Raw genomic sequence first — 112,379 nt, 5'->3', positions numbered from 1 at the left:
GTCGGCAGATCGTCGAACATGGCGTGCGTCGTGTTGAAGGTCATGGCGACTCCACTTACCTAGAACCGGTTAATGCCACGTTGAACCAGCCGTGACCGTCGTGCCGTGCTTGCATCGCACGCTATCGCGGCTAAGGGCGTAGGCTGAAAGGAACCGCCGTTGGCCAGCCGTCCCGCACCTCGTCCCCGTCCGAGAAGCCCGCATCTCTTCACGGGCCCGATGCAATTCCACTACCGCTTCAGCCCCGCGATGCTGACCTCGATCATCCACCGCGCGACCGGCGCGGCGATGGCGACCGTTGGTGCGATCCTGTTGGTGTGGTGGCTTGCTGCGATCGCCTCCGGCGACGCCGCCTACGCAACCTTCCGCGACGTGTTCACCACCGATCGCGGTAACCTGAACATCATCGGCTACGTGATCGGCATTGGGCTGACTTGGGCGGTGTTCCAGCACATGGCGAGCGGCATTCGTCACCTCGTCATGGACACCGGGGCGGCTTTCGAGCTTAAGACCAACCAGCTCGCCGCTCGGCTGACCTTCGTCTTCTCGATCGCGATGACGGTCTTGTTCTGGCTCTGGCTGGGGTTGAAGTAATGAGCACCGAACTCGGCCGCGTCCGCGGTTACGGCAGTGCGCACGAGGGCGTGCATCACTGGTGGCATCAGAAACTGACCGCAGGCACTAACCTGCTACTGATGGCGTGGCTGCTCGCCTCGCTGGCGATGCTCCCGGCGTATGATTTCGCCACCGTGCGCATCTGGCTCGGCTCGGCCTGGGCCGCGATCCCGATGCTGCTGCTGATCGTCTCGGTCGTCTACCACTTCCGTCTCGGGCTGCAGGTCGCGATCGAGGATTACGCGCGGATGCAGAGCCGCTTCGTCGCGATCGTGCTGCTCAACGTCTACGCCGCCGCGATCGCTGGCGTCGCCATCTTCTCCATCCTCAAGATCGCCTTCGGAGCCGCCCAGTAATGGCCGCCTATCAGATCATCGACCATACCTATGACGCGGTCGTCGTCGGCGCGGGCGGCTCGGGCCTGCGCGCGACGATGGGCATCGCGGAAAGCGGGCTGAAGACGGCCTGCATCACCAAGGTGTTCCCGACGCGCAGCCACACGGTCGCGGCGCAGGGCGGCATCGCTGCCAGCCTCGGCAACAACTCGCCCGATCACTGGTCGTGGCACATGTTCGACACCGTCAAGGGTTCCGACTGGCTCGGAGACCAGGACGCGATCGAGTACATGGTGCGCGAGGCGCCGCAGGCGGTGTACGAGCTGGAGCATGCCGGCGTGCCGTTCAGCCGCAACGACAACGGCACCATCTACCAGCGTCCGTTCGGCGGCCACATGCAGAACATGGGCGAAGGCCCCCCAGTGCAGCGCACCTGCGCCGCCGCCGACCGCACCGGTCACGCGATGCTGCACGCGCTGTACCAGCAATCGTTGAAGTACGACGCCGACTTCTACGTCGAATATTTCGCACTCGACCTCATCATGGAAAAGGGGGTCTGCCGCGGCGTAATTGCGCTGTGCATGGAAGACGGCTCGATCCATCGTTTCCGCGCGCACAACGTCGTGCTGGCAACCGGCGGCTACGGCCGCTGCTATTTCTCCGCGACCTCGGCACACACCTGCACGGGTGACGGCAACGCGATGGTGCTGCGCGCCGGCCTGCCGCTCCAGGACATGGAGTTCGTGCAGTTCCATCCGACCGGCATCTACGGTGCGGGCGTGCTGATCACCGAGGGTGCGCGCGGCGAAGGCGGCTACCTCACCAACTCCGAGGGTGAGCGCTTCATGGAGCGCTATGCTCCGTCGGCGAAGGACCTCGCCAGTCGCGACGTCGTCGCGCGCTCGATGGCGATGGAGATGCGCGAAGGCCGTGGCGTCGGCCCCGAGGGCGATCACATCTTCCTTCACCTCGATCACATCGATCCCAAGGTGCTGCACGAGCGGCTGCCGGGCATCACCGAGACGGGCAAGATCTTCGCCGGTGTCGACCTGACGCGCCAGCCGCTGCCGGTGACCCCGACGGTCCACTACAACATGGGCGGCATCCCGACCAACTATCACGGCGAAGTCGTGAACCTGCGCGACGGCAACCCCGACGCGGTCGTCCCTGGGCTGTTCGCGGTCGGCGAGGCGGCATGCGTGTCGGTCCACGGTGCCAATCGCCTCGGCTCGAACAGCCTGATCGACCTGGTCGTGTTCGGCCGCGCCACTGGCCTGCGCGTTCGCGACATTCTCAAACCGAACACCACGCATGCCCCGCTGCCCAAGGGGTCGGAGGAACTCGCGCTCAGCCGGCTCGACACCTTCCGCAACGCCGCGGGCGGTACGCCGACCGCGCACATCCGCCGCGACATGCAGCAGACGATGCAGAAGCATTGCGCGGTGTTCCGTGACAGCGCCTTGTTGTCCGAAGGCGTCGCCAAGATCGACAACGTGTACCGCTCGATCGGCGACGTCAGCATCAAGGATCGTTCGCTGATCTGGAATACCGACCTGGTCGAGACGCTCGAACTCGACAATCTGCTGTCTCAGGCCGTGGTGACGATGAAATCCGCCGACAACCGCAAGGAGTCGCGCGGCGCCCACATGCACGAGGATTTCCCCGATCGCGACGACGCGAACTGGATGAAGCACACCATCGCCACCTTTGACGGTTGGGGTGGCAAGGGCGGCAACGTCGCGATCGACTACCGCCCGGTGCACGATTACTCGCTCACCGACGACATCGAGTACATCAAGCCCAAGAAGCGCGTCTACTAAGTCACTAATCTTGGAGCTCCGGACTTGGTCTGGGGCCCCGCTGTCTCTCTACACCGGTGAGAAGCGCGATGCCGGATCATGGCCGAGATGAAGCGGTGAGGCAGCAAACGTCCAACCTCCGACCTTCCTCCCCGTCCTCGGAACCCGCCTACCGCGGGTTCGGCCGCACCTATTGCTTCTTCTCACGCGCAGACAGCGGCGCACCTTAGCGCTTCGCCCCCGAACCCTCCGCTCCATCCTGCCGCCGCCATAACAGTCCCGCCCCCAGCAGCGCCGCACCCAGCGCCAGCGTAACACCCGGTCGCCGCATCGCCGCGGTGTAGAGGCTGAACCCCTTGCCGGTCTGGTCGCGCGATCGCTCCACGCCATTGTGCGCCGGCGCGAACAGATTGTCGGGGCGAGGCTGGTTCTTCGTCGGGTCGATGAACAGCGCCGAGCCCACGGCCGCCACCCGGTCGAACAACGCCGGCGCATGTTGTGCGAACAGCACCTGCGCCTTGCCCGCGCCGCCCACTGTCACACCGCGCGTCGGCCGCGTCGCCGCGTCGAGGATCGCGTTCGCCACCAGCATCGGATCGTACACCAGCGGCGGGATCCGCGCCTTGCCACCGGCGTGGTTGCTCGCATGCTCCGCAACTGGCGTGTCGATCCCCGACGGCTGGATCAACGTGGTCGAGATCGGTGCCGCCTCCTGCAACAACTCACCGCGCAGCGTGTCGACATAGCCCTTCACCGCATGCTTGCTGGCAGCATAGGCGCCCATCAGCGGGCTCGGCATGCCCGCCGCGATCGAGGCGACCGTGATCAACGCGCCGCCCTGCTCGCGCAGGTGCGGCACCGCTGCTGCGCAACCGTTGACCACGCCGAAATAGTTGGTTCGGAACAGCCGCTCATGCTCGTCGATCGGTGTGTCGAGCAGCTTGGCGTAGATCGTGACACCCGCATTGTTGACCCAGCTATCGATACGCCCGAACCGCGCCACTGCGTGCGTCGCCGCCCGCCTGACCGCCTCCGCATCGCCCACGTCCGCCGTGACGTGATAGGCTTCGCCGCCCGCCGCCTGAATTTCGTCCACGACGCGGGCGAGCGCCTCGTCGCCGCGCGCAACCAGCACCACCTTGGCACCGCGCTTCGCCGCCTCGCGTGCGGTCAGCAATCCAATTCCCGAGGACGCTCCAGTGATGACGATCACCTGCTGATCGATTGGTTTAAGCTTTAACGACATGGTTTGCGGTTCCACCTGTTTGCTCTCAAGCGAACGCCACGCGCGCACGTTCCGCTCCCGCGCACGCCGGGTGCTTGACTTGGCTCGCCGCACGTCCGTTAATCCCGTGATCGGGGGATCGGCCATGCGCGGAACATTGTTGCTCGTCATGGCATCGCTCGCTGTCAGCGCCAGCGCACAGACCTACCAGCCCGCACGCCACAATCTGCCCGCACCCGTCTTCGCCGGCGGCGAGGCGGAAACGCAGATACAGGCCGACATGGGGATCGACGTGGAGCGAGATCGACCCGCACGCTGGCGCCTGGCCGAGCATCGCCGCCTCGACGCCGCGCTCGCTGCCGTCCGCTCGCAGCGCCCCGGCGTTGTCGACGCCTTCGTGATCGTCGCCGCGCTCGACAGCGATCCCGTATTCGGCCGCGAAGCGCGCGAGACGGCCAAGGTACTCACGCGTCGCTACGATGCCGCCGGCCACGTGATCCTGCTCGCGGGCAGCGACGGCACCCGCGACAGCGACCTGCCGATGGGCAGCCCTGCCAACCTCGACCTCGCGCTCGCGCGCGTGGCGGAGGTCATGGATCCGGCGGAGGACGTGCTGATCCTCTACACCACCAGCCACGGCGCGCCGTTCGGCATCTACTACAACGACGGCGATCAGGGATATGGCGCGGTGTCGCCGACGCGGTTGTGGAACCAGCTTTCGACGCTCGGCATTCGCAACCGGCTGATCCTGATCAGCGCCTGTTACTCGGGCGTGTTCGTGCCGATGCTATCGTCGGATACGACCGCGATCGTCACCGCCGCCGCGGCCGACCGCCCTTCGTTCGGTTGCCAGGCCAACAACGACTGGACCTTCTTCGGCGACGCGCTGGTCAACATCGCGCTGCGAAAGCCGCAACCGCTCGCCGCCGCGGCACAAGAAGCGCAGACGTTGATCGCCGGGTGGGAGAAGCAGGTCGAACTCGATCCGTCGACACCGCAGGTCGCGGTCGGCGCGGGTGCGCGGCGCTGGCTCGCCGCGTTAGAGCGCGCGCTGCCCGCCGCTACCCCACGCACCGGCCGTGCCGCCACCGCGCTGCTGACGGGAAAATGATTGGCCGCGCCGGAACAACGCGCGGCGCCTGACGCTAAGCGCGCCATGACCCAGCCTGACACCACCGCCGCCCAGAGCAACGCGATCAACTATCCGCTGCTCGCCCGCCCCCACATCCAACTCTACGGCACCGTCGACGAGCAGATGTATGCCAAGTTCCTCGACGGATTGGCTGCAGCCCCGACCGACGGTCCGCTGGTGGTGTCGATCACCACGCTTGGCGGCGACCCTGAAATGGCGCGCGCGATGGGCGACTCGATCCGCCTCTTGCGCGAATATACCGGACGCGAGGCGCTGTTCCTCGGCAAGGTCGCGGTCTATTCGGCCGGCGCGACCTTCATGTCCGCCTTCCCCGCCGACAAACGGTTCCTGACCAAGAACTCGCGCCTGATGATTCACGAGCGGTTGATGAACTCGACCGTCCAGCTTTCAGGTCCGCTCAACACACTGTCGCCGGTGCTCAACGCCAAGCTCAACGAAATCGAAGATTCGATCCGCATCCAGGACGAAGGCTTTGCCGACCTCGTCCGCGGCACCCAGGTGACGCTCGACGAGCTGAAGCAGCGCGCACCGCACAATTGGTACATCGAGGCCAGCCAGGCACGCGACCTCGGCCTGGTGCTCGACATCATCTGACGGCTCGTTTCTCCGGGCAGGCGGCTGGCACATCCGCCGAGGCGCATTATGTCTTGAGCCTTGGCGCATGTGCGCTAGGAACGGCGCGGACCTTGTTTGCGGTACGCGCCGCGATCCGGTATCCGAGCCGACAGCGATCGTGACGTGTTTCGCGCCCGCGATCCTGCCCGAACACGAGAACGAGACGTATGGCCGAGTTCACCCTTCCGAAGAACAGCCGTATCAAGGGCGGCACCAAGCATCCCTCGCCGCAGCCCGGTGGCAAGATGCGCAGCTTCAAAGTATATCGCTACGATCCGGACTCGGGCGAAAATCCGCGTTTCGACACGTTCGAGGTCAATCTCGACGAATGTGGCCCGATGGTGCTGGACGCGCTGATCAAGATCAAGGGCGAGCAGGACTCGTCGCTCACCTTCCGCCGCTCGTGCCGCGAAGGCATTTGCGGGTCGTGCTCGATGAACATCGACGGGCGCAACGGCCTTGCCTGCACCACCGCAATCGAGGACGTGAAGGGCGAGGTGAAGATCACGCCGCTTCCCGCGATGGACGTGGTCAAGGACCTGGTCCCCGATTTCACGCGCTTCTACGCGCAATATGCCTCGATTACGCCGTGGCTCCAGACGGTCACGCCGCCCCCCTCGGGCAAGGAACGGCTGCAGAGCCCGGAGGAGCGCGCGAAGCTCGACGGTCTGTACGAGTGCATCCTGTGCGCGTGCTGCTCGACCTCATGCCCGAGCTACTGGTGGAACTCGGACAAGTTCCTCGGCCCCGCCATCCTCCTCCAGGCGTATCGCTGGCTCGCCGACAGCCGTGACGAGATGACGGGCGAGCGCCTCGACGCGCTGGAGGATCCGTTCCGCCTATATCGCTGCCACACGATCATGAATTGCGCGAACGTCTGCCCCAAGGGCCTCTCACCCGCCAAGGCGATCGCCGAGATCAAGAAGATGGAGGTCGAGCGGATCGTGTGATCACGCTCGTTGGAGTGACCTTCGACTGACCTTTCGCCGTTCATGCCGGCCGCGGCGCGTGCCTGAACACGTTTCCGCCGCCGGCACGAATGGATCACCATGGACCGTAGCGACCACAGCGAGGCCGAACCCTCGCGCGCTTTCCTCTTCGACGAACATCCCGACCATCCCGGCTGGATGCACTGGCGCTTCCGCGACGACACGCGATTCAACTCGTTCCTGGGCGACGTGATCGTCCGGCAGGAGGACGCGCTCGCCCGCGTCCGCATGACGCCCGAGCACCGTCACTCCAACTTCGGCAACAACGTCCACGGCGGCGCGCTGCTCGGCTTCATCGACGTCGCGCTGTTCGCGGCGCTGCGCAGCTTCGGTGTGCTCTCGGCCGGGCCAGCAGTGACGCTTGACCTCAACACCCACTTCATCGGCGCCGGCCGCGTCGGCGAGCCGCTGGAGGCGCAGGTCGAGATATTGCGCCAAACGCGTCGGCTGATCTTCGTGCGCGGTCTTCTGGTGCAGATGGAGATGACGGTCGCCGAATTTTCCGGCACGATTCGCAAGCCGAGCGCCGGCTGATGGGAAAAGTGCGTGCCGCCTATGACGCGCTGATCGCCGCGGGCGAACTCCGCCCCGATGCCGAGCAAGCCGCCGCCGCCGACCGGCTCGACGCACTCGCTCACGAGCTTGAACATCCGCGCACGACCGGTTTCTTCCGTAAACGTACGGTCCCTGCACGCGGCGTCTACCTGTGGGGCGACGTAGGGCGCGGCAAGTCGATGCTTATGGACCTGTTCTACGATCACGTCGACGTTCCCTCCAAACGCCGCATCCACTTTGCCGAATTCATGATCGAGGTGCACGGCCGCATCGCGGTGGAGCGGCGCAAGGAAGCGGGCGACCCGATCCTGCCCGTGGCACAAGCACTCGCCGACAGCACGCGCCTGCTCGCGTTCGACGAAATGATGGTCACCAACTCGCCCGATGCGATGATCCTGTCGCGGCTGTTCACCGCGATGATCGAGGCCGGCGTGACGATCGTCACCACCAGCAACCGCGCGCCGACCGACCTTTACCGCAACGGGCTCAACCGCGAGCACTTCCTTCCCTTCATCGCGCTGATCGGCGAGCGGCTCGACGTGCTCGCGCTAAACGGACCCGTAGATTACCGCCGCGACAGGCTGGGGCAGCAGGACACCTGGCTCGTCCCCAACGGCGCCGAGGCCACCGCCGAGCTCTCCGCCGCCTTCTTCCGCCTGACCGATTACCCGCCCGAGGATCGCGCGCACGTGCCGAGCGAGGAGCTGTCGGTGCAGGGCCGCACACTCCACGTGCCAAAGGCGCTGAAAGGCGTTGCGGTGTTCAGCTTCAAGCGGCTGTGCGGTGAAGCACGCGGACCCGCCGACTACCTTTGCATCGCGCGGCGCTACCACACCGTCATTGTCGTCGGCATCCCGCAGCTCGGGCCGGACATGCGCAACGAGGCGGCGCGCTTCGTCAGCCTGATCGACGCTTTGTACGAGTATAAGGTCAAGTTGCTTGCGGCAGCCGACGCTGAACCTGACCAACTGTACCCCGCCGGCGATGGCCGCTTCGAGTTCGAGCGCACCGTCAGCCGGTTGGAAGAGATGCGATCCGAGGAGTATCTGACGCAGGGTCACGGCCAAAACTGAGCTCTATCGCTATTGCGAACCGTTATCTCTACTATATTGGCTTCTAGGCTTTTGCGGGTTGTCGCGGACGGCCAAAGGGCGTAGGCGACCTTCCCATCCACCGTAACGACGAGAGGGGATGGAATGGCCCGCAAGAAGATCGCGCTGATCGGCGCCGGCAACATCGGCGGCACGCTCGCGCACCTGGCTGCGCTCAAGAACCTGGGTGACATCGTCCTCTTCGACGTCGTCGAAGGCGTGCCGCAGGGCAAGGCGCTCGACCTGTCGCAGTGCGGTCCGGTTGAGGGCTTCGATGCCAAGATCACCGGCACCAACGATTACGCCGACATCGCGGGCGCGGACGTCATCATCGTCACCGCCGGTGTCGCGCGCAAGCCCGGCATGAGCCGCGACGACCTGCTCGGCATCAACCTGAAGGTCATGAAGGCAGTCGGCGAGGGCATCAAGAACAACGCCCCCGACGCCTTCGTCATCTGCATCACCAACCCGCTCGACGCGATGGTGTGGGCGCTGCGCGAATTCTCCGGGCTGCCGCACAACAAGGTCGTCGGCATGGCGGGCGTGCTCGACTCGGCGCGCTTTTCGCACTTCCTCGCGACCGAGTTCGGCGTGTCGGTGAAGGACGTGAACACCTTCGTGCTCGGCGGCCACGGCGACACGATGGTCCCGGTGCTCGAATATTCGACCGTGTCCGGCATCCCCGTCAGCGACCTGATCGAGATGGGCTTCTCCACCAAGGAGAAGGTGGATGAGATCATCAAGCGCACGCGCGGCGGCGGCGGCGAGATCGTCGCCCTGCTGAAGACCGGCTCGGCTTATTACGCGCCCGCGACCAGCGGCATCGCGATGGCGGAAGCCTATCTGTACGATCAGAAGCGCATCCTGCCCGCCGCGGCGAACCTGTCGGGTGAGTATGGCATCGACAACCTCTACGTCGGCGTTCCCGTCGTGATTGGGGCCGGCGGCGTCGAGAAGATTGTGGAGGTGAAGCTGTCCGACGAGGCGAAGCAGAACCTCCAGGTATCGGTCGACGCGGTCAAGGAACTGCTCACCGCGTGCCGCGGCATCGACAACACGCTCGCCTGAACGGCTGACGAAAAGGACCCCCGATGAGCATCCTCGTCGACAAGAACACCAAGGTCATCACGCAGGGGATGACCGGCAACACCGGCAGCTTCCACACGCAGGCGGCGCTCGATTACGGCACGCAGATGGTCGGCGGCGTCACGCCGGGCAAGGGCGGCAGCGAGCATCTCGGCCTGCCGATCTACAACACGGTGCACGAGGCTGTTGCCGCGACCGGTGCAACCGCGAGCGCGGTGTACGTGCCGCCGCCCTTCGCCGCGGATTCGATCCTGGAGGCGATCGACGCCGAGGTGCCGCTGATCGTCTGCATCACCGAAGGTATTCCGGTGCTCGACATGGTGCGCGTCAAGCGCGCGCTGTCGGGCTCGAAGTCGCGGCTGATCGGCCCGAACTGCCCCGGCGTGCTGACGCCGGGCGAGTGCAAGATCGGCATCATGCCGGGCAACATCTTCCGCAAGGGTTCGGTCGGCGTCGTCAGCCGCTCGGGCACGCTCACCTACGAAGCGGTGTTCCAGACCTCGAACGCGGGTCTCGGTCAGACGACCGCGGTCGGCATCGGCGGTGATCCGGTCAACGGCACCAACTTCATCGACGTGCTGGAGCTCTTCCTCGCCGACGACGCGACCGAGTCGATCATCATGATCGGCGAGATCGGTGGCGACGCCGAGGAGCAGGCGGCGCAGTTCCTCCGCGACGAGGCGAAGCGCGGTCGCAAGAAGCCGATGGCCGGCTTCATCGCAGGTCGCACCGCGCCTCCGGGCCGTCGCATGGGCCACGCCGGCGCGATCGTGTCGGGCGGCAAGGGCGATGCCGAGAGCAAGATCGCGGCGATGGAAGCGGCCGGCATCAAGGTCGCAGCTTCGCCCAGCGAGCTCGGCTCGACGCTGCTGGAAGTGCTCAAGGGCTAAGGTACGCCGCCCTGCTCGGGGCGGCGCGTGAAAACGGACGAGCGCTTGTAATCGGGGCCACCCGCGCTCGTCCGCTCGCCGCCTCTGAGGTGGCTGGCCCCATCCTCGCTCTCGCGGGCGGGACATGAGGTGTGTGATGGGCTTCGAAGGTCAGGATTTCAGCGACATCGCCGGCGGCGTCAGCCCCGCGTTCATCGACACGCTCTACGCCCGCTACAAATCCGCGCCGGACAGCGTTGAGCCGGGCTGGCGTACCTTCTTCGAAGGGCTGGAGGGTGCGAGCAGCACCCCGTCGTGGACCAACCAGCGCTGGCCGCTCACCACCACCGACGATCTGACTGCCGCGCTCGACCCAACGCAGATGGAGCCCGCGCCCAAGCCCGCCAAGGGTGGCGCGAAGCCTGCCGCCGCGGCCCCTGCCCCGTCGAAGGACGACATCATCCGCGCCGCGGGTGACGCGATCCGCGTGCAGATGCTGGTGCGCACCTACCGCGTGCGCGGTCACCTCGCCGCCAACCTCGATCCGCTCGGCTTGTCGGGCTTGCGTGAGTTGCCCGAGGATCTGAAGACCGAATATTACGGCTTCACCGACAACGACATCGATCGTCCCGTCTATCTCGGCGGCACGCTCGGTCTCGAATGGGCGACCGTACGCGAAGTCGTCGACACGTTGCGCGCCAACTATTGCGGCAACGTCGGCCTCGAATACATGCACATCGCGGACGTGGAGGAGCGCCGCTTCCTGCAAGACCGCATGGAAGGCAAGGACAAGGCGATCGAGTTCACGCCCCAGGGCAAGAAGGCGATCCTCAACAAGGTAATCGAGGCCGAGCAGTGGGAGAAGTTCCTCGGCCGCAAATATGTCGGCACCAAGCGTTTCGGGCTCGACGGCGGCGAGAGCATGATCCCCGCGCTCGAGAGCCTGATCAAATACGGTGGCGCGGCCGGCGTCAACGAGATCGTGTTCGGCATGGCGCACCGTGGGCGCTTGAACGTGCTCGCCAACGTCATGAACAAGCCGTTGCGCGTGATCTTTCACGAATTCGCGGGCGGTAGCGCCAACCCCGACGACATCGGCGGGTCGGGTGACGTCAAATATCACCTCGGTACCTCGACCGATCGCGAGTTCGACGGCCACCACGTCCACATGAGCCTGGTCGCCAACCCCTCGCACCTCGAGGCGGCCGACCCGGTCGTGCTCGGCAAGATTCGCGCAATCCAGACGATCGCGGGTGATCTGGAGACGCATTCCAAGTCGCTGCCCGTGCTGATCCACGGCGACGCCGCCTTTGCTGGCCAAGGCATCGTGTGGGAGTGTTTCGGCTTCTCGGGCATCCGCGGCTACAACACCGGCGGCTGCGTTCACTTCGTCATCAACAACCAGATCGGCTTCACGACCAGCCCGCAATTCGCGCGCTCCTCGCCCTATCCGTCGGACGTCGCCAAGGGCGTCCAAGCGCCGATCTTCCACGTCAACGGTGACGATCCCGAGGCGGTGACCTTCGCGACCAAGATGGCGATCGAATACCGGCAGAAGTTCCACCGCGACGTCGTGATCGACATGTGGTGCTATCGCCGCTTCGGTCACAATGAGGGCGACGAGCCCGGCTTTACCCAGCCGCTGATGTACAAGGCGATCCGCAGCCATCCGGGCGTCAGTGACATCTATGCCAAGCGGCTGGTGCAGGAAGGCGTGGTCGATCAGGCCTGGGTCGACGACAACGTCAAGCAGTTCACCACGCGGCTCGAAGGCGAGTTCGAGGCAGGTGCTGCTTACAAGCCCAACAAGGCGGATTGGTTCGCAGGCCGCTGGTCGGGGCTCCACGCCCCCGCCGACGCCGACAGCCAACGTCGCAGCGTCGATACCGGCATCGAGCCCAAGCTGTTCGACGCGATCGGCCGACTGCTGACGACGATCCCTGAAACGATATCGGTTCACAAGACGCTTTCGCGCGTGCTCGATGCCAAGCGCGAGATGTTTCGCTCGGGCGCGAACTTCGATTGGGCGACAGGCGAAGCGCTGGCGTTCGGCTCGCTGTTGTCCGAAGGCTACGGCGTCCGCCTGTCGGGACAGGATTCTGGTCGCGGCACCTTCTCGCAGCGCCACGCCGTCTGGGTCGACCAGAATGACGAACATCGCCACGTTCCGTTGTGGAACGTCGAACACGGCAGCTTCGAAGTGCTGGACAGCCCCTTGTCCGAGTACGGCGTGCTCGGGTTCGAGTACGGCTACGCGCTTGCCGATCCGAAGACGCTGGTGTTGTGGGAGGCGCAGTTCGGCGACTTCGTCAACGGCGCGCAGATCATGATCGATCAGTTCATCACCTCGGGCGAGGCCAAGTGGCTGCGCGCGAACGGTCTGGTGATGCTGCTGCCGCACGGGTACGAGGGCCAGGGTCCCGAGCACAGCTCGGCGCGCCCCGAACGGTTCCTGCAGGCGTGCGCCGGCGATAACATCCAGGTCGCGAACTGCACCACACCGGCGAACTATTTCCATCTGCTCCGCCGGCAGATGCACCGCAATTTCCGCAAGCCCCTGGTCGTCTTCACGCCCAAGTCGCTGCTGCGCCACAAGCTGGCGGTGTCGAGCGCAGCGGACTTTCAGCGCGACACGCATTTCCGCCGCGTGCTGTCCGACCCGTCGGCACCCGCGGATGCGGCGACCAAGCGGCTGGTGCTGTGCACCGGCAAGGTGTCGTACGACCTGATGGAAGCGCGCGATGCGGCGAGTGACGAGCACACGCAGATCGTGCGCGTCGAGCAGCTCTACCCCTTCCCCACGCAGTCGCTGGTTGAGCGGATCGCGCGGATGCCGAACCTCGAAGAGGTGATCTGGGCGCAGGAAGAGCCGCGCAACAACGGTTACTGGTTCTTCGTCGAGCCTTTCATCGAGGAAGTGCTCCAGATGGCAAATTCGTCAGTCAAGCGTCCGCGCTACGCCGGTCGCGCCGCCGCCGCCTCGCCGGCGACGGGGCTGATGAAGCGCCACCAGGCCGAGCAGGGCGCGCTGATCGCCGACGCGCTCGGCCACAACGTGCGCGAGGAAATCCGCCGGACCCGTGAGGCCGACACGACCAAGAAGGCCGGCACCGCCGGCGCCTGACCCTTCGCTCAAGACAGGAAAATAGAATGGCAACCGAAGTTCTGGTGCCCACGCTGGGCGAGTCGATCACCGAAGCCACCGTCGGCGAGTGGCTGAAGCAGCCGGGCGACAAGGTCGCCGCCGACGAGCCGGTCGCGAGCCTTGAGACCGACAAGGTCTCGGTCGAGGTCCCCTCGCCGGTCGCGGGCGTGATGGGCGAGCACGCGGTCAAGGTCGGCGACACGGTCGAGGTCGGCGCGTTGCTCGCGACCGTCGACGCGGGCGGCGCGGCACCGGCGCAGGCGAGCGCACCGCAGCCCGCGGTGACGCAGGCCCCCGCCGCATCGACGGGTGGTAGCGGTCAGGGCGGCGCGACGCCGACCGCCGGCGGTTATGGCAACCACGGCGCGACCCCGGTCGCGGGCGAAGGCCCCGCCGCACTCTCCCCCTCGGTACGCCGCGCGGTGCTGGAGCACGGCGTCGATCCGGCGACGATCAAGGGCACGGGCAAGGACGGCCGCCTGACCAAGGAAGACGTTGCCGCCGCGGCTTCGTCGAAGCCGGCGGCTGCGCCTGCCGCGGGCACGTCGGACGGTGGCGCCGCCACCGCCGGCCGCGCGGACGCGGGCTCCGCGCCCGCGCGCCGCGAAGAACGCATCAAGATGACGCGCCTGCGCCAAACGATCGCCAAGCGCCTGAAGGAAGCGCAGAACACAGCGGCGATGCTGACGACGTTCAACGACGTCGACATGACCGCGGTGATCGAGGCGCGCGCCAAGTACAAGGACCTGTTCGAGAAGAAGCACGGCGTCCGCCTGGGCTTCATGGGCTTCTTCGTGAAGGCCGCGACGATGGCGCTGAAGGACATCCCATCCGTCAACGCCTCGATCGAGGGGGACGAGATCGTCTACCACGATTACGCCGACATCTCGGTCGCGGTGTCGTCGCCGGGCGGTCTGGTCGTTCCCGTCATCCGTGACGCGCAGGATCTGTCGGTCGCCGGGATCGAGAAGACGATCGGCGACTTCGGCCGCCGCGCGAAGGACGGCACGCTCAAGATGGACGAGATGCGTGGCGGCACGTTCACGATCTCGAACGGCGGCGTGTTCGGCTCGCTGATGTCGACCCCGATCATCAACCCGCCGCAGTCGGCGGTGCTGGGCCTCCACCGGATCGAGGATCGCCCGGTGGTGGTGAACGGCCAGGTCGTGGTGCGCCCGATGATGTATCTGGCGCTCAGCTACGACCACCGCCTGATCGACGGTCGCGAGGCGGTGACGTTCCTCGTCGCCTTGAAGAACGCGATCGAGGACCCCACTCGAATCCTGATCGACCTGTAATCATATCAAGCGTCACCCCGGCTGCGGCCGGGGTCTCGTGCCCCGGGGCGCAACGCTCCTGCCGCGCGAGACGCCGGCCTTCGCGCCGGCCTGATGACCGGGAGAAGTACGATGGCTGAATACGATTATGACGTGCTGGTGATCGGCGCCGGCCCCGGCGGCTACGTCGCCGCGATCCGCGCCGCGCAGCTCGGGCTCAAGACCGCGTGCGCGGAAAGCCGCGAGACGCTCGGCGGCACCTGCCTCAACGTCGGCTGCATTCCGTCGAAGGCGCTCCTCCACGCATCCGAATATTTCGACGCCGCGGCGAACGGCGCCATGGCGAAGATGGGCATCAAGGTGACGCCCGAGCTCGACCTGGAAGCGATGCACGGGCAGCGCCGCGACGCGGTGAAGCAGCTGACCGGCGGCATCGAGTTCCTGTTCAAGAAAAACAAGGTGACGTGGCTGAAAGGCCGCGCCGCGTTCGAGGACGCGCACACCGTCACCGTCGCGGGCGAGCGCGTGACCGCGAAGAACATCGTCATCGCGACCGGCTCGACCGTTACGCCGCTGCCGGGTGTCGAGATCGACCAGAAGGTGATCGTCGATTCGACCGGCGCGCTCGATCTGCCCAAGGTGCCCGAGCATATGGTGGTGATCGGCGGCGGCGTGATCGGGCTCGAGCTCGGCAGCGTGTGGCGGCGCCTGGGCGCCAAGGTCACCTGCGTCGAGTTCCTCGACCAGATCCTGCCCGGCTTCGACGGCGACATCCGCAAGGAATCGAACAAGATCTTCAAGAAGCAAGGAATCGAGTTCAAGCTCGGCACCAAGGTGACCGACATCACCTCGGACGGGACGACCGCGACGCTGACGCTGGAGCCCGCCGCGGGCGGTGAGGCGACGACGCTCACCGCCGATTGTGTGCTCGTCTCGATCGGTCGCCGCGCCAACACCGACGGCCTCGCGCTCGACAAGATCGGGCTGACGCCCAACAATCGCGGGCAGGTCGAAACTGACCATGATTTCCGCACGTCGGTCGACGGCGTGTGGGCGATCGGCGACGTGATCCCGGGCCCGATGCTCGCGCACAAGGCCGAGGACGAGGGGATCGCGGTGGCGGAGAACATCGCGGGTCAGCACGGTATCGTGAACCACGCGATCATCCCCTCGGTCGTCTACACCTGGCCCGAGATCGCGGGCGTCGGGCTGACTGAAGAACTCGCCAAAGAACAGGGCGAGGTGAAGGTCGGCAAGTTCCCCATGATGGCGAACAGCCGCGCGAAGACCAACCACGAGCCCGACGGCTTCGTGAAGATCATCGCGGATGCGAAGACCGACCGCGTCGTCGGCGTCTGGGCGATCGCCTCGGTCGCGGGCACGATGATCGCGCAGGCCGCGCAGGCAATGGAGTTCGGCGCTACGAGCGAGGACATCGCCTACACCTGCCACGCGCACCCGACGCACTCGGAAGCGATCAAGGAAGCCGCGATGGCGGTGACGGGCAAGCCGATCCACATCTGATCGGCATCCGCGCGATCACACGGGCGGCGGCGGTGCAGCGATGCGCCGCCGCCGCTTTCCGTTCGGGGTGACCGAAGTTTAACGCCGCCGCCACCGCCGCGACAGCGCGGGGAGCGCAGAACAGTCGCCTTCGACGAGGAGAGTAACCGTGAAGCACGCAGCAATCATCCTGGCCCTCGCCACCTCCGCCACGCTCGCCACCGCGCCCGCCGAAGCGAAGGGGTGTCTGAAGGGCGCAGCGGTCGGCGGCGTCGGCGGGCATTTCGTCGGCAAGGGCCACGCGGTCGCGGGCGCCGCGATCGGCTGCGCGGTCGGTCATCACCGCGCCAAGGTCGCCGCGCGCAAGCAGGCGGCGCAGGCGCAACCGCATCGCGGCTGACGCGTGTAGCGGAGCGGATGCTACCTTGCCCGCTCCTCAACCGCGTAGCATGATCATCCCGACGCGACCGCCTTGGCTCGCGTCGGGGATACATCCATGAAGATCAGCGCGCGCAATCAGTTCTCGGGCACGATCACCGCGATCAACCCCGGCGCGGTCAACGGCACGATCAAGGTCGACATCGGCGGCGGCAACGTCGTCACCTCGTCGATCACCGAGGAAGCGGTCGCCGAACTCGGCCTCGCGATCGGCGATCAGGTGACGGTGCTGGTGAAGGCGAGCGACGTCCTAATCGGCAAGTGACGCGCGCGGCGCTGGAGCAACGCTGGCTGACACTGACGCGCGAGACGATGCCCGCGCTCGCCATGAAACGCGGCTGGCCGGTACGCAACGACCATTGTTTCCAGCGCATCCTGCTCGACAACGTGGTCGGCGGCGTGTGGTACGACGCGATCCCCAGGCGTCCGGCGTATCGCCACGTTGATGCGGCGTTGCTCACCCGTGCGGTTGACCTCGGCGAAGCGGTGCTCGCCGGCAGCGCCGATCTGGCAGCGCTCAACCGTCAGTCACTGGCGTGGCGCGGTAAGTTGGCGCGTTGATGTGGTTCACGAGTGAGCCGATTTACTGCAAACGCCATGTCCGCGACCCGCCCGCTTCGGGTAGGAAGTACTAGAGTGGCGACACTTAGGCATTGGCGCAACTGTGGGTACCAGCGCGGATCGCCTGCATGCCAACGCTGAGACCCAAAATCAGATTATCATGGCGAGGGGCCGATGGCGCAGGCGGCGAGTGAGCGGCCGGACCGGCTCCGCCTTAATGGGCTGAAACTCGATGCACCGCCTCGCCGCTTGGCTGACAGACAAGGTAGTTCATCAGGCGTGAGACACCGAAGCGATTACCCGCAACTGAATGCCACCTAACCGATGCGCCGGGTAACGACGACACCGCTCTGATCGCCGCCTTTGAAACCAACGCGGTCTATGTCGGCAAGATCTGCGGCCGCAGAAGTCGTACAGCACGAGCGTTCATGACGAGCGGTTGCGTGCTACAGCTGCTGCATCGCGTCGTGTTCGAAGCTGCGGCTAGACGGCAGGTCTGCGAAAAGCATGCGGCACGAAGACCAAGCCGGATTTACCCGGTCGCCCGTGCCCGCGCGATTGCCGCTTGCAACTGATCGATCGGCAACGCGCCGGTCATCACCTGATCGCCCACCACCCAGCTCGGGGTGCCGGTGATGCCGAGCTTTGCCGCGACATCGAGGTTCTGGCGGATGGTCGCGTCAGCGTCGCGCGGGATCGCGGCGAGGTTCACGCCGGTCGTGCGCCCCGCCGCGGCGATCGTCGCGTCGCTGACCGGACCCGCGGCGTAGAGTGCGTCGTGGAACGGCTTGAACCTGTTCTGCTGCGCTGCCGCCAGTGCGGCGCGCGCGGCGACGCGGCTCTGGTCCGACAGCACGGGTAGTTCCTTGAACACAATCCGTAGTTGCGGGTCTTGGTCGACCAGCTTCTGCAAGGTCGGCAGGATCGCGCGGCAGTAACCGCAATTATAGTCGTAATATTCAACCAGCGTTACGTCGCCCTTGGGATTGCCGATCCACGCGCCGGCATAAGGCTGCTCGATCGCACCGCGGCTCGCCGCCACGGCCTTGGCGGAGTCACGCTCCTGCAGCTTCTGCATCGCCTGCGGGATCAACTCTGGGTTGGCCAGGACGTAGTCGCGCACCACGCGCTCGACCTTAGCCTTGTCGACGCCACCGAGTTCACCCGGTGCGACACGATCGGCCAGGAACATGCCCCCTGCCCCACACACCGCGCCAAGCGCGACCATGCCGAGCAACACTCCACGGTTCATCGGCGCTTCTTGCCCTTGTCGATCACGTCCTGCGAAGTCATTGCGATGTCCTGCGCCCTAATCCAGTCGGGCGTGTTCTTCGGGATGCCCGCTAGCGCGACGCGCGCGCGCATCGCCGCGGTCTTGCTGTCGCCGGTGATGCTCGCCTGCTCCGCGCCGGCGAGCGCGGCGCGTGCCTCATCGCCGGTACGCTCGTACACCGTGCCGAGCTGGAACCAAGCGAACGGATTCTCGTCGTCGCGCTGCACCGCGGTGCGCAGCACGCGCTTGGCCTCGTCATAGTTGGCGGCATTGTCGGTCGCGATCAGCGCGTGACCGTAAGTGGTGCCGATCAGCGGATTGCTGCGCGTGCCCTCATAAGCGGCGCGCAAGGGGATCAATGCGTCCTTGGGCCGGCCAGCCTCCAGCATGATCTGCCCAACGATCTCCTGGAAATACGGATCGTCGGGCCTGGCTTTGACCAGCGCGGCAGCCTCCGCATCGGCTTTGTCGGGATAACCAGCCTTGTGATAGGCGTAGGCGCGCGCGTAATGGGCGTAGATCGTCTGGTCGGTGTCGGGATATTCGTTCAGCGTCCGCTTGGGATCGGCGACGTAGCCGAGCAGCTTCGCCTTCACGCGACGGAAGCGCTCCTGCAACACCGGATCGATCGGCTTGGCGTAGAAGGGCGACTCCTTGACGTCACCTTCGAGTGTCGCGATGCGCGTGCCCGATAGCGGGTGCGACTGCATAAACGGGTCGATGTTGGCGAGCCCGTAGCGATATTCCTGCTGCTGCAACGTCTTGAAGAAGGTCAGCATCCCCTTGGCCGAGATGCCAGCAGTCTTCAGGTACTTGATTGCGCTCGCGTCAGCGGTCGCCTCCTGCGTCCGGGTAAACGACAGGTAGCTGCCCATCGCCGCCTGCTGCCCCGCCGCCATCACCCCCATACCGGCCGCGCCGCCGCCGGCCGCCGCAGTGGCGAGCCCCAGCACCATCGACAGCAGGTACATCGCCATCGCAGGCTTCTGACCGGCATCAGCGTTGGCAACGTGACCGTCGGCAATGTGACCGAGTTCGTGCGCGATCACGCCCTGCACCTGGTTCACGTCCGCCGCAGCCTCGATGAGCCCGGAGTGAATGTAGACCGTCTGGCCGCCGACCACGAAGGCGTTGATCGAGCCATCGTTGACCAGCGCGAACTGCACGTCGCTGGGGCGCAGGCCGGCCGCGGTGACGATCGGCGCGGACATGTCGCGGAACAACGCCTCGGTCTCGGCGTCGCGCAGCAGCGATTGCGCCTGCACCGGTACGGCCGCGAGCATCGCCACACCAGCGATCAGCGAGACGATCCGGCGGATCATCGGGCGGACCTTGAAGAAGAACGGCAAGGCATGGGCATCACCGTAGCGCCGAACGTCGTGGGATCATAGCAGCGCATCGCCCGAGTGCTTGCAGCAGCGGCGGTGAACCGCGGCTGAAGCACCCGAGCGACGCATCGCGATCAGTTACCGAAGGTACGCTGCCACCAGCCGCGACGCGGTGTCGCATCGCCGACGTCCGTTCCCTCGACAGCTGCCGCGTCGTTTGCGTCAACCGCTGCCGCAGTCGGCTCCGGAGCCGCTGCATCGGCCGTGACAGGGGTGTCGGCAGGCGCCGGTTCAGCCGTCTCGACTGCGGCCGGCTCTACCTTCTTGCGACGGCTACGCTTGGGCTTGGCCGGCGCCTCCTCCGCGGTGTCGGGCGCGGGCAGACCGTCGTTGACCGGCGCGGAGTCACCCGCCTCGACCACCGGAGCGTCGACTTTCTTGCGACGCGTGCGCTTGGGCTTGGCAGGCGTCTCGGCCGCTACCTCGGGCGCGACTTCTTCGCTCACCGCCGCTTCGACCGGTGCCGGAGCCGGAGCCTCGACGGGCGCATCGGCGGCGCGTGCGCGCGGACGACGACGCGTCTTCGGCTTGGCAGCGGGCTCCGCCGCTGCTTCGGCTTCGCTGCTGGCATCCTCGACCGGCTGCGGAGCAGGCACGTCGTCGGCTGCGGTGGATGTCTCCTCCGGCTGCGTCACCTCCTCGCTGATGTCACCGGCATCAACCGCGGTTGCCTCGTCGGCCGACGGCTCACCCGAGGGTGCGCTCTCCGCCGAGACAGCGCCCTGCCCCTCACGCCGGCGACCGCGACGGTTGCGACGACGGCGACGGCCGTTGCCCGAGGACGCTTCCTCGTTGCCCTCGTGCTCGACAGGCGCGGCCTCGCCGAGGTCAGCGTCCTCGACGCTGGTGTCGGCGGCATCGCTCTCCGACATTTCGGCCTCGGTGCTCGTCTGCTCGTCACGATCGCCACGACCGCGATTGCGGCGTCCACGACGACGACGGCGGCGTCCGCCCTCGCGGTCGCCCGCGTCGCCTTCATCATGCTCTCGCTGGCTCGCGTCACGCTCGCGCGATGCTTCCTCGACCTCGGCTTCTTCTTCCTCCTCGGCCTCGTACTCGTCTTCGATGTCGTCCTCGACCTCGATCACGGGCGCGTCGAACTTGGGCGCATAGGCGGGCGGCGGACCGGCGGCCTCGACCGACATGCGCGCGCCTTCCTCCTCACCATCGGCAAGGATGTCGACCTGCACGCCGTAGCGATCCTCGATCTCGGCGATGTCGCCGCGCTTGCGGTTGAGGACGTAGAACGCCGCTTCCTGGCTGCACCGTAGCGTCAGGTGCGAGCCGCGGCCGCGTGCCGCTTCGTCCTCGATCAGGCGCAGCGCGGAGAGGCCGGCTGACGATGCGGTGCGGACCAGGCCGGTTCCCTCGCAATGCGGGCACTGGCGCGTCGATGCCTCGAGCACGCCGGTGCGCAGCCGCTGGCGGCTCATCTCCATGAGGCCGAACGACGAGATGCGGCCGACCTGGATGCGCGCGCGATCGTTCTTGAGCGCCTCCTTCATCGCCTTCTCGACCTTACGGACGTTCGATCCGTGATCCATGTCGATGAAGTCGATGACGACCAGCCCGGCCATGTCGCGCAGACGCAGCTGGCGCGCGATCTCCTGCGCGGCTTCTAGGTTGGTGGCGGTCGCGGTCTGCTCGATATTGTGTTCGCGCGTCGAGCGGCCCGAGTTGATGTCGATCGAAACGAGCGCCTCGGTCGGGTTGATGACGAGGTAGCCGCCCGACTTCAGCTGCACCACCGGGTGGTACATTGCGGCGAGTTGGTCCTCGACGCCGGCGCGCTGGTAGAGCGGCACCGGGTCGCTGTAATGCTTCACCTTTTTGGCGTGCGTCGGCATTAGCAGGCGCATGAAGTCCTTGGCCTGGCGATAACCCTCATCGCCCTCGACGATCACCTCGTCGATGTCCTTGTTATAGATGTCGCGGATCGCGCGCTTCATCAGGTCGCTGTCGCCGTAGACAAGCGCGGGCGCCGAGGAGGTCAGCGTCTTGTCGCGGATCTCATCCCACAGGCGTGCGAGATAGTCGAAGTCGCGCTTGATCTCGGTCTTGGTGCGCTGCAACCCGGCGGTGCGCACGATGCAGCCCATCGACGACGGCAGCTCGAGGTCCGCCATGATAGCCTTCAATCGCTTGCGATCACCGGCATTGCTTATTTTGCGGCTGATCCCGCCGCCGTGCGACGTGTTGGGCATCAGCACGCAGTAACGCCCGGCGAGGCTGAGATAGGTCGTCAGCGCCGCGCCCTTGTTGCCACGCTCTTCCTTCACGACCTGGACCAGCAGCACCTGGCGGCGGCGGATCACGTCCTGGATCTTGTAACGGCGGCGCAGGTTCATGCGGCGCTGACGCAGCGCCTCGACCTGGTCGTCACCGTTCGAGCGCTTGCCCTTGCGACGCCGGCCGCCCTGCTCGTCGCCGCTGCGTTCGGCATCACCCTCGCCCGCTTCGTCGGCGTGATCGTCCTCGTCGTCGGCGTGGTCGTCGAAGTCGTGCTCCTCCTCGCCCCCGTGCTCATCGGCGCCGTCGAAACGTGCGGGCGTGTCAGCGTCGTCCTCATCGAAGGTGGCGTCATCCTCGGCATCGAGCTCAGCGCGCAGCTTGGCTTCCTCGGCGGCGTGCTCGGCTTCTTCGCGCAGCAGGGCGTCGCGGTCCTCCTTGGGGATCTGGTAATAATCCGGGTGGATTTCGGAGAAAGCGAGGAAGCCGTGGCGGTTGCCGCCGTAATCAATGAACGCGGCCTGGAGCGACGGCTCGACGCGCGTCACCTTGGCGAGATAGATATTGCCCTTGAGCTGCTTGCGCTCGGCGCTCTCGAAATCGAATTCCTCGATCCGGTTACCCTTGACGACGGCGACGCGGGTTTCTTCCCGGTGGCGTGCGTCGATCAGCATACGCGTGGTCATTGATTGTTCTCCGCGCGCTGGGCCGTCCGGCTAGCGGTGCGCCCGCGCGATAAAAGGAAAGGCGCCGCGATGGGTCGGGCGCCGATGGTGCGATAAATGCCTTCGTCGGCCGTGCAGCCCCGGACGCCTGATGGCCGGGATACGCCGCGCCCGCTCCGCCGGCATGAGCCGGGCGGAACAGCGAACGGGCGGAATGCAACATGCGGACGTCAACCTGATTGCCCTGGCCCGGCAGAAACGCCGGGCGAGCGGTGTCGCCGAAGCTTGACGTGCGGGTGCACAACTCCGGTCAAACACTCGCTAGCATTGGTTAAGCCAGCCATCAACTGCCGGTTCTTGCCACAATGCGGCAAGGTATTGCCGGCAAAAGATGCCAAAGGCGGCATTAACCCCGTCGCGCAAGGTGACCTTGAGGGCTGTTCGCTAGACCTACGGCCAAGGGTCAAAGGGTTGCGTATCATGGCTTTTCGCTGGACGGACAGGCGGTTTTCGCGGCATGGGCGCCGCGTGTCGATCGTTCTCGCGCTGTTGTTGGGCGTGTTCGCGGGCGCGCCCGGTTGGGCGGCAACCGTTGAGCGGGTCGACGTGTCGGACGGCAAGGTCGTGATCCGTTTCGACGACGCGGTCGCCGCCGCTTCCAGCTTTCTTCTCAACGCGCCGCAGCGGATCGCGGTCGACATCGACGGCGCGCGTCCCGGCCGGTCGGTGGGTGATCGCGACGAGGATACCGCGGTCACGGCGGTGCGCCAGGGCGTGCACGGCGCGACCGGCGCGCGCGTGGTGCTCGATCTGGCGCAGCCGATGATCGTCGAGCGCGGGCGCTTCGGTGACGACGGGCGCGCGCTGACGCTGACGCTGAAGCCGGTCGCGCCCGAGCGCTTCGTCGCGGCGAGCAACGGCGCACCGCTCAACTGGACCGGGCGCGTCGCCACCGCAGGCTACACCGTGTCGCAGGCAGTACCGCCAGCGCGGCGAGCGCTGCCGCTGCCCAAGGTGCGCGGCGACGAGAGCCGGCCATTGGTGGTGATCGACGCCGGGCACGGCGGGCACGACCCCGGCTCGATCTCGCCCGACGGCGAGCTGCGCGAGAAGGACTTGACGCTCAAGATGGCGCTGGCGGTGCGCGACGCGCTGCTCCGGTCCGGTCGGGTGCGCGTCGCGCTGACCCGCGACAACGACCAGTTCCTGGTGCTGCGCGAGCGGTACGGCGTAGCGCGCAAGTTGAAGGCCGATCTGTTTATCTCGATCCACTGCGACAGCGCGCTGTCGACCGAGGCGTCGGGCGCGACCGCGTACACGTTGTCGGAGGTCGCGTCCGACAAGGAAGCCGCGCGGCTGGCGGCGCGCGAGAACAAGGTCGACATCATCAACGGCGTCGACCTGGACCGGAACCCGGATGTGTCGTCGATCCTGATCGACCTGACGCAGCGCGAGACGATGAACGCGTCGGCCGGCTTCGCGCGGTTGCTGGGGCGCGAGGCGCAGCCGCTGATGGCGACCAAGCCGAACTTCCACCGCATGGCGTCGCTGATGGTGCTGAAGGCGCCCGACACGCCATCGATCCTGCTGGAAGCGGGCTATATCTCAAACGCCAATGATGCCGCGTTCCTCGCCAGCGAAGCAGGCCGGAGCAACGTGGCGGAGAGCGTGCGACGCGCGGTCGAGGTGTATTTCGCGCGGCGGCTGGCGCTGCGCTGAGCGCGAAAGGTCACGCGAAGGTCACGCCAACGCGGCCCGTGTTGCCGTCCGGCAAGATTGGAAAGTCACGCTAAGGTCACACCAACGCGGGCCGTGCGGCCGGAACCAGAAGGTCATTCCGAAACGTTTTCCGGCGGGTTTGACGCGCACTCCTTCGTTTCCCCGGACTTGATCCGGGCTCTCGCTTCTCGGCAGGGCGGAAGAAGGCAGCAGATTCCCGGATCAAGTCCGGGACGACGATGGGTGAAGCCGGTCGATACATCTTAGACGCGCTCGCGGCGAGCGGTCGGGGCATATTGTTAGGTTCAAAGAGCGAGCGACGCGCAGACGCTGCGACTCGCGACAGTGGCACGTGGTGGCCTTGTAGGACAGCGCCTCCCTGCCCTCGTGGCGTGTTCCACCGCACCCTGGCGGCACAACGCGAACCGCGGTCGCGCTTTCGCAGGCCGCGGAACCTGCTAAACGCGCAGGCGACATGGCTTCTTCTCCCCCAGAGACGGCAGCGCCGGATGAGCGCGCGGGTCGGTTGCGCCGCGCGCTCAGCGGCACGTGGACGCGGCGACTGCTGCGCTGGTTCGCGGTTGCGTCCGCGCTGCTGCTGGTCGCAGTGGGCGCGTTCTGGCTGATCTTCGCGCGCGACCTGCCCTCGGTCGAGAAGTTGAAGGCGTATGAGCCGCCGCTGCCGACCAACGTGCGCGGGATCGATGGCGCGCCGATCTATTCTTATGCGCGTGAGCGGCGCGTCCAATTGTCGTTCGCCGAATATCCGCCGCTGCTGATCCGCGCGTTTCTGGCGGCCGAGGACAAGACGTTCTTCGAGCATCATGGCGTCGACTTCCCCGGCCTGGCGGGCGCGGTGGTGGATTACGCCAGCAAGTTCGGCACCGGGCAGCGCGCGCGTGGCGGTTCGACGATCACGCAGCAGGTCGCCAAGAATTTGCTGATCGGCAATGCCTATTCGCCGACGCGCAAGGTGCGTGAGGCAATCCTGGCGTACCGGATCGAGCAAACGCTGACCAAGCCGCAGATCCTGGAATTATACCTCAACCAGATCTTCCTGGGCCGCAATGCCTACGGCGTCGAGGCGGCGAGCCACGCGTATTTCGACAAGGAACTGCCCGAGCTGACGCTGGCGCAGATGGCGTATCTGGCGATCCTGCCCAAAGGCCCCGCCAATTACGACCCGTTCCGCAGCACCGAACGCGCGCTGATCCGGCGCAACTACGTGCTGCGCGAAATGGCGCGCAACGGCTTCGTCACCGAAGCGCAGGCACGCGCGGCGAACGCCGAACCGCTGGGCGCGATCCGGCGGCGTGCGCCTAAGTTCGAGCGCGTCGGCGGTTATTTCGTCGAGGAAGTGCGCCGGCAGTTGATCGGCAAGTTCGGTGAGAATGCGCAGGCCGGGCCGTACAGCGTCTATTCCGGCGGATTGTGGGTGCGCACCTCGCTCGACGCGCAGGTGCAGCGCTACGCCGCCGACGCGCTGCGCGACGGGTTGCTGCGTTACGAGAGCGGGCGCGGCTGGTCGGGGCCGCTCGCGCACGTCGAGCTGGACGATCCGGCGCAGTTCCAGGGTGCGCTGCTCGGCACCAACATCATGCTCGACTATAAGGATTGGCGCGCCGCGATCGTCACCGCGCGCGAGAGCGGGGCCCTGTCGCTGGGCTTCGCCGACGGGCGCACCGGCACGCTGCCGCGCTGGGCCGCGCAAACGCCCGCGCGCGGCACCGGCACGCCCGCGTTCTCGCGGATCAAGGTCGGTGACGTGATCGCGGTCGCGCCGTCGGACGGCGTGTTCGCACTTCGCAGCGTGCCGCGCATCTCGGGCGGGTTCGTGGTGCAGGAGCCCGCGACCGGGCGCATTCTGGCGATGCAGGGCGGGTTCGACGCCAGCGTGCAGGCGTTCAACCGCGCGACCCAGGCGTATCGCCAACCCGGATCGACGATCAAGCCGATCGTCTATTCCGCCGCGCTGGAGCACGGCATGACGCCGGCGTCGATCATCGTCGACGGGCCGTTCTGTGTCTACCAGGGCGCGCGGCTGGGGCAGAAGTGCTTTCGCAACTTCGGCAATTCGCGTGGTGCTGGTCCGCACACGATGCGCTGGGGCATCGAGCAATCGCGCAACCTGATGACGGTGCGCGCGGCGGCGCAGACCGGCATGAAGAACGTCGTCGCGCTGATGAAGAAGATGCAGATCGGCGATTACGCGCCCTATCTCGCTTATTCGCTCGGTGCCGGCGAGACCACGGTCGAGCGGATGGTCAACGCGTACGGCGTGCTCGCCAATAACGGGCAGTGGCACGACCCGTCATTGATCGACTTCGCGCAGGACCGGCGCGGCCAGGTGATCTGGCCCGCCAACTGGCGCGCGTGCGACGGGTGCAACATGCCGCGGTGGAACGGGCGCGCGATGCCGCGCCCGGTGACGCAGGGGCGGCAGGTGATGGACGCCATGTCGGCGTACCAGATGGTGCACATCACCGAAGGCGTCATCCAGCGCGGCACCGCGACCGCGCTGCGCGATCTCGGGCGTCCGATCTTCGGCAAGACCGGCACCAATTCGGGGCCGACCGACGTGTGGTTCATCGGCGGGACGCCGCAAATGGTCGCGGGGCTGTATATCGGTTACGATACACCGAGCAATCTGGGCGGCTACGCGCAGGGCGGAACGCTGGCGGTGCCGATCTTCAAGGCGTTCGCGACCAAGGCGTACGAGAATCTGCCCGTGCTGCCGTTCCGCGCGCCGCCGGGCATCCGATTGGTGCGGATCGATCGCGGATCGGGCCGGCCGGTGTTCGGCCCCTGGCCGAACGACGACGATCCCATGGCGGGCGTGATCTGGGAAGCGTTTAAGCCGCAGAGCGAGGCACGGCGGCCGCGGCGCTACTCGGCGGGCCCCGCGCCCGTCGCCACGGCGCGGCGCCCCGCACCCGCGGCGTCGGCGGCACCGCGCGACAGCGAGTTCCTGCAACAACAAGGCGGCATCTACTGAGGCAGGTGCCGGCCGCGCGCGATCGGCGCGCGGTTACACCTGCCGGGTGGTCAGTTTCTCGTACAGGTCGATCTGCTCGATCAACCGTGCGCGCGCGACCGCGTAATGCGAGCTGTCGCCGATGGTGCCGGAACGCTCACGCGCCTGCTCCAACTGGACCAGCTTGCGTTTCGCATTCTCCAATCCGGCGCTGTACGGCATGGCGGTGGGCAATATCATGCTGGAGCGATGCGCCCATTGCCAAGGATTACAGTTCGGGCGGGTTGGAAGGAAAAGTGGTTAGCGGCGCGGGAACCACGGCGGAGCGCCTGCCGGCGCGCGCGGGCGTTGCCGTTTGGCGGCGCGCGGCCTAGATCGCAGGCTTGATCCTTGATCCGCCACCCGGCGGAGCACGCGGGCGCAGTTTGGCCCGGCGGGCGACCGCGACGACGTGACGTTTGGAGAACAGATTTATGCGCGCCGAAGCGCAGGCCCATGTCGACACCATCAACGAGGCGTTGGCGCTGCTGCGCCGCTTCCTCGATTGGGACCGCGCGCTGCGTCGGCTCGACGAGCTGAACGCGCGTGTCGAGGACCCGACCTTGTGGGAGAACCCCAAGGCGGCGCAGGACGTGATGCGCGAGCGCCGGCGGCTCGACGAGGCGATCACCGCGACGCGCGACATCGAACGCGAGATGGCGGACACCGCCGAGCTGATCGAGATGGCCGATGCCGAGGGCGACGCCGAGATGGCGGATGAAGGCACGCAGGCGTTGAAGGCGCTGGCGCAACGCGCGCAGGGCGACAAGATCAAGGCGCTGCTGGCGGGCGAGGCCGACGGCAACGACAGCTACGTCGAGATCAACGCGGGCGCGGGCGGGACCGAGAGCCAGGATTGGGCCGAGATGCTGCAGCGCATGTACACGCGCTGGGCCGAGCGGCGCGGCATGAAGGTCGAGCTGATCGACTATCACGCGGGCGAGCAGGCCGGGATCAAGTCGGCAACGCTGTTGTTGAAAGGCGAGAACGCTTACGGCTATGCCAAGACCGAGAGCGGGGTACACCGGCTGGTGCGGATCAGCCCGTATGACAGCTCGGCCCGGCGGCACACCAGCTTCTCCTCGGTGTGGGTCTATCCGGTGATCGACGATTCGATCGACATCGAGATCAACGACAGCGAGCTGCGCATCGACACCTATCGCGCGTCAGGCGCCGGCGGGCAGCACATCAACACGACCGACTCGGCGGTGCGCATCACGCACTTGCCGACCGGCATCGTCGTCGCGTGCCAGAACCAGCGCAGCCAGCACAAGAACAAGGCCGAGGCGTACAACCAGCTGCGCGCGCGGCTCTACGAGCATGAGCTGCGTAAGCGCGAGGAGGAGGCGAACGCGGTCAACGCGACCAAGACCGATATCGGCTGGGGCCACCAGATCCGCTCCTACGTGCTGCAACCGTATCAGTTGGTGAAGGATCTGCGCACCGGCGTGACCTCGACCTCACCCGGTGACGTGCTCGACGGTGCGCTCGACGACTTCATGGCCGCGGCGCTGTCGCAACGCGTGACCGGCGAGAAGGTCGAGGTGGAGGACGTCGATTGAGCCACGCGCGCGCCCTGACATCGGCGGTGCTGCTGATCGCGGTGGCGGGCGCGCTCGCCGCATGCGACGGGTCGCAACCGCTGATCAAGCGCGTGGCGAAGCGGACCGACCCCTTCCCTGCCGCCGATCGCCCGGTCGCCAGTATCGTCTCGTCGCGCTGGTCGAACGAGGAAGAGCGCGATCGGTTGAACGAAGCGGGCGCGGTGATGGACGGCGCGCGGATCAAGCCCGGCATGACGGTCGCCGACATTGGTGCGGGCGAGGGTTATTACACGATCCGCCTGGCCGCGCGCGTCGGCGAGGATGGGCGCGTGCTGGCGGAGGACATCATGCCAGCGACGCGCGATGCGCTGGCCGAACGCGTCGCACGGCAGCGGCTGGAGAATGTCAGCGTGCGGCTGGGCCGCCCGGCCGATCCGCGGCTGCCGGCGAACAGCTTCGACCGCGTGCTGATGGTCCACATGTACCACGAGATCGCGCAGCCTTATGAATTCCTGTGGCGGATGCGGCCGGCGCTGCGGCGCGACGGGCTGGTGGTAGTGGTCGACGCCGATCGCTCGACGCAGAACCACGGCACGCCGCCCGCGCTGCTGCGCTGCGAGTTCGCGGCGGTGGGTTACCGTCAGGTCAGTTTCGAGAAGATGCCCTCGGCCGGCGGGTATCTGGCGACATTCCGCCCCGAGGGTCCGCGGCCCGCACCCGCCGCGATCCGGCCGTGCCGGTTGGCGACGCGCTGACGCGGTTTACAGCTCGGTCACTTCCTCGTTAGCCCGGTGACGAGGTAAGTGCGTCGAGAAGCGCGCTAGCGCCTGGTCAGAGCAATCCTTCGCGTTGAAAGCTCATCCAGCCGCCGGGTGCGATCACGTAGTGGTCGAGCAGCCGCACGCCGATCGCGTCCAGCGTGGCGAACAGGCGGCGGGTGTAGTGCACGTCCTGTCGGCTGGGTCGCGGATCGCCGCGCGGGTGGTTGTGCGCGAGCAGCACCGCGCGCGCGTCCAGCGCCAGGACGTCGGTGACGATCAGGCGGATCGACGCGGCGACGCTCTCGGCGCGGTTGGACGTGAAGTGGCGTGCGCCGACTTTGGCCAGTGACGCGTCGAGGTAGAGCAGCATCGCGACCTCGCGGTCCGCGTCGGTCAGCGCGTGGAAGGGTGCGGGCATGTCGAAGGTCTGCCTGCAGGCGCAATCGGACATGCCGCATAGTAATATGGGTCAGCATTGCCGCCCTACAGGTCTGCTCCGTTATGCTCTGCGGGTTACGTATTTTGTGGAAGTACCAAGCGGCTAAGTTTCGCCGCATAGACCTATCGTCATCCCGGACTTGATCCGGAATCCCGCTGCCTTCCTCTCGCCTAAGAGAGAAGCGTCACCCCGGATCAAGTCCGGGGTGACGATAAGGCTAAAATGGTCGGGGTACGTACTATAGCTCCCGCAGCCACAAACGAAACGGGCCACGATGCTCTCGCATCGCGGCCCGTACTCGACACGATGGTCCCTGGATCAGTTGAAGCGGCCGACCCGCTGGATCGCGCTGTTGACGAGGGTGCGGTCGGCCTCGACGTTGTGCTGCTCGGCAATGACGCGGCCGGCGGCGGCAGTCGCTGCGGCGACGACGGTGGCGCGCACTTCGTCGAGCGCAGCGCGCTCGGCGGCGGCGATCTTGTCCTCCGCCATGCGCGTGCGACGCTCCATCAGCGCCTCGGTGTCGGCTTTCGCCTTGGAGACGATCTGCGACGCTTCGTGCTGCGCATTCTCGCGCATCTTGGCGGCGTCAGCCTCGGCCGAGCGGGCGCGCGTGGCATATTCGTCACGCAACGCCTCGGCCTCGCGGCGGAGCTGCGCGGCCTCGTCGAGCTGGCGGCGGATCTCGCCGATACGCTTGTCGAGCATCGCGCCGATCGTCGCCGGCACCTTCCAGATCAGCGCGGCGAGCAGCACCACGAGCGCGGCGAGGCCGACCCAGCCAGTGTCGTTGAAGCCCAGCGCGGTCGGTGCGGCGACATGCTCGGCTCCGTCAGACACGTTGCCGACCAGACCGCTGCCATTCTGGAGGTCGGCGGTACCGAGCCCCTGCGAATGGGTGGCGTCAGCCAGGTTCTGCTCGACCTGGAGGTCGGCAGCGGAGGGTGCAACGTTAGACATTGTGCAGCTCCTGGCGAACCGCGGCGTGTGCGACCTCGGGCGAGACGGTCATGCCTGCCACCTTGGCGACGAGTTCCTGCACCGTCTCGGCCGCGATATCCTGTACCTTGACCATCGCCGCCGCCTTGGCGTTGCCGATGGCGAGATCGTGGTGCGCGATGCGCTCGTTCAACTGTTCGTCGAAGGTGCGCAGCTGCGCCTCGGTCGACTGCGCCGCGCGCGACTTGGCGGCGACCACCTCGGCCTGCGCCGCGGCGCGTGCCGCGTCCATCTCGGCCTGCCATGCCGCCTCGGTCGTCGTCGCCTCGGCCCGCGTCCGCTCGGCGATGGCGAGGTCTTCGGCGATCTGGCGCTCGCGCAGGTCCATGACGCCGGTGACCCTGGGCACCATCATCTTGCCGATCCCGAAATACAGGATGCCGAAGGTGATGAGCAGCCAGAAGATCTGGGACGCGTAGGTTGCGGCGATCTGACTGATTTGAGGCATGGCGGTCCGTTCAGAACCCGCCGAGCGGCATGGCGCCGCACGGCGGGTGAGTAATCAGGCGACGAACACCAGGATGATCATCGTCACGAAAGCGAGCAGGCCGAGAAGCTCGGCACCCGCGAAACCGATGAACAGACGACCCTGCTGGCCATCAGCGGCACCCGGGTTGCGCAGCGCGCCCTCAAGGAAGGCGGCGAACACGTTGCCCACGCCCAGGGCAGCAATGCCCATGCCGATTGCGGCGAAACCAGCACCGAGCAGCTTGGCGGCTTCTGCGTCCATTTCAGTAACTCCCGTTTAGATCAGATTTAGGTGGAAAGGTTGGTTCAAGAAGACGGCGATGCGTCTCAGTGAAGATTGACCGCGTCGTTCAGATAAACGCTGGTGAGCAGCGCGAACACGTACGCCTGGATCGCGGCGACGAGCAGTTCGAGCAGCGTGATGCCGAGCATCAGCACGAAGCTGGGCAGCGACACGATCGCGACATAGCCCGGCCCGAGGTTGATGCCGTTGATGACGAACGCCGCCAGCACCTTGAGCAGGATGTGCCCCGCGGTCATCGCAACGAACAGTCGCAGACCCAGCGAGAAAGGACGCACCAGGAAGCTCATCAGCTCGACCACGAAGATCAGCGGGATCATGATGACCGGCGTGCCGTGCGGCACGAACAGGCTGAAGAAGTGGAAGCCGTGGCGACCGAAGCCGACGATCAGCACGATGGCAAAGCTGATGATCGCGAGCACGCCGGTGACGGTCAGGTGGCTCGTCACGGTGAAGGGGTGCCAGCCCGGTACGATGCCGACCGGCATCAGCCCCAAGATGTTCGCGAACAGGATGAACATGAACAACGAGAAGACGTAGGGCACGAAACGCTTGCCCTCGGGTCCGATGTTCGAGGTCAGCATGTTCTGCACGAAACCGGTGAAACCCTCCACCGCTGCCTGCCAGCGACCGGGCACCAGCTCGCGCTTCATGCCGCCGAGCATGAACAGCCACAGCGTCACCAGCGTGATCACCATCCACAGCGCGGAATTGGTGAACGACAGATCATAGCCGGCCACGTTCCAGCGCAGACCGAGCACGGGCTCGATCAGGAACTGGTGCATCGGATCGATCTTGCCGCCTTCTGCCACGTCTGCCCCTATGCTTCCCACATACGTCAAGCGCCCGTTATTCCGGGCGCTTGGTCGTTAACCGAATGATCTGCCTGAACGCCACCGCGATCCCGAGGAACAACGCGACGATCAGCGCCCAAGGCGTGGTGCCGAACCAGCGGTCGATGAGCCAGCCGATCAGCGCCGAGCCGACGAGACTTCCGATAAGGGCGGCGAGAACGCGGTTGCCGAGCTGATAGCCCGCCTCCCCCTCGTCACGCACCACCCCCGTGCGTTTCGCTTCGTCCCTGCGGGCCCGTTCCAGTCGCTGATCCAGCGAGGCGAGCCGCGGGTCCTCCGCGTCGTGGAAATCCTGTCCGGAACCGTTATCCGCCACGCGCCACCCTCTCCACATATCTCATGCCGGGGAAGTGAGCACACGGTGGGCAAACGACCCCGCCAAGGCGCCGTCCGGTTAGCCGGGGGGTCGGGGGGTGTCAACCGTTGTGAGCGTGCGGTTAACAGGGCGGCACGATGCCGGGACTAGGCGAGCGATAGGAGCGAAGTGGAGGAAGTGGAGGTTCGTTAGCGGTTTGGCGGCCGTGTCGTGAGAGGCCGTCGTCACCTGCTTCCCGCTTAAGTCGGGGGACTGTGCGTCAGGCGGTGAAGCGTTTCGTGTGCGACCTACCCACCCCCGGCCCCTCCCTTTCAGGGAGGGGAGACACAGGTCACACGCAGCGCGGGTCGCGGGTGGGGGCGCCGCTGCCGCGGGTTTCCCAGGTGCCAGCCGGAGTGCGATACTTCTCGCCCGGCTGCGTCTGCCCGATCAGGTTGCAGCCGCTGGTGAAGGCGAGTTGCTCGACCGTTGCGCCCGACGCCTGCGCCTTTTGCGTGTAGGCGGCCTTGCGCTGGATGTTGATGTTGCTGACCAGCGCGCGCAGTTGCGCGTCGCCGCCGCCGACGACGCCGAGATAGCCGTCGGGCTGCTCGCCCACCTGCCCTGCGGCGCGCGCGGCGGCGTAGGCGGGGTCGCGCTGCGCGAGCGCTGCGGTCGACACGCCCGCCAGCGTCACCGCGGCGGCGAGCATCGTGATGGTGGTGCGTGTCATGGCTTAGAATATCCCCGGGTTCTGTTTGATGAGCGACTTGGCTTCATTGTCGAGGCGGTAAACCACCTCTTGCGTCACGTTGATGTTGAGGTTGATCTCAATTGGCTTGGTCGGTGCCGAGATGTTGACGCAGGCGGCATTCGGCAAGAGCGCCGTCGCCATCAACCATCGCACACCCACGAGTCGCTTCACCGTCGTTGCTCCTGTTACGCTCATGGCACGATCTCGCTTGCGGAAGGCTGAATGGGTGGCACCAGGGGCTTGGTGGTCGGGGAAGCGCCCGTTGAGGAACCTATGGGCGCGGTGCGCCGGTTCTGTTCCTCGATCAATTGTTGCAGGTTGCGCGCGACCAACCGTTGCGGATCGTAGAAGCTGGCGGCCGAATCGATCAAGCCGCGGAAAGGCGCGCGTACGCGGATGTTGAACAGGATTGGCAGCTTGGTGAGGCGACGGATCAGGAAGTTCGATCTCGCGCCCGCCCCCTGCCCGATCCCGGCGAAGCGTACGTCGGTGATCATCTCGCCCGCGAGCGGCCCGTTCATGCCGATGTCGAGGTTACGATAGGTCAGCGACTTCAGCATCTGGAAGGCGTAATTGCCCCAGAAGCCGAGGTTCTTCTCGCTCAATTCGCCGACATAGGCGATGCCGCCGCCGCCCGCGCGTGCGGTCAGCCGCCCGCCCTCGATCCGTCCGCCGGTTGCATCAAAGATCATTGGCAGCACGCCATCGAACGTGCCGGTGGCGTTCAGATTGTCGAAGTCGAATTGTTGCAGAAACGCGCCCGCATCCATGCCGGCGACGCGAAACGTCAGCCGCCGCTCCTGTGCCGAGGAGAAGTCGAGTAAGGTCGGCTCCAGCGTCAGCGTGCCGCCCGCGAACGGCCAGGTGCCGCGGGTCACCTTGATGCGCGTGTTTGGCAGCGTCTGATAGGTGATGCGACCGTCGGTGACGGGCACGCCCGGGTTGATCGAGCGAACGGTGGCGACCTGATCGGGCGCGCTCGTCAGGCCGAGCAGGTCGGTGAAGCGGATCGTACCCGACAGCCCCTCAACCGGTCCGAACGCCGCGGCCAGCGCCGTATCGGTGGTGGAAAAGGTGCCGGTGCTGGACACGCCGTCCGCGTTCCAGGCGATGTCGCCGCGTCCCGTCACCCGCCCGCGCACGTCGGCGATGACGCCAAAGGTCAGCGGGGTGATCAGTTCGGGCTGGAACCCCTCGCCAAAGGTGATGCCCGGCACGGTCAGTGCGGCGCGGCCGGCGCCGGTCGACAGGCGATGGTCGATCGCGACATCGGCGACCTTCACGCTCCTGGTCGGCTCGAACAGCGTGGCCGTGGCCCGGATGTCGCCGCGCTGGAGCGTCAATGCGACATCGCGCGCGTCCATCGGGTTGAAACGCGCGCTATCCGCCGCGTCGCGCACGCGGAGCGCGCCCTGCACCGCGAGCGTGCCGTTCGCGAAACGCCACGTGCCCGCACCGTCGCCGAGCAGCAGCGGCACGTTGGCGATCTGCCCGCTCAGACCAGCAAAGCCACCCGCGATCGCATTGCCGACGAGCGTGCCGGTCAGGCGCGCGGCGTCGATCCGCGTCTGTCGCGCAGGCGTGCCGATCCGCGTCTCGACGCCGCGCAGCGCGAAGCCGCGCGTGCCGAGCGACAGATCGGCGCCGGCCACGTTCAGGCGCAGCGGCGTGCTGCCGATCGTTCCCGCCAGCCGTGTCGCAGGCAGTCGGATCGTACCGTCAGCGCGTCCACCGCGTACCTGCACCAGCGCGGCACCCGCCGGGCACAAGGTCAGCCGCGTGGGGTCGAGCCGCAGCGTCGACACGCGCAATGCGTCGAAGCGAACCGGCGTGCAGGTCGGGTTGACCAGCAACGCCCCGCGCGCCCAGCGCAGGTCGAGCGGCACCGACAGCCCGTCGACCCGGCCATCGGCGAGCGGTCCCGACAATGTCGCCTGCGCGGTTGCGCGAACAGCACCGCCGCGCGCGTCGAAGCGGATACGGTCGAGCGCCAGTGCGGCCCCGTCCGCCGCGTAACGCGCCAGCGACGCGCTGCCGGTCAGCGCGCCGCGCTCGGCTTGCGCGAACCGTGCCGCGAGTTGCGGCAGGCCGCCGCCCGCGACGCGGAGCGTGCCCACGCCCCTGATGCCGTCCGTCGCGGTCCAGCGCAGCGACGGCTGCGCGTCGAGCCGCGCGCGTGCACCGCTGGCGCTGGTGAGCGCGGCGTGGTCGAGCGTGATGCTGACGCCGGCATCGGTGCGGACCAGCGCGAGTTGCGCCTGCGCCGACACGTCGCGCGCGGCGCGGCGCGCGGCATCGGCGGCGCGCGCGACCAGCGGGGCGACCGGCGTGCCCTCGCCGGCGCGCAGCGCGGGCAGTAGCGCGCGCAGGTCGCCGCCGCGCACCGCCACCTGCCCGGCATAGCCGATGCCGGCGGGCGCCACGCGCGCTTTCCCGGACACGCCGATGCGCGCGGCGCTTACCTGGCCCTGGCGCACCCGCGTCGCGGCGAGGTCGAGCGGGAGGTCGAACGAGCCCGCGACGCCCGGACGCAGCGCCAGCGTGCCCGCGAGCGTGGCGGCGCGTGCGTCGGCGTAGCGCGCTTCGCCGGTGGCGATCGTCGCATCGATGCGCGATCGCGCCAGCGCGCCCAGCATCACCGTCGCGTCCGCGCGGATCGACGGCGCGTCGATGCTGGCGCCGGCACAGGCGAGCCGCTCGGCGCGTGCGGGACCGTCGAGGTGCAGGCCGTAAACGCCCTCGCCCACGCGCCCGGTGGAGCGCAGCTGTCCGGCGGCGCGCAGCGACAGAACCGCACAATCCGAGCGTGCCAGTCGGTTGGCGGCGACCGCGTAACGGCCGCGGAACCCGCCATCGAGCCGCCCGCGGCCGCTCAAGGACATGCCGGCGATGCCGAACGGGGTTTCCAGCCGCAATCCGCCGTCGGCGATCGACACGTCGAGTGCGGGGAGCGTGAGGGCGCCACCATCCCCGCGCGGCAGAAGGCGGTCGAGCGCGCCGAGCGACAAGCGCCCATCGACCAGACGCCCGCGCACGCGAACGTGCCCGGCGCGCGCGGCGATCAGGCGTGCACCGCCGAAGCCGACGTCGGTCTGCGTCTCGATCCAGTCGGCGACGAGATCGGGTCGCGCCGGATCGCCGATCACCACGTCAGTCAGGCGCTGCCGCCCGAGCCCGAGGTCGGCCACGTGGTAGCGCGCCCGCACCCCCTTGCGCGCGAGTTCGCGGTCGATGACGCGCGTGGCGATCGGCACGCGGCTGAGCCAGACGCCGCCGACGCCTGCGACGACCAGCACCGAGCCGGCGACCAGCACGCGCGTGCGTCGCCGACGCGCCGGCGACGACGCTGCCTGTTCCTGCGCCTGTTCCTGCCGTCGCTCGCCGCTCATGCCGGCGCCAGCATAGGGCCGGGGCGGCTGAGCGCAATCAGCCACGCCCGTTGCGGATGCGCGGACGGCGGCATAGCCTGGCGCCATGCCCGCCACCCCTTTCAATGCCACGTTCGGTCCGCCATCGAGCGAGGAGCAACGCCTGCTTGACGCCGCCGGTCACCGCGAACGGCTGCGCGCGCGCTTGTTGGAGAATGCCGAGGGGCTGCAGGATTACGAGCTGATCGAGTATCTGCTCACGCTGGCGATCAGGCGCGGCGACACCAAGCCGATCGCCAAGGCATTGTTGCGCGAGTTCGGCGGGATCGGCGCGGCCCTCGCCGCCGATCCGGCGGAGCTGCGCCGGATCAAAGGGTTGGGCGACATCAGCATCGCCGCGCTCAAGATCGCGCACGCCGCCGCGATCCGGCTGGTGCGCGCGCGCGCCGCCGAGCAGCCGTTGTTGTCGAACTGGCAGGCGCTGGAGGAATATCTCCACGCCGACATGGCGCATGACGCGGTGGAACGGTTTCGCGTGCTGCACCTCAATACCAAAAACATGCTGATACGCGACGAGGTGATGTCGCGCGGCACGATCGACGAGGCGGCGGTGCACGTGCGCGAAGTAATTAAGCGCGCGCTCGACATCGGATCGGCGGCGCTGATCCTGGTGCACAATCACCCGTCGGGCGATCCGTCGCCGAGCAAGGCGGACATCCACATCACTCGCGCGATCGTAGATGCGGGCAAGCCGCTCAACATCCAGGTGCACGACCATATCATCGTCGGGCGCGGCGGTCAGGTGAGCCTGCGCGCGAAGGGCGTGATCTGATCGGGTGAGGTTAGCGCGGTTGCTACCGCGTGATCGCTGGACGATGCTGTCTGGGTGGCTTGCCCGGTTGACGTCACCCCGGACGCGATCAGGGCTGAGTGGGTCGAAGAAGCGGGATCCCGGATCAAGTCCGGGACGACGCGAGGATCAGCGAAACGGCCGCTGGATCGCTCCGGCGGCCGTTTGTTTTTTGTCGCAAGCGGCGGGTCAGCCTGCCTGCTTGGTGCCGCTGCTCAGGAAACTGGCGAGCTCGGTCTTGGTGACGCTGGCCGATTTGTCGCTGTCGGCCTTCTTAAACGCGCCGTCGTTCCATGCCTTGTTCGGCTTGGCGCTGGGGTCGGCCTTGGCCTTCAGCGTGTCCATCCAACTGGCGAATTCGGCCTTGCTGAGCGAGCCTGACTTGTCCTTGTCGTAGGTCGGGAACTCGCTGTCCAAAATCGCGGCGACCTGATCGGGCTCGTTGGTGCCCTGTTGCGAAGGTTGTGACGCAGGCTCGGTCGAACCGGTTTGCGCGGACTGCGTCGGCACTGCTTGCGTGCCGGTCGCCGGATCGGGCGTCGGCGTCGTCGGGACGGCCTGCGCAGTATTCACGGGAGCTGCGACAGTTCCTTCCTGGGCCGTCGTAGTCGCCGGTGCGCTCTGCGGCGTCGGCGCGGTCTGCTGCGCAATCGCCGGAGCGGCCATGGTCATTGCCGACGCGTAAAGAACATACTTAAGCATCATCGTCTCCTTTGAGCTTTTTTCGTTTGCTGAGTGACAGGTAAGCGAGCATTTACCTTTCTGCAACATTGACGCTCTGAGAAACATTGTTGCTTGAGCATTCCGCTAGCTGCGGCTTTTCGGCGGATTTGCTTGGGTTTGGCGGCTTTGCTATCGCGCGCGCCGACCTCGCCGGGGTGCGGCGGCCCGTTGTCCTGCTGCGACGTACGGTTCGATGCTCGTCCCTGTTTTCATCCAAGGAGCCGCACCGTGATCCCTCGTTACTCCCGCCCCGAGATGGCAGCATTGTGGACGCCCGAGGCGCGCTACCGCATCTGGTTCGAGATCGAGGCGCATGCGACCGACGCGCTGGCCGAGCTGGGCGTGGTGCCCAAGGCAGCGGCGGAGGCGCTGTGGCGCTGGTGGGCCACCAATCCGACGATCGACGTCGCCGCGATCGACGCGATCGAGGCGGTGACCAAGCACGATGTGATCGCGTTCCTGACCTGGGTCGCCGAGCAGGTCGGCGACGAAGCGCGCTTCATGCACCAGGGGATGACCTCGTCCGACGTGCTCGACACGACCTTGTCGGTGCAGCTGGCGCGCGCATCAGACATATTGCTGGCCGATCTGGACGCGCTGCTCGTCGTGCTGGAGCGTCGTGCGCGCGAGCATAAGCTGACGCCGACGATCGGGCGCAGCCACGGCATCCACGCCGAGCCGGTGACCTTCGGCCTGAAGCTTGCCGAGGCCTACGCCGAGTTCCGCCGCAACCGCGAGCGGCTGGTCGCCGCACGTGCCGACATTGCGACCTGCGCGATCTCGGGTGCGGTCGGCACCTTCGCCAACATCGATCCGCGCGTCGAGGCACACGTCGCCGAGAAGATGGGGCTGAGCGTCGAGCCCGTCTCGACGCAGGTGATCCCGCGTGATCGCCACGCGATGTTTTTCGCGACTCTCGGCGTGATCGCTGGCTCGATCGAGCGCGTCGCGGTCGAGGTGCGGCACCTGCAACGTACCGAGGTGCTGGAAGCGGAGGAATATTTCTCGCCCGGGCAGAAGGGCTCGTCGGCGATGCCGCACAAGCGCAATCCGGTGCTGACCGAGAATCTGACCGGGCTGGCGCGCATGGTGCGCGGCTATGTCACGCCCGCGCTGGAGAATGTTGCGCTGTGGCACGAGCGCGACATCTCGCACTCTTCGGTGGAGCGCTACATCGGACCGGACGCGACGATCACGCTCGACTTCGCACTCGCGCGGCTGACCGGGGTGGTCGACAAGCTGCTCGTGTACCCGGAGCGGATGCAGAAGAATCTGGATCGCATGGGAGGCCTCGTCCACTCGCAGCGCGTTTTGCTCGCGCTGACGCAGGCGGGGGTGAGCCGCGAGGATTCATACCGGCTGGTGCAGCGCAACGCGATGAAGGTGTGGGAGTCGGATGGCGAACTGTCGCTGCTCGATCTGCTCAAGGCGGACCAAGAGGTGACTGCGGCGCTGTCGCCTGAAGAAATCGAGGACAAGTTCGACCTTGGTTATCATTTCAAGCACGTCGACACGATCTTCGACCGCGTGTTCGGCTGACACGCACCTATGGCTGTGAGGCGGCAGGACGTGGGTTGACGATCACCACGCCGCTGCCGTTCGCGTTCTCAGTCACGATCAGGCTATAGATCTCCCCCGCGGCACGCGCCTCAGCGAAGGCAGCGGGGTTGGTCGGCGTCGAGCGCCATGTCCCGTTCGTTCCTGCCCCGCCCTGCAGCCACGCGCGGTAGGTTGACGAGCCTGCGTAGCGGAACAGCGGCGCGGTGCCCAACGCCCGCGCAACCTGCGCGTTGACGCCACCCACCGGCGCGTTGGTGAAGACGCTGCACGTCTCCAGCCGCTCTGCCGGTTGCACCGTCTCACCGGCGGCGAGTTGCTCGTCGCGGTCGGGGGCGTTTGCCGCGATGCTCAGCCCGGAAGGCGGACGCGCGGCCTTCCAGCCTGCTGCTGCGACACGTCGTGCGACGGTGGTCGGATCGGCACCGACGCAGAAGCGGAGCGCGTCGGTGACAATCCGGACGGCAGCGGGTGGTGGCGCGAGAGAAGGATCGGCGAGCATGGTGATGCGTCCGTTTGCCCCGGCTCCCACCACCTAGCAGCCACACACGGTGCCGCCAAGCATCCGTTGATTGCATCAACTGCAAGCAAGATTGTTGCGCACGTTTGTTGCGTGGACGCGCAACGATCTACATATCGGCGCGACCGGATGATCCGGTACTGGAGACCCTACATGCGCATGTTCGAGACCGCGGCCAGCACCGTGCTGGTGCTCGCGGCACAGGCGCTGGTGGTCGGCGCCATCGTCACGACGCTCTGACCCATCGGCCCTCCGCCTTCGCTTGTGCGAGGGCGGGTTGGCCGGGGCGGCCTCCCCTTTTTTCCCCTCCATCACTAGAGCCTGACCCATGACGATCCTGGGTGCGGTGCTGGCAGGCGGGCGCGCGACGCGGTTCGGGCGTGACAAGGCGCTGGCTCGCATCGGGGATACGACGTTGCTGGAACACGCGCTCGCGAGCCTTTCGCCACATGTCGACGCGCTGGTCGTCGTTGGCCGGGCCGACGCGCCGGTGGCGGTGACGCCGGACCTGCCGCACGCTGATCTGGGCCCACTCGGCGGGATTGCGGGTGCGCTCGCTTATGCGCGGCAGCGCGGGCACACGTCGGTGCTGACGACCGCGTGCGACACGCCGAACCTGCCCGATGCGCTCGTCACGGCGCTGGTGGCGCAGGAGGCGGCCTATGCGGCGGAGGCGCCGACGGTTGGGCATTGGCCGGTGCGGTTGCTGGAGCCGCTGCTCGCGCGGCTGGCATCAGGTGAGAGCCGGTCGATCCGGCGCTGGGCGATGGGCGCGGGCGTGGTGGCGGTGATGCCGGGGATCACGGTGCCGAACGTGAATACGGTGGATGATCTGGAAGCGTTGGTTGATTCGGTGATTACGTCATCCCCGACTTGATCGGGCGTCCCGCTCTCTGCGCGATCAGCAAAAAGGCAGCGGGATCCAGGCTCAAGGCCGGGATGACGAGGTAGGATTTAGATGCCGCCGGCGGTGATCTCGTAGCCCGCATCCTCCAGCGCGCGGGTCAGGTCGGACAGGCAGCGGTCGACCAGCGCCTCGTCGGGGGAGCGGACGACGAAGTTCGCGCCGACGCGGCCTTCGCGGAAAAAGGGGTAGCTGCCGATCGCGACGCCCTCGTGGCTCTTTTCTGCCTCACGCAGGATGTCGGCGACTTCGCTCTCCGCGACCCAGCCACCGATCGACTTGGACACGACCGGGCGTCCGCCCTCCAGCGTGCCGGTCAGCGCGTCGAGCATGCCTGCGGTGATGTGCGGCACGCCCGCCATGATGAAGATGTTGCCGGTGCGAATGCCGGGTGCGCCCGAGACGCGGTTCTCGATCAGGTCGGCGCCGGCGGGCACGCGCGCCATGCGCAGCCGTGCCTCGGTAATGCCGCCGCGCGTCTCGTAATAGCGGGTCAGCGTGTCGACCGCTTTCGGGTGATGCTCGACACCGACGCCCAGCGCCGCGGCGATCGCGTCGACGGTAATGTCGTCGTGCGTCGGGCCGATGCCGCCGGTGGTGAATAGGTAATCGTTGCGCGCGCGCAGCGTGTTCACCGCCTCGACGATCGCCTCCTCGCGGTCGGCGACGACGCGCACTTCGGCCAGGCGGATACCCTGGACGTTGAGCCACGCGGCGAGTTGGGCGATATTCTTGTCCTGCGTGCGGCCTGACAGGATTTCGTCGCCGATCACCACCAGCGCGGCGGTCCAGATGCGTTCGCTCATGTACAGGTCCTTATCGGCAAGCGCTTTGCCTCGCAAACGCAGGTCGTTCGCGCTATATCCGGCGGCATGACCAACTACGTTACCGTCACCAGCGACGCGCCGCTCGGGCGCGACGGCGCGATCAAGCTGCACGGCCCCGACGCGTTCGAGGGCATGCACAAGGCGGGGCGGCTCGCCGCCGAGACGCTGGACATGATCGCGGCCCACATGGTGCCGGGCGTGACGACGGCCGAGATCGACCGGCTGATCTATGACTTCATTGCAGACCGCGGCGGCGTGCCCGCGACGCTGGGGTATCGCGGCTACACGCACTCGACCTGCATTTCGATCAACCACGTCGTCTGCCACGGGATACCGTCGGAAAAGACGCTGAAGTCGGGCGATATCGTCAACGTCGACGTGACCCCGATCGTCGATGGCTGGCACGGCGATTCGAGCCGCATGTACCTGATCGGCGACGTGCCGTTGAAGGCCCGCCGGCTGGTGGAGGTGACCTACGAATGCCTGATGCTCGGGCTGGAGCAGGCGAAGCCCGGCAACCACATGGGCGATATTGCGCACGCGGTGCAGCGCCATGCCGAGGCGCACCGCTACGGCGTGGTACGCGATTTCTGCGGGCACGGCGTCGGGCGGCTGTTCCACGACGCGCCCGAGGTGGTGCACGTCGGGCGGCCGGGCACCGGACCCGAGCTGCGCCCCGGCATGATCTTCACGGTCGAGCCGATGATCAACATTGGTCGCCCTGACGTGAAGCTACTCGACGACGGTTGGACCGCGGTGACGCGCGACCGGTCACTATCGGCACAGTTCGAGCATTCGATCGGCATTACCGAGACGGGGTGCGAGATCTTCACCACCTCGCCGGCTGGGCTGCACAAGCCGCCTTACGCGTGATTGCCGGGCGCGTGCCTGTTTATTGAGCAGCACGCGCGCATCTGCCCGATTTAGCAGCACAGGAATGGCGGAAATCCGCGCTTTTCTGCCCTTGCTCTCAGGCCTGTCGGCTGGCACGTTCGCTGCAAGACGACGCACCGGGGTGTCAGTCGGGGTTGGGACGTTCACGCGTGAAGAAGATCGAAGCGATCATCAAGCCGTTCAAGCTGGATGAGGTGAAGGAAGCACTGCACGAGATCGGCGTGAGCGGCATCACCGTGACCGAGGCCAAGGGTTTCGGGCGTCAGAAGGGCCACACCGAATTGTACCGCGGCGCCGAGTACGTGGTCGACTTCCTGCCCAAGGTGAAACTGGAAGTGGTGGTAGAGGACGGCTTGGCCGAGCGCGTGGTGGAGGCGGTCGCCGCCGCTGCGCAGACCGGCCGCATCGGCGACGGCAAGATCTTCGTCATCCCCGTGGAGACCGCGCTGCGCATCCGCACCGGCGAGCGCGACAACGACGCGATCTGATCGCGTACCCCCATCATCGACCTCTAAGTTCCAGCACAGCCGGCCCGCAGGCGCGGCGAACGATCAAGGAAGAAGCGACATGGCAAATACGGCCGCAGACGTTCTGAGCAAGATCAAGGACGAGGAGATCGAGTGGATCGATCTGCGCTTCACCGATCCCAAGGGCAAGTGGCAGCATTTGACCATGGTCGCGAGCGTCATGGGCGAGGATGAGTGGACCGACGGTCTGATGTTCGACGGTTCCTCAATCGAGGGCTGGAAGGCGATCAACGAGTCGGACATGATCCTGATGCCCGATCTCGACGCGATCTACACCGATCCGTTCTCGGCGACGCCGATGCTGATCGTGTTCTGCGACATCGTCGAGCCGTCGACCGGCGAGGGCTATGCGCGCGATCCGCGCACCACCGCCAAGCGCGCCGAGGCTTACGTCGCGCAGCTCGGCATCGGTGACACGGTCTATGTGGGGCCGGAAGCCGAGTTCTTCATGTTCGACGACGTTCGTTTCGACACGTCGTACAACCAGTCATATTTCAAGATCGACGACATCGAACTGCCGACCAACACCGGTCGCGAATATGAGGGCGGCAACCTCGCGCATCGCCCGCGTGCCAAGGGCGGTTACTTCCCGGTCGCGCCGGTCGACTCGGCGGTCGACATCCGCGGCGAGATGGTCACCACGATGCTCGAGATGGGCCTGCCGTGCGACAAGCACCACCACGAGGTGGCAGCGGCACAGCACGAGCTGGGGCTGACCTTCGGCACGCTGACGCAGACCGCCGACCGGATGCAGATTTACAAGTACGTCGTGCACCAGGTGGCGCACGCGTACGGCAAGTCGGCGACGTTCATGCCTAAGCCGATCAAGGAGGACAACGGATCGGGGATGCACACGCACTTCTCGATCTGGCAGGGCAAGGAGCCGCTGTTCGCGGGCAACGGCTATGCGGGCCTGTCGGACACCTGCCTCTACTTCATCGGCGGCATCATCAAGCACGCGAAGGCAATCAACGCCTTCACCAACCCGACCACCAACAGCTACAAGCGGCTCGTGCCGGGGTACGAGGCGCCGGTGCTGCTCGCCTATTCGGCACGCAACCGCTCGGCATCGTGCCGTATTCCATACGGTACCGGCCCGAAGTCGAAGCGCGTCGAGGTGCGCTTCCCCGACGCGATGGCGAACCCGTATCTCGCTTATGCCGCGCTGCTGATGGCGGGGCTGGATGGTATCCAGAACAAGATCCATCCGGGCGAGGCGATGGACAAGAATCTGTACGATCTGCCGCCGGCCGAGCTGGCGGAAGTGCCGACGGTTTGCGCGAGCTTGCGCGAGGCGCTTGACTGCCTGATGGCCGACCACGACTTCCTGTTGAAGGGCGACGTGTTCACCAAGGATCAGATCGAGGCGTACGTCGAGCTGAAGTGGGGCGAGGTTGCGCGTTGGGAGATGACGCCGAGCCCGGTGGAATATGACATGTATTACAGCGCCTGAGCGTGCCGCGCCGGCACGCGGTGCGAGCGGGTGACCGCTCGCACAGGCGCTGTCGGCCGGCCTCGCGCTCGCGAGGACCGACGACGCGGCTTTGCCGCGGCGCTGCTACGGTTGAGCAAAGGCGTTCGGAGCAATCCGGGCGCCTTTTTCTTTTGCGGGAGGGGAAGTGGGATTCCGGCTCAAGGCCGAGGTGACAGCGACGTAGGTGGCGGTAGTTCTCTGCTTTAGCCGTGATCGTTGGGAGCGCAGGTCGGCGGAAGGCACAAGGACGCCGCACTGTGCTCCCCGCTCTCCGCGTCCGTCCTCTCGGACTCGCTTCGGTATCTCGCCTTCCTAAGCGTCGCGAGAAGAAGCGGGACCCCGGATCGAGTCCGGGGTGACGAGAGGAGAGTGGGTGACTCGAGAAGACCGAGCGACGTGACCCAACCGACCTAGAAACTCAGCGCCGCGCGTGCTGCGATCCGGTCGCCCGCGTTGTTACGTGCCGCGAATGGCGACAGCGCGCGCGTGTTGTCGATATCGGTGCCGGTATATTCCACCGTCAACACCAGCGGCCCGGTCGCGTGCTGCACGCCGAACGACCAATCATAATAGGTGTTGTCGGGCCGTAGCCGCGCGGCGCGGACGGGATCGTTGACGTCGCCGCTCGATCGCCCGGCACTGGCGGTGAAGCTAAACGGGGTCACCGGAACGCCGACGCGCCCGCGCAGCCCCAGATACAGGTTGCTGCCGCCGATCGCGTCCTGCGACGGGGCGTAGCGTGCCTCGACGCCCGCCTCCGCCGGGCCGAGCGTGTAGCTCGCCCCTGCCCCGCCCTCGTAATAGTCGAGCGGGCCGGTGCCGCCCGTGAAGACGTGTCCGGTCGCGAAAGCGTCGAGGCGCAAGCCGTTCACCGTCTGGCTGTAGCCGATCGTCGGCTCGAACACCGCGTCGGCGCCGCCGTGGCGCGGGTCACCGCGCGTGGACAGCGCACGCACGCCGAGGTCGAAGCCGTTGGAGAAGTCGAGCTGGGCGGAGGCGGCGAGCGCTCCCTCGCCGTCGCTCCAGCTGATGCCACGACGACGCTCGTCGGTGGTTGCCTCGACACTGACGTGCGGGCGGACCTGCGCGTGGGCGGCGGTGCTGGCGAGTAGCGCCAAGGCGGCGAGAGCCGGTTTACGCGTCAACTGTTACGTCCTCGTGCTTGTTCGAGTTCGGCGACCAACACGCCGCGATCGCGGCGCGCGACCTCGACCAGATGCGCGCGCAGGCGATCACTGGCGGCCGCCACCTCGGCCCCGATAGCCGCCGCCTGCGTATCGCACCAGCCCGGCCGATGTCCGGTGACGAGCACCGGCGCGTCGATGCGGCGCGTGGCGACGTGGCCGGCGGTGGCTCGGGCGCTGCGCTCCACGGTGACGCGCGCCTGCCAGCGGCATTGCAGCGTCGCGGGACGGCCGGGCGCGGAGGCGGCACCGACCTGCCGCAACTCGGGCTTCAGTTGGCCATGATAGGTGACGTGGACGCGGGCACCACCATGATCGAATTGTTCGTGATGCGTGTCGGCGGCGGCGGGAGCGGCCAACAGGGCCGCGGCGATGAGCGTTAGCATCGATAATCTCCTAATGGATCGGGCTGTGTCGCCCGTTGATGCAGACGAGATGATGATCTTGACCGCGCGCCGCAATGAAGCCGAACAGCAAGCAACGCTTTGTCAAAGACCAGCGAAAGTCGTTACGCTCGCGCGCGTCAAAGCATTGATCTGCATCAGCTAAGCGATGCGGGCGAGGAACGCCTCGCGTTACCGATCGCTTGAGGTCGCACGCTTGCGTGGAGACTGAGATGAGCGATCAGCGCGACGACGGACCGATTGTGTCCGCGAAGAAGAATGCCGACCAACTGACTGCCGCCACGATCCCCGATGCGCATGGATCGAGTGCGGTGGCGCGCGCGGTGACGATCAACAAGCCGGTCGCGGAGGTTTACGCCTATTTCCGCGACTTCTCCAATCTGCCGCACTTCATGGAGAATGTCGTCAGCATCGACACGCCCGACGCCACGCGCTCGCACTGGGTGGTGAAGGCACCGGGCGGCACCACGGTCGAGTGGGACGCGCGCGTGACGGAGGATCAGCCGAATGCGCTGATCGCCTGGACCAGCGAGGAAGGCGCGGACGTGCCCAACTCGGGCCGCGTCGAGTTCCGCGATGCGGGCGCACGCGGCACGGTGGTGACCGCGACGATCCTGTACGATCCGCCCGCGGGCGTGGTCGGCAAGCTGATCGCCAAGCTGTTCCAGCGCGAACCCGCGATCCAGGCGCGCCGCGATCTGCGGCGATTCAAGCAACTGATGGAAGCCGGCGAGATCGCGACGCCCGCTATGAACCAGAAGCAATTCGAGGAGATGGGGCTGTGAGAGCGCTGACTTGGCACGGCAAGCATGACGTGCGCGTCGACACGGTCGACGACCCCGGCATCGTCAATCCGCGCGATTGCATCATCAAGGTGACGTCGACCGCGATCTGCGGCTCGGACCTCCACCTCTACGACGGGTACATCCCGACGATGAAGGCAGGCGACATCCTGGGCCATGAATTCATGGGCGAGGTGGTCGAGGTCGGCGCGAAGTCGACGTTGAAGAAGGGCCAGCGCGTCGTGGTGCCGTTCACGATCGCGTGCGGGTCGTGCTTCCACTGCGGCAAGCACCAATATTCAGCCTGCGACAACGGACTGCCGGCGGACAATCAGGACATCGCACAAGAACTGTACGGCCACCCGATGGCGGGGTTGTTCGGCTACAGCCACATGACCGGCGGCTATGCGGGCGGTCAGGCGGAGTACGTCCGTGTGCCGTTCAGCGACGTCGGGCCGATCGTCATCCCGGATGGTATCGAGGACGACAAGGTGCTGTTCCTATCCGACATCCTGCCGACCGGTTGGATGGCGGCGGAGAATGCCGACATCGAGCCCGGCGACACGGTAGCGGTCTGGGGTTGCGGCCCGGTCGGGCTATTCGCGGTGCAATCGGCGTTCCTGATGGGGGCAGAGCGCGTGATCGCCATCGACCATTTCCCGCGCCGCCTGGAGCTGGCCAAGAAGTTCGGCGCGGAGACGCTCAATTTCGAGCAGACCGACATCTACGACGCGCTGATGCTGATGACCGGCGGGATTGGTCCCGACGCGGTGATCGACTCGGTCGGGCTCGAATCGCACGGCCTGTACGTCGATAACGTGGTCGACCAGATCAAGGCGTCGACCTTCCTCGGCACCGATCGCCCGCACGCCAATCGTCAGGCGATCATCGCGTGTCGCAAGGGCGGGCGCGTATCGATGCCAGCGGTCTATGGCGGGTTCGTCGACAAATGGCCGCTCGGTGCGTTTATGGAGAAAGGGCTGACGCTCAAGACCGGGCAGACCCACGTCCAGCATTACCTACCGGGCCTGCTCCAGGCGATCATCGACGGGAAGATCGACACGACCTTCCTGATCTCGCACCGGATGGACCTGGAGGACGCGCCGCTCGGCTACCAGAAGTTCCATGACGAGCAGAATGACTACACCAAGATCGTGCTCAAACCCGGCCTGAACGGCTAACAGGAGTTCAACACATGGCCGACAAATTCGCCATCATCACCGGTGCCTCGACCGGCATCGGGTTCGAGCTCGCGACGCTCGCCGCGCAGGACGGTTACGACATCCTGGTTGTCGCCGACGAAGCACTGATCAACGACGCCGCGCGCGATTTCGAGCAGTTCGGCACGCAGGTGCAGGCGGTCGAGGCCGATCTCTCGACGATTGAGGGCGTCGACAAGCTGCTCGCCGCCACCAACGGTCGCCGCGTCGACGTGCTGTGCGCCAACGCCGGGCGCGGGCTGGGTCACGGCTTCCTCGACCAGAAGGTCGAGGACTGGCGGCACGTGGTCGACACCAACATCACCGGCACCGCCTATCTGCTCCAGCGCGTGCTGCCAGACATGGTGGCGCGCAACGAGGGCAAGGTGATGGTGGTCGGATCGGTCGCGGGCTACATCCCCGGCGCGTTCCAGGCGGTGTATAACGGCACTAAGGCGTTCATCGACAGCTTCACCGAAGCGCTGCGCAACGAGTTGAAGGACGCCGACGGGGTGACGATCAGCACGCTGATGCCCGGCCCGGTCGACACCGAGTTCTTCGCGCGCGGCGACCTGCTCGACACGCAGGTCGGCAGCGATCCCAACAAGCGCTCGGCCGAGGATGTCGCCAAGGACGGCTGGAAGGCGCTGATGAACGGCAAGCCGTCGATCTTCTCGGGCTGGTCGACCAAGATCCAGGGCGTGCTGGCGAACGTCGTGCCGGGTTCGGTGCTGGCCGAGCAGCACCGCAAGATGGCGGAACCGGGATCGGCGAAGGACTGATCGAACGGCCTAGCAGTATGACGAGCCCGTACCGCCGAGCGCGGTGCGGGCTTTTCGCGTTGTTTGAGGTTGCGTGGTCTAGACTTTGCGATGCTGCCGCGATCTATCGATCAAGTGGAAGGCGATCGGCGCTGATCGCTGTTCAGATCGGTGCGGAACTGTTCTAGCTTCGCGAACATGATCGCTACCCTGCTCTTGCTCGCCGCCGCTGCGGCAACGCTCTCTCCGGTCGAGACGAGGATGCGCGACGCGGTCATCGCCGACGCGACCCGCAGCGAGGCGCTGCTCCAACGATTGGTCGAGCAGAATTCGGGCTCGCTCAACCTCGACGGCGTGACGAAGGTGGGCGAGATGATGCGCCGCGAACTCGCGCCGCTCGGTTTCGATGTACGCTTCGTCGACATGCGCGCGACCGGGCGGGCGGGTCACATCGTCGCGACGCATAAGGGCAACGGCCGCGGGAAGCGCGTGCTACTGATCGGACACCTCGATACGGTGTTCGAGCCCGACAGCCCGTTCACCGGGTTGCGGCGCGAGGGCACGCGCGCCTACGGCCCCGGCGTCGGCGACGACAAGGGCGGATTGGTCGTGATCGTCGCCGCGTTGCGCGCGATGAAGGCGGCGGGCACGCTCAGGAACGCCGACATTCAGGTGGTGCTGACCGGCGACGAGGAGCGCACCGGCGCACCGCTCGCCCTCGCGCGCGCCGACCTGATCGCGGCGGGCAAATGGGCCGACGTCGCGCTGGAATATGAGAATGTCGCAACCGAGGACGGGCGCGATTGGGGCACCACCGCGCGGCGTAGCTCGATCAATTGGGCGATCACGGCGACGGGCGTCACCGGGCATTCGAGCGCGGTGTTCGGCCCCGCGCTCGGCTATGGCGCGGCGTACGAGCTGGCGCGTATTCTCGACACGTTCCGGCGCGAGCTGCCCGAACCCAACGTCACCTATAACGTCGGGGTGATGGCGGCGGGGACGCCGGCCGCGCTCGACAACAGCGGCGTGCGCGCGAGCGCGTCGGGCAAGACCAACATCGTGGCGGCACAGGCGGTCGCGCGCGGGGACCTGCGCACGCTGTCGCCCGAACAGGACGCGCGGGTGCAGGCGCGGATGACCGCGATCGTCGCGCAGCATCTGCCGCGCACGAATGCCACGATCACCTTCTCCGAGGGCTATCCGCCGATGGCGCCGACCACGGGCAATCGCGCGCTGCTGGCGCGGTTGAATGCGGTCAATCGCGATCTGTCGCTGCCCGAGATGCCAGAATACGACCCGGCGAAGCGCGGCGCGGCGGATTCGAGCTTCGTCGCGGCGGACGCCGATACGCTGGGCGGGATGGGCGCGTCGGGCGGCGGCGCACACGCCGAGGGCGAGTGGATCGACCTTACCAGCCTGCCGCGCCAGGCGACGCGCAGCGCGATCCTGATCAGCCGCTTGGCAGCTGAGAAGCGGTGAGGCTTAATTCGACCAGCTTGCCTTCTACTTCTTCGTTGCCTCGAAATGATCCAGGCTTTTGGATAGCGCGGGAGAAGGCAGCGGGATCCCGGATCGAGTCCGGGATGACGATGATGGAAGCGGATCGACAGTCACTTGGGCCGCACGCAGACGTTCGGCCCTGAACCCGCCGAAACGACGATCGGCTCGCCGCGCAGTCCGGCGGCCCGATGCAGCACGAGTTCACCAGGAACCTGCATGCCCAGATCACCCACCTAGCTTCATGTACATCCCTGCCCTGCTGCGCGGGTGAAGCACGTCGGCGTAGACGGCGGCCGCGCGGGCGCTTGCGGCATCATCGTGGTTCGTGGATGCTGGCACGTCATGGACGCGACCACCGCCCCGCCCGCCTCGCGCGGCAGCAGCACCCGCAACGAGTTAAAACGCGCCGCGCGCCGCCTGTTCGCCGAGCGCGGCATCGCGGCGGTCGGGATGCGCGAGGTGGTCGAGGTCGCGGGACAGCGCAACGCCGCGGCGGTGCATTATCACTTCGGCAGCAAGGACGACCTGCTGCGCGAGCTGTTGATCGACGGCGCAGACCTGATCGACGCGGAACGCCGCGCGTTGTTCGACGAGTTGGAGCTGCGCGGCGAGCCGACGCTGTCGCAGGTGGTGCGCGCCATGGTGCTGCCCAACGTCGCGTTTCATGGCCCGACCGGCGAGCACGAGACCTATTTCCGCTTCATCGTCAACGTGCAGAACGAACGTCGCGCGCTATTCCGCGACACCGTTCCCGAACATTCAGATGGCTTTCGCCGGTTCGTCGCGCACGTCCACCGCCTGCTGGCGCCCGTCCCCGCTGCCACGATCAACCAGCGCATCCTGTTCGCCAGCCTGGCGCTCCAGACGCTCGTCGCCGCGCGTGAGGCGTCGATCGACCGCACGGAGAGCGGCGACCACCATTTCTGGAGCCGCCCCGACGCGCTGTCGGGGATGCTCGACGCGGTGGAGGCGATCCTGCTCGGCTCGGGCGCGTCGGCCCGGTGAGCATCGGCTATTACTCGCCGGCGATCTCGACCATCGCCGAGACGATCCAGGTGTCGCTCAGCCCGGTGTTCATGCTGGCGGGCATCGGCGCGCTGCTCAACGTGCTGGCAGGACGATTGTCGCGCGTGGTCGATCGCGCGCGCGCGCTGGAGGTGCTGCACCCGCGCTCGACCGGAACCGAGCACGACCGCCACGTCGCGGAGCTGCGGTTGTTGAACAAGCGCATGCGGATCATCAACGCCGCGCTGCTGATGGGGGTGTCGAGCGCGGTGATGACCTGCATCGTCGTCGCGTCGCTGTTCATCGCGGTGCTGCTGCGGTTCCACATCGGACAATATGTCGCGGGCGGCTTCATTCTGGCGATGATCCTGCTGATCGCCAGCCTAGTCGCGTTCATGATCGAGGTGCGCGTGTCATTGTACGCGATCCGGATACGTGAGGAATTGCTGCGCTGACCCGCGGTACCTCGGCGCAGGTCGACGCGTTCCCCTCACTTCATTGATCGAAAAAGGCGCAGCGTGGCCGCATTGTTGAGAATCCTGGGCAGTGCGCTGCTGTGGCTGGTGGTGGCAGCGGGGCTGGCGGTGACGATCGTGCCGCGCTTCCTCGACCGCATCTATTACGAGGGGCCGGAGAGCGGCCATTATGACGGCGCGCGCTTCTTCAACCCCGACGGCGAGGACACCACGCGCCCGCTAGGGCCGGGCGGCGGACGCGGCGGTTTCTTCTGGCGGCAATTGACCGGCAGCGACGGGCGTCCGACGTGGCCCAACACGGTGCCGGTGGCGCAACACAAGCCCGCGGCGCGTGTTCAGGGCGAGCGGATGGTCGCGACCTGGATCGGCCATGCAACCGTCCTGATACAGACGCAAGGGCTGAACATCCTGACCGATCCCGTCTACGCCGAGCGTTCGGGGCCGTTCGGGTTCGGGCCGAAGCGTGTTGCGGCACCGGGGATCGCGTTCGACGATCTGCCGCGCATCGACCTCGTGCTCGTCAGCCACAATCATTACGACCACCTTGACCAGGCGACGCTCAAGCGCTTGTGGCAGCGCGACCGGCCGACGATCGTCACCAGCCTGGGCAACGACAGCGTGATCGCGCAAACGGGGGCAAAGGCGACCGCGCTCGATTGGGGCGGACGCGTGGCCGTCCGCTCCGGTGTCAGCGTGGCGGTAACGCGCAATCACCATTGGGGCAGCCGCTGGTTCACTGACCGCAACCGGGCGCTGTGGTCGAGCTTCGTTGTATCCTTCCCGCGCGGGGGCAATCTGTTTTTCGCCGGCGACACCGGCTTCGGCGACGGCAGGTGGCCGGGAGAGGCGGCGGCGCTCGGACCGGTGCGGCTGGCGCTGATCCCGATCGGCGCGTTCCGCTTCGCAGCCGGGCAGATGTCGTCGGGCAGCCATATTGGGCCGGCGGAAGCGGCGCTCGTCTACCAGCGGCTCGGTGCGGCGCGCGGGATGCCGATCCATTGGGGCACGTTCCGTCTGTCGTACGAGGGGTATGACACGCCGCCGCGGCTGCTTTCGGCAGCGATGCGCTGCACCGGGGGTAACGGCTTCGCGGGCGTGGCGCTCGGGCAGCCGCAGGAGATCGCGCCGGCCGCGACGCGCCCGTCCGCGCCGCCGATGTCGCGCGCGGCGATGTTGCGCTGCCTCGACACGCCGGCGGTGCGCGCGTTGCGCTGACGGGAACGTTCGGACGGACGACGCGCTGTTCCCGGCATGAGTGACGATCGCAGCAAAATCACCGACGGCCCCAACGGCCGCCCGCTCGACGACAGTATATCGAGCTTGGGGCCGGGTATCCCCGACGACGCGCTCGCGCCGGGTGAGGAACTGCCGACGCCGCCCAGCGACGAGGAAGTCGAGGCGGCGAAGCGGGCGCTGGGCGCCGACGAGTAATTGGCACCTTTCGCGTACCTAGGTCATCCCGGAGTTGATCCGGGGTCCCGCGTCCTGGTGGCGAAGAGAGAAAACGTCGCCCCGGATCAAGTCCGGGGCGACGACAGAAGGCTGGGTTCACACCTTGTCCGGCATGGTATCGAAGTCGTGTTGATGCCGCCCGACCCCAGACCACCTGCCCCTTATGAGGAGGCAGGTTGAGGCTTACCGGCTCGGGTCGATCAAATACTTCTCGCCGGTCGCTTTGCGGTCGTAGGCGCGAATGACCTCGGGATCGAGCGCTTCGGCTAGGGCGATGGTGCGGGTGTAGTTGCTGGCAAAGGTCGTGGTGAGTTCGTCGACCACGCGCTGACGCATGCGGCCGACCACCTCGGCGCCGGCGCGCTTCATGAACGGGGTGAGCAGCCAGCCCGACACGCTCCACTGGAACCCGAAGGCGAGCCGGTTGAGCACCGTCGGCGACAGGTCCAGCGCGCCGTAGATGTAGAGCTGCTTGAAGCTGTCCGACCCGTAGCGGCTGAATTCCTTCATGTTGCGCGCCGCGGCCTGTTCCATCGCCTGCACGATGTCGCTGCCGAGCGAGCCGCCGCCGATCGCGTCGAAGGCGACGGTCGCCTGCGTTTCCGCGATCGCGTCGACCAGCTTGCGGCGGAAATCCTCGTCGCGGCTGTTGAGCACGTAGGTCGCGCCAATGTCGCGCAGGATCGTCGCCTGCTCCTCCGAGCGGACGATGTTGACCAGCGGCACACCGTCGGCGAGGCAGATCTTCTGCAGCATCTGCCCCAGGTTCGACGCGGCGGCGGTGTGGACGATTGCCTTGTGCCCCTCCATCCGCGCGGTCTCGACGAAGCCCAAGGCGGTCAGCGGGTTGACGAACATCGACGCGCCGTCCGCCGCACTCGCACCTTCGGGCAGCGGCACGACGTCGCGTGCCTTGAGCTTGCGGAACTGCGCGTACATCGCGCCGCCCATCATGCCGACCCGGCGGCCCTGCAGACCTTCCGCGCCCGCGCCCGCCGCGACGACGGTGCCCGCGCCTTCGTTACCAACGGGCAGCGACTGGCCGAGCCGCGCGCGCACCCCGCCCTGGCGCTCGCGCGCGATCTGAAAGGTGACGGTCGGACGGTCGGCGTGGCCCGAGGTTTGGAGCGTCGACACGTCCGCCGGGCCGAGCAGCAGCCCCAGGTCGGACGGGTTGATCGGCGCGGCCTCGACGCGAACGACGATCTCGCCCTCGCCCGGCGGGGTCAGCGTCGTCTCCTCGAGGCTGAGCACCAGCGTACCCTCCTCGGTCGCGGTGGAGCGCAGTTCGAGGCCCGTGAACGTGTCCGACATCCGTGTTCTCCTTGAGGGTTTATCGTTGATGGTGGGTATGCGGCGTTACTTGCGTTCCCACGCCTTCTCTCCGCCGATCCAGGTTTCGAGCACCTTGGTCTGGCGCAAGTCCGCCGGTGCCACGGTCGCGGGATCGCGGTCGACGATCAGGAAGTCGGCCTTTTGTCCGGGCGCGAGATTGCCGAACTTGCTTTCCGCGAAGCCCGCATAAGCCGCGCCGCCGGTGAACGCCCACCATGCCTGCTCGCGGGTGACGGCCTCCTCCGGACGCCATCCGCCCGCGGGCTCGCCGTTCGCGTCGGTGCGGGTGAAGGCGGCGGCCCAGCCGGCCCAGGGATCAGGCCGCTCGACCGGGAAGTCGGAGCCGAATGCGAGCCCGGCCCCGTTCGCCAGCATCGAACGCCACGCATACGCACCGGCCAGCCGCGCCTGCCCCAGCCGCGCTTCCGCCATCACGCGGTCGCCGGTCGCGTGCGTCGGCTGCATCGAGGCGATGATGCCGTTCTTGCCGAAGCGCGGCAGATCGGCGGGATCGACCACCTGCGCGTGCTCGATCCGCCAGCGGCGATCGCCCTTGTAGGTCTGCGACAGCTCGGCGATCGCGTCGAGCGCCTGCTGGTTGGCGCGGTCGCCGATCGCGTGAACCGCGACCTGGTAATTGTCCATCGCCGCGCGGCTCATCGTGTTCTGCAATTGGTCGTCGGTCAGGAAGCCGAGCCCGCGGTTGCCGGCTGCATCGACATAGGGCGCCTTCAACCACGCCCCGCGCGAGCCGAGCGCACCGTCCGAGTAGATCTTGACGCCTTCGAGCTTCAAGCGATCGTCGTAGAGCCACGGCGTCGGGCCGGTGCCGCCGATCATCACCGTGGTATCGATGCCGTGGCCATAGGACATGATCCGCACGCGCAGCGCGCCGATGTCGCCCATCCGGCGATAGGTCATCCAATCCTCGACCGTCGAGCCCATGTCGGCGACCGCGGTGACGCCGTAGCCGAGCAGGATCGCTTGCGCCTTCAGGAACGCGGCGGTGCGGTCCTTCGGGCTGACCGGCGGGACGGCGCGGTCGAATAGTTGCGTGGCGGCATCGACGAAGACGCCCGCGGGCGCGCCGTTCGCGCCCTTCTCGATCCGCCCGCCGGCGGGCGACGTGGTGGCCGCCGTGATCTTGGCGGCGCGCATCGCCGCGCTGTTCGCCCAAGCGGCGTGGCCATCGGCGCGCGACAGGTAGACCGGACGGTCCGCGACGACCGCGTCGAGGTCGGCCGCGGTCGGAAAGCGGCCGAGCCCCCATTTCTCCTGGTTCCAGCCGGTGCCGATGATCCAGGCGCGATCGGGATTGCCCTTGGCATAAGCGGCGATCTTCGCCTTCGCCATGTCGAGCGAGGTCGTGTCCGACAGGTCGAGCGTCAGCGCCTGCAACCCCAGTTCGATCACGTGGCCGTGCGCGTCAATCATTCCCGGCACGAGCACGCGCCCCTTCATGTCGGCGCGCCAATCATACACCGGCCCCGGATTCTTCTTGGTCCGCTTCGGCGGTTGCTCGTCCGGGGCGACCAGGCGGACGACACGACCGGCCTTGTCGATCACCAGTGCCTTGAAGCGGACCACTCGGCCGGCCTTGTCGAGCGTCACGCCCGCGACATTGTCGATCAGCGCGTCGGCGAAAGCGGGTGTGGCGGCGACCAGCGCGGCGGCGCAGGCGAGAAACGGAAGGCGGCGGGAACGACAGCGGACGTACATGTGTCTCGCTCTATGACGACCGAGCAACTTTGGCGAGAGCGGGCGATGCGGGTTCTGGTGGCAGCGGTGGCGATGGTGGCGACGACGGCAAGCGCTGCGGCAGAGAGGGTCAAAACCGCCGACTACAGCTTCGCTTACAGCTATCCGGCCGAAGCTGCGGCGATCCCACGATTGCGCGCCTCACTCGAGGCGGAACGTACCGAGTTGAAGCAGCTTACCGCGCGCGACGCCGCAGCGGCACGCCGTGAGTCGAAGAAAGACGGCTTTCCGTTTCGCGCCTACGACACGCAGAAGACGTGGAAGGTGGTGACCAGCACGCCGCGCTTTCTCAGCCTATCGTCCGACGCCTACGAATATACCGGCGGCGCGCACGGCAATCCATCCTCGGGCGCTTTGTTGTGGGATAAGCAGCGCGGTGCGAGCGTCGAGCCAATCACCGTGTTCACCTCGCAAGCGGCGCTGACGCGGATCATCGCGCCAATCTATTGCGGGCGGCTGAAGGCGGAGCGCACCCGTCGGCTCGCGCCCTATCAGGACACGAGCGATACGTTCAGCAAATGTCCGCCACTCAACGAACTGACGCTGCTGCTCGGCTCAACCGATCGCCAGCGGATCGATCGGATCGGGTTGATCGCTGACCCTTATGTCGCCGGCTCCTACGCTGAGGGCGCGTATGAGGTGACGCTGCCGGTCACACCGGCGATCGCCGCCGCGGTGAAGCCAGAGTATCGCACGGCATTCGCGGCGCGATAGTTCGTCCGGCCATCAGGACAATAAGCGGGGCGATCCTCTCGATCGCACCCGCAGGATCCCCGTACCAGCGCGGCGCGAGCCGAGCCGGTACGAGCGAGCCATCAGAATTCGTCGGTGCGCCGTGCCGTGCCCGCCGCGTAAGAGCGGTAGCGCGAGCCGTCATATTCGGGATCGCGGATGCCGTATTGCTCGTCGGCGCCATCGACGCGGCCGAACGCGCCGACCTGCGTTGCGGGATAGTCCCAGCCATCCTCGCGCCACTGCTGGCTGCGCGCGTCGAGGTCGACCGCATTCGCATTCTCCAGCGCGTCGACCGCGGTCGAGGTGCGGTCGTCGTCGACGTCGGCGGTCAGCAGGAACCCGCCGCGGCGGATGCCTTCCTCGTAGGTGTGGCGATCCTCGTCGGGCAGGAACGCATGCTTGATCGACGCCCATAGGCCGCGGTCCTCGTGCGTCGAGTAATCGCCGCTGGTCTTGTGCGTGCCCTGATCGTGGACGTGGACGTTGCTGGCATCGACGCCGGCCTGGCGCAGGCGCGCGCCGCCGGCTTCGGCATCGGCGCGGGTGTCGAACAATGCGGTAATGGTACGTGCCATGTCGGTGGTCCTTTCGGTTGCTTAGCGGCTGGTGACCGCGATCTCGGTGCGGCGGTTCTCCGCCTGTCCGGCGCCGGTCGCGTTGGTGTCGACCGGATCGCCTTCGCCGCCGCTGGCGGTGTCGATGCGGTTGGCGTCGATGCCCTTGGCGACCAAAGCCGCCTTGACGCTGTCGGCGCGCGCCTTGCCGAGCGCGATATTGGCGGCGTCGGGTCCGCGCGCGTCGGCGTAGCCGGCGATGCGGACGCGGGCGGTGGAATAATCCTTCAGGACGGTTGCGACCTGATCGACCGCGGCCTGGTCGACGGCACGCAGATCGCTCTTGGCGGTGTCGAACTTCAGCGTGTCGAACGCGAAACGCCGCGGCACCGCCTCGTTACCGGCGAGATAAGCACCGAGCCCGGTCGTGCTCGCCAGCACGGTCGACTCCGGCGCGCCCGGCGTCGCGGCGACCACTTCCTCGTTCGCGGTGCTGGTGTTGGTGTTGGTAACCGTTGTCTGCGCGTCGTCGCGATCGCAGCGCGACAGGGCGAACAGCAGTGCCAGCACGCCGGCGATCAGCGCGATCCACGCGAGCCAGTTGGTCTTCTTGGTCTCGATATGGATGTGGTTCGGCGGCGCGCCATCGGTGCGCCGGTCTTCGGGATCTGCCATCAACGTGTCTCCGCCCTGTCCACTCATGATGGACCAGGAGTGAAAGAGACGATCGCCGTCGATCGTTCCGACGGGTGACCGCTGTAGCCAAAGTTGAGGAGAAATAGATGCTTAGGCTGTCAAACGACTAACCTGGTACGGTGATGTCGATCAGGTTAGTCGTTATTTCGGCAGGCGTCGGACCAGCGCGCTGGTGTCCTGCCGCGCGCCGCCGATCGCCTGCACCTCGGCGTAGAATTGATCCACCAGCGCCGCCATCGGCAATGCCGCATCGATCCGTCGTGCCTCGTCCAGCGCGAGTCCCAGATCCTTGCGCATCCAATCGATCGCGAAACCGAAGTCGAAGCGGTCCTCGCTCATCGACTGCCAGCGGTTGTTCATCTGCCAGCTCTGCGCCGCGCCGCCCGAGATCGCCTCAAACACCTTGGACAGATCGAGGCCGCTCTTCTGCGCGAACCGCAGCCCCTCGCTCACTCCCTGCAACACGCCCGCGATGCAGATCTGGTTGACCATCTTGGTCTGCTGTCCCGCGCCCGCCGCGCCGACGTGAACGATGCGCGCGGCATAGGCCTGCATCACGGGCTCGGCCTTCGCCATCGCCGCCGCGGTGCCGCCGCACATGATCGACAGTGTGCCGGCCTCCGCCCCCGCCTGCCCGCCCGAGACCGGCGCATCGACCACGAGCGCGCGCGCGGCGGCGAGCCGTTGCGCGATTGCGGCCGACACGGTGGTGTGATCGATGAACACCGCATCGTCGCGCATCGCGGCGAACGCGCCGTCGGCACCGAGCGTCACTGCTTCCAGATCGGCATCGTTGCCGACGCAGGTGACCACCGCGTCGCACTCCTTCGCCGCGGCGGCGGGCGTGTCGGCGACGGTCAGACCGGTTGCCTCCGCCTTGGCGCGCGTGCGGTTGAACACGGACACGTCATGGCCCGCGTCGGACAGGTGGCGCGCCATGGGAGCGCCCATGACGCCGGTACCGATGAATGCGATCTTCATGGCAAGCTCCTTAGATCAGGTGAGCGTGGCGGACCACCGCCGATGCGCCGGCGCACCTGGGCTCGAGCTTCCCTGCACGGCACACGGCCGCGAACACCCCGTCATTGCGCACGGGCACAATCGTCGCGCGTCACGGTATAGCTGGTCTGGCGTCCGGGCTGCACGTCGCCGCGCGCGACCTGCATGCCGTTGCGGCAGGTAATGCGGATCACACCGTCCAGCGTCGGGCGCGTCGCCCAGTAGCCGGGTGAGAATGAACGCATCGGGCGGCGCGCGCCGCCATCCTCGATCGCGGCGGCGCGCACCAGCCGCATCGGGTCATGCACCACGACGAAGCCATGCCACCACAGGTCGAGCGCGGAATAGATCAGCCCCGCGACGATCACCATTGCGGCGATCCGGAGCGAGAAGAAGTAACGCTGCACATGACGCTGAATGCCGGGGTGCACGGGCGTGTTCCTGTGCGCCATGACGAGCCAAAACCGCGGGTGTTCCTCTGTCGCGCACATTCCGCTACGGCGCTGCGATGGCCACCCAGCTCGCATCCTCCACCCAAGCGTCCGGCACCCCGCTTCCCGTCACCTGCGCCGACGTGGCGATGGCGCATCGGCGGATCGAGGATCAGGTGGTGCGCACGCCGACGCTGATCAGCCGGACGCTGAGCCAGCTGACCGGCGCGACGGTGTACCTGAAGTTCGAGAACCTGCAATTCACCGCCGCCTACAAAGAGCGCGGCGCGCTCAACACCCTGCTGCAACTGTCGGACGAGGCGCGCGCGAAGGGTGTGATCGCGGCGTCGGCGGGCAACCATGCGCAGGGGCTGGCCTATCACGCCAATCGGCTGGGCGTGCCCGCGACGATCGTGATGCCGCGCAACACGCCGATCGTGAAGGTGACGCAGACCAAGGGCCACGGCGCGACTGTGATCCTGGAAGGCGAGACCTTCGACGCCGCCTACGCCCACGCGCGTGTGCTGGAGGCGGAGCACGGCTACACCTTCGTCCACCCGTTCGACGACCCGCGCGTCATCGCCGGCACTGGCACGGTCGCGGTCGAGATGCTGGCGGACGTGCCCGCGATCGACACGTTGGTGGTGCCGATCGGGGGCGGCGGGCTGATCTCGGGCATGGCGACCGTGGCGCGCGGCGCGGACTACGCGATCGAGGTGGTCGGCGTCGAGGCGGAACTCTACCCCTCGATGTACAACCGCGTGAACGGCACGCAGATGCCGTGCGCGGGCGACACGCTGGCGGAGGGCATCGCGGTAAAGGAACCCGGCGGCATCACCTCGATGATGGTGCGCGAGCTGGTCGACGACATCGTGCTGGTGTCCGAGCGGAGTCTTGAGGAAGCGGTCAGCCTGCTGCTGCAGATCGAGAAAACGGTGGTCGAGGGTGCCGGTGCCGCGGGGCTTGCCGCGCTGCTCCAGCATCCCGACCGGTTCAAGGGCCGCACCGTCGGCGTCGTGCTGTGCGGCGGCAACATCGACACGCGGTTGCTCGCCAACGTGCTGCTGCGCGACCTCGCACGCTCGGGGCGACTCGCGCGGCTGCGCATCCGGTTGCAGGATCAGCCCGGCGCGTTGTTCAACGTCGCGCGCATCTTCGACCAAGAGCGCGTCAACATCATCGAGGTGTACCACCAGCGCGTGTTCACCACGCTGCCGGCCAAGGGACTGATCACCGACATCGAGTGCGAGGCACGCGACCGCGCGCACCTGGACGGGCTGGTCACCGCGCTGCGCGACGCAGGCTACGAGGTGAGCACGGTTGAACTCGCCTGAGCGCCGCGTGCGTTAACCCTTAATCATGGTAAAAGCGCTTTTCACGCCGTTTGCGCCTACTCATATGCAGATCGCGGGCGTCGAGCGACGCGCGCATCAGGAGACCCGTCGGCGGTGACCGCGCCTTTTCGTTTTCCGCGCTTCTTCGTGACTAGCCCGCAGCCGTGCCCGTATTTGCCGGGGCGGCAGGAGCGGAAGGTGTTCACCGAATTGTCCGGCCCGCACGCGACCGAGCTGAACGACGCGCTCGGCCGGATCGGGTTTCGCCGCAGCCAGTCGGTCGCCTATCGCCCATCGTGCGCGGGGTGCGCGGCCTGCGTGTCGGTGCGCGTGCTGGCACACGAGTTCCGCGCCAACACGACGCAGCGCAAGTTGATGCGGCGCCACGCCGATGTCGAGATCAGCGCCTGTCGCCCCTGGGCCACCGACGAGCAGTACCAGTTGCTGCGCCGCTACCTCGCCGCGCGCCATCCGACCGGCGGCATGGTCGGCATGGACGAGATGGATTACGCCGACATGGTCGAGCAATCGCCGGTCAATTCGGTGATCGTCGAATATCGCGCGTCGGCGGAGAATGGCGTGCCCGGCGCGCTGATCGGCGCGTGCCTGACCGACCGGCAGGCGGACGGTTTGTCGATGATCTACAGCTTCTTCGAGCCCGACGATGCGGCGTGGCCGGGCCTCGGCAACCTCATCATCCTCGATCACATCCAGCGCGCGCATGAGGCGGGGCTGGACTATGTCTATCTGGGTTACTGGGTGAAGGGGTCGGCGCGGATGGCATATAAGACGCGCTATCGCCCAATTGAGGTACTGGGTCCGCGCGGCTGGGCGTTGCTGGAGGATGACGCGGTGCCCGCAGCGGCGCGGGTCAAGCTGCCGGCTTAGATTTCAATGACGCCGCTCAGCTTACCGTGTTTCCGGTTCTCGCAACGGATCGTCCGGGACCAAAGCAGGCGCACGTCGGACCGCTCGAATTATTCCTCGCGGTTGACCGTCACGGCAACGTCGAGGCACTCGTCGCCCTCGCCCATGCGCGTGCCGGCGACCGGCGCGGCACCCACCGCGTCGAGACCGACCGCGACGCGGACGTGATGCTCCTCCGGCGAGAGCCGCAATGTGGGGTCGAACCCGACCCAACCCAGCCCCTCGACCCAGGCGTCGGCCCAGCCGTGCGGTGCGGAACGGCGGTCGTCGGCGATGTCGCAGTAACCCGACACGTAGCGCGCCGGGATGCCGCGCGCGCGCGCCGCGGCGATGAAGACGTGCGCCAAGTCGCGCGGCGTCGCGCTGGAGCGGGCAAAGGCATCCTCGGCCGACAGCCCCGGCTCGGGTCGCCCGCGCGACAGTGTTTGCCGCTCGCCGATCGCGCGGTTCAATCGGTGGAGCGCGGCGATCGTGTCGCGCTCATCCGCCACCTGCTCGCGCGCGAAGGCGGTGATTGCCGCACCCGCCTGCGTCAGCGGGGTGTCGCGCAGAAACAACTTCGCCGGCATCGGCTCCAGCGTGCCGTGGAGCACGCCGTCGGAGTGGCTGGTCACGACCTCGCCCGTCACCGACAGATCGATCCGCTCGACCGGACCATCGATGTAGAGCATCGTGGTCGCGTTGCCGAACCCGTCCTGCCCTTCGGTGATCCGTGCGTCGCAATCGAGCGCGATATGCCAGTCGGCGACGATCTGATCATGCGTGTTGCGCGGCGTCATGCGCAGCAATTGCACCACGCGCGCCTGCGGCTCGGTGAAGCGATAGGTGGTGCGATGGTCGATCGACAGCCGCATCTCAGTTGAACTTGAACTGGCGGCCGATCGCCGCGTGCAGTTGATCGTTCTCGGTAATCAGCGCTTCGAGATGCTGGTGCAGCCCGCCCGCGATCACGTCGCCGGTGCGCGTGTGGACGAAGCGCTGGTGACGGCCGCGCGCCATCCGGTCGGCCTCGCCTTGCCCGCCGAGCGACTTGGCGAGCGCGTTGAGGATCGACACCGTTTCCTCGATCGACGCAGCCAGGCTGCGCGGCAGCTCGACGCGGCTGAGCAGCAGGTCGATGACGTTCGCCGGCTGCAATCCGTCGTTGTAGAGCCAGCGATAGGCAGTCACGGCGGATACCGTCTGCAGGATGGTGGTCCATTGGTCGCGGTCGACGGTGCCGCCTACCGGCTCGCCCGCGGGCAGCAGGATGTGGTATTTGACGTCGAGCAATCGCGCGGTGTCGTCGGCGCGTTCGATCACCTGACCGAGCCGGATGAACAGGGTCGTCTGATTGCGCAGCATGCGGTGCACCGCGCCCTCGAACCCGCGCGTCTCCGCCTTGACCGACTCGACCAGCCCCAGCGTCGCGGTGGAGTCGAGCGGCGTCATGCGGCGGTCGAAGATCAGCCAAGCGCTGTTGATCGCGCTCCACGCCTCGCGGCTGAGCGCGGTGCGCACTGCGCGCGCATTGTCGCGCGCGGCATGGAGGCAGCGGACGATCGAGCCGGGGTGCGACGCGTCGGTGATCAGAAAGGCGACTACCGCCTCACGCGTGAGCGGCGCGCCGCTCGCTTCGAATGCGGCCTCGGTATCGGTGACGGTCAGCGCGGAGCGCCACGCCGCCTCCCCCGCCGGGCGCGACGACAGCACGTCGAGGCGGACGGTCGCCTCGACCAGCCGGGCGATGAAGTCGGCACGCTCCAGGTAACGCCCGAGCCAGTAGAGCGAGGCGGCGGTGCGGCTGAGCATCAGCGCGCCTCCTGCGTCAGGTCGACGCCGCCGATGGTCTGCGTCATCCCCTCGCCCATGCGCTGCGTCATGCCACCCATCGACTGCGTCATGCCGCCCGCGTCGTCCATCAACACGAACGAATCCTTGGTGCCGCCGCCCTGGCTCGAATTGACGACCAACGATCCTTCCTTGAGCGCGACGCGGGTCAGCCCGCCGGGGATTACCTTGACCCCCTTCGACCCCGTCAGCACGAACGGGCGGAAATCGACGTGGCGCGGCGACAGTCCCTGATCGGCGAGCGTCGGAACGGTCGACAGTGCGAGCGTCGGCTGTGCGATGTAGCGGTGTGGCTCGGCGATCAGCGCGGCGCGGAACGCCTCGATCTCGGAGCGGGACGCAGTTGGCCCGACCAGCATGCCGTAGCCACCCGAGCCGTCGACCAGCTTGACGACGAGTTGGTCGAGATGGTCGAGCACATATTTGAGTGCCTGCGGCTCGCGGCAGCGCCACGTCTCGACGTTGGGCAGCTTCGCCTCGCCACCCGAATAGAAGCGCACGATCTCGGGCATGTAGCTGTAGATCGCCTTGTCGTCGGCGATACCGTTGCCCGGTGCGTTGATGATCGCGACGTTGCCCGCGGCATAAGCGGCGATCAGTCCGGGCACGCCGAGCATCGAATCGGGCCGGAACACTAAAGGATCGAGGAAGTCGTCGTCGACGCGGCGGTAGATCACGTCGACGCGCACGCGCCCGCCGATCGTGCGCATATAGACCACGTCGTCATCGACGACGAGGTCGGCCGCCTCGACCAGCTCCACCCCCATCGAGTCGGCGAGAAAGCTGTGCTCGTAGTACGCCGAATTATAATGGCCGGGCGTCAGCACGACGCAGGTCGGGTTCTGCCCGCGCGCATACGGGCTGACCGAGCGCATCGTCTCCAGCAGCGTATCGGGGTAACTGTCCACCGCCGCGACGCGGAACAGCGAGAACAATTCGGGGCACAGCCGCACCATCGCCTCGCGGTTCTCCAGCATGTAGCTGACCCCCGACGGCGTGCGCGCATTGTCCTCCAGCACGAAGAAGTCGTTCGGGCCGGTGCGCACCAGGTCGATGCCGCAGATGTGCGCCCACACGTCGTGCGGCGGGCGGATGCCGGCGACCTCGGGACGGAATTGCGCGTTGCCGAGGATCAGGTCATCAGGAAGCACGCCTTCTTTCAGGATACGGCGCTCGCCGTAGATGTCGTGAAGAAAGGCGTTGATCGCCTCGACGCGCTGTACCAGCCCTTCGGACAGGCGCGCCCATTCGCTCGCCATGAACACGCGCGGCACGATGTCGAACGGGATAATCCGCTCCGACGCCTCGCTCTCGCCATACACGGCAAAGGTGATGCCGAGTTGGCGGAACGTCGTCTCGGCCGATTGCTGGCGACGGCGCAGTTCGTCGGACGGTGTTGCCTGCAGCCAATGGCACAATTCGACCAATTCGGTGCGGGCGCCCTCATGCTCGGGTGCGCCCATGATCTCGTCGAATGCCTGTGTCCCCATGCCGGTCGTAACGCTCGCGATGCGATTTGGACGCATGCGGGGGTACAAAGCTGCTTCACACTTTATCCCATGTCAGGACGATAGCGTGGTCAGGGTCGATTTGGTGAGGATCTGCGGCAGCACGCGCGGCGCGTCCGCCCCCTTGGCGTACCACAGGTACAGCGGCACGCCGGCGCGATTGTGTTGTTCGATGAAGCGGCCGAGCGCGGGGTCGCCGTCGGTCCAGTCGCCGACCAGCACCGCCACCTTGCCACGTCCGAATGCCTCCGCCACCGCCGCGGTCTCGATCGCCGCTTTCTCGTTCACCTTGCACGTCAGGCACCAGTCGGCGGTGAAATACGCGAACACCGGGCGACCCTCGGCACGCAGTGCGGCGAGCCGGGCCTCGCTGAACGGCTCCGCTCCCGGCAGCGCGGCCGCAGCCGCCGCGTTGGTCGGCGCCGCGCGCACGACCAGCACGAGCGCGAGCCCCGCCAGCAGCGCGACCACGCCCGGCCCGCCGGCGCGCTCTGCACCCGCGTGCTGGCGGCGGCCGGTCCACCACAGCCCGAGGCTCGCGAGCAGGACCGCGGCCAGCCCCAGCGTCATGCCGTCCACCCCGGCCTGCCGCCCCAGCACCCAGGCGAGCGCGAGCGCGGTCAGGAACATCGGCACCGACAGGATGTGGCGCAGCCGCTGCATCCACGCGCCCGGCCGCGGCAATCGCCGCCTGAGCGCCGGCACGAAGCCGAGTGCCAGGAACGGCAGCGCGATCCCGATCCCCAGCCCGGCGAACACCGCCATCGCCGCGACCGCGGGCAGCACCAGCGCCGCGCCGAGTGCCGCGCCCATGAACGGACCCGTGCACGGCGTCGCGACGAAAGCGGCGAGCGCGCCGGTCATGAACGCGCCGCCCACACCACTCGTGCTCGCGAAGCGCGGCGTCGGCAGCTCGAACAGCCCCGCCAGATTGAGCGCGATCGCTGCGACCAGGATCAGCAGCACGCCGACGACGCGCGGGTCCTGTAACTGGAACGCCCAGCCGGCACTCGCCCCGCCCGCGCGAAGTGCGAGCAGCACGCCACCCAGCGCCAAACAGACGAGCACTACGCCCGCGGTATAGGCCAATGCCTCGGCGCGCGCGTGCGCCTCGCTCTCGCCCGACTTGGCGAGGCTCAAGGCCTTCAAGCTCAGGATCGGGAACACGCACGGCATGACGTTGAGCAGCAACCCGCCGAGCAGCGCGCCGCCGAAGGCGAGCAGCGCCGCCGACCACAAGCCGCCGCCTACCTGAGCTGCGGCGACCATGCCGGGCGTCGCCGACAGCGCGAAGCCCTGCCCGTCGGCGGTTGCCAGCACGCCCTCGATCCTACCGGTGGGCGCGGTTGCGGCGGGCTTAGTCTCGATCACCACGCGGTCGCCGTCGCGCGTCACCTGCTGCGGCGCGGCCATGTCGATCACGCCGCTGGCCGCGGGGTAGAACCACGCTTCCCCCAGCCCCGCATCGGCAGGATACGGTATAGAGAGCCGCAAGCGGCCCTGCTCGACCTGATAGGTGGCGGGTGAGCCGAGCGGACGCGGGATCGCGCGCGCGTGGGCGTCGAACGCCGCGCGCCGCTCGGGCGCGATCGCGCCGTCGCCGATCGTCACGCTGGTCGCAACTTCCTGCTGTTCGGGCACGCAGATCTGTTCGGTGCAGACGAGATAGGTGAGTTTCGCCACGATCGGCACCCGCGTGCCCGCGACGAGCCCGGTGGGCAGCGTCACGTCGGCGAGAAGTGCGAACGGCCGCTCGTAGACGTAGTTCATCAGCCCGGCGATCAGCAGCCGTCCGGGTACTGGATAGCGCAAGGGGCTGGCGCTCGCCCCCGCGGGCAGCGTCCAGGCGACCTGCGTCTCGACGCCCGCGTCGCCCGGGTTCTTCCAGTAACCGTGCCAGCCGGCTTCCGGCACCGCCTCGAACGCGACACGCATCGTGCTGCCGCTGCGCGGCTGGTCACTCTCGGCCACCAAGGTCAGGCGTATGTGCTTGGCACCCGGTACTTGGGCCTGAGCCTGCGCCCACGCCATCGGTGACCCGAGTGCCGCCACCGTCATCAGAATGAAAAGCGCCGCGCGCACAGCTTGCCTGACCATCGACCCCGGCTCATAGCCGCGCCCATCCCGCTTTGCATCAAGGTTGCTCATGAAAGCCCTCGCCGCCGCGCTGCTCCTGTCGTCTGCACTCGCGCTGCCTGCCGCCGCACAGAACTCACGCGAGGCGCGCGAGCGTGCGCCCGCAGCGCCCGTCGTCGCGCCAAAGAGCGAAACCGCCGCGCCGGCCGCACCGCGCACGCCGCCGAAGCTGATCGTCGCGATCTCGGTCGACCAACTCTCCGCCGATCTGTTCGCGCAGTACCGCAACCATTTCACCGACGGCTTCGCGCGGCTGATGACGGGCGCAGTGTTTCCGTCCGGCTATCAGAGCCACGCCGCGACCGAGACCTGCCCCGGCCATTCGACCATCCTGACCGGCATGCGCCCGGCGCATACCGGGATCGTCGCCAACACCTGGATCAACCAGCGCGCCGGCCGCGAGGACAAGCAGGTTTATTGCGCCGAGGACGAGGCGGCGGCCGGCAGCGATCACGAGAAATACGTGCCGAGCGACGTGCACCTGAAGGTGCCGACGTTGGGCGAGATGATGAAGGCGCGTGACCCGCGCACCCGCGTCGTCTCGGTCGCGGGGAAAGACCGCGCCGCGATCATGATGGGCGGCCACAAGGTCGATGAGCTGTGGTTCTGGGGCGGGAAGGACTTCATCTCCTACGCCGGGCGCAAGGCGCCGCCCGCGGTTCTGCGCACCAACGCGGCGGTGACGGCGCTGCTCGCCAAGCCGCAGGCGGGGCTTGAACTGCCGGGCTATTGCCGCAGCGTTGCCATGCCGGTGCAGGTAGGCGACCAGACGCTGGGCACCGGCCGGTTCGAGCGGCAGGCGGGCGACGCCAAGGCGTTTCGCGCGTCGCCCGCGAGCGACGGCGCGGTGTTCGCGCTCGCCGCCGCACTGATCGGCGACATGAAGTTGGGGCGTGGACCACAGACCGACATCATCGCGGTCGGCGCGTCGGCGACCGATTACATCGGGCACGCCACCGGCACGCAAGGGTCGGAGATGTGCATCCAGATGAACGAGCTCGACCGTTCGATCGGTGGCTTCCTCGCGCAGCTCGACCAATGGGGGCTCGATTACGAGGTCGTGCTGACGGCCGACCACGGCGCGCACGACATGACCGAGCGGCAGCAGCAGCGCGCGATGCCGATGGAAGCGCGCGTCAACGCCGACGTGACCGCCAAGGCGATCGGCGCGGCGATCGGGCGTGACTTCGGGGTCGCGGGTCCGGTGCTGCTCGCCAGCGAAGGCGACGTCTATGTCGCCGACGACGTGCCCGCCGCTCGCCGCGCTGCGGTGGTCGCGGAAGCGGTGAAGCGCTTCACCGCGCAGCCGCAGGTCGCCGCCGCGCTGACCCGGCAGCAGATCGCCGCCACGCCGATGCCGACCACGCCGCCCGAGACCTGGACGCTCGCCGAGCGTGCGCGCGCCTCGTTCGACCCCGACCGCTCGGGCGACTTCCTCGTCCTGCTGCGCCCGCGCGTGACCACGATCGCCAAGCCCGGCCCAGGCTATGTCGAGACGCACGGCTCGCCGTGGGATTACGACCGCCGCGTGCCGATGATGTTCTGGCGCAAGGGAATGGCCGGGTTCGAGCAGCCGCTGTCGGTCGAAACGGTCGACATCGTGCCCACGCTCGCCGCGACGATCGACCTGCCCGTCTCGGGCCTCGACGGCCGCTGCCTCGATCTCGACTCGAGCGCAGCGAGCACCTGCGCGCGCTGAACGATCGGTTGCCGGTTGCGCCGCGCCACTCGATCGAGGAAGCGCGGCGGGTGGCTGCACCTGACAACAACCGAAGCGCGAGCGATCGCGTGCTGCTCGCCATCGCGCTGCGGCTGCTGTCGGTGGTGCTGTTCGCGTTCATGAACGTCGGGATCAAGCTGGCCGAGGCGCGCGGCGCGTCCTTGCCCGAGATCATGTTCTGGCGGCAGTTCGGCGCGACGCTGCTGGTCGGTGCGATCGTGGCGAGCGGGCCGGGCATGCGCAGCCTCAGCACCCAGCGCTTCGGCGCGCACGTGGCGCGCGCGGTGCTCGGGTTGACCGCGATGGCGCTGACGTTCGGGACGCTCACCATGCTGCCGCTCGCCGAGGCGACGACCCTGGGCTTCTCGATGCCGATCTTTGCCACCGTGCTCGGCGCACTGATCCTGCACGAGCCGACCGGATGGCGGCGCTGGGCGGCGGTGTTCGCGGGGTTCGTGGGCGTGATGATCGTCGCGCAGCCGGGCGGTGGCGGCTTTCCGCTGATCGGTGTGGTGACCGGGTTGAGCGCGGCGGCGGGCACCGCCTTCGTCTCGATCCTGCTGCGCACGATCGGGCGGACCGAGGCACCGTTGACCACGGTGTTCTGGTTCTCGTTCCTGTCGCTGGTGCCATTGGGTGCCGCCTATCCGTTCGCATTTCGCGCGCACCCGCCGGTCGTGTGGGCGATCCTGCTCGGCCTGGGCGTGATCGGCGGCGCGGCGCAGATCGCGATGACGCGGTCGCTGACGCTGGGTCCAGTCTCCACCGTGGTGCCGATGGATTACACCGCGCTGCTGTGGGCCACGCTGCTCGGCTGGCTGGTGTTCGATCGTCTCCCCGCCCCCGCGACCTGGGCGGGTGCGCCGGTGATCGTCGGCTCCGGCCTCTGCATCGTGTGGCGCGAGCATGTCCGCCGGCGCGAGGAAACGCGCCAGGCGGTGGCGCAGGGGATCGCCTAAACCGCGCCTGCCAGCAGCCGGCGCCCGCGCAGGAACATCTCGACCCGCATCGCCGCGAACAGCCCGAGTGCCAGCGCCATCAGCACGTCGGTGACGACGAACGGATCGATCGCCCAGCCGCCGCGCTCCACCACGACACGCAAGGCGCTGCGCGCGGCGACCAGCGCGACGATGAACAAGAGTGCGGCCGGCGACCCGCGCTGATTTAGCGCATGGGTGTCGGGATCGACCGCAATGCGCATCATCTTGCCACGCTGCCACCCGAGCAGCGCACCGAGTCCCGCCGCGGCCATGCAAAACAGCCACGCGGTTCCCTGCGGTGGATGCTGCGCGTAGAGGATGACGCACAAGCCGGCGTAAAGCGTGGGAAGCACCCACAGCCATTCGAGCTTCAACGGCCGCGCGCGGCTCATCCGTTTCCACCGGAACGCGACCACGCCAGCGACGATCACGAAGGTGATCGCGTAGCTGATCCCATTGCTTGACGCGTCGTTCATCGCGTTAGGCTAGTCACGGTCGCGGCGAAACGGAAGCCGCGGCCCTGCGCGCGAGCCACAGCAGCAGACCGACGGCCAGATACCAGAACGCCACGTCGGCGACGAAGGGCGCTGGACGGAACACGTCCTCGACGCCGAGCCGATACGGCACCGAGGTCGCGGGATCGTCCGCGACGAACGCGGCGGGCCAGCCGCCCTCGACGCGTGGGTGCACCTGCGACAAGCCACCTTCGGTGCCGTAGATGGCGACCGAAGCATCGTCACGCTGCACGATGACGCTCGCGGTGGCGAGCGCGAGCGCCGCGATCACGCGCAGCGCAGGCGCACGCCTCACTCGGCGGCTTGCGCGACCGGTGCGGGCTCCTTCCACACCAGCTTGGGCTTGCGCGCCGCCAGCGTCTCGTCGAGCCGCGCGCGCGGGGCGAAGTGCGGCGCGCTCTTGAGGCTCGCGTCACCCGCCTTGGCGCGCTCGGCGACCGAGCGCAGTGCACCGATGAACTGATCGAGTGCCGCCTTCGACTCGGTCTCAGTCGGCTCCACCAGCATCGCGCCGTGGACGACGAGCGGGAAATAGACCGTCATCGGGTGGAAGCCCTCGTCGATCAGCCCCTTGGCGACGTCGAGCGTCGAGAAGCCGTCGGCGAGGTTCGCGTCGGAGAACAATGCCTCGTGCATGCACGGCCCCGCCTTGCCGAACGGAGCGTCGAGCACGTCCTCCAGGCTGCGCAACACGTAATTGGCGTTCAGCACCGCGTCCTCCGCCACCTGACGCAGGCCGTCCGCACCGTGGCTTAGGATGTAGGTCAGCGCACGCGTGAACATGCCCATCTGGCCGTGGAACGCGACCATGCGGCCGAAGCTCTGCGCGTGATGCTCGCCGGCGTTCTCTTCCTCAACCAGTTCGTAGCGGCCGTCCTGCTCCTCAACGAAGGGCAGCGGCGCGAAGGCGGTCAGCCGCTCGGAGAACACCACCGGCCCCGACCCCGGCCCGCCGCCGCCGTGGGGCGTGGAGAAGGTCTTGTGCAGGTTGATGTGCATCGCGTCGACGCCGAGGTCGCCCGGGCGCACGCGTCCGACGATCGCGTTAAAGTTCGCGCCGTCGCAGTAGACGTAGCCGCCGGCCGCGTGGACCGCGTCGCTGATCGTCTTCAGGTCGCGCTCGAACAGCCCGCAGGTATTGGGGTTGGTGATCATCACGCCCGCGACGTCCGGCCCCAACCGCGCGATCAGCGCATCGGTGTCGACACGCCCGTCGGCGGTGGCGGGGATGTCCTCGACCGCGAAGCCCGCGAAAGCCGCGGTCGCCGGGTTGGTGCCGTGCGCGCTCTCGGGCACCAGGATGATGCGGCGCTGCCCCTCGCCCTTCGCCTCAAGCGCGGCCTTGATCGCGAGGATGCCGCACAGCTCGCCGTGTGCGCCCGCCTTGGGGCTCATCGCGACCGAGTGCATGCCGGTCAGCGTGACGAGCCAATGCGCGAGCTGGTGGATGACGCCCAGTGCACCCTGCACCGTGTCGATCGGCTGGAGCGGGTGGACGTCAGCGAAACCGGGGAGCCGTGCCATCTTCTCGTTCAAGCGCGGGTTGTGCTTCATGGTGCACGAGCCGAGCGGGAATAGGCCGAGGTCGATGGCGTAATTCTGCCGGCTGAGCCGGGTGTAGTGGCGCACCGTCTCGGGCTCCGACAGGCCGGGCAGGCCGATCGGTGCGGTGCGTGCTAGGTCGCCGAGCCGCGACGTGGCCGCGACGGGCTCCGCCACCTCCACCCCGGTCGTCTCGGACGAGCCGATCTCGAAGATCAGCTTTTCCTCCAGCATCAGTGCCTTGTTGCCGGTGAAGGTCGGGGCGGTCTCGCCACCCTTGGCGCTCATCTCGGGACGCCAGCCGCTCTGGTTGATGGCCATCGGATCAGGACTCCTGGGCGGTCGGCGCGAGTGCGCGGCGGACCGAAGTGGAGGAAGTGGAGGTTCTAAACGTGTTTTCTACGTCGCTCGGCATCGCAGGCGACATGGTGCCGGCCCGTGGCGACTTCTCCAACAAAGTGCGGGTCATGCGAGCACCTCTTCGAGCGCGGTGGCAAGTGCCTCGATGTCCTCGGAGGTGACCGTCTCGGTCACCGCGACGATCAGGCCGTTGGCGAGCTCGTTCTCACCCGGGTAGAGCCGGCCGAGCGACACGCCCGCGAGCACGCCGCGGTCGGCGAGCGCGCGCACGATCGGTCGCGCTTCCTGACCCAGGTCGAGCGTGAACTCATTGAAGAAGACCTCGTTGACGAGTTTGACGCCCGGTACCTGCGACAGCCGCTCCGCCGCGGCGACCGCGTTTGCGTGGTTGGTTGCGGCGAGTTGGCGCAGACCCGCCTCACCCAGCAGCGTCATGTGGATCGAGAAGGCGAGCGCGCACAGGCCGGAGTTGGTGCAGATGTTGCTGGTCGCCTTCTCGCGACGGATATGCTGCTCGCGCGTCGAGAGCGTCAGCACGAAGCCGCGGCGGCCGTCGGCGTCGACCGTCTCGCCGCACAAGCGGCCGGGCATCTGGCGGACGTATTTATCCTTGCAGCCGAACAGCCCCACGTAAGGCCCGCCGAATTGAAGGCCGACGCCGAGCGACTGGCCCTCGCCGACGACGATATCGGCGTCCATCTCGCCCGGGCTCCGCACAGCGCCCAGCGCCACCGGCTCGGTCACCACCGCGATCAGCAGCGCCTTGTTGGCGTGGCACGCGTCGGCGAGCGGTTTCAGGTCGGCGATGCGGCCGAGGATGTCGGGATATTGCACCACGACGCACGAGGTATCGCCGTCGATCTTCTCGATCAGGCGATCCACGTCCATGTCGGGCACCAGCCACGGCGAGGTCGTGTCGAGCACGTCGCCGGTGTACTTGGCCATCGTCTTCGCGACCGAGACGTAATGCGGGTGGAGGCCCGCCGACAGGATTGCCTTGCCCCGCTTGGTGATGCGGCGTGCCATGCCGATCGCTTCCCAGCAGGCGGTCGAGCCGTCGTACATGCTGGCGTTCGCCACGTCAGTGCCGAGCAGACGCGCGACCTGAGTCTGGAACTCGAACAGCATCTGCAGCGTGCCCTGCGCGATCTCGGGCTGATAGGGCGTGTAGGCGGTCAGGAACTCGCCGCGCTGGATCAGGTGATCGACGCTGGCGGGAACGTGGTGGCGATACGCACCTGCGCCGAGGAAGAACGGCACCTCGCCCGCGACCGTATTCTTGCGCGCGAGCGCAGTCATGTGCCGCTCGACGCTCAGCTCGCTGGCGTGGTTCGGCAGGCCGGCGACGGGTCCGCCCAGTCGCGCGGCCTCAGGCACGTCGACGAACAGGTCGTCAATCGACGCGGCGCCGATGACGGACAGCATGTCGCGGCGATCATGGTCGGTGAGTGGCAGGTAGCGCATTCGGTGCTCCTCCCCTCCGCCTGGAAGGGGTCGAGGTTGGGTCGCGTGAGGGGCAGGTGTCGGTGTTGTCGCAACGCCGACCCACCCCGATCCCTCCCTGGTCAGGGAGGGAAGATGGTCAGAGCTTCTCGACGAAGGCGGCGTAGGCAGCCTCGTCCATCAACTGGTCGAGCTCGGCCGCGTCGGCGAGCGTGAGCTTGAAGAACCAGCCTTCGCCTTCGGGGTCCGAGTTCACCAGCGACGAATCGTCGGCGAGCGCGGCATTGCTCTCGATCACGGTGCCGGACACGGGCGCGTAGACGTCGGACGCGGCCTTGACGCTCTCGACCACGGCGGCGTCGTCACCCTTGCTGAGCGACTTGCCCTCGTCGGGCACCTCGACGAACACGATGTCGCCGAGCTGGCTCTGCGCATAGTCGGAGATGCCGACGGTGCCGGTGTCGCCGTCGACCTCGATCCACTCGTGGTCCTGGGTGAAATAACGGCTCATGGATCAGGCTCCTCGAAAGTAACGATGGGGAACGAACGGCATCGCGGCGACGGTCGCGGCGTGGACCTTGCCGCGCTGGACGAGGCGGACGGCGCTGCCCGGCGCGGCGAGTTCGGTCGGGACATAGGCCATCGCGATCGGTGCGCCGACGCTGGGCGCGAAGCCGCCGCTGGTCACGCGCCCGATCACCGCGCCGTCTTCACCGACGACGCTCGCGCCCTCGCGCACCGGCTGGCGACCCTCGACCAGCAGGCCGACACGCTTGACCGCGGGGCCGTGCTCGCGCTCGGCGAGGATGCGCTGGGCGCCCGGGAAGTCCGCCGCCTCGCGCCGGCGCTTCCAGAGCGCGAAGCCGAGGTCGGCCATCACCGGCGTCGTCTCGGGATCGAGGTCGTGGCCGTAGAGCGGCAGCCCGGCCTCGAGCCGGAGCGAGTCGCGCGCGCCCAGACCGATCGGCTTGACCTCAGGCTGCGCGAGCAGCGCTTCGGCGAACGCTTCTGCGGCCTCCGCGGGCAGCGAAATCTCGTAGCCGTCCTCGCCGGTGTAGCCCGAGCGGCTGAGCCAGATGTCGTGGCCCTGCCACTGGAACGCGCCCGCCTGCATGAAGACCAGCGCCTCGACGCCCGGGATCAGCCGCGACACCGCGTCGACCGCCTTCGGCCCCTGCACCGCGAGCAGCGCGTGATCCTCCATCAGGTTTATCGTCACGTCGTCGGGCAGATGCTCGATCATGTGCGACACGTCGTCGTACTTGGTCGCGCCGTTGACGACCATGTAGACGCGGTCCTCTGCCTGACGCGTGAGCATCAGGTCGTCGAGCACGCCGCCCTCGTCGTTGAGCAACAGCGAGTAGCGCGCCTTGTTGAACGGCAGCTTCTGGATCTCGGCCGGCAGCAGCGCTTCGAGCGCCGCGACGACGCCCTCACCGGTGATCGACAGCTGGCCCATGTGGCTGACGTCGAACAACCCCGCGTTCTCGCGCGTCCACAGATGCTCGGCCATGATCCCCTCATATTGGACGGGCATGTGATAGCCGGCGAACTCGACCATGCGGCCACCATGCGCGCGGTGCCACGCGTCGAGCGGGAGCGTCAGCGTCTCGATGACGACTTCATCGTCATCCGAAGCGCCATTGGAGGGTTGAATCTTGTCGCTCATCGATCGGCTTCCTGACGAAAGGACATCGCGGCGCAAACGCTTGCGCGACGATCATGTCCCCCTCTGTCACGGAACCTGAGAGCTTTCTCGCCGCTCGCGTGGCGATTACCCCTTCGGTGGATCGCACCGGTTAGCCCGTCGCAATCGCTTTCCAGAGTGTCGATAGGCTGACGCGGTCCCTGCTGCCTGAGAGATTCCGGGGTGGTTGCTCCTTCGGCGGCGACGCTTGCCTGAAAGGCCGGCCGCACTCTCCCGCGCCGCCCACGCGCGGGCATGTACCCCCACGTCGACGCCGGCCGCTCTGCCGCCGCCGACTATTTGTGTCAATCGGTGAAGCGCGTGGCAGTGATCCGCACGCCTCACCGCGTGGCGTTGTAGCGGAGCTGGTCGGACGTGAGCTGGAAGCCGACCAACGCCTCGAAGGTCGCGGACAGCACCGCGCTGCGCACCTCGGGCTGCGCGAGCGGGTCGAGCGCGGCATCCTCGTCGCCCGCCTTGCGACGGCGCGTCAGCTTGTCGCGGATCTCCTGCGGCACGGTGGCGAGCGCGCGCGAGACGACGGTGGTCGCCTGCTCGCTGGCGGTCGCGACGCCTTGTCCGGCGTCCCAGTGGAGCGCGACCGCGCCGATGCGCTTCGACACCACCGACGTGCCGCCGCGGGTGATCGCGATGAAATAGGGCAAGGTCACGTCGCGTGGCGCCCCGGTCTGCGTCCGGCGCGCGCGCACGTCGAAGGTGACCGTCGTCTGGATGTCGTCGCCGGCGTCGGCGCAGGTCGAGCGCACGTTGCTCATCGCCGCGACCACGTCGATCGCGCTCGCGTCGGTGCTGCCGGCGGGCGAGAAGACGGTGATGTCGCCGGTGCCCGCGGGCACGCCGACGATCGGGCAGGCCGAACGCACCGCGGTGATGCCCGCCGCGCCGCCCGACACCTCGATGTCGCCCGACTTGGCGCAGCCGGCCAAGGCCCCGCTCGTGGCAAGGAGCAGGGCGAGCGGCAGGAGGTTGGGGCGAAGCGACACGGGCGGCATTCCTGACACAAGAAGCGAATACGCGACGGGACCGCCTCCCGTTTCCAGAAGGCCGGCCCCGTTCGCCGCGCACCATAGGAACCGCCTTTCGCCGGAGCAAGCATTGGCGTACATGGGCGTGCATGTCCCCCTTCCCCGCAATCGAAGGCGCCGCCGACCTGCCCACCCCCGCGAGCAACACGCGCCGCCCGCTGGAGCTGATGATCGCCGCGCCGCGCGGTTTCTGCGCCGGGGTCGACCGCGCGATCCGCATCGTGGAGCTCGCGCTGGAGAAGCACGGCGCCCCCGTCTACGTCCGGCACGAGATCGTTCACAACAAGTTCGTGGTCGACGCGCTGAAGGCCAAGGGCGCGGTGTTCGTCGAGGAACTGGACGAGGTGCCCGACGACGCCAACGTCGTCTTCTCCGCGCACGGCGTGCCCAAGTCGGTGCCGGCCGAGGCGCAGGACCGGGGCCTCAGCTACCTAGACGCGACCTGCCCGCTCGTCTCCAAGGTGCATCGCCAGGCCGAGCGGCTGGTCGCGGCGGGCCGCCACATCGTCTTCGTCGGCCACGCCGGCCACCCCGAGGTGATCGGCACGTTCGGACAGGTGCCCGCGGGGTCGATGACGCTGGTCGAGACGGTCGAGGACGTGGCGGCGCTCGACCTGCCCGATCCGGCGAACGTCGCGTTCCTGACGCAGACCACGCTGTCGGTCGACGACACCGCCGCGATCGTGTCGGCGCTGCACGCGCGTTACCCGTCGATCGACGCGCCGCGCGGCGAGGACATCTGCTACGCGACCTCCAACCGTCAGGCCGCGGTCAAGGCGATCGCGGATTCGTGCGACGCGGTGCTGGTGATCGGCGCGCCCAATTCGTCCAACTCGGTCCGGCTGGTCGAGGTCGCCGAGCGGCAGGGCGTGCGCGCCGCGCTGATACAGCGCGCGGTTGAGCTCGACTGGGCGTTCCTTGACGGCGTCGGCACATTGGGCATCACCGCGGGGGCGTCGGCTCCCGAATTGCTGGTGCGCGAATTGGTCGACCGGCTCGCGACGCGCTTCGACGTGGTCGAGCGCGAGGTCGAGACGACGCGCGAGTCGATCGCCTTCAAGCTGCCGCGTGGACTCGACGCCGCCGCCTAAGCGCTGTCCTACACGCGCGAGCCGTGCCACGGCGGTTGCGTGATCGCGGGCGCGCGCGGGCGGGCGCGCGCACCTGCGTAGGCCTGTGACCTTTGTGACCTTTCGCGCGGGAGATTGAGCATGGCCGTCTACACGCACGTCTCCGCCGAGGCGCTGAGCCGCTTTCTCGCGCGCTACGACGTCGGTGAGCTCGTCTCCGCCAAGGGGATCGCGGAAGGGGTGGAGAATTCCAATTACCTCGTCGACACGACCGTCGGGCGCTACATCCTGACCTTGTACGAGCGGCGTGTGGCGGCCGGCGATTTGCCGTTCTTCATGGCGCTGCTCGACCACCTCGCCGCCAAGGGGTTGCCGGTACCGCCGGCGATCGCGGATCGCGAGGGGCAGGCGATCCAGCAGCTCGAAGGTCGCCCGGCCTGCCTGATCCGTTTCTTGCCGGGCGTGTCGCTGTCGCACCCGACACCGGCGCAGGCATTGGCCGCGGGCGAGGCACTCGCGCAGATGCACCGCGCGGTCGGCGATTTCGCACTCAGCCGGCCAAACACGATGGGGGTCGATACCTGGCGCCCGTTGTTCGAGCGTTGCGGACGCAGTCTCGATGCGATCGCGCCCGGGCTGCACGACGCGCTCGACCGCGCGCTGGATCACGTGCTGGCAGCATGGCCGCGCGACACGCTCGACGCTTGCGCGATTCACGCCGATCTGTTCCCCGACAACGTGCTGATGCGCGGCGATCGGGTGTCGGGGCTGATCGACTTCTACTTCGCCTGCACCGACGTGCGCGTCTTCGACCTCGCGATCACGCACAGCGCGTGGAGCTTCGACGCGAGCGGTTCGCGCTACGACGCCGCGATCGGTGACGCGCTGTTCGCCGGATATGAGCGCCACTTCCCGCTGTCGCCCGCCGAGCGCGATGCGTTTCCGACACTCGCAGCGGGGGCGTGCCTGCGTTTCGCCCTGAGCCGCGCGTGGGATTGGCTCAACACGCCCGCCGACGCGCTGGTGACGCGCAAGGACCCGCTCGCTTACCTGCGCCGGCTCGCGCATTACGCGCCCGATCTGCTTCCCGACCACATGAAGAACCACGCATGACCACCGAACCTTCCCCGACCGAACTCCCGATCGTCGAGATCGCCACCGACGGCGCGTGCAAGGGCAATCCCGGCCCGGGCGGCTGGGGCGCATTGCTGCGCATGGGCGAGACGGAGAAGGAGCTGTCGGGTGCCGAGAACCCGACCACCAACAACCGCATGGAACTGACCGCCGCGATCGAAGGGCTGAAGGCATTGAAGCGGCCGTGCCGCGTGACGCTGTCGACCGACAGCCGCTACGTGATGGATGGCCTGACCAAATGGATCCACGGTTGGCAGAAGAACGGCTGGCGCACCGCGGACAAGAAGCCGGTGAAGAATGCCGAGCTGTGGCAGGCGTTGCTCGCCGCCGCGAAGCCGCATCGGATCGAGTGGAAATGGGTCAAGGGCCACGCCGGTCACCCCGACAACGAGCGGGTCGACAAGCTGGCGAGCGACGCCGCGGTCGCGATCGCCAAGCGCCCGCGCGCGGCGGCGTGATCCGTCCCCGACCGAACCGATGCGCGCACGCGACTTCCTGATCCTGCTGCTGGTCTGCCTCGCCTGGGGCTATAGCAACGTGCTCAGCAAGATCGTGGTGGGTCAGTGGCACGTGCCGCCGCTGTTCTTCGCCGCGATCCGCTTCGCGGTGGTGGTGCTCGCGACCTTGCCGTGGCTGTGGCCGATGCCGCGCCCGCGGCTGCGCGTGGCGACGATCGGGCTGCTGATGGGCGCGGGTAATTTCGCATTGCTGTTCATCGGGTTGCAGACCGCCTCGCCCTCTTCCGCCGCGATCGTGATCCAGATCGGCGTGCCGTTCACAACGCTGCTGTCGATCGTGCTGCTCGGCGAGCGCATCCACCTACGCCGCGGAATCGGCATTGCGCTGACGCTCGCGGGCGTGGTGCTGGTGGTGTGGAACCCCAATGGCGTCGCATTGTCGGCGGGACTGTGGTTCATCGTCGGCGCGGCGTTCGCAGGATCGCTGGGTGCCGTCATGATGAAGCAGGTCGAGGACGTCGCGCCGCTCAGGTTCCAGGCGTGGGTCGGCCTCGTCTCGTGCCTGCCGCTGGCGATCGGATCGGCGCTGTTCGAGCGCGGGCAATGGACGAGCGCGATCGCGATCGGCTGGCCGTTCGTCGCCGCGGTGCTGTTCGCCGCACTCGTCGTGTCGGTTGTCGCGCACACCAGTTATTATGCGCTGATCCGCCGTTACGAGGCGAACCTGCTCGCCCCACTGACGCTGATGACGCCGCTGGCGACGATCGCGTTCGGCGTCGCGCTGACAGGCGACCACCTGGATGGCCGCATGATCGCGGGGGCCGCGCTCGCGCTGCTCGGCGTGCTGGTGGTCGCGATGCGTGCGCGGCCGAAGACGGCGCTGCTCACCGAGCGAGAACAGGCGTGAGTTGGGCAATGCGGAGCGGCTATCGAGCGGTTCGATTGAGCTTCACTACCCTAACCTTGACCTGTTCAGTATCTGCTCCAGTGGCTGGCAAGGTTAAAGCGGGACCCTGGATCAAGTCCGGGGTGACGAGGGAATAGAAGCGCCGGTGTGCGCGAGCCGGCACGACGACGCGTCAGTGCGCGAAGCGCGTCGCGGCGTAGCGTTCCGGGTCGACGCCCGCGGGCATATCGCCGCCGACCAGTAGTGCCGCACCGATCTGCGCGGCGGCGGGCGCGGTCTGGATGCCGAAGCCGCCCTGGCCTGCGAACCAGAAGAAGCCTGGGACCTCGGCATCGAACCCGTACACCGGCGCGCGATCGGGCGCGAAGGAGCGCAAGCCCGCCCAGGTCCGCTCGATCTTCGCGACCTGCCAGTCGACCACGCCCTCGAAGCGGTCGATTGCGGTCGCGACGTCGATCTCCTCGGGCGCCACGTCGTGCGGATCGACCGGCGTTTCGTCGTGCGGGCTCAGCCACAGCCGCCCGCCTGCCTCAGGCTTGAAGTAGAAGCGACCGGCGATGTCGGCGACGTGCGGCAGCTCGGCCGGCGCGGGCGGATCGGTGCGCAATTGCACCATCGTGCGGCGATATGCCTGGATGCCGATCGGGCGCACGCCTGCCACCTGGGCCACCGCGTCGGCCCAGGCGCCGGCAGCGTCGACCAGCACCGCGGCAGTGAACGAGCGGCCGTCGCGCGTGGCGATCCGCCACCGTCCACCCGCGTGCTCGGCACTAGCAAGTTCGGCGCGCGTCTCGACCACCGCGCCGCCGCGCCGAGCCGCCGCCAGCCGATCGGCGTGGAGCTTGCCGACGTCGATATAGGCGCACGACGCCTCCATCACGCCGTGGCGCCACGCTGGCCTGAGGCCCGGCACCAGCGCCGCGGGATCGACCCGCTCCAGCACGACCGGCGTGTTCGCGAACTCGGCGAGAAAGGCGTCGATCGCACGCTCGTCCTCGTCGCGGCCGATGTGCAGCGAGCCGAGCGCTTCGAGATAGCCGCCTCTGCGGAGTGCCGCGCCCGAGGCGGTCGTGAGCGGCTGGATTGCGGGCCCGCCGTAAGTTTCCGACCAGAACGCCGCCGATCGCCCGGTGGCGTGGTAACCGGGCTGGTCCTCCGCCTCGAGCAACAGCACGCGCGCCCGGTCACCGATCACGGCGGCCAGGCTCGCTCCGGCGATCCCAGCGCCGACGATCGCGATGTCGTAGTTCACCGCTCCAACCGCTCGTCGAGGAATCTGTCGATCGCCGCGAGTGCCCGGTCGCGTACCGGATCGGCCTCGCGCAGCAGCTCGTGCGCGGCCTCTGCACCGAAGCGCACGACCTCGGCATCGGGCAGTTGCGCACCGATCGCGGCGGCGGCGGCCGAGTCGACCAGCGCGTCGCGGTCGGCGAGCAGCATCGGCGTCGGCACCATCATCCGCGCCAGCGCAGGGTCGCGGCGCAGCCGGTCGGTCGCGGCGAACGCCTCCGCCAGCCACGCCCAGCTCGGCGGACCGAGTTTCAGTTCGGGCGATTGCTGATACCACCAGCCCTCGTCGGCATAGCGATCATGGTCGGCGGTGAGCAGCAGGCGGCGGTCGCGCGCGCCAGGCCGCTCATGTCCCTTCCACGCTGCGCGCGCCGGGTCGCCCGCGCGCCGCATCAGCGCGGCGAGCCAGCCGCCAACCCGCGCGCCCACCGGTGAGCGCAGGCCCAGCATCGGTGCGACCAGCACCGCCGCATCCGCCGCGATCACGCGGTCGACCAGCGCGCGCAGCACCAGGAACCCGCCCATCGAGTGACCGATCACGACGCGCGGACCGTCATGCTCCGCGGCCCAGCCACGCCAGAAGTCGGCGAGGTCGGCGATCCACGGCGCGAAATCGTCGGCGTGGCCGACGTTGCGGTCGGCGGACAGCCGCCCCGAGCCGCCCTGCCCGCGCCAATCGAACGCGCTGACCGACCAGCCGGCGTCGTGCCAGTGCGCGAAGCTTTCCAGATACTTCTCGAACACGTCGCCGCGTCCGGTCTGGAACAGGATCGCACCGCGCGGTGTCACCGCCGGCCAGTCGAACCGGCGGATCGGCCATCCGTCGGCGGCGTGCCACGTCGACACGCGCGCGTCCGCTGGCAAGGCACGACGATGGGCGGCGAAACGGGTCATCGCGGGCATGGTTACGGTTTCCTAAGGCATATCGTCTACCCGCCTGTTGCATGGGTTGGGGTATTCTCGTCTGGGCATTGCCCGCGTGTCTGGGGCTGCTGCTGGTGTCGGCGGGCGTCGAGGACGCGCGCCGGCGCGAGATCGCCAATTGGAAGAACGCGGCGATTGCGCTGCTGGCACCGCTCTGGTGGTTCGCGGTCGGGCTTGATCCCTGGCCGATGATGGCGGTGCAGTTCGGCGTCGCGCTGGTCGCGTTCGCGCTGTTCTGCGGGGCGTTCGCGCTGGGGCAGATGGGCGGCGGCGACGTGAAGCTGATCGGCGCGCTCGCGCTGTGGCTCGCGCCGTTGAACGTGATGAACATGCTGGTCGTGATGTCGCTGGCGGGTGGTGCGCTGACGCTGGCGTTCGTGCTCGATCACCGACTGCTGCGCCGCGAAGGGCCGATCGAGATCCCGTACGGCGTAGCGATCGCCTTTGCCGGGCTGCTCGCGCTCCGCGAACCGCTCGTTAACCAATTTACGTGATCATGAGGGTCGAAGAATCGGCCGTTCCGGTTTTCGTGCCGGGATCAAAGGGGCTAGGGGAATAATGGACACTCGCAAGGTGGTTCTGCTGATCGGCGCGCTGTTCGTGGCCGCGATCACCGCCTTCATGGCACGCACGCTGATGGCGGGCAGCGCGGCGCCGACCGCGGAAGCGATTCCGATCGCGGCACCGGTTCCGACCGGGCCCGAGGTGCTGGTGGCGACGCGCGCGCTGCCGGTCGGCACGATCCTGGACGCGACCGCGCTGAAGTTTCAGCCCTGGCCCGCCGAACTGGTCGAAAACGCCTATTACAAGAAGGACGGCACCGATCTGGCCAAGCTGATCGGCACGGTGGTGCGCCTGCCGATCACCGCAGGACAGCCGGTGACGCAGGGTGCGCTGGTGACGCCGGGCGATCGCGGCTTCCTGGCCGCCGCGCTGGGTGCGGGGATGCGCGCGGTGACGGTGCCGGTGTCGGCACAGACATCGGTCGCGGGCTTCGTGTTTCCGGGCGATCATATCGACCTGATCCTGACGCAGTCGGTCGAGGGCGGCGGCGATGGCCCCCCGCTCAAGACCAGCGAAACGGTGATCCGCAACCTGCGCGTGCTCGCCACCGACCAGAGCACCAGCGACCAGAAGGACGACAAGGGCAACACGGTGGTGAAGACCTTCTCCACGGTGACCGTGGAGGCGACGCCGCGCATCGCCGAGCAGATCGAGCTCGCGCAGACGCTGGGCAACCTATCGCTGTCGCTGCGCTCGATCGCCGACACCGCCGGGCAGTTGGAGGAGGCGATCGCCTCGGGTCAGGTCAGCGTGGGCGATGGTCGCGACGAGAAGGCGATGCTCGCGCGCGCGTCGAACACGCCGCAATCGGGGGTCGGCAGCTTCATGACCGGCGCCGACATCTCGCGGTTCCAGCGTCGCTCGGTGCCCGGCAAGGCGAACGCCGGGGCGATGGCGGCGGCACCCGCCGCCGCTGCGCCGATGACCGCACCATCATTCGGGGGGAGCGCGCCGGCAGCGGCGTCCGCGCCGACAGGGCCGGTCGTCCGGATCGCCCGCGGCAACAACGTGACCGAAATTCCGGTCGGGGGGAAGTAAGCCATGCGTTTCTCGTCCACGCCGCTCGGCTGGTCCCTGGCGCTCGCGCTGGCGACGGCCGCCACACCCACCCCGGTCGCCGCGCAGGCAGGCTCCGTGTCTGCCGCATCCACCACCGTGCAGGTGTCGACCAACCGCGGCCGATTGATCACGCTGTCGCGTCCGATGAGCGACCTGTTCGTCGCCAATCCGGAGATCGCCGACGTCCAGGTCCGCTCGCCGACCCAGCTCTACGTGTTCGGCAAGAAGCCGGGCGAGACGACGGTGTCGGCGACCGCCAAGGGCGGCGCGGTGGTCTATGCCGCGACCGTCCGCGTCGGCAACAATTTCGACTCGCTGCAATCGATGCTCAACCTGGCCATGCCGGACGCGCAGATCACCGCGACGCCGATGAACGGCCTCGTGCTGCTGACCGGCACCGTGCGCGGCCCCGAGGACGGCGCCGAGGCGGAGAAGCTGGTCGCCGCGTTCGTCGGCGAGAACACCAAGGTGCTCAGCCGCCTGCGCACCGCGACGCCGTTGCAGGTCAATCTGCAGGTCAAGTTCGCGGAAGTAAACCGCAGCTTCCTGAAGAACATCGGCAACAACCTGATCACCCGCGACACCACCGGCGGCTTCCTGTTCGGCATCACCTCGGGCCGCGCCGGCAACACGATCACCAACTTCAACACCTCAAGCTTCCCGCTGGTGGATGCGTCGTCGCGCTACGGCCTGCCGACCGGCACGGTGCAGCTGCCGTTCAACCCAGCGACCGGGCAGTTCGTGCTCCCCAATTCGGGCAGCGCGTACAATTTCGGCGGCAAGCCCGAAGACATCCGCTCGACGCTCGGCTTCGCGGGCAAGCTGCTCGGGCTCGACGTGCTGTCTGCCCTCGACCTGGGCGAGCAGAACGGCCAGGTGACCTCGCTCGCCAATCCAAATCTGACCGCTTTGTCGGGTGAGACGGGCACGTTCCTAGCGGGCGGCGAGATCCCGATCCCGATCTCGCAAGGGCTCGGCGCGGTGACGATCGAGTACAAGCAGTTCGGCGTCAGCCTTGCTTATACCCCCACCGTCATGTCGGACGGGCGCATCTCGCTGCGCGTCCGGCCCGAGGTGTCGCAGCTCGATTACTCGAACGCGGTGCCGTTCGGCGGCACGCGGGTGCCCGCGCTCACTACGCGTCGTGCCGAGACGACGGTGGAGCTGGGTTCGGGTCAGAGCTTCATGATCGCCGGGCTGATGGCGAACAGCCACAACAACACGTTCGACAAAACCCCCGGCATCGGCGACGTGCCCGTGCTCGGCGCGCTGTTCCGCTCCAACGCGTTCCAGCGCAGCGAGACCGAGCTGGTCATCATCATCACGCCGTATCTGGTGAAGCCGGTCAACGGCAACGACATCGCGCTGCCGACCGACGGCTACAAGGCACCGACCGACCTGCAACGCGTGCTGCTGGGTCAGTTGACCGACGGGCAGAGCGGCGCGCAGCGGCCGAAGCCGACGATGCAGGTCGGCCCCGCGCCCGCGCCCGCGATCGGTGCCGCCGCCGCGCCGCGCCCGAACCAGCCGATGCCGCAGCCGCTGCCCGCCCCCGCCGCGCCTCCTCGCGAGGCGGCCGACCGCAAGGCAGCCAAATCCGCCGATCGCAAGGGTGCCGCCCCGGCGCCCGGCTTCTCGATCAACTGATGCGCCAGAAAGGGACCAACCCCATGACCACGCGCCCCCTCCTCGCTGCCGCCATCGCGGGTGCGACGTTGCTTGCCGGATGCGGCACGCCCAATCGCGGCCTCGAATCGGTGCATCAACCCGTCGTCGCCCGCGCCGATTACGCGCTGGACGTGCAGACCGGCCCCGCCGGCATCGGCCCCGACGAGGCGCGACGCGTGATCGGTTGGATGGACACGCTGCGCATCGGCTACGGCGACACGATCGCGCTCGACGATCCTTACGGCGCCGACCGCGCGACGCGCGGCGACGTGGCGCAGATCGCCGCGCGCTACGGCTTGTTGTTGTCGGAAGAAGCCCCGGTCACCGGATCGCCGGTCGCACCGCGCACGATCCGCATCGTCGTCAGCCGCGCGCACGCCTCGGTGCCCGGCTGCGCCGACTGGTCGCGGATGAACGATCCCAACTTCAACGCGCATACCGGATCGAACTACGGCTGCGCGACCAACACCAATCTCGCCGCCATGGTCGCGAACCCGACCGATCTCGTTCGCGGCGCGCCGGGCAGCGGCGACTATGATGCGGCGACCGGATCGCGCGCGATCAACACGATGCGCGCGGCGGTGCCGACCGGCAACGGCGGCACCTGGGTCAAGAACCAGGCGGATTCGACCGGAGAGAAGAAGTGAACGCGCCCTGGAAGCCAGGCGGCCTCGCCAATCGCACCCCGTTCCTCGCTTTCGCGAGCGACGATGCGTCCGCCGACGCGATTCGTCCGATCGCGTCCGAGATGGGCTGGCCGTCGGACAACGTCCACAAGGGCGGTCTGCGCAATGCGGTGCAAACGCTGTCGGTGTCGACCAGCCCGCACGTGCTGTTCGTCGACCTGTCGGAATCGGGCGACCCGTTGGGCGACATCAACGGCCTGGCCGAAGTGTGCGAACCCGGCACGGTCGTGATCGCCGCGGGCCAGGTCAACGACGTGCGGCTCTACCGCGACCTGCTGGCATCGGGCATCCACGATTACCTGCTCAAGCCCTTCTCCGCCGACATGTTGCGCGACGCGTTCGCGCAGGCGCAGGCGATCATCAACGCGCCCAAGGTGACCGACGCCACGAGCGCGCGCCCGCATTGCGCGATCGCGGTGATCGGCACGCGCGGCGGTTCGGGCGCGTCGACGATCGCGACCTCGCTCGCCTGGCTGCTGAGTGACAAGGAGAAGCGCTCCACCGCGCTGCTCGACCTCGACGTGCATTTCGGCACCGGCGCGCTGGCGCTCGACCTGGAGCCGGGCCGCGGTTTGACCGACGCGATCGAGAATCCGAGCCGGATCGACGGTTTGTTCATCGAGCGCGCCATGGTGAAAGCGTCGGAGAACCTGTCGGTGCTCTCCGCCGAGGCGCCGATCAGCCAGCCGGTGATGACCGACGGCGCCGCTTTCTACCAATTGCAGGAGGAGATGCGCGGCGCGTTCGAGTGCACGGTGGTCGACCTGCCGCGCATGATGCTGGTGCAGCACCCACATCTCGTCAACGACGTGAACAGCGCGGTGATCGTGACCGAGCTGACGCTCGCCGCCGCGCGCGACACGATCCGGCTGCTGTCGTGGATCCGCAGCAACGCGCCGCAGATGCAGGTAACCGTGGTCGCCAATCGCGTCCATCCGGGCACCACGCTGGAGATCACGCGCAAGGATTTCGAGGGCTCGATCGAGCGCAAGATCGACGTGCTCATCCCGTTTGACCAGAAACTGGCGGCGCAGGCCGCGAAGCTCGGCAAGCCGTTCGCCGAAGCGGGCAAGGCATCGAAGACGGTACAGCCGTTGCTCGAACTCGCCGCCCTGCTCGCGGTCACCGATGATGACGCCGTCGCCACGGGCAAGCAGGCCAAGGGCGGGTCGCTGCTGGGCAAGTTCACCAACCTGAAGGGTCTGGTCGCCAAGAAGGACGGTATCAAGAAGAGCGCGTCCTCCAAGAGCAAGCCCGCCAAGGGCACGGCGAACTGAGGCGACGGACGGGAACGGAAACGGTGAAGGGCGAACCATGCTGCCAGTGACGATGATCGCGATCGGCGCGGCGGTGACGCTGGGCATGATCCTGTTCGCCTTAGCCGGTCCGTCGGCGCAGAAGGCGAGCAACCGCCGGTTGACCGCGCTGCGCGAGCGTCATTCGACCTCGGCCGAAGGTGCGATGGAAGCGCAGATGCGCCGCATCACCGGGCGCAGCCAGACCAAGGTCGACAGGGCCGCACTGCGGCTGCTGCCCAACCCGGCCGAGTTGCAGAAACGGCTCAACATGACCGGCAAGAGCTGGACCGTGGGTCAGTACGGCACCGTGTCATTGGGGCTGGCGGTCGGACTGACGCTGCTGCTGCTGCTGCGCGGGTTTCCGCTGCTGCTGGCGCTGTTCCTGGCACTGGGCGTCGGCGCGGGCCTGCCGCATCTCGTGGTCGGCAAGGTGATCAAGAAGCGCGTCGCCAAGTTCAACGCCAAGTTCCCCGACGCCATCGAACTGCTCGTCCGCGGTCTTCGTTCGGGCCTGCCGATCACCGAGACAATGTCGGTGGTGGGCGCCGAGGTCGACGGCCCCGTGGGTGAGGAGTTCCGTTCGGTCAGCGACAAGATGAAGATCGGTCGCTCGATGGACGTGGCGTTGCAGGAAACCGCCGATCGTCTCGGCACGCCCGAGTTCCAGTTCTTCGTCATCACCATCGCGATCCAGCGCGAGACGGGCGGCAATCTGGCGGAAACGCTGCAGAACCTCGCCACCGTGCTGCGCCAGCGCATGCAGATGAAGCTGAAGATCCGCGCGATGTCGTCGGAATCGAAGGCGTCGGCCTATATCGTCGGTTCGCTGCCGTTCATCGTGTTCGTGCTGATCTGGACGATCAACGGCACGTACATGCAGAATTTCTTCGTCGATCAACGCTTGATGGTCGCGGGTGGCGGCGGGCTGCTTTGGATGAGCATCGGTGCCTTCATTATGGCCAAGATGGTGAGTTTCGAGATATGAACGTCGCCAACGGCCCTACCCTGCTGGGCGTCGACGTGGTCTGGGTCGCGACCCTGCTGTCGGGCGTCGCCGCCGCCGCCGTCGTGCTCGCCATCTACGCCGCGCTCAGCGTGCGCGATCCGATGGCGAAGCGCGTCAAGGCGCTCAACGATCGCCGCGAGCAGTTGAAGGCGGGGATCACCGCCTCGACCTCCAAGCGTCGCGCCAAGCTGGTCCACAAGAACGAGACCGCCGACCGCGTGCGCGACCTGCTGTCCAGCTTCAAGATGTTGCAGGACGAGCAGCTCAAGGCCGCGCAGATCAAGCTGCTTCAGGCCGGCATTCGCAAGAAGGACTGGGCGATCGCGGTCATCTTCGGTCGGCTGATGCTGCCGATCGTGATCGGCGGGTTGATGGCGCTGTGGGTGTACGGGCTCGACGCGTTCCCTGAATGGGGGCCGATCAAACGCTATGGCCTGGTCGCGGGAACGCTGATCCTCTCCTACAAAGCGCCCGACATCTACCTGAAGAACCTGATCACCAAACGGTCGGACGCGATCCGCAAGGGCCTGCCAGACGCGCTCGACCTCCTGGTGATCTGCGCCGAGGCCGGTCTGACCGTCGACGCCGCGTTCCACCGCGTGGCGAAGGAATTGGGCAAGGCCTATCCCGAGTTGGGCGAGGAGTTCGCGCTGACCGCGATCGAATTGGGCTTTCTGACCGACCGTCGTCAGGCGTTCGAGAATTTGTCCACGCGCGTCGCGCTCGATGCGGTCAAGGGCGTGGTCACCACGATGATCCAGACCGAGAAATACGGCACCCCGCTCGCCAGCGCGCTGCGCGTGCTCTCGGCCGAGTTCCGCAACGAGCGCATGATGCGCGCGGAGGAGAAAGCGGCGCGCTTGCCCGCGATCATGACGGTGCCGCTGATCCTGTTCATCCTGCCGGTGCTGTTCGTGGTCATTCTGGGACCGGCCGCCTGCTCGATCAGCGACGCTTTCTCCGGCAACGGTCCGGGGGGCTGACGCCCTCCGCGCGACCGTTGCAGGGAACAGCGCCCCGCACGCCTCGTTATGGAAGCGTAACAGGAGGGACGAGATGCTGTTCACCACCACCACGCAATATATCGCGCTAGTCGTCGCGTTGATCGCGGGATGGCTGTTCGGGTTGGCGAGCCATCCGGGCGGCAAGAAGTGGAAGCAGCGCTACGCCGACGAGCGCAACGGCCACACCGAGACACGCAAGGCGCTGGAAGCGCGCGTCGCCGAACTGGAGCGCGACAATGCGCGGCTGGCGAGCGCGGCACCGGTTAGCCATGCGCCGATCGCGCCGGGTGCGGCGTCGCGCGCCGAGCCGGCATTCCGCGACGACGGTCACCGCCCGCTCTGATCCACCGCCAACGATGGTGACCCAAGGCCGCCCGGGCATCTGCGCCCGGGCGGCCTTCGTCGTCAGCGCGTCTTGAGCGCCGCCTGCGCCGCGGCCAGTCGCGCGATCGGCACGCGGTAGGGCGAGGCGCTGACGTAATCGAGCCCGACTTCCTCGCAGAAGGCGATCGAGGCGGGATCGCCGCCGTGCTCGCCGCAAATGCCGAGCTTGATGTCGCCGCGCGTCGCACGACCGCGCTCGGCCGCTAGGCGAACCAACTCGCCGACGCCCTCGACATCTAGGCTGACGAACGGGTCCTTGGCGTAGATGCCCTTCTCGACATACGCGCCCAGAAAACGCGCGGCGTCGTCGCGGCTGACGCCCAGCGTCGTCTGCGTGAGGTCGTTGGTGCCGAAGGAGAAGAACTCGCCCGTCTCGGCGATCTCGCCTGCCTTCAGCGCGGCGCGCGGCAATTCGATCATCGTGCCGACGAGATACGTGATCTCGCGCCGGCGCTCGGCAAAGACGGCCTTGGCCGCGGCATCCACCACCGCCTTCATCAGGTCGAGCTCGCGCTTGGTGGCGACCAGCGGGATCATTACCTCGGGGATCGGTGCCTCACCCGACTTCTCCGCCACGTCGATCGCGGCCTCGAAGATCGCGCGCGCCTGCGTCTCGTAGATTTCGGGGTAGGTCACGCCCAGGCGGCAGCCGCGGTGGCCGAGCATCGGGTTGAACTCGTGCAACTCGGCGGCACGGCGCTTGAGCTGGTCAACCGCGATGCCTGCGGCGGACGCGACCTCGGCAAATTCGGCTTCCTCGTGCGGCAGGAATTCGTGCAAGGGGGGATCGAGCAGGCGGACGGTGACCGGCAGCCCCGCCATCACCTCGAAGATCGCGGCAAAGTCGCTGCGCTGTTCGGGCAGCAGGCGGTCGAGTGCGGCGCGGCGGCCGGCTTCGTCCTCGGCCAAAATCATCTGGCGCACCGCGGTGATGCGGCTGGCCTCGAAGAACATGTGCTCGGTGCGGCACAGCCCGACGCCTTCGGCACCGAAGTCGCGCGCGACCTGGCAGTCGGCGGGCGTCTCGGCATTGGCGCGGACCTTGAGGCGGCGGACCTCGTCGGCCCATTCCATCAGCGTGCCGAAGTCGCCGGCGAGCTCGGGCTGGATCGTCGCGACCGCGCCCGCCATCACCTCGCCGGTCGAGCCGTCGATCGTGACCGTGTCGCCTTCGCGCACCTCGCGGCCGGCGACGCGCATCACCTTTGCCTTCGCGTCGATCGAGATCGAGCCTGCGCCCGAGACGCAGGGGCGGCCCATGCCGCGCGCGACGACGGCGGCGTGGCTGGTCATCCCGCCGCGCGCGGTCAGGATGCCCTTCGCCGCGTGCATCCCGTGGATGTCTTCGGGCGAGGTTTCGGTGCGGATCAGGATCACCGACTTGCCCTCGCCCGCGTGACGCTCGGCGGTGTCGGCGTCGAACACGGCTTCACCCGAGGCCGCACCCGGCGAAGCGGGGAGCCCCTTGGTCAGCACGTCGCGCTTGGCTTGCGGGTCGAGCGTCGGGTGGAGCAACTGGTCGAGCGCCTGCGGGTCGACGCGCGCGACCGCTTCCTCACGGGTGATCAGCCCCTCGTTCGCCATGTCGACCGCGATCTTGAGCGCGGCCTTGGCGGTGCGCTTGCCCGAGCGGGTCTGGAGCATCCAGAGCTTGCCCTGCTGCACCGTGAACTCGATGTCCTGCATGTCGCGGTAGTGCGTCTCGAGCTGGTCGAACACGCCCGCCAGCTCGGTGTAGACCTCGGGCAAGGCTTCTTCCATCGAGGCAGGCTTCGCACCTGCCTCCTCGCGGGCGGCCTTGGTCAGGTACTGGGGCGTGCGGATGCCGGCGACGACGTCCTCGCCCTGCGCATTGATCAGGAACTCGCCGTAATAGGCGCGGTCGCCCTTCGACGGATCGCGGGTGAAGGCGACGCCGGTGGCGCTGGTGTCCCCCATGTTGCCGAACACCATCGCCTGGACGTTGACCGCGGTGCCCCAGTCGGCGGGGATGTCGTTCAGGCGGCGATAGACCTTGGCGCGGTCCGACTGCCACGAGCCGAACACGGCGCCGACCGCGCCCCAGAGCTGGTCGTGCTCGTCTTGCGGGAACGGCTTGCCCCATTGCTGCTCGACGAGGCCCTTATACTCGTCGACCAGCGCGCGCAGGTCGTCGGCGCTGAGTTCGGTGTCGAGCGTGTAGCCACGGTCTTCCTTGGCGATCTCCAGCGCTTCCTCGAACGCGCCGTGGTCGAGTTCGAGCACCACGTCGGCGTACATCTGGATGAAGCGGCGGTAGCTGTCCCAGGCGAAGCGCGCGTCACCGCTGGCGGCGGCGAGCCCCTGCACCGTTTGGTCATTGAGGCCGAGGTTGAGAACTGTGTCCATCATGCCGGGCATCGAGACGCGCGCGCCCGAGCGGACCGAGACGAGCAGCGGATCGGCGGCGTCGCCGAACTTCTTGCCCGTGACTTCCTCGATGTGCGCGATGCCGGCGGCGACCTCGTCGCGCAGCGACTGCGGAAAGCGTTCGCCTTCCTCGTAGTAGCGCGTGCACATCTCGGTCGAGATCGTGAAGCCGGGGGGGACGGGCAGACCGATCGAGGCCATTTCGGCGAGGTTCGCGCCCTTTCCGCCGAGCAGGTTCTTCTGGTCGACCTTACCCTCCGCCGTGCCGCCGCCGAAGCGGTAGACGTATTGGACCTGATCGTTCCCCGCTGCGCTCGCCACCTGATCGTCTCCTGCATGCTTTGTTGTTGCAATGCGGCATAGGCCCGGATGGGGGCAATGGCCAGTGGGGTGGCGGCGGGGCGATTGGGTGGGTGTAGCGGGTGAAGGGATGGTGGATCAGCGGGTTACGCGGTGATGCTGCGGGAGCATGGGACGGTAAGATTCTTGCGAAGTGGAGGAAGTGGAGGTTCAAACGCGTTTTTTCGCGCGGCTCCACTTCGGGCGTGGTGAGTGTTCGTGGGGCGGAAGGTCACGCGAAGGTCACACCAAGGCGGGGCGTGCAGCCGCCTCCCCTCACCCTCCCACCCGGCTGTGCCGGGCGGGCCCCTCCCTCTCCCCGGTGGGGAGAGGGGTCTTACCCCTCGATCTTCGAGAAGTCGGCGACGGTGTGGACGGAGGCGCGGACGCGGGCGAGGAGCGCCAGGCGCGCGCTGCGCTTGGCCGCGTCGGGGTCGTTGACGGTGACGGTGTCAAAGAACGCATCGATCGGTGCGCGTAACGTAGCTAGCGCCGCCATCGCCGCCTCGAAATCCTCCGCCTCGACCGCGCGGGCGGCGGCGGGTTCGGCGGCGTCGAGCGCGGCGATCAGTGCGGCTTCGTCCTTTTCGGGCGTGTAGGACAGCGGTTCGTGTCCGACCGGCGCGGATGCGTCGACGCCTTCCTTTTTCAGGATGTTGGCGGCGCGCTTGTATCCGGCGAGCAGGTTGGCGCCGTCGTCGGTCCCCACGAACGATTGCAGCGCGCGGACGCGGGCGAGCAGGCGGACGAGATCGTCCTCTCCGCCGAGCGCGAACACCGCGTCAATCAGGTCGTGGCGGACGCCGGCCTCGCGTTGCTGGACCTTGAGGCGGTCGGCGAAGAAGAATTCGACATCTTCGCTCGTTAGATCAGGCCCCTGCATGTCTACTTCTGGTGCAAGGTGTAGATAAGCGATTGTCTCTTGGAACTCGAACGTACGGCGCAAAGAGAATCGCAGCTTGTTTACCAGGATAAGAGCGATAACAGCGAGCGCAGCGCGACGGAGAGCAAAAGGGTCGCGAGAACCACTAGGTTTCTCTGCGATTCGAAAGAACGCGTAGAGCGTATCCAGCTTGTCCGCCAAGCTCACCGCCACCGTGACCGGGGCGGTCGGCACGTCGTCGCCCTGCCCGACCGGTTTGTAATGGTCGCGGATCGCTTCGGCGACCTGGGGGTCCTCGCCTTGCGCGGCGGCGTAATAGCCGCCCATCAGGCCCTGTAGCTCGGGGAACTCGCCGACCATGCCGGTGACGAGGTCGGCCTTGCACAGGCGCGCGGCGCGTTCGGCTAGGTGTGCGAGGTGCTCGACCTGCTCCCTCTCCCCTGTGGGGAGAGGGTTGGGGTGAGGGGCTGAGGCGGGCGCTTCGCTTCCGGGCTGCCCCTCACCCAACCAGTTCTGGGTCGATTGTGCCCCCGGCACAATCTCAACATCGCGGGGCGATGTTGACCCAGAACTCCCCGCAAGGGAGAGGGCTTTCTCGCCCCCAACAATGCCTTCTTCGACCAGCCAGCGGGCCAGTTTGGCGACGCGGTCTACCTTGTCGGCGACGGTGCCTAGTTTCTCGTGGAAGACGATCTTCTCGAGCTTCTTCGCCTGGTCCTCCAGCGGCACCTTGAGGTCGGTGTCGTAGAAGAAGCGCGCGTCGGAGAGGCGGGCGGCAAGGACCTTGCGATTGCCCTCGACGATCTTCGCGCCGCCATCCGTCGCGTCGATGTTGGCGGTGCAGATGAAGGCGTTGGCGAGCTTGCCGTCGGCGCCACGGCAGACGAAATACTTCTGGTTCACGCGCGCGGTGAGCTGGATGACCTCAGGCGGCACGTCGAGGAATGCGGGGTCGAAGCGGCCGAGCAAGGGCACGGGCCATTCGGTCAGGCCGGCGTTCTCGGCCACCAGCCCCTCGTCGGGGACGAGTTCGAGCCCCGCGTCCACCGCGAGTGCCTGGGCGCGGGTGCGGATCGTCGCGGCGCGCTCGTCCTGGTCGACGATGACGTGGCACATGCGCAGCTTGTCGGCGTAATCGGCGGCAGAGCCGATCGTGATCGCGCCGGGATGGTGGAAGCGGTGGCCGTAGGTGACCGCGCCGCTGTCGATCCCCGCGACGGTGACCGGCACCACGTCCTCACCGAAGAGCGCGACGATGCCGTGCAGCGGGCGGACCCAGCGCAGGGACTCGGTAGAGGCAGAGGCATCGCCCCAGCGCATCGACTTGGGCCAGGGGAAGGCGCGGATGATCGCGGGGATGGCATCCGCCAGCACGTCGGCGGTGGCACGGCCGGGCTTCTCGGTGATCGCGAAGAACACGCCGTTCCGCTCGGTCAGTTGCTCACGGGCCAGGCCGGTCTTGCGCAGGAAACCGTCGAGCGCCTGTGGCGGGGCGCTGGTCTTGGGGCCTTTCACTTCCTCGCTGACCGCCTGCGTCGCCGCGGGCAGATTGCGCGCGATGAGGGCGAGGCGGCGCGGGGTGGCGTAGGTGACGATGTCCGCGGCGGCGAGGCCGGCGCGGGCGAGTTCGGCGGCGAACAGGCGCGACAGATCCTCGCGTGCCTTTGCCTGCATCCGCGCGGGGATTTCCTCCGAGCGGAGTTCGAGCAGGAAGTCGTTCTGGGTGGCGGGGTTCACAGGCTCCACTCCGGGAAACGGGATTGCCACTGCGGCGTCATCTTCTCGATCTGCGCGGCGCACGCGCCCTTCGCGAGATCGCGGACGCGGCCCATGTACGCCTGACGCTCGGCGACCGAGATGACGCCGCGCGCTTGCAGCAGGTTGAAGACGTGGCTCGCCTTGATCGCCTGCTCGTAGGCGGCGATCGGGAGCTTGGCGGCGAGCGAGTTCTCGCACTCGGCGACGTGCTTGCGGAAGGCGTCGAACAAAGCGTCGGTGTCGGCGACCTCGAAGTTCCAGGTCGACATCTGGCGCTCGTTCTCGAGGAACACCTCGCCGTAAGAGACGCCCGCATCGTTGAACGCCAGGTCGTACACGTTGTCGACGTCCTGGATGTACATGGCGAGGCGTTCGAGCCCGTAGGTCAGCTCACCCGCGACCGGCTTGCAGTCGAAACCGCCCATCTGTTGGAAATAGGTGAATTGGGTCACCTCCATGCCGTCGCACCATACCTCCCAGCCCAGGCCCCAGGCGCCGAGCGTCGGCGATTCCCAATCGTCCTCGACGAAGCGGATGTCGTGGGTGGAGACGTCGACGCCGATCGCGAGCAGGCTGCCGAGGTAGAGTTCCTGCAGGTCGGGCGGACCCGGCTTCAGGATCACCTGATATTGGTAATAATGCTGGAGCCGGTTCGGGTTCTCGCCGTAGCGCCCGTCGGTCGGGCGGCGGCAGGGTTGCACGAAGGCGGCGTTCCACGGCTCTGGCCCCAGTGCGCGCAACGTGGTGGCGGGGTGAAAGGTGCCCGCGCCCATCTCCATGTCGTATGGTTGCAGGATGAGGCAGCCGCGTTCCGACCAATATTGGTGGAGCCGCAGGATCATCGACTGGAACGAGAGCGGTCGGGTGCCGCCGGTGGTGGGGGTGTGCGTGTCGTCCATGACGCGCGGTGCTCTGGCGCAAGCGTGCGGGCGAGGCAAGGCGATGGGATGCGTCCCGTTCGGGGGCGGTTCAGTTGCGGGTGGGATAGACGCACCGCATATCCGCGCTTCCCTTGCCCGAAGGCCGCTTGCATGACCCCCGTGATGAAGACCCTGACCTCCGCCTTCGCGCTGCTGCTCGCGCTGCCCGCGTGCGCCAAGCAGGCGCCTGCCCCCGCGGTTGCGGCGAAGGACGCTGACCCTGCTTTGTGGGTGGTCAAGGACGCGGACACGACGATCTACCTGTTCGGGACGATCCACGTGCTGAAACCCGGGCTCACGTGGTTCGACGAGGCAGTGAAGACCGCGTTCGACAAGTCGAACACGCTGGTGCTCGAGATGGTCGAGCCCGACCAGGCGACCGAGCAGAAGATCGTGCTGGCGAAGGCGTTCGCGCCCGATCAGCCGCCGCTGACCCAACAGGTGTCGGCGAAGTATCGGGGCGTGCTGACGAGCACGATGGCGGCGGGCAAGGTGCCGGCGGCGACCTACGAGAAGATGCGGCCGTGGTTCGCGGCGGTGACGCTGTCGCTGCTGCCGGTGCAGAAATCGGGCTACGGCGCGGCGAACGGGCCCGAGGGCGTGTTGTCGGCGGCGGCGAAGGCGGCGGGGAAGCCGGTCGTCGGGCTGGAAACGTTCGAGGGGCAGCTCGGCATCTTCGATTCGTTGTCGAGGCAAGCGCAGGTGAAGCTGCTGGAAAGCACGATCGACGAGCTGCCGACCGCCAACGCGACGATGGACAAGATGGTCGCCGACTGGTCGCGCGGCGACCCCGACGCGCTGGCGCGCGAGATGAACAAGTCGCTGAAGGATTCGCCGGAGGTCGCGAAGGCGCTGCTGACCGACCGCAACAAGCAATGGGCGGGCTGGATCGCGGAGCGGATGCGGACGCCGGGCACGGTGTTCATCGCAGTGGGCGCCGGGCACTTGGCGGGGGCGAACAGCGTGCAGGAGCAGTTGAAGGGGTACAAGCTCGACGCGGTGCGGGTGAAGTATTGAGGGTGGTGGGGTGGTGGTGACCACCTCCTCAGCCGTCATCCCGGCGGAGGCCGGGATCCAACTGGCCGCGGGTGGCTGGTGATGAGGGGCATGGTGACGTGGCCGCTCGCGCGGGGCGACGCCGCTGGGGTTGAGGCGAGGGTGGTTATCCGCTTCTCGACAGACGCGCAAAGGCCGAATGGATCCCGGCCTTCGCCGGGATGACGGGGGTAAGGGGCAGCTCCCCTTCGCCGGGATGACCGACAAAGGGGGGGGGGGGGGGGGGGGGCGTGAGTGAACAACCCACCCCACCTTGCCTTTTGCCGCCCGCCCGGCTATGCGCGCCGGCTTCCGGCCATGGTCATCCCTGGAGGCGTGGCGGGAAGCATCCACACGAATTTCGGAGCATATCTATGAGCGACACCATTACGCTCGCAGCCGAGACGCGTGATCGGGTTGGCAAGGGAGCCTCCCGTTCGCTGCGTCGCGAAGGCCGCGTCCCCGCCGTGATCTACGGCCAGAACCGCGAACCGACCTCGATCCACCTGGAGGAGAAGGCGCTGGTCAAGGCATTGATGACGGGTCACTTCATGAACTCGGTCATCATGGTCGGCGGGCAGCGTACGCTGGCCAAGGACGTCGCGTTTCACCCGGTCACCGACCGTCCGGTCCACGTCGACTTCCTGCGCGTGGGCGAGCACACCAGCGTCACCGTCGCGGTGCCGGTCGTGTTCACCGGCGAGGAAGACTCGCCCGGCATGAAGAAGGGCGCGGTGCTCAACATCGTGCGCCACGAGCTGGAGCTGGTGGTCGACGCCGCCGAGATCCCGACCGAGATCACCGTGTCGGTCGCGGGCAAGGACGTGGGCGACACGATCCACATCAGCGACGTGACGCTGCCGAACGGCGCGACCAGCGCGATCGAGGACCGCGACTTCACGGTCGCGACGATCGTCGCTCCGTCGGCGCTGCGTGCGGAAGGCGCGGATACGACCGATGAGGCGATCGCCGCCGAGGTGGCCGAGGCCGCCGGCGAGACGGTCGAGACCGACGCCGTCGAGGGCGACGACACCGCGACCGACGCGGGCGAGGACAAGGCGGAGGGCTGATCCCCTCCCCCATCCGCGACACACGCGGGTGACGATGTTCTACGGGGCAGGCGGGCGGAAATGCCCCCTGCCCCGTTTGTTTATGGCCCCGTTCCATACGCGGAGATGAAGGATGCAATTGTGGGTGGGGCTCGGCAATCCGGGCGCGCAATATGCGATGCATCGCCACAATGTCGGGTTCATGGCCGTGGACGCGATCGCCGAGGTGCACGGCTTCGCCGCGCCGGCCAAGAAGTTCCAGGGCTGGGTACAGGAAGGTCGCGTCGGCGGGGCCAAGGTCATGCTGCTCAAGCCCGCGACGTTCATGAACGACAGCGGGCGCAGCGTCGGCGAGGCGATGCGCTTCTACAAGCTCGAGCCCGACGCGCTGACCGTGTTCCACGACGAGCTCGATCTGGCGCCGATGAAGGTCAAGGTGCGCGTCGGCGGCGGGCTGGCGGGGCATAACGGGCTGCGCTCGATCGACAGCCACCTGGGGCCGGAGTTCCGCCGCGTGCGGCTGGGGATCGGGCATCCAGGGCACAAGGACCGGGTCAGCGGCTATGTACTGGGCAATTACGCCAAGGCGGAGATCGACGCCTTGTCCGACATGCTGGGCGCGGTCGCGGGTGAGGCGGAGTGGCTGGCGAAGGGCGACGACGTGCGGTTCATGAACGACGTCGCGATGAGGATGGCGGGCTGACGCGTTCTGCGAGCGGCTTGGCGCTCGTTGGTTCATCACCGCGGACGTGCATTCCGCGCGCGAAAGCAGCGGGATCCCGGATCAAGTCCGGGATGACGGAAGGTTAAGCCCTAGGCGACGAGCCGAGTGTTCGTGCGGGCACGCGCGGGTGCCTCGCTGCCTGCGCCATCGAACAAGGGCGAGGCGGCGATCAGGCGATTGCGGCCGAGCGCTTTCGCGACGTAGAGCGCGCGGTCGGCGGCGAACAGCATCGCGTCGAGATCGTCGCCGTCGGCGCCGTGCTGCGCCAGCCCGATGCTGACGGTGGCGCGAACCAGCACGCCGTCGCCGTGATCGGTCATGCCCGCGAGGCGCGCGATGATCGCCTCCCCCGCTATTTTGGCCGCTGTACGATCGGTGATGGGCAGCAGCGCGGCAAACTCCTCGCCGCCGAGCCGGGCGAGCAGTGCGCCCGACCCTGCGACGTCGCGGATCACTTGCGCGAACGAGCGCAGCACCTGGTCGCCCGCAGCGTGGCCGTGCTGGTCGTTGATCGCCTTGAAATGGTCGAGGTCGAAGGCGAGCAGCGTCGTCGCGTGCCCGGTGCCGGCGACGCGGAGCAGCCGCGCGCCATCCTCGAAGAAGCCTTGCCGGTTGGAGAGGCCGGTGAGGAAGTCGGTGCGCGACACCGCGAGCAGGTCGCGCTGCGCTTCCTCGCGCACCAACGTGACCAGCGTCATCGGCATGGCGACCGAGTAGAGCACGCCTTCGTACATCGTGATCTTCGACGCGAGCGCGAGCGTGTCGCCGCCGTAGCGCGCGACGAGCAGCGGCAGGAGCAGGACGCGCGCGGTGTAGAGCGCCGCGTGCATCGCCGACAGGCCGATCGCGACGGGGCGCGAGCGCAAGCCCAGCAGCACCCGGTTGCGGCGTAGCTCGAACGCGGTCAGAGCGCTCGCCACCACGATCGGAACGCCCGCGGCATAATGCCAGAACGCGACGCGCCAGCCGGTGTCCTCCAGCACCCAGCCGAGCGCCAGCGCGGCGACGAGCAGCAGCGAGGTGCGGACGTAATGGCGACGATCGAGCGCCGCGACGCCGTTCAACACCAAGAGGTATCCGCTGACGATGACCATGTTGCTGATCGCCCAGCCGCTGGTGCCGGGTAGCAGCGTGCGCGCGACCGCGATCCCGCACCCCAAGGCGAGCGTCGTCCAGCCGACCGCCCAGATGCGCAGCGGCGCTCGCCGGAAGCGACCAAAGCCTTCCCACAAGGTCAGCCCCGCGCTGACGAGCAAGGTGCCGATAATCAGCGTGTAGAGGGTGGCGAGATCAACCATCGGTTCGGCTGTGAAACCTACTAGCTGCAGGCGAAGGAGCCGTTAACGCGCGCGCACGCTTTCTTACAGATTCGGAGCGATCACGTCCGGGGTACGTTCGCTGCCGCACATGCGACGGGGACGAAAACCATGACTGATCTGACGGCGCTGCTGCGCGACATCGCGGACGAGATCACGCATCATGCCGCCAAGCTGGAGCGCGAGGCCGATGCCAAGGACCCCGATGCCGCGCCCGGACCGTTCGGCATCGCGGTGGTCGGGATCGACGGCACGGTCACCTGCGGCGGCGATACGGGCACGCGTTTTCCGATCCAGAGCATTTCCAAGGTGTTCGCGCTTGAGGTCGCATTGTGCGCGATCGGCGACCGCGTGTTCGAGCGTGTCGGGCGCGAGCCGTCGGGCGACCCGTTCAACTCGATCGTCGAGCTGGAGCGCAACGACGGCGTGCCGCGCAACCCGTTCGTCAACGCGGGCGCGCTGGTGACGGTCGACGTGGTCGGGGAACACCTGCCGGACGCGGGCGAGCACGGCGCGGTGGTGGACCTGATCGCGCATCAACTGGAGCGCGCCGAGGTGCCGCTCGATCAGGAAGTGCTGGAAAGCGAGGTGAGCGGCGGCGACCTCAACCGTGCGATGCTGAGTTTCATGAAGCATCACGGCAATCTGAACGGCGACCCCGATCTGGTGCTGCGGCGGTACGTGGAGCAATGCGCGGTGTCGCTCAACTGCGCCGAACTGGCGCGGGCGGGACGGTTTCTCGCGCGAACGAAGCTGTCGGGCGAGGAGACGGCAGACGCGCGCGCGATGCGGATGCGGCACCTGCTGGCGTTGATGATGACCTGCGGCCATTACGATGCCTCCGGCGACTTCGCGCTGCGTGTCGGACTGCCGGCGAAGAGCGGGGTCGGCGGCGGCATCCTGGCGATCGCGCCCGAGGTGGCAGCGATCGCGGTGTGGTCGCGCAACCTCGACCAGAACGGCAATTCGATCCAGGGCGTCCACGCGCTGGAGATGCTGGCGGCGCGCACCGGCTGGTCGGTGTTCGGCCCGCCGAAGGGTGCATGAGCGGGCCAGCGCTACGCGGTCAGCGCAGGCATTGTCCCAGTCGGGCGACGATCGGATCGTAGGTGGGCGATTGATTGCGCGGGTAGCTGAGAAAAAAGGCGAAGTCTCCCCCCTTGCGGATCACCCGCTGGTAGAAGGATCGTCCGTCGGGCAAGGTACCCGACAGCACCGCCCAGTCGGGCTTGATGACCTTGTAGGTAACGGTACGCCTGAAAGCGAAGCTGTTGGAGATCGTCTGCTGCGCGGTGACCGCCAGGCTGTCGTTGTATCGGTTCGCCAACCCTGAGATGCGTAACCGCGCGCCGCCGCGGCCGACGTAATCCTGCCCCCCGACGTTCAGCGACACGCCCACGGGTCGGAACAGATCGGCCGGATAGCAAGCCGAGTGGCCGAAGGTCGCGTTGCGCACCGCCTTCCACTGGTGTCGGTCCGGTACGGGCGCGGCAGCGATGGTGCCACAGACGGCAATCAAGAGACCTGCGAAAGACAGCGGTTGCCGGCGGGACGCGCCACAGAGGCGGGTAGCGGCGCTGCGCGTCTGCACGAATAGGCGTCGGAGCGCTTCGCTGCTCAAGCGCGCGGCGCGTAGAAGTGCGAGATCGTCAGCAATTGGTCGATCGCGCGCAGTTCGGCCTGCATGCGGGCGTGGAGCAGGTCGGCGGTGGCGAGCATGTCGGCACGGTAGCTCGCCCATTCGGCGCGGTCGAGGTAGCGCCAGCGCGCGTGATAGGAAGCGACCGTCTCGCCCAGGTGGAAACAATCGACCTTCATGGTGCGCGCGACGACCTTGGCGGAAGCGGAGCCGTGGCGAACGACGGGATCGAAGATGCGCGTGTGCTTGAAGCGCTGAAAATGCGCGAGGTCGGCGAACAATCGCTCGCGCTGCCGTGTGAGCAAGGCGATGCGGTGGGCGCGGTCCGCCGCGACCAGCGCGCGGGCGCGGCGCAGCATCGTCGTGGCGCGCGCGACATGCACGTGCGCCTCGGCCTGGAGCATCGCGCGCTCGGCTGCGGTACCGAGCGGATTGCCCGTCGGGTTGCCTGGCTGAGCGAGCGGGGGTGGCTCATCGTTGGGGCCGAGGCACGGCAGCGCGCTCATGCCGCTGCCTGGTGCGGCACGGCGCGCGCGGCGGCCGCGCGCATGTGGTCGGACAGGGTCGCATAGGCCGCCGCCCACGCCTCGCGCGTGTCGCCGTCGAAATTGGGGCCGAGCGTCTGTGCCAGCGCGTCGAGCAGCGCGGTGCCGACAATGGCGTAATGATGATCGCGCGCGCCGTAGCCGACGTGGCGCACCGCCAGCGCCTCCGCGGCGGGCAGGATCGTCTCGATCGCATCGAGCGCGTCGACCACCATCGCCAGCGTCAGGAACAGCTTGCGGCCCTGCTCGCCCATGTTGCCGCGAAACAGGCCGCGTGTCTCGGGCGCCAGGACGAACAATCGCGCGTAGAAGTCGGCGGCGACCGCATCGACGTGCGGCAAAGCGAGCGCGAAGCTGGCCTGGACAAGGCCGATCTGACGGGTGGCGATCATGGAGTTCGCCGTTTATCAGACAGTTACGACGAGAAGATTAACGCAGGTCGGGCGATCAATCGCGCAATTTCTGTGCCGCACGCGCCAGGGGCACGCGATCCTGGTAGAATTGGATCGCGTCGTGGAAGTCAGCGGGCGTATCCGTCTTGCGACCGTAGAAGAAGATCGCGGGCGCGGCGTCTAGCCCGCGGCGCACGTCGCAGAAGCGATCGAGCATGCGCAGCCACGCGAACGGGAATGCCGCGATCTGCCCCGCCTTCGTGGAGCGCAGCAATGCCTGGAACAGGTAACGAATCGCGAGCGCCGCCATCGTGCCGGGGCCGTTCGAGAAGCCGAGCGACAAGGGCGCACACTGGCGGAATAGCCAGCGCAGACCGGACGCGGTGTAGCGGCTGAAATCATACGCGCCCTCGCACACCGGCCACATGAACGAGACGTTGGCGAACAGCAGGCCGTTCGGCTTCAACACGCGCTGCATCTCCGCGGCGACCTTGGGCGCGTCGATCGTCACCTCCAGCACGCCCTGCACCCACACCGCGTCGACGCTGTTGTCGGCGAAGGGGATCGACAACGCGTCGCCGATGAAGGTCACCTGCGGCGAGGAATAGATGTCGAACGAGGCGACGCCGACGGTCTGCGACGCGTAAAGGTCATTCGCGCCGCTACCGATGATGCCGCCGCCGACGACGAGGATGACGGGGCGCTCGACACCCGATGCCTCGAGTTGCTTGACCACGTCGCGCGCGTAATGCGCGGCATAGTGGTTGCGGCCGTTCACGACGCGGCCGATCGTCTCGCGCCAGTCGGCACGCTCCACCACGCTCGCGCCGCCCGAGGCGAGCGTCGCCTCGCGGTCGAGCACGCTGGTGGGGAAGTCGACCAGCAGCGCCTGTCCGCCGACGCGGTCGAACCCGGTGTGGTGCGCACAATCCGGATTGGTGCAGGCGAGTGTCGCACGACCATCCGCGCCGGCCGGGCCGGAGCGCACCGCGCTGTTGCAGGCCGGGCAGGCGAGCAGATCGGCGATCGTGGCGGCGTCTTCGATCAGCATGCGAGCAGATCCCCCCGGACGTGCGGCAGATGGCGCCGCGGGCAATCCGCCGCGCCTAAGCGGTTATGGCCGCTCTGTCGACTGTTCCGCCTGTTGCACTTGGTTGCTAGGGTCGTCTTCATGACCAGCCGCGCGCTCTTTCCCACCCTGTTCTACGAAGCGTCGATCGATGACGGTGACCTGTTGGAAGAAATAGACGCGTCGTGTCGTGGCCTCGCGCAGGAGGATCGCGCCGGGCGGGTGTGGTCGAAGGAGCATGGCTATCGCGGTTATACCAGTTACGCCTCGCTCGCCGACCTGCCGCAGCGTGATCCTGTCTTCGCTGATCTTAAACGCGTGCTCGACCGGCATGTCGCGACGTTCGCGCGCGATCTGAAGTTCGATCTGGGCGGGCGCAAGCTCAAGCTCGACAGTTTGTGGGTCAACGTGATGAAGCCCGGCGGCACGCATTCGGGGCACCTCCACCCGCACAGCGTGGTGTCGGGCACCTTCTATGTCGCGGTGCCGGAAGGTTCGGGCGCATTGAAGCTGGAGGATCCGCGGCTCGCGATGCTGATGGCGGCGCCGACTAGGCCTGACACGTTCGTTTATGCCGAGCCACAGGTGGGAAGCCTGTTCCTGTGGGAAAGCTGGTTGCGGCACGAGGTGATGCCGAGCAGCGCGAAAGCTGAGCGGATCAGCGTGAGCTTCAACTATCGGTGGTGAAGCGCAGAGACGCTGAGGGTAAGCGGGGTCTTGGGTCGAGCCCAGGATGACGGTTAGGCGGGCACTGGCGAAATCCTGCCCGAGCGACTAGGTGCGCGCACAATCTACATCCCCACGAACTAGGAACAACGCATGGGTTTCCGCTGCGGCATCGTGGGCCTGCCCAACGTCGGCAAGTCCACCCTCTTCAACGCGCTGACCGAGACGGCCGCCGCGCAGGCCGCGAACTATCCGTTCTGCACGATCGAGCCGAACGTCGGCAACGTCGGCGTGCCCGATCCGCGGCTCAACCAACTGGCGGGAATCGCGAAATCGGCCAAGATCATCGAAACGCAGCTCGGTTTCGTCGACATCGCCGGGCTGGTGCGCGGCGCGTCGAAGGGTGAGGGTCTGGGCAACCAGTTCCTCGGCAACATCCGCGAGGTCGACGCGATCGTCCACGTGCTGCGCTGTTTCGAGAATGACGACATTCAGCACGTCGACAACCGCGTCGACCCGATCGCCGATGCCGAGACGGTCGAGACCGAGCTGATGCTGTCCGACCTCGACAGCCTGGAAAAGCGCGTGCCGAACCTCGCCAAGAAGGGCACGCAGGGCGACAAGGAGGCGAAGCTCGCCGCGGTCGTGCTGGGCCGCGCGCTCGATCTGCTGCGCGAGGGCCAGCCGGCGCGGTTGACGCAGGTGGCGGACGCGGAGGAAGCGCGCGTGCTGGAGCAGGCGCAGCTCCTGACCGCGAAGCCGGTGCTGTACGTGTGCAACGTCAACGAGGAGGACGCCGCGAACGGCAACGCTTACTCGCAGCGCGTGTTCGACAAGGCCGCGGCCGAAGGTGCGCAGGCGGTGGTCGTCTCCGCCGCGATCGAGGCCGAGATCGCGACGATGCCGGATGAGGACCGCGCGGAGTTCCTGTCCGAGCTGGGGCTGGAGGAAAGCGGGCTCGCGCGCGTGATCCGCGCGGGGTACAAATTGCTCAACCTGCTGACCTTCTTCACGGTCGGCCCAAAGGAAGCCCGCGCCTGGACCGTCGAGGCGGGGGCCAAGGCACCGCAGGCGGCGGGTGCGATCCACTCCGACTTCGAGCGCGGCTTCATCCGTGCCGAGACGACCGCGTTCGACGATTACGTCGCACTCGGTGGCGAAGCGGGTGCGCGCGACGCGGGCAAGCTGCGCCAAGAAGGCAAGGAATATGTCGTCCACGACGGGGACGTGATGCTGTTCCGCTTCAACGTGTGAGGCGCGCGCCTGCGGTCGCGGGCGGCGTGATGATGGCGGCGTTCGCGTGGGGCACGCCGACCCACGCGGGCGATTGATGGCGCTTCGGCTGATGGCCGTGTCGCCGCGGTCCGTTGGCGCTGCGAGCGTTTTGGAATGCCTTGCTGCTCGACTTAAGCGCGGTCGCGCTGCTCGCCCGCGGTGACCCACGGGCGGCGTTGGTGCTTGAGATGCGCGGGACGCACTCTCAGCGCTGTGCCGGTGCAGGCGGCGTTTTTCGGCTACCTGCTCAGCGCCACGTCGTTGACTGGCGCGCCCGCAGGCGCCGTTGAGGCGGATCAGCGCCGCGGTGCGTCGACGACGGGCTGGTTGAGCAGATCGCCATACGGCGCGGTCTTCGGGTCGCCCTTGTCGGAGCGCGGTTCGAGCCACTGCGGTTGCTTGCCGGGCGCGGGCGTTACCTGCATTACCGGGGTCTTAGGCGGCGGACCGGTCGGCGACGCCATCGGCGCCGGCGCGGCGCTGTTGCCGCCACTTTTCCCGCCGGCATCGGACGACTTGCCCTCCTCGCCCTTGCCGCAGGCGGCGAGTGGTATCAGCAGCGCGAGGAGGAGCAATCGCATGCGCGATAGAAAGCGCGAGCGTCGGCGGCGTTCCCGCACGGCTCGATCGCAGCGGAGCGCTGACTCCTGCGAGCCGGTGATGCTGGGCTAATAGGCATAGTTGCAAGCACCGCCGATGGTTGGCGCGTTCCGCCCGACACTGGCGCGTCGCGGGCGAGCACCAGCAACCGCATCGGTGTATTATGTAACTGGCACACTTCTCGCATCAGCGTCAGCGGCGCCTGGATGACGGCGCCGCTGTGGAGAAGATGATGACCCCGACGATGCGTCTCGCGGCCGCTGGCCTGACTCTCACCCTGAGCACCGCCGCTATTGCGGAGCCGGTGGTGCCGCGCGGTTATGCGGTCACCTATGAGGCCGGGACCGATCGTTATTGCATCCGGTTCTTCTCCGACACGTTGCTCGATCCGCGGCCGAACACTTCGGCACCCGATTGCCGGACGAAGGCCGATTGGGCGCGGCACAAGGTGTTCGTGCAGCACCGGCGCGGCGGCAAATAGGTCGGCGGTCGCTGCTTAAGCGCAGGCTGTGCCACGCCGCGGTTCGCGTCGCGCCGGACGTCGCCCGTGACACCGGCGACCGGATGGTCAGTGGACGCGTTTGGCGATAAGGAGGGATCGTGCTCCGTCGCCTGCTGCTCCTCCTCGCGCTGATCGTGGCGCTGCCCGCCACCGCGCGACCGGCCTGCCATGACGCGGGAGCGTCGTGTCAGGCTGAGCCTCAGGCACAGGCGGGCATGCACCACGCGACGGCGCCGCATCACACGAGCGGCCAGGTAAACAGCCACGCGGGTGGCGAGCAGCGCGGGTCGCATGCCGACGGGCACGACTGTCTGGGTTGCATCCCGCCCGACATGCTGCTGGGGGCACGGCTGGGCGGTGCGATACCGCCAGTTGTACGCGCGGCACCGGCGCGCGCCGTGCGGTTCGCACCGGGCGAAACGATCCGGCCAACACCGCCCCCTCCGAAAACGGCATAACCGCCGCGCCATCACGCGCGTCACGCGTTCCCGTTCTCGGAGTTCTTTTCATGTATCGCCCAATTCTGCTCGCCGCCTGTGCGGCGGGCGCGCTGCTGCCGTCGACGGTCGCGGCGCAGCACCACCACATGCCCATGCCTGCCGCCTCGCCGGATGCGGCCAAGCCCCGCCCCGCCCCGCCCCGGCGTGCGCGCGCCGCTGGGCCGAAAACCGCCAAGTCCCGCGCGCACCGCGTCGGGGCGGTGCAAGCTGCTCACACGAACGGTCGAGGCGCCCCGTCCGTTACCGCGCGCGCCCATGCCACGCATGGTGCGGGCTCCGATCATGCCGACATGAGTCATTCAGGCCACGCAGGCGCGCTTCAAGCCCGTGCGACACCGCGCAGCGACGCAGCATCGCTTCCCGCCGACCCGGCAACGGTGTCGCATGGAGCGCACGATGCCCACGGCGATCACGCCGACATGGATCATGCCCGTCCGCTGCCGGTACAGAACCAAGCCGCACCATCCGGTCAGGTGCCGACCGACCATTCGCAGCACGCAGCGATGCCCGGCATCGTGACCGATGCGGGCGGCGATCATGCAGGCATGAACCACGCGGGCCATGACATGCCGGCGCAGTCCGATCCGACGTCGGGGAAGCACGCCGCAATGGGTCACGCCGGCACGGCTCAAGGAATGGACCACGCCGGCATGAACCACCCCATGACCTTCACCGCAACGCTGGCGTGGCGGCAGGCGAGCGACGCCGCGCTCGCGCGCGCACCGGTGGGCGCGGCGATGTCGGGGATGACGATGGGGACCGCGAACGGTTGGTATTCGCCCGGCAGCGGCACCGCGCGGCTGCCCGCTGCGGAGGGCCCAATGCGCGGCGCGATGTTCTCGGCCGGCGAGTGGATGGTGATGGCGCACGGCTATGCCTGGGGCAGCGTCACCGACCAGGGGGGTCCTCGTGGGAGCGACATGGCGTTCGTGCAGTCGATGGCGATGCTGATGGGCGACCGCGACCTGGGCGATCGCTTCCACCTGCAGTTGCGCGCGATGAGCAGTCTCGAGCCCGCGATGGGGCAGCGCGGTTATCCCAATCTGTTCGCGACCGGCGAGACCGCGAACGGCGTGCCGCTGGTCGACCGGCAGCACCCGCACGACCTGTTCATGGAACTGGCGGCGCGCCTCGACTATCGGCTGGGCGGCGACGTCAATTTGTTCCTCTACGGCGGGCCGGTCGGCGAGCCGGCGCTGGGTCCGTCGGCGTTCATGCACCGCGGATCGGCACGTTATCAGCCACTGTCGCCGATCACGCACCATTGGTTCGATTCGACGCACATCACTTACGGCGTGGTGACCGCAGGGCTGTCCGCGCCCAAATTTCAGCTTGAAGGATCGTGGTTCAAGGGCCGCGAGCCCGACGAACGGCGCTGGAACCTTGATCCCATTCGCCTCGATTCATGGAGCGTGCGCGGCACCTGGACGCCGTCGCCGTTCCTGGCGGTGCAGGTCGGCCACGGCTGGCTGAAAGAACCTGAGGTGCAGCATCCAGGCGAGAACGAGAATCGCACCACCGCCAGCGTGCAATGGGCGCGAGGCGGCGTGTCGACCACCCTCGCCTGGTCGCGCAAGGACCGCCAGCCTGGCGACGTGCTGAACGGCTATCTCGCCGAGGCGACGTGGGAGATCACGCCCCGTCACGCGGTGTTCGGCCGGGTGGAGAATGTCACCAACGACGAGCTGTTTCCCGACCATGACGACCCGCTGCACGACCGGCGCTTTCGCGTGACCAAGGCGGAGGGCGGCTATGCCTACCGCCTGCCGATCGTCGGGCCGCTGGGCGTCGCGCTGGGGGGAACGGTGGCGGCTTATGCCAAGCCCGACGCGCTCGATGCGGCGTACGGCGACGCGCCGGTGAGTTGGACGCTGTTCGCGAAGCTCGCGGTTGGGCTGTAATGACGTGAGAGGCAAAGGCCTGAGTTGACCGCGAGGCGCGTAAGGGTTCATCTTGCTCTTGCGTGTCGGCGACACGCACTGCACCGCCTTTTGCGTCACCCCGGACTTGATCCGGGGCCTCACTTCTTTTCCGCTAGGGACAAGGCAGCGGGATCCCGGATCAGGTCCGGGTGACGGTGCTCGGGGATGGCGGACCGCCCGATACCGCGCTTTCGTGATGAGGACAGCGCGGACAAGTCCCCCGCCCCGTCCCTTGCAGCGAACAACGTAGGACGACGCCATGCCGGCGACCTCGCGCAGCCAGCATCGGGCGAGACAAGGCTCGCGTCCGCGACTAGAGCGATACGCGATGCTGCGCTCGGCCCTCCCGCTCGCCGCGCTCGCTGCCTTGGGCGCGTGCGCTTATCCCTACACGCCGCCGGCGCTGTCGCCGTTGACGCAGCCGGCGCCGCCCGCGAGCGGCGCGCCCTACACCACCCCCGCGGTCGCGCCCGCCGTGCAGGAAGCGCGCGCGCCGGTGACGATCCTGCTGTCGATCGACGGGTTCCGGCCCGATTATCTCGACCGCGGCGTGACGCCCAATCTGTCGCGGCTGGCGGCGAGCGGCGTGTCGGCGCGGATGCGGCCGAGCTTCCCGTCCAAGACCTTTCCCAATCATTGGACGATCGTCACCGGGCTGCGCCCCGATCGCCACGGCATCGTCGCCAATTCGTTCATCGACCCGGCGCGGCCGGGTGAAACCTTCACCATGGCGAGCGACGACCCGTTCTGGTGGAACGCGGCCGAACCGATCTGGGTGATCGCGGAGAAGGCGGGCATCCGCACCGCGACGATGTTCTGGCCCGGCGCCAACGTCGGTTGGGGCGGCACGCGTGTGGCGGGCGGGCACGGCGAGGTGACGGGCGGCACGCGACCGTCCGACTGGCAGCAATTCAACCAGGCGGTGACGGGCGAGCAGCGCGTGGCGGCGGTGCTCGACTGGATGCGCCGCCCCGCAGCGACGCGGCCGCGGCTGGTAACGCTGTATTTCGACGCGGTCGACAGCGCCGGGCACGCTTATGGCCCGGACGACGCGCGCACGACGCAGGCCGTGGCCCAGGTCGACCAGCGCGTCGGTGACCTGGTGGCGGGGCTCGCGGCACTGGGACAGCCCGCCAATCTGGTGATCGTCGCCGATCACGGCATGGCGGCGACCAGCAGCACGCGCGCGATCGCGCTCGACCGGATCGTGCCGCCCGCCGACGCGCAGGTGTTCGAGGCCGGACCGACCGCCAGCCTGTATCCGGCGCCGGGGCGCGAGGCGGCGGTCGCGGCGGCGCTGCTGCGCCCGCACCCGCACATGAAATGCTGGGCCAAGGCCGACGTGCCCGCGCGTCTGCATTACGGCGCGAACGTCCGCGTGCCGCCGTTCCTGTGCCTCGCCGACGATGGTCCGGGCGGTGCGTGGACGATCGAGAAGACGGCCCCGACGCGCGCGCGCGAGGGTGGAAGCCACGGCTACGACAATGACGCGCCCGACATGCGC

The 112,379-nt window shown here is 67.6% G+C and carries 109 protein-coding genes and 2 riboswitches (2 of these 111 only partly in view); of the genes, 61 read left to right on the top strand and 48 right to left on the bottom strand.

Annotation, left to right across the window (positions count from 1 at the left end; all coding sequences use genetic code 11):
* A protein-coding gene (locus HRV97_RS01145; protein ID WP_246248475.1) for a methyl-accepting chemotaxis protein crosses the window boundary here: on the bottom strand, positions 1-44 show its 5' end (the start). It extends 1,333 nt beyond the left edge of the window; the window shows 44 of its 1,377 coding nt (coding positions 1-44); the start codon lies at positions 42-44; the stop codon falls past the left edge of the window.
* A 115-nt stretch (positions 45-159) separates the two neighbouring features.
* Here HRV97_RS01145 and sdhC point away from each other — a divergent pair, with 115 nt between their 5' ends.
* Genes sdhC through sdhA form a run of 3 tightly spaced genes read left to right on the top strand, consistent with a single transcriptional unit; the run spans position 160 to position 2,770 of the window.
* Positions 160-594 (top strand): succinate dehydrogenase, cytochrome b556 subunit, encoded by a 435-nt coding sequence (sdhC, locus tag HRV97_RS01140; protein WP_174191867.1) that lies wholly within the window; start codon positions 160-162, stop codon positions 592-594.
* Entirely contained in the window at positions 594-971 is a 378-nt protein-coding gene (sdhD, locus tag HRV97_RS01135; protein ID WP_174191866.1) for a succinate dehydrogenase, hydrophobic membrane anchor protein, read from the top strand. Before sdhC ends, sdhD begins: the two co-directional genes overlap by 1 nt.
* Complete coding sequence (sdhA, locus tag HRV97_RS01130) at positions 971-2,770, top strand: succinate dehydrogenase flavoprotein subunit (RefSeq protein WP_174191865.1); 1,800 nt, start codon at positions 971-973, stop codon at positions 2,768-2,770. Before sdhD ends, sdhA begins: the two co-directional genes overlap by 1 nt.
* Before the next feature lie 205 nt (positions 2,771-2,975).
* Here the strand turns inward: sdhA and HRV97_RS01125 are convergent, their stop codons facing one another.
* The gene (locus HRV97_RS01125; protein WP_174191864.1) at positions 2,976-3,995 is read right to left on the bottom strand and encodes an SDR family oxidoreductase; all 1,020 of its coding nucleotides are present in this window, start codon (positions 3,993-3,995) and stop codon (positions 2,976-2,978) included.
* Between the two features lie 124 nt (positions 3,996-4,119).
* On the opposite strand from HRV97_RS01125, the gene HRV97_RS01120 reads away from it, so the two are divergent.
* The 13 genes from HRV97_RS01120 to HRV97_RS01060 all read left to right on the top strand — a co-directional run bounded on the left by HRV97_RS01120 (position 4,120) and on the right by HRV97_RS01060 (position 17,256).
* Positions 4,120-5,085, top strand: coding sequence for a C13 family peptidase (locus HRV97_RS01120; protein ID WP_174191863.1), 966 nt, complete (start codon positions 4,120-4,122; stop codon positions 5,083-5,085).
* A gap of 45 nt (positions 5,086-5,130) precedes the next feature.
* Complete coding sequence (locus tag HRV97_RS01115; RefSeq protein WP_174191862.1) at positions 5,131-5,721, top strand: ATP-dependent Clp protease proteolytic subunit; 591 nt, start codon at positions 5,131-5,133, stop codon at positions 5,719-5,721.
* A gap of 188 nt (positions 5,722-5,909) precedes the next feature.
* Positions 5,910-6,692 (top strand): succinate dehydrogenase iron-sulfur subunit, encoded by a 783-nt coding sequence (locus tag HRV97_RS01110; RefSeq protein ID WP_281356753.1) that lies wholly within the window; start codon positions 5,910-5,912, stop codon positions 6,690-6,692.
* A gap of 99 nt (positions 6,693-6,791) precedes the next feature.
* Complete coding sequence (locus HRV97_RS01105; protein WP_174191861.1) at positions 6,792-7,265, top strand: PaaI family thioesterase; 474 nt, start codon at positions 6,792-6,794, stop codon at positions 7,263-7,265.
* The gene (gene zapE, locus HRV97_RS01100) at positions 7,265-8,359 is read left to right on the top strand and encodes a cell division protein ZapE (RefSeq protein ID WP_174191860.1); all 1,095 of its coding nucleotides are present in this window, start codon (positions 7,265-7,267) and stop codon (positions 8,357-8,359) included. Before HRV97_RS01105 ends, zapE begins: the two co-directional genes overlap by 1 nt.
* A gap of 123 nt (positions 8,360-8,482) precedes the next feature.
* Positions 8,483-9,445, top strand: a complete 963-nt coding sequence (gene mdh / locus HRV97_RS01095; protein ID WP_174191859.1) for a malate dehydrogenase — start codon at positions 8,483-8,485, stop codon at positions 9,443-9,445.
* Positions 9,446-9,468: 23 nt separating this feature from the next.
* A complete protein-coding gene (sucD, locus tag HRV97_RS01090) occupies positions 9,469-10,353 on the top strand; it encodes a succinate--CoA ligase subunit alpha (RefSeq protein ID WP_174191858.1) in 885 nt (294 codons plus the stop codon).
* A gap of 136 nt (positions 10,354-10,489) precedes the next feature.
* Entirely contained in the window at positions 10,490-13,456 is a 2,967-nt protein-coding gene (locus HRV97_RS01085) for a 2-oxoglutarate dehydrogenase E1 component (RefSeq protein ID WP_174191857.1), read from the top strand.
* A gap of 26 nt (positions 13,457-13,482) precedes the next feature.
* On the top strand, positions 13,483-14,775 hold the full coding sequence (gene odhB / locus HRV97_RS01080) for a 2-oxoglutarate dehydrogenase complex dihydrolipoyllysine-residue succinyltransferase (protein WP_174191856.1): 1,293 nt from the start codon (positions 13,483-13,485) through the stop codon (positions 14,773-14,775).
* 111 nt (positions 14,776-14,886) lie between these two features.
* The gene (lpdA, locus tag HRV97_RS01075; protein WP_174191855.1) at positions 14,887-16,278 is read left to right on the top strand and encodes a dihydrolipoyl dehydrogenase; all 1,392 of its coding nucleotides are present in this window, start codon (positions 14,887-14,889) and stop codon (positions 16,276-16,278) included.
* A 148-nt stretch (positions 16,279-16,426) separates the two neighbouring features.
* Positions 16,427-16,657 carry a hypothetical protein gene (locus tag HRV97_RS01070; protein WP_174191854.1) on the top strand — a complete coding sequence of 77 codons (231 nt, stop codon included), beginning with the start codon at positions 16,427-16,429 and terminating at the stop codon, positions 16,655-16,657.
* Between the two features lie 96 nt (positions 16,658-16,753).
* Positions 16,754-16,960: a TOBE domain-containing protein gene (locus tag HRV97_RS01065; protein WP_174191853.1), complete on the top strand. Its 207-nt coding sequence runs from the start codon at positions 16,754-16,756 to the stop codon at positions 16,958-16,960.
* Positions 16,957-17,256: a GCN5-related N-acetyltransferase gene (locus HRV97_RS01060; RefSeq protein WP_174191852.1), complete on the top strand. Its 300-nt coding sequence runs from the start codon at positions 16,957-16,959 to the stop codon at positions 17,254-17,256. The genes HRV97_RS01065 and HRV97_RS01060 overlap by 4 nt, the downstream gene beginning before the upstream one ends.
* A gap of 532 nt (positions 17,257-17,788) precedes the next feature.
* On the opposite strand, the gene HRV97_RS01055 is transcribed toward HRV97_RS01060, so the two are convergent.
* The 3 genes from HRV97_RS01055 to HRV97_RS01045 form a co-directional block, all read right to left on the bottom strand.
* On the bottom strand, positions 17,789-18,508 hold the full coding sequence (locus HRV97_RS01055; protein ID WP_174191851.1) for a DsbA family protein: 720 nt from the start codon (positions 18,506-18,508) through the stop codon (positions 17,789-17,791).
* Positions 18,505-19,851, bottom strand: coding sequence for a M48 family metalloprotease (locus HRV97_RS01050; RefSeq protein ID WP_174191850.1), 1,347 nt, complete (start codon positions 19,849-19,851; stop codon positions 18,505-18,507). Before HRV97_RS01050 ends, HRV97_RS01055 begins: the two co-directional genes overlap by 4 nt.
* 140 nt (positions 19,852-19,991) lie before the next feature.
* Complete coding sequence (locus HRV97_RS01045; protein WP_174192583.1) at positions 19,992-22,820, bottom strand: Rne/Rng family ribonuclease; 2,829 nt, start codon at positions 22,818-22,820, stop codon at positions 19,992-19,994.
* 519 nt (positions 22,821-23,339) lie between these two features.
* Between HRV97_RS01045 and HRV97_RS01040 the strand changes: the two genes are divergently transcribed.
* Complete coding sequence (locus tag HRV97_RS01040; protein WP_343044401.1) at positions 23,340-24,530, top strand: N-acetylmuramoyl-L-alanine amidase; 1,191 nt, start codon at positions 23,340-23,342, stop codon at positions 24,528-24,530.
* A 475-nt stretch (positions 24,531-25,005) separates the two neighbouring features.
* Positions 25,006-27,525, top strand: a complete 2,520-nt coding sequence (locus HRV97_RS01035; protein WP_174191848.1) for a penicillin-binding protein 1A — start codon at positions 25,006-25,008, stop codon at positions 27,523-27,525.
* Positions 27,526-27,558: 33 nt separating this feature from the next.
* Here the strand turns inward: HRV97_RS01035 and HRV97_RS01030 are convergent, their stop codons facing one another.
* On the bottom strand, positions 27,559-27,744 hold the full coding sequence (locus HRV97_RS01030) for a hypothetical protein (RefSeq protein ID WP_174191847.1): 186 nt from the start codon (positions 27,742-27,744) through the stop codon (positions 27,559-27,561).
* 233 nt (positions 27,745-27,977) lie between these two features.
* On the opposite strand from HRV97_RS01030, the gene prfB reads away from it, so the two are divergent.
* Positions 27,978-29,105, top strand: coding sequence for a peptide chain release factor 2 (prfB, locus tag HRV97_RS01025; protein ID WP_174191846.1), 1,128 nt, complete (start codon positions 27,978-27,980; stop codon positions 29,103-29,105).
* Positions 29,102-29,842, top strand: coding sequence for a class I SAM-dependent methyltransferase (locus HRV97_RS01020; RefSeq protein WP_174191845.1), 741 nt, complete (start codon positions 29,102-29,104; stop codon positions 29,840-29,842). The genes prfB and HRV97_RS01020 overlap by 4 nt, the downstream gene beginning before the upstream one ends.
* Before the next feature lie 76 nt (positions 29,843-29,918).
* Here the strand turns inward: HRV97_RS01020 and HRV97_RS01015 are convergent, their stop codons facing one another.
* The 9 genes from HRV97_RS01015 to HRV97_RS00975 form a co-directional block, all read right to left on the bottom strand.
* Positions 29,919-30,299: a JAB domain-containing protein gene (locus HRV97_RS01015; RefSeq protein WP_174191844.1), complete on the bottom strand. Its 381-nt coding sequence runs from the start codon at positions 30,297-30,299 to the stop codon at positions 29,919-29,921.
* Positions 30,300-30,605: 306 nt separating this feature from the next.
* Positions 30,606-31,247, bottom strand: coding sequence for a F0F1 ATP synthase subunit B family protein (locus HRV97_RS01010; RefSeq protein ID WP_174191843.1), 642 nt, complete (start codon positions 31,245-31,247; stop codon positions 30,606-30,608).
* A complete protein-coding gene (locus HRV97_RS01005; RefSeq protein ID WP_174191842.1) occupies positions 31,240-31,734 on the bottom strand; it encodes a F0F1 ATP synthase subunit B family protein in 495 nt (164 codons plus the stop codon). Before HRV97_RS01005 ends, HRV97_RS01010 begins: the two co-directional genes overlap by 8 nt.
* Before the next feature lie 54 nt (positions 31,735-31,788).
* The gene (locus tag HRV97_RS01000; protein ID WP_174191841.1) at positions 31,789-32,016 is read right to left on the bottom strand and encodes a F0F1 ATP synthase subunit C; all 228 of its coding nucleotides are present in this window, start codon (positions 32,014-32,016) and stop codon (positions 31,789-31,791) included.
* Between the two features lie 65 nt (positions 32,017-32,081).
* Positions 32,082-32,840, bottom strand: coding sequence for a F0F1 ATP synthase subunit A (locus tag HRV97_RS00995; protein WP_174192581.1), 759 nt, complete (start codon positions 32,838-32,840; stop codon positions 32,082-32,084).
* Positions 32,841-32,904: 64 nt separating this feature from the next.
* Complete coding sequence (locus HRV97_RS00990; RefSeq protein ID WP_174191840.1) at positions 32,905-33,243, bottom strand: AtpZ/AtpI family protein; 339 nt, start codon at positions 33,241-33,243, stop codon at positions 32,905-32,907.
* 313 nt (positions 33,244-33,556) lie between these two features.
* Entirely contained in the window at positions 33,557-33,937 is a 381-nt protein-coding gene (locus HRV97_RS00985) for a YdbL family probable chaperone protein (RefSeq protein WP_174191839.1), read from the bottom strand.
* A gap of 3 nt (positions 33,938-33,940) precedes the next feature.
* Entirely contained in the window at positions 33,941-34,129 is a 189-nt protein-coding gene (locus HRV97_RS00980; RefSeq protein ID WP_425505708.1) for a YnbE family lipoprotein, read from the bottom strand.
* A gap of 20 nt (positions 34,130-34,149) precedes the next feature.
* On the bottom strand, positions 34,150-37,347 hold the full coding sequence (locus HRV97_RS00975) for an intermembrane phospholipid transport protein YdbH family protein (RefSeq protein ID WP_174191838.1): 3,198 nt from the start codon (positions 37,345-37,347) through the stop codon (positions 34,150-34,152).
* An 85-nt stretch (positions 37,348-37,432) separates the two neighbouring features.
* Between HRV97_RS00975 and radC the strand changes: the two genes are divergently transcribed.
* Positions 37,433-38,158 carry a RadC family protein gene (radC, locus tag HRV97_RS00970; protein ID WP_174191837.1) on the top strand — a complete coding sequence of 242 codons (726 nt, stop codon included), beginning with the start codon at positions 37,433-37,435 and terminating at the stop codon, positions 38,156-38,158.
* A 207-nt stretch (positions 38,159-38,365) separates the two neighbouring features.
* Here the strand turns inward: radC and HRV97_RS00965 are convergent, their stop codons facing one another.
* Complete coding sequence (locus tag HRV97_RS00965; RefSeq protein ID WP_246248473.1) at positions 38,366-38,947, bottom strand: EF-hand domain-containing protein; 582 nt, start codon at positions 38,945-38,947, stop codon at positions 38,366-38,368.
* Between the two features lie 180 nt (positions 38,948-39,127).
* On the opposite strand from HRV97_RS00965, the gene purB reads away from it, so the two are divergent.
* Complete coding sequence (purB, locus tag HRV97_RS00960; RefSeq protein ID WP_174191836.1) at positions 39,128-40,438, top strand: adenylosuccinate lyase; 1,311 nt, start codon at positions 39,128-39,130, stop codon at positions 40,436-40,438.
* A 7-nt stretch (positions 40,439-40,445) separates the two neighbouring features.
* Here the strand turns inward: purB and HRV97_RS00955 are convergent, their stop codons facing one another.
* A complete protein-coding gene (locus tag HRV97_RS00955) occupies positions 40,446-40,988 on the bottom strand; it encodes a hypothetical protein (protein ID WP_174191835.1) in 543 nt (180 codons plus the stop codon).
* A 316-nt stretch (positions 40,989-41,304) separates the two neighbouring features.
* On the opposite strand from HRV97_RS00955, the gene mobA reads away from it, so the two are divergent.
* A complete protein-coding gene (mobA, locus tag HRV97_RS00950; protein ID WP_174191834.1) occupies positions 41,305-41,853 on the top strand; it encodes a molybdenum cofactor guanylyltransferase in 549 nt (182 codons plus the stop codon).
* Between the two features lie 77 nt (positions 41,854-41,930).
* Here the strand turns inward: mobA and HRV97_RS00945 are convergent, their stop codons facing one another.
* On the bottom strand, positions 41,931-42,686 hold the full coding sequence (locus HRV97_RS00945; protein WP_174191833.1) for a competence/damage-inducible protein A: 756 nt from the start codon (positions 42,684-42,686) through the stop codon (positions 41,931-41,933).
* A gap of 66 nt (positions 42,687-42,752) precedes the next feature.
* On the opposite strand from HRV97_RS00945, the gene map reads away from it, so the two are divergent.
* The 3 genes from map (at position 42,753) to glnA (ending at position 45,581) form a co-directional block, all read left to right on the top strand.
* Complete coding sequence (gene map, locus HRV97_RS00940) at positions 42,753-43,580, top strand: type I methionyl aminopeptidase (protein WP_174191832.1); 828 nt, start codon at positions 42,753-42,755, stop codon at positions 43,578-43,580.
* A gap of 170 nt (positions 43,581-43,750) precedes the next feature.
* Complete coding sequence (locus HRV97_RS00935) at positions 43,751-44,089, top strand: P-II family nitrogen regulator (RefSeq protein WP_174191831.1); 339 nt, start codon at positions 43,751-43,753, stop codon at positions 44,087-44,089.
* Positions 44,090-44,168: 79 nt separating this feature from the next.
* A complete protein-coding gene (glnA, locus tag HRV97_RS00930) occupies positions 44,169-45,581 on the top strand; it encodes a type I glutamate--ammonia ligase (protein ID WP_174191830.1) in 1,413 nt (470 codons plus the stop codon).
* Positions 45,582-46,012: 431 nt separating this feature from the next.
* On the opposite strand, the gene HRV97_RS00925 is transcribed toward glnA, so the two are convergent.
* Complete coding sequence (locus HRV97_RS00925) at positions 46,013-46,747, bottom strand: TorF family putative porin (protein ID WP_174191829.1); 735 nt, start codon at positions 46,745-46,747, stop codon at positions 46,013-46,015.
* Positions 46,744-47,172, bottom strand: coding sequence for a hypothetical protein (locus HRV97_RS00920; protein WP_174191828.1), 429 nt, complete (start codon positions 47,170-47,172; stop codon positions 46,744-46,746). Before HRV97_RS00920 ends, HRV97_RS00925 begins: the two co-directional genes overlap by 4 nt.
* 230 nt (positions 47,173-47,402) lie before the next feature.
* Here HRV97_RS00920 and HRV97_RS00915 point away from each other — a divergent pair, with 230 nt between their 5' ends.
* The 8 genes from HRV97_RS00915 to HRV97_RS00880 all read left to right on the top strand — a co-directional run bounded on the left by HRV97_RS00915 (position 47,403) and on the right by HRV97_RS00880 (position 54,344).
* Positions 47,403-47,975, top strand: coding sequence for an SRPBCC family protein (locus tag HRV97_RS00915; protein WP_174191827.1), 573 nt, complete (start codon positions 47,403-47,405; stop codon positions 47,973-47,975).
* Positions 47,972-49,153, top strand: coding sequence for an alcohol dehydrogenase catalytic domain-containing protein (locus HRV97_RS00910; protein ID WP_174191826.1), 1,182 nt, complete (start codon positions 47,972-47,974; stop codon positions 49,151-49,153). The genes HRV97_RS00915 and HRV97_RS00910 overlap by 4 nt, the downstream gene beginning before the upstream one ends.
* Positions 49,154-49,167: 14 nt before the next feature.
* Positions 49,168-49,953 (top strand): SDR family NAD(P)-dependent oxidoreductase, encoded by a 786-nt coding sequence (locus HRV97_RS00905; protein ID WP_174191825.1) that lies wholly within the window; start codon positions 49,168-49,170, stop codon positions 49,951-49,953.
* Between the two features lie 177 nt (positions 49,954-50,130).
* Positions 50,131-51,411 (top strand): M20/M25/M40 family metallo-hydrolase, encoded by a 1,281-nt coding sequence (locus HRV97_RS00900; protein ID WP_174191824.1) that lies wholly within the window; start codon positions 50,131-50,133, stop codon positions 51,409-51,411.
* Positions 51,412-51,774: 363 nt separating this feature from the next.
* The gene (locus HRV97_RS00895; RefSeq protein WP_174191823.1) at positions 51,775-52,437 is read left to right on the top strand and encodes a TetR/AcrR family transcriptional regulator; all 663 of its coding nucleotides are present in this window, start codon (positions 51,775-51,777) and stop codon (positions 52,435-52,437) included.
* A 2-nt stretch (positions 52,438-52,439) separates the two neighbouring features.
* Positions 52,440-52,892, top strand: a complete 453-nt coding sequence (locus tag HRV97_RS00890; RefSeq protein ID WP_343044434.1) for a DUF2721 domain-containing protein — start codon at positions 52,440-52,442, stop codon at positions 52,890-52,892.
* 63 nt (positions 52,893-52,955) lie between these two features.
* The gene (locus HRV97_RS00885; protein WP_425505707.1) at positions 52,956-54,128 is read left to right on the top strand and encodes an MBL fold metallo-hydrolase; all 1,173 of its coding nucleotides are present in this window, start codon (positions 52,956-52,958) and stop codon (positions 54,126-54,128) included.
* A gap of 36 nt (positions 54,129-54,164) precedes the next feature.
* A complete protein-coding gene (locus tag HRV97_RS00880) occupies positions 54,165-54,344 on the top strand; it encodes a hypothetical protein (protein ID WP_174191822.1) in 180 nt (59 codons plus the stop codon).
* A 204-nt stretch (positions 54,345-54,548) separates the two neighbouring features.
* On the opposite strand, the gene HRV97_RS00875 is transcribed toward HRV97_RS00880, so the two are convergent.
* Positions 54,549-55,679: a zinc-binding dehydrogenase gene (locus tag HRV97_RS00875; protein ID WP_174191821.1), complete on the bottom strand. Its 1,131-nt coding sequence runs from the start codon at positions 55,677-55,679 to the stop codon at positions 54,549-54,551.
* 45 nt (positions 55,680-55,724) lie between these two features.
* Entirely contained in the window at positions 55,725-57,419 is a 1,695-nt protein-coding gene (locus HRV97_RS00870; protein WP_174191820.1) for an amidohydrolase, read from the bottom strand.
* Between the two features lie 45 nt (positions 57,420-57,464).
* On the opposite strand from HRV97_RS00870, the gene HRV97_RS00865 reads away from it, so the two are divergent.
* A complete protein-coding gene (locus tag HRV97_RS00865) occupies positions 57,465-58,172 on the top strand; it encodes a DUF4163 domain-containing protein (RefSeq protein WP_174191819.1) in 708 nt (235 codons plus the stop codon).
* Positions 58,173-58,273: 101 nt separating this feature from the next.
* Here HRV97_RS00865 and HRV97_RS00860 read toward each other — a convergent pair whose 3' ends face one another.
* From HRV97_RS00860 to HRV97_RS00845, 4 genes are all read right to left on the bottom strand, one after another.
* Positions 58,274-58,768, bottom strand: coding sequence for a hypothetical protein (locus HRV97_RS00860; protein WP_174191818.1), 495 nt, complete (start codon positions 58,766-58,768; stop codon positions 58,274-58,276).
* Positions 58,769-58,789: 21 nt separating this feature from the next.
* Positions 58,790-59,422, bottom strand: a complete 633-nt coding sequence (locus HRV97_RS00855) for an OmpA family protein (protein WP_174191817.1) — start codon at positions 59,420-59,422, stop codon at positions 58,790-58,792.
* Between the two features lie 162 nt (positions 59,423-59,584).
* On the bottom strand, positions 59,585-60,424 hold the full coding sequence (locus HRV97_RS00850) for an NAD(P)-dependent oxidoreductase (RefSeq protein WP_174191816.1): 840 nt from the start codon (positions 60,422-60,424) through the stop codon (positions 59,585-59,587).
* Between the two features lie 101 nt (positions 60,425-60,525).
* Positions 60,526-60,873 carry a hypothetical protein gene (locus HRV97_RS00845; protein ID WP_174191815.1) on the bottom strand — a complete coding sequence of 116 codons (348 nt, stop codon included), beginning with the start codon at positions 60,871-60,873 and terminating at the stop codon, positions 60,526-60,528.
* A gap of 77 nt (positions 60,874-60,950) precedes the next feature.
* Here HRV97_RS00845 and HRV97_RS00840 point away from each other — a divergent pair, with 77 nt between their 5' ends.
* Entirely contained in the window at positions 60,951-62,207 is a 1,257-nt protein-coding gene (locus HRV97_RS00840) for a threonine ammonia-lyase (RefSeq protein WP_174191814.1), read from the top strand.
* A gap of 114 nt (positions 62,208-62,321) precedes the next feature.
* Positions 62,322-63,095 carry an arginyltransferase gene (locus tag HRV97_RS00835; RefSeq protein WP_174191813.1) on the top strand — a complete coding sequence of 258 codons (774 nt, stop codon included), beginning with the start codon at positions 62,322-62,324 and terminating at the stop codon, positions 63,093-63,095.
* A gap of 89 nt (positions 63,096-63,184) precedes the next feature.
* Here the strand turns inward: HRV97_RS00835 and HRV97_RS00830 are convergent, their stop codons facing one another.
* From HRV97_RS00830 to HRV97_RS00815, 4 genes are all read right to left on the bottom strand, one after another.
* On the bottom strand, positions 63,185-63,988 hold the full coding sequence (locus HRV97_RS00830; protein WP_174191812.1) for a transglutaminase family protein: 804 nt from the start codon (positions 63,986-63,988) through the stop codon (positions 63,185-63,187).
* Between the two features lies 1 nt (position 63,989).
* Positions 63,990-64,925, bottom strand: a complete 936-nt coding sequence (locus tag HRV97_RS00825) for an alpha-E domain-containing protein (RefSeq protein ID WP_174191811.1) — start codon at positions 64,923-64,925, stop codon at positions 63,990-63,992.
* Positions 64,925-66,454 (bottom strand): circularly permuted type 2 ATP-grasp protein, encoded by a 1,530-nt coding sequence (locus tag HRV97_RS00820; protein ID WP_174192561.1) that lies wholly within the window; start codon positions 66,452-66,454, stop codon positions 64,925-64,927. Before HRV97_RS00820 ends, HRV97_RS00825 begins: the two co-directional genes overlap by 1 nt.
* A 72-nt stretch (positions 66,455-66,526) precedes the next feature.
* Entirely contained in the window at positions 66,527-68,569 is a 2,043-nt protein-coding gene (locus HRV97_RS00815) for a protein-disulfide reductase DsbD family protein (RefSeq protein ID WP_174192560.1), read from the bottom strand.
* A gap of 49 nt (positions 68,570-68,618) precedes the next feature.
* Here HRV97_RS00815 and HRV97_RS00810 point away from each other — a divergent pair, with 49 nt between their 5' ends.
* On the top strand, positions 68,619-70,307 hold the full coding sequence (locus tag HRV97_RS00810; RefSeq protein WP_174191810.1) for an alkaline phosphatase family protein: 1,689 nt from the start codon (positions 68,619-68,621) through the stop codon (positions 70,305-70,307).
* 50 nt (positions 70,308-70,357) lie between these two features.
* Positions 70,358-71,287: an EamA family transporter gene (locus HRV97_RS00805; RefSeq protein WP_174191809.1), complete on the top strand. Its 930-nt coding sequence runs from the start codon at positions 70,358-70,360 to the stop codon at positions 71,285-71,287.
* On the opposite strand, the gene HRV97_RS00800 is transcribed toward HRV97_RS00805, so the two are convergent.
* The 7 genes from HRV97_RS00800 to HRV97_RS00770 all read right to left on the bottom strand — a co-directional run bounded on the left by HRV97_RS00800 (position 71,284) and on the right by HRV97_RS00770 (position 77,868).
* Positions 71,284-71,784, bottom strand: coding sequence for a CcdC protein domain-containing protein (locus HRV97_RS00800; protein WP_174191808.1), 501 nt, complete (start codon positions 71,782-71,784; stop codon positions 71,284-71,286). The two genes, HRV97_RS00805 and HRV97_RS00800, sit on opposite strands and share 4 nt — an antisense overlap.
* Positions 71,785-71,797: 13 nt before the next feature.
* The gene (locus tag HRV97_RS00795) at positions 71,798-72,118 is read right to left on the bottom strand and encodes a hypothetical protein (RefSeq protein ID WP_174191807.1); all 321 of its coding nucleotides are present in this window, start codon (positions 72,116-72,118) and stop codon (positions 71,798-71,800) included.
* Positions 72,115-73,686 (bottom strand): aminomethyl-transferring glycine dehydrogenase subunit GcvPB, encoded by a 1,572-nt coding sequence (gene gcvPB, locus HRV97_RS00790; RefSeq protein ID WP_174191806.1) that lies wholly within the window; start codon positions 73,684-73,686, stop codon positions 72,115-72,117. The genes HRV97_RS00795 and gcvPB overlap by 4 nt, the downstream gene beginning before the upstream one ends.
* A 144-nt stretch (positions 73,687-73,830) precedes the next feature.
* Positions 73,831-75,189: an aminomethyl-transferring glycine dehydrogenase subunit GcvPA gene (gene gcvPA, locus HRV97_RS00785; RefSeq protein ID WP_174191805.1), complete on the bottom strand. Its 1,359-nt coding sequence runs from the start codon at positions 75,187-75,189 to the stop codon at positions 73,831-73,833.
* Between the two features lie 118 nt (positions 75,190-75,307).
* Positions 75,308-75,679 (bottom strand): glycine cleavage system protein GcvH, encoded by a 372-nt coding sequence (gene gcvH, locus HRV97_RS00780; protein WP_174191804.1) that lies wholly within the window; start codon positions 75,677-75,679, stop codon positions 75,308-75,310.
* 3 nt (positions 75,680-75,682) lie between these two features.
* Positions 75,683-76,837: a glycine cleavage system aminomethyltransferase GcvT gene (gcvT, locus tag HRV97_RS00775; protein WP_174191803.1), complete on the bottom strand. Its 1,155-nt coding sequence runs from the start codon at positions 76,835-76,837 to the stop codon at positions 75,683-75,685.
* A gap of 53 nt (positions 76,838-76,890) precedes the next feature.
* Positions 76,891-77,000: riboswitch (glycine riboswitch) on the bottom strand.
* Positions 77,001-77,102: riboswitch (glycine riboswitch) on the bottom strand. It abuts the riboswitch before it with no gap.
* A gap of 94 nt (positions 77,103-77,196) precedes the next feature.
* Positions 77,197-77,868, bottom strand: a complete 672-nt coding sequence (locus HRV97_RS00770; protein ID WP_174191802.1) for a hypothetical protein — start codon at positions 77,866-77,868, stop codon at positions 77,197-77,199.
* Between the two features lie 122 nt (positions 77,869-77,990).
* Between HRV97_RS00770 and ispH the strand changes: the two genes are divergently transcribed.
* The 4 genes from ispH (at position 77,991) to HRV97_RS00750 (ending at position 81,470) form a co-directional block, all read left to right on the top strand.
* Complete coding sequence (gene ispH, locus HRV97_RS00765) at positions 77,991-78,992, top strand: 4-hydroxy-3-methylbut-2-enyl diphosphate reductase (RefSeq protein ID WP_174191801.1); 1,002 nt, start codon at positions 77,991-77,993, stop codon at positions 78,990-78,992.
* 120 nt (positions 78,993-79,112) lie between these two features.
* Positions 79,113-80,084, top strand: a complete 972-nt coding sequence (thrB, locus tag HRV97_RS00760) for a homoserine kinase (RefSeq protein WP_174191800.1) — start codon at positions 79,113-79,115, stop codon at positions 80,082-80,084.
* Positions 80,081-80,563, top strand: a complete 483-nt coding sequence (rnhA, locus tag HRV97_RS00755) for a ribonuclease HI (RefSeq protein ID WP_174191799.1) — start codon at positions 80,081-80,083, stop codon at positions 80,561-80,563. The genes thrB and rnhA overlap by 4 nt, the downstream gene beginning before the upstream one ends.
* Positions 80,564-80,582: 19 nt before the next feature.
* A complete protein-coding gene (locus HRV97_RS00750) occupies positions 80,583-81,470 on the top strand; it encodes a DMT family transporter (RefSeq protein WP_174191798.1) in 888 nt (295 codons plus the stop codon).
* A 172-nt stretch (positions 81,471-81,642) separates the two neighbouring features.
* Here HRV97_RS00750 and HRV97_RS00745 read toward each other — a convergent pair whose 3' ends face one another.
* Both HRV97_RS00745 and HRV97_RS00740 read right to left on the bottom strand, forming a co-directional pair.
* Complete coding sequence (locus HRV97_RS00745) at positions 81,643-82,722, bottom strand: FAD-dependent oxidoreductase (RefSeq protein ID WP_174191797.1); 1,080 nt, start codon at positions 82,720-82,722, stop codon at positions 81,643-81,645.
* Complete coding sequence (locus tag HRV97_RS00740) at positions 82,719-83,654, bottom strand: alpha/beta fold hydrolase (protein WP_174192559.1); 936 nt, start codon at positions 83,652-83,654, stop codon at positions 82,719-82,721. Before HRV97_RS00740 ends, HRV97_RS00745 begins: the two co-directional genes overlap by 4 nt.
* A gap of 50 nt (positions 83,655-83,704) precedes the next feature.
* Between HRV97_RS00740 and HRV97_RS00735 the strand changes: the two genes are divergently transcribed.
* The 8 genes from HRV97_RS00735 (at position 83,705) to HRV97_RS00700 (ending at position 91,312) form a co-directional block, all read left to right on the top strand.
* The gene (locus HRV97_RS00735; protein WP_174191796.1) at positions 83,705-84,178 is read left to right on the top strand and encodes an A24 family peptidase; all 474 of its coding nucleotides are present in this window, start codon (positions 83,705-83,707) and stop codon (positions 84,176-84,178) included.
* 64 nt (positions 84,179-84,242) lie between these two features.
* On the top strand, positions 84,243-85,286 hold the full coding sequence (gene cpaB / locus HRV97_RS00730) for a Flp pilus assembly protein CpaB (protein WP_174191795.1): 1,044 nt from the start codon (positions 84,243-84,245) through the stop codon (positions 85,284-85,286).
* A 3-nt stretch (positions 85,287-85,289) separates the two neighbouring features.
* Positions 85,290-86,954, top strand: a complete 1,665-nt coding sequence (locus tag HRV97_RS00725; RefSeq protein WP_174191794.1) for a type II and III secretion system protein family protein — start codon at positions 85,290-85,292, stop codon at positions 86,952-86,954.
* Positions 86,955-86,977: 23 nt separating this feature from the next.
* Positions 86,978-87,622 (top strand): CpaD family pilus assembly protein, encoded by a 645-nt coding sequence (locus HRV97_RS00720; RefSeq protein ID WP_174191793.1) that lies wholly within the window; start codon positions 86,978-86,980, stop codon positions 87,620-87,622.
* Positions 87,619-88,938, top strand: a complete 1,320-nt coding sequence (locus tag HRV97_RS00715) for a nucleotide-binding protein (RefSeq protein ID WP_174191792.1) — start codon at positions 87,619-87,621, stop codon at positions 88,936-88,938. Before HRV97_RS00720 ends, HRV97_RS00715 begins: the two co-directional genes overlap by 4 nt.
* 37 nt (positions 88,939-88,975) lie before the next feature.
* Positions 88,976-89,944: a type II secretion system F family protein gene (locus tag HRV97_RS00710; protein WP_174191791.1), complete on the top strand. Its 969-nt coding sequence runs from the start codon at positions 88,976-88,978 to the stop codon at positions 89,942-89,944.
* Entirely contained in the window at positions 89,941-90,948 is a 1,008-nt protein-coding gene (locus HRV97_RS00705; protein ID WP_174191790.1) for a type II secretion system F family protein, read from the top strand. The genes HRV97_RS00710 and HRV97_RS00705 overlap by 4 nt, the downstream gene beginning before the upstream one ends.
* A gap of 73 nt (positions 90,949-91,021) precedes the next feature.
* Complete coding sequence (locus HRV97_RS00700; protein WP_174191789.1) at positions 91,022-91,312, top strand: hypothetical protein; 291 nt, start codon at positions 91,022-91,024, stop codon at positions 91,310-91,312.
* A 62-nt stretch (positions 91,313-91,374) separates the two neighbouring features.
* Here the strand turns inward: HRV97_RS00700 and ppdK are convergent, their stop codons facing one another.
* From ppdK to HRV97_RS00685, 3 genes are all read right to left on the bottom strand, one after another.
* A complete protein-coding gene (gene ppdK / locus HRV97_RS00695) occupies positions 91,375-94,062 on the bottom strand; it encodes a pyruvate, phosphate dikinase (protein WP_174191788.1) in 2,688 nt (895 codons plus the stop codon).
* A 355-nt stretch (positions 94,063-94,417) separates the two neighbouring features.
* The gene (glyS, locus tag HRV97_RS00690; protein ID WP_246248523.1) at positions 94,418-96,637 is read right to left on the bottom strand and encodes a glycine--tRNA ligase subunit beta; all 2,220 of its coding nucleotides are present in this window, start codon (positions 96,635-96,637) and stop codon (positions 94,418-94,420) included.
* A 59-nt stretch (positions 96,638-96,696) separates the two neighbouring features.
* The gene (locus HRV97_RS00685) at positions 96,697-97,620 is read right to left on the bottom strand and encodes a glycine--tRNA ligase subunit alpha (RefSeq protein WP_174191787.1); all 924 of its coding nucleotides are present in this window, start codon (positions 97,618-97,620) and stop codon (positions 96,697-96,699) included.
* 132 nt (positions 97,621-97,752) lie between these two features.
* Here HRV97_RS00685 and HRV97_RS00680 point away from each other — a divergent pair, with 132 nt between their 5' ends.
* The 3 genes from HRV97_RS00680 (at position 97,753) to pth (ending at position 100,428) form a co-directional block, all read left to right on the top strand.
* Complete coding sequence (locus HRV97_RS00680) at positions 97,753-98,658, top strand: TraB/GumN family protein (protein ID WP_174191786.1); 906 nt, start codon at positions 97,753-97,755, stop codon at positions 98,656-98,658.
* 392 nt (positions 98,659-99,050) lie between these two features.
* A complete protein-coding gene (locus HRV97_RS00675) occupies positions 99,051-99,746 on the top strand; it encodes a 50S ribosomal protein L25/general stress protein Ctc (RefSeq protein ID WP_174191785.1) in 696 nt (231 codons plus the stop codon).
* Positions 99,747-99,858: 112 nt separating this feature from the next.
* Positions 99,859-100,428 (top strand): aminoacyl-tRNA hydrolase, encoded by a 570-nt coding sequence (gene pth, locus HRV97_RS00670; RefSeq protein ID WP_174191784.1) that lies wholly within the window; start codon positions 99,859-99,861, stop codon positions 100,426-100,428.
* A gap of 110 nt (positions 100,429-100,538) precedes the next feature.
* Here pth and HRV97_RS00665 read toward each other — a convergent pair whose 3' ends face one another.
* Positions 100,539-101,747 carry a GGDEF domain-containing protein gene (locus HRV97_RS00665; protein WP_174191783.1) on the bottom strand — a complete coding sequence of 403 codons (1,209 nt, stop codon included), beginning with the start codon at positions 101,745-101,747 and terminating at the stop codon, positions 100,539-100,541.
* Between the two features lie 129 nt (positions 101,748-101,876).
* On the opposite strand from HRV97_RS00665, the gene glsA reads away from it, so the two are divergent.
* Complete coding sequence (gene glsA / locus HRV97_RS00660; RefSeq protein WP_174191782.1) at positions 101,877-102,812, top strand: glutaminase A; 936 nt, start codon at positions 101,877-101,879, stop codon at positions 102,810-102,812.
* A gap of 19 nt (positions 102,813-102,831) precedes the next feature.
* Here glsA and HRV97_RS00655 read toward each other — a convergent pair whose 3' ends face one another.
* The 4 genes from HRV97_RS00655 to HRV97_RS00640 are packed head-to-tail and all read right to left on the bottom strand — an operon-like array spanning position 102,832 to position 105,392.
* On the bottom strand, positions 102,832-103,386 hold the full coding sequence (locus tag HRV97_RS00655; protein ID WP_174191781.1) for a hypothetical protein: 555 nt from the start codon (positions 103,384-103,386) through the stop codon (positions 102,832-102,834).
* On the bottom strand, positions 103,383-103,910 hold the full coding sequence (locus HRV97_RS00650) for a hypothetical protein (RefSeq protein ID WP_174191780.1): 528 nt from the start codon (positions 103,908-103,910) through the stop codon (positions 103,383-103,385). The genes HRV97_RS00655 and HRV97_RS00650 overlap by 4 nt, the downstream gene beginning before the upstream one ends.
* Positions 103,907-104,341, bottom strand: coding sequence for a globin domain-containing protein (locus HRV97_RS00645; RefSeq protein WP_223176534.1), 435 nt, complete (start codon positions 104,339-104,341; stop codon positions 103,907-103,909). The genes HRV97_RS00650 and HRV97_RS00645 overlap by 4 nt, the downstream gene beginning before the upstream one ends.
* A gap of 55 nt (positions 104,342-104,396) precedes the next feature.
* Positions 104,397-105,392 (bottom strand): class I SAM-dependent methyltransferase, encoded by a 996-nt coding sequence (locus HRV97_RS00640; RefSeq protein ID WP_174191779.1) that lies wholly within the window; start codon positions 105,390-105,392, stop codon positions 104,397-104,399.
* 120 nt (positions 105,393-105,512) lie between these two features.
* On the opposite strand from HRV97_RS00640, the gene HRV97_RS00635 reads away from it, so the two are divergent.
* The gene (locus HRV97_RS00635) at positions 105,513-106,097 is read left to right on the top strand and encodes a TIGR02466 family protein (RefSeq protein ID WP_174191778.1); all 585 of its coding nucleotides are present in this window, start codon (positions 105,513-105,515) and stop codon (positions 106,095-106,097) included.
* A 132-nt stretch (positions 106,098-106,229) separates the two neighbouring features.
* The gene (gene ychF / locus HRV97_RS00630; RefSeq protein ID WP_174191777.1) at positions 106,230-107,330 is read left to right on the top strand and encodes a redox-regulated ATPase YchF; all 1,101 of its coding nucleotides are present in this window, start codon (positions 106,230-106,232) and stop codon (positions 107,328-107,330) included.
* A gap of 317 nt (positions 107,331-107,647) precedes the next feature.
* Here ychF and HRV97_RS00625 read toward each other — a convergent pair whose 3' ends face one another.
* Positions 107,648-107,932, bottom strand: coding sequence for a hypothetical protein (locus HRV97_RS00625; protein ID WP_174191776.1), 285 nt, complete (start codon positions 107,930-107,932; stop codon positions 107,648-107,650).
* Positions 107,933-108,171: 239 nt separating this feature from the next.
* On the opposite strand from HRV97_RS00625, the gene HRV97_RS00620 reads away from it, so the two are divergent.
* From HRV97_RS00620 to HRV97_RS00605, 4 genes are all read left to right on the top strand, one after another.
* Positions 108,172-108,432: a hypothetical protein gene (locus HRV97_RS00620; protein WP_174191775.1), complete on the top strand. Its 261-nt coding sequence runs from the start codon at positions 108,172-108,174 to the stop codon at positions 108,430-108,432.
* Between the two features lie 119 nt (positions 108,433-108,551).
* Entirely contained in the window at positions 108,552-108,911 is a 360-nt protein-coding gene (locus HRV97_RS00615) for a hypothetical protein (RefSeq protein ID WP_174191774.1), read from the top strand.
* Positions 108,912-109,372: 461 nt separating this feature from the next.
* Positions 109,373-110,854, top strand: coding sequence for a hypothetical protein (locus HRV97_RS00610; RefSeq protein ID WP_246248472.1), 1,482 nt, complete (start codon positions 109,373-109,375; stop codon positions 110,852-110,854).
* A 349-nt stretch (positions 110,855-111,203) separates the two neighbouring features.
* Positions 111,204-112,379, top strand: the 5' portion of a protein-coding gene (locus tag HRV97_RS00605) for an alkaline phosphatase family protein (protein ID WP_174191773.1). 162 nt of this gene lie beyond the right edge of the window; the window shows 1,176 of its 1,338 coding nt (coding positions 1-1,176); the start codon lies at positions 111,204-111,206; its stop codon lies beyond the right edge, outside the window.

Origin of the sequence: Sphingomonas hominis (assembly GCF_013328205.1) — a bacterium.
Classification (GTDB): Bacteria; Pseudomonadota; Alphaproteobacteria; order Sphingomonadales; family Sphingomonadaceae; genus Sphingomonas; species Sphingomonas hominis.
The sequence above is the reverse complement of the archived record's forward strand: the minus strand, read 5'-3'. Positions and strand labels throughout refer to the sequence as shown.

What these genes read in the sequence shown, in the direction of transcription:
- HRV97_RS00820 (WP_174192561.1), bottom strand. Translation starts at nt 66,454, where the DNA reads ATGGGGACACAGGCATTCGACGAGATCATGGGCGCACCCGAGCATGAG.
- HRV97_RS01120 (WP_174191863.1), top strand. Translation starts at nt 4,120, where the DNA reads ATGCGCGGAACATTGTTGCTCGTCATGGCATCGCTCGCTGTCAGCGCC.
- gcvPB (WP_174191806.1), bottom strand. Translation starts at nt 73,686, where the DNA reads ATGGCCATCAACCAGAGCGGCTGGCGTCCCGAGATGAGCGCCAAGGGT.
- HRV97_RS00700 (WP_174191789.1), top strand. Translation starts at nt 91,022, where the DNA reads ATGCTGTTCACCACCACCACGCAATATATCGCGCTAGTCGTCGCGTTG.
- HRV97_RS00915 (WP_174191827.1), top strand. Translation starts at nt 47,403, where the DNA reads ATGAGCGATCAGCGCGACGACGGACCGATTGTGTCCGCGAAGAAGAAT.
- radC (WP_174191837.1), top strand. Translation starts at nt 37,433, where the DNA reads ATGCCCGCCACCCCTTTCAATGCCACGTTCGGTCCGCCATCGAGCGAG.
- glyS (WP_246248523.1), bottom strand. Translation starts at nt 96,637, where the DNA reads ATGCAGGCAAAGGCACGCGAGGATCTGTCGCGCCTGTTCGCCGCCGAA.
- HRV97_RS00945 (WP_174191833.1), bottom strand. Translation starts at nt 42,686, where the DNA reads ATGAGCGAACGCATCTGGACCGCCGCGCTGGTGGTGATCGGCGACGAA.
- HRV97_RS00770 (WP_174191802.1), bottom strand. Translation starts at nt 77,868, where the DNA reads ATGCCGCCCGTGTCGCTTCGCCCCAACCTCCTGCCGCTCGCCCTGCTC.
- HRV97_RS00725 (WP_174191794.1), top strand. Translation starts at nt 85,290, where the DNA reads ATGCGTTTCTCGTCCACGCCGCTCGGCTGGTCCCTGGCGCTCGCGCTG.
- HRV97_RS00735 (WP_174191796.1), top strand. Translation starts at nt 83,705, where the DNA reads ATGGGTTGGGGTATTCTCGTCTGGGCATTGCCCGCGTGTCTGGGGCTG.
- HRV97_RS00635 (WP_174191778.1), top strand. Translation starts at nt 105,513, where the DNA reads ATGACCAGCCGCGCGCTCTTTCCCACCCTGTTCTACGAAGCGTCGATC.
- HRV97_RS00900 (WP_174191824.1), top strand. Translation starts at nt 50,131, where the DNA reads ATGATCGCTACCCTGCTCTTGCTCGCCGCCGCTGCGGCAACGCTCTCT.
- HRV97_RS01035 (WP_174191848.1), top strand. Translation starts at nt 25,006, where the DNA reads ATGGCTTCTTCTCCCCCAGAGACGGCAGCGCCGGATGAGCGCGCGGGT.
- HRV97_RS00865 (WP_174191819.1), top strand. Translation starts at nt 57,465, where the DNA reads ATGCGGGTTCTGGTGGCAGCGGTGGCGATGGTGGCGACGACGGCAAGC.
- HRV97_RS00640 (WP_174191779.1), bottom strand. Translation starts at nt 105,392, where the DNA reads ATGCTGATCGAAGACGCCGCCACGATCGCCGATCTGCTCGCCTGCCCG.
- lpdA (WP_174191855.1), top strand. Translation starts at nt 14,887, where the DNA reads ATGGCTGAATACGATTATGACGTGCTGGTGATCGGCGCCGGCCCCGGC.
- HRV97_RS01055 (WP_174191851.1), bottom strand. Translation starts at nt 18,508, where the DNA reads ATGAACCGTGGAGTGTTGCTCGGCATGGTCGCGCTTGGCGCGGTGTGT.
- HRV97_RS00750 (WP_174191798.1), top strand. Translation starts at nt 80,583, where the DNA reads ATGCGCGCACGCGACTTCCTGATCCTGCTGCTGGTCTGCCTCGCCTGG.
- HRV97_RS00625 (WP_174191776.1), bottom strand. Translation starts at nt 107,932, where the DNA reads ATGCGATTGCTCCTCCTCGCGCTGCTGATACCACTCGCCGCCTGCGGC.
- HRV97_RS01125 (WP_174191864.1), bottom strand. Translation starts at nt 3,995, where the DNA reads ATGTCGTTAAAGCTTAAACCAATCGATCAGCAGGTGATCGTCATCACT.
- HRV97_RS01065 (WP_174191853.1), top strand. Translation starts at nt 16,754, where the DNA reads ATGAAGATCAGCGCGCGCAATCAGTTCTCGGGCACGATCACCGCGATC.
- HRV97_RS01000 (WP_174191841.1), bottom strand. Translation starts at nt 32,016, where the DNA reads ATGGACGCAGAAGCCGCCAAGCTGCTCGGTGCTGGTTTCGCCGCAATC.
- glnA (WP_174191830.1), top strand. Translation starts at nt 44,169, where the DNA reads ATGGCAAATACGGCCGCAGACGTTCTGAGCAAGATCAAGGACGAGGAG.
- sucD (WP_174191858.1), top strand. Translation starts at nt 9,469, where the DNA reads ATGAGCATCCTCGTCGACAAGAACACCAAGGTCATCACGCAGGGGATG.
- HRV97_RS00855 (WP_174191817.1), bottom strand. Translation starts at nt 59,422, where the DNA reads ATGGCAGATCCCGAAGACCGGCGCACCGATGGCGCGCCGCCGAACCAC.
- HRV97_RS00830 (WP_174191812.1), bottom strand. Translation starts at nt 63,988, where the DNA reads ATGCGGCTGTCGATCGACCATCGCACCACCTATCGCTTCACCGAGCCG.
- mobA (WP_174191834.1), top strand. Translation starts at nt 41,305, where the DNA reads ATGACGATCCTGGGTGCGGTGCTGGCAGGCGGGCGCGCGACGCGGTTC.
- HRV97_RS00975 (WP_174191838.1), bottom strand. Translation starts at nt 37,347, where the DNA reads ATGAGCGGCGAGCGACGGCAGGAACAGGCGCAGGAACAGGCAGCGTCG.
- HRV97_RS00710 (WP_174191791.1), top strand. Translation starts at nt 88,976, where the DNA reads ATGCTGCCAGTGACGATGATCGCGATCGGCGCGGCGGTGACGCTGGGC.
- rnhA (WP_174191799.1), top strand. Translation starts at nt 80,081, where the DNA reads ATGACCACCGAACCTTCCCCGACCGAACTCCCGATCGTCGAGATCGCC.
- HRV97_RS00920 (WP_174191828.1), bottom strand. Translation starts at nt 47,172, where the DNA reads ATGCTAACGCTCATCGCCGCGGCCCTGTTGGCCGCTCCCGCCGCCGCC.
- map (WP_174191832.1), top strand. Translation starts at nt 42,753, where the DNA reads ATGACCAACTACGTTACCGTCACCAGCGACGCGCCGCTCGGGCGCGAC.
- HRV97_RS01030 (WP_174191847.1), bottom strand. Translation starts at nt 27,744, where the DNA reads ATGATATTGCCCACCGCCATGCCGTACAGCGCCGGATTGGAGAATGCG.
- HRV97_RS01010 (WP_174191843.1), bottom strand. Translation starts at nt 31,247, where the DNA reads ATGTCTAACGTTGCACCCTCCGCTGCCGACCTCCAGGTCGAGCAGAAC.
- gcvH (WP_174191804.1), bottom strand. Translation starts at nt 75,679, where the DNA reads ATGAGCCGTTATTTCACCCAGGACCACGAGTGGATCGAGGTCGACGGC.
- HRV97_RS01115 (WP_174191862.1), top strand. Translation starts at nt 5,131, where the DNA reads ATGACCCAGCCTGACACCACCGCCGCCCAGAGCAACGCGATCAACTAT.
- HRV97_RS00825 (WP_174191811.1), bottom strand. Translation starts at nt 64,925, where the DNA reads ATGCTCAGCCGCACCGCCGCCTCGCTCTACTGGCTCGGGCGTTACCTG.
- gcvT (WP_174191803.1), bottom strand. Translation starts at nt 76,837, where the DNA reads ATGAGCGACAAGATTCAACCCTCCAATGGCGCTTCGGATGACGATGAA.
- prfB (WP_174191846.1), top strand. Translation starts at nt 27,978, where the DNA reads ATGCGCGCCGAAGCGCAGGCCCATGTCGACACCATCAACGAGGCGTTG.
- sdhA (WP_174191865.1), top strand. Translation starts at nt 971, where the DNA reads ATGGCCGCCTATCAGATCATCGACCATACCTATGACGCGGTCGTCGTC.
- cpaB (WP_174191795.1), top strand. Translation starts at nt 84,243, where the DNA reads ATGGACACTCGCAAGGTGGTTCTGCTGATCGGCGCGCTGTTCGTGGCC.
- HRV97_RS00675 (WP_174191785.1), top strand. Translation starts at nt 99,051, where the DNA reads ATGAGCGACACCATTACGCTCGCAGCCGAGACGCGTGATCGGGTTGGC.
- thrB (WP_174191800.1), top strand. Translation starts at nt 79,113, where the DNA reads ATGGCCGTCTACACGCACGTCTCCGCCGAGGCGCTGAGCCGCTTTCTC.
- ychF (WP_174191777.1), top strand. Translation starts at nt 106,230, where the DNA reads ATGGGTTTCCGCTGCGGCATCGTGGGCCTGCCCAACGTCGGCAAGTCC.
- HRV97_RS00665 (WP_174191783.1), bottom strand. Translation starts at nt 101,747, where the DNA reads ATGGTTGATCTCGCCACCCTCTACACGCTGATTATCGGCACCTTGCTC.
- HRV97_RS01045 (WP_174192583.1), bottom strand. Translation starts at nt 22,820, where the DNA reads ATGCTGATCGACGCACGCCACCGGGAAGAAACCCGCGTCGCCGTCGTC.
- HRV97_RS00985 (WP_174191839.1), bottom strand. Translation starts at nt 33,937, where the DNA reads ATGACACGCACCACCATCACGATGCTCGCCGCCGCGGTGACGCTGGCG.
- HRV97_RS00740 (WP_174192559.1), bottom strand. Translation starts at nt 83,654, where the DNA reads ATGACCCGTTTCGCCGCCCATCGTCGTGCCTTGCCAGCGGACGCGCGC.
- gcvPA (WP_174191805.1), bottom strand. Translation starts at nt 75,189, where the DNA reads ATGCGCTACCTGCCACTCACCGACCATGATCGCCGCGACATGCTGTCC.
- HRV97_RS00965 (WP_246248473.1), bottom strand. Translation starts at nt 38,947, where the DNA reads ATGTTGCAGAAAGGTAAATGCTCGCTTACCTGTCACTCAGCAAACGAA.
- HRV97_RS01050 (WP_174191850.1), bottom strand. Translation starts at nt 19,851, where the DNA reads ATGATCCGCCGGATCGTCTCGCTGATCGCTGGTGTGGCGATGCTCGCG.
- HRV97_RS00610 (WP_246248472.1), top strand. Translation starts at nt 109,373, where the DNA reads ATGGATCATGCCCGTCCGCTGCCGGTACAGAACCAAGCCGCACCATCC.
- HRV97_RS00995 (WP_174192581.1), bottom strand. Translation starts at nt 32,840, where the DNA reads ATGCACCAGTTCCTGATCGAGCCCGTGCTCGGTCTGCGCTGGAACGTG.
- HRV97_RS00680 (WP_174191786.1), top strand. Translation starts at nt 97,753, where the DNA reads ATGACCCCCGTGATGAAGACCCTGACCTCCGCCTTCGCGCTGCTGCTC.
- HRV97_RS00645 (WP_223176534.1), bottom strand. Translation starts at nt 104,341, where the DNA reads ATGATCGCCACCCGTCAGATCGGCCTTGTCCAGGCCAGCTTCGCGCTC.
- HRV97_RS00895 (WP_174191823.1), top strand. Translation starts at nt 51,775, where the DNA reads ATGGACGCGACCACCGCCCCGCCCGCCTCGCGCGGCAGCAGCACCCGC.
- zapE (WP_174191860.1), top strand. Translation starts at nt 7,265, where the DNA reads ATGGGAAAAGTGCGTGCCGCCTATGACGCGCTGATCGCCGCGGGCGAA.
- HRV97_RS01105 (WP_174191861.1), top strand. Translation starts at nt 6,792, where the DNA reads ATGGACCGTAGCGACCACAGCGAGGCCGAACCCTCGCGCGCTTTCCTC.
- HRV97_RS01085 (WP_174191857.1), top strand. Translation starts at nt 10,490, where the DNA reads ATGGGCTTCGAAGGTCAGGATTTCAGCGACATCGCCGGCGGCGTCAGC.
- HRV97_RS00705 (WP_174191790.1), top strand. Translation starts at nt 89,941, where the DNA reads ATGAACGTCGCCAACGGCCCTACCCTGCTGGGCGTCGACGTGGTCTGG.
- HRV97_RS00875 (WP_174191821.1), bottom strand. Translation starts at nt 55,679, where the DNA reads ATGTCGGACACGTTCACGGGCCTCGAACTGCGCTCCACCGCGACCGAG.
- odhB (WP_174191856.1), top strand. Translation starts at nt 13,483, where the DNA reads ATGGCAACCGAAGTTCTGGTGCCCACGCTGGGCGAGTCGATCACCGAA.
- HRV97_RS00990 (WP_174191840.1), bottom strand. Translation starts at nt 33,243, where the DNA reads ATGTGGAGAGGGTGGCGCGTGGCGGATAACGGTTCCGGACAGGATTTC.
- HRV97_RS00880 (WP_174191822.1), top strand. Translation starts at nt 54,165, where the DNA reads ATGAGTGACGATCGCAGCAAAATCACCGACGGCCCCAACGGCCGCCCG.
- HRV97_RS00850 (WP_174191816.1), bottom strand. Translation starts at nt 60,424, where the DNA reads ATGAAGATCGCATTCATCGGTACCGGCGTCATGGGCGCTCCCATGGCG.
- HRV97_RS00810 (WP_174191810.1), top strand. Translation starts at nt 68,619, where the DNA reads ATGAAAGCCCTCGCCGCCGCGCTGCTCCTGTCGTCTGCACTCGCGCTG.
- HRV97_RS00860 (WP_174191818.1), bottom strand. Translation starts at nt 58,768, where the DNA reads ATGGCACGTACCATTACCGCATTGTTCGACACCCGCGCCGATGCCGAA.
- HRV97_RS01110 (WP_281356753.1), top strand. Translation starts at nt 5,910, where the DNA reads ATGGCCGAGTTCACCCTTCCGAAGAACAGCCGTATCAAGGGCGGCACC.
- sdhD (WP_174191866.1), top strand. Translation starts at nt 594, where the DNA reads ATGAGCACCGAACTCGGCCGCGTCCGCGGTTACGGCAGTGCGCACGAG.
- HRV97_RS00840 (WP_174191814.1), top strand. Translation starts at nt 60,951, where the DNA reads ATGGCCACCCAGCTCGCATCCTCCACCCAAGCGTCCGGCACCCCGCTT.
- HRV97_RS00650 (WP_174191780.1), bottom strand. Translation starts at nt 103,910, where the DNA reads ATGAGCGCGCTGCCGTGCCTCGGCCCCAACGATGAGCCACCCCCGCTC.
- HRV97_RS00870 (WP_174191820.1), bottom strand. Translation starts at nt 57,419, where the DNA reads ATGTACGTCCGCTGTCGTTCCCGCCGCCTTCCGTTTCTCGCCTGCGCC.
- HRV97_RS01005 (WP_174191842.1), bottom strand. Translation starts at nt 31,734, where the DNA reads ATGCCTCAAATCAGTCAGATCGCCGCAACCTACGCGTCCCAGATCTTC.
- HRV97_RS00720 (WP_174191793.1), top strand. Translation starts at nt 86,978, where the DNA reads ATGACCACGCGCCCCCTCCTCGCTGCCGCCATCGCGGGTGCGACGTTG.
- glsA (WP_174191782.1), top strand. Translation starts at nt 101,877, where the DNA reads ATGACTGATCTGACGGCGCTGCTGCGCGACATCGCGGACGAGATCACG.
- HRV97_RS00815 (WP_174192560.1), bottom strand. Translation starts at nt 68,569, where the DNA reads ATGGTCAGGCAAGCTGTGCGCGCGGCGCTTTTCATTCTGATGACGGTG.
- ispH (WP_174191801.1), top strand. Translation starts at nt 77,991, where the DNA reads ATGTCCCCCTTCCCCGCAATCGAAGGCGCCGCCGACCTGCCCACCCCC.
- HRV97_RS01015 (WP_174191844.1), bottom strand. Translation starts at nt 30,299, where the DNA reads ATGTCCGATTGCGCCTGCAGGCAGACCTTCGACATGCCCGCACCCTTC.
- HRV97_RS00905 (WP_174191825.1), top strand. Translation starts at nt 49,168, where the DNA reads ATGGCCGACAAATTCGCCATCATCACCGGTGCCTCGACCGGCATCGGG.
- mdh (WP_174191859.1), top strand. Translation starts at nt 8,483, where the DNA reads ATGGCCCGCAAGAAGATCGCGCTGATCGGCGCCGGCAACATCGGCGGC.
- HRV97_RS00685 (WP_174191787.1), bottom strand. Translation starts at nt 97,620, where the DNA reads ATGGACGACACGCACACCCCCACCACCGGCGGCACCCGACCGCTCTCG.
- HRV97_RS00800 (WP_174191808.1), bottom strand. Translation starts at nt 71,784, where the DNA reads ATGAACGACGCGTCAAGCAATGGGATCAGCTACGCGATCACCTTCGTG.
- pth (WP_174191784.1), top strand. Translation starts at nt 99,859, where the DNA reads ATGCAATTGTGGGTGGGGCTCGGCAATCCGGGCGCGCAATATGCGATG.